This window comes from Arthrobacter sp. FB24, assembly GCF_000196235.1.
Lineage (GTDB): Bacteria > Actinomycetota > Actinomycetes > Actinomycetales > Micrococcaceae > Arthrobacter.
Genome location: NC_008541.1, coordinates 3214685 through 3329506 on the forward strand (window position 1 = coordinate 3214685; position 114822 = coordinate 3329506).

Here is a 114822-nt window from a genome sequence, read left to right on the forward strand (position 1 = left end):
GTAGCCCTGATCCACTCCAGTTCGTAGGGAACGGAAGCCGACAGGTTCAGGTAGGTGGGGGCCGGCGGCAGCTCTATCGCATTCGTCACCCCGATCAGCTTCTGGTCGCCGTGGTCTGACCAGATGACGGGGCCGCCGCTGTCGCCGCGGTTCGCTGACGTGTGCGGCGAATACGTGCAGAACTGCCAGGGTCCGGCGATATCCGGGCACGCCTCAGCAGGGACTGCTGTGAGGGTGGTTTCAACCAGCCGGGGCGCGGGATCGCACTGTACCGCGAGGTTGAACGGGTCGCCTGTACAGCCATAACCGGCCACGGTGACCTCTGCCCCGACGGGAGCCGGCTTGGACGCCAACTCGATGGTGGGCTCGGACACGGCCGACTCGAGGAAGAGCAAGGCTATATCGTCCTTGATCCTGGCGGGGTCGTAGTGCGGCATGGGAACGGCTGTCGCCACCCCGATGGTGTACTCGGAGCGTTTCTGGCCATAGTGGAATGTCACGGCGATGGCGGACGGGCTGCGTCCGTTGTTGCGGATGCAGTGCGCCGCCGTGACCACGGTGTCTTCCGCGATCAAAGATCCGGTGCAGGAAGCAATTCCTTCCGGGTAGGCCAGTTCCAACCTGACGGCCCACGCGTACTCGTCGGAGTCCGCCCTGCTCCCGTTATAGACGGCCAGCGCCGGAGCGGCTGAGGATGCCGCAAGGACTGCCGCGAAGAGCGCCGACAGCAGCGGCGACATTAATCGCCGGCGCCGGCGCCCGAAGCGTGAGGAGATTCCTTCTCCGGTGCGGGCCGTGGTCTGCGGGGGGATTCTTTTGCGCATGAGGGTGCTCCTCATCATTGCCTGAAGATATATCGCGGATGTGGTGGAGGAACCATGACGTACCGGGTTCCCGGGGATCACACATCTGCCCCCAGTCGCAGCACCATAACTCTGCTCCTCCGCGCGTGCGGCCGTCAAGGCATGTTGCATGCAGGCGGGCAGGTCCCGGGCAGCGGCAGGGCGCCGGCGGCCAGCAGCCAGGCGGCGGCGGTCAGGCGGCGCGTACCTCGACCTCACCGGGCAGGGCCGCATCGGCACCGAAGACCAGGTATCGGTTAGCGATCTTCTCACTGAAGAACCTGTCGTGGCTGACCACTACCACGGCGCCAGGGAAGTGCATAAGCGCCCGTTCCATGACCTGCGTGCTGGACAAGTCAAGGTGGTTGGTGGGCTCGTCCAGCAACAGGACCGACGCGCCGGACAGCAGGCACTGTGCCATGGCCACGCGCGCTTTTTGGCCGCCGGAGAGGTTTCCGATTTTCTGTTTGAGGTCCGCTTCGGAGAACTGGAACATCGCCAGGAACCTGTTGACTGACTTCCGGGTGGCGCTAAAGGCCAGGCTGTCCGGCAGCGCGTTGACTGCATGCGAAACAGTGTCGGCGTCGTCGAGCTCCTCAAGCATCCGGTTGTACGACACGAAGCCGGGCCCCTTGGCCCAGGAGACGACGCCGGCGTCTGCTTCCTCTTCCCCGGTCAACACCTTCAAAAGCGTGGACTTGCCGCTGCCGTTGGCTCCCAGGACCACGATCCGGTTGCCGCGCCTGATCTCGAAGCCAAGTCCGGTGAAGAGCGCCTTGTCCCCGTACGACTTGCCCAGTCCCTCGACGCGGCAGAGGACGTCCTTGACGTGCAGGCCGCCGTAGATCTCGGTGACGATCTGGTCCACCGGACGGGGTGTGCGGGACTTCTTGATTTTGGCCAGCTGGTTTCCCAGACCGCGGCTTGCGGCCTTGGCGGCTTCACGGCGGTCGGCGATCCCTTCAGCCTCAAACGCCAGCAGTTCGGATTCGTGCACAAACTGCTGCTCGAGGGACTTGAGGCGGAACTGCTTTTGCACGATGTATTCGCCAAAGTTTCCTGGGTACTCGTGCAGGTGGAAGTTCTCCACTTCAATGATTCTGGTGACGACGGCGTCGAGGAACTTCCGGTCGTGCGAGACGATGATCGCGGCGCCCTTGAAGTCACGGAACCAGCTCTCGAGCCATTCAACGCCGGCAACGTCCAGGAAGTTGGTGGGCTCGTCCAGGAGCAACACGTCCGGGTCTTCCAGGAGGATCTTTGCCAGCGCGGCCCGGTTGCGCCAGCCGCCGGACAGTTCGTCGATGGCGCACACGCGGTGGGCGTCGCTGAAACCCAGCGTTGTCAGGACCTTGTCGATCCGCCGGGGGTAGTCCCAGCCGTCGAGGCGGTCCATGTCCTCGAACAGTTCGGCCTGGCGGGCGATCAACCGGTCAAGTTCTGCACCCGCAGGGTCCCCGGCGATCGCGGTGTCGATGGACGCCAGTTCTGCTTCGACGGCCTTGATCTCCGAGAACAGCCCGTCGAGGACGTCCGTAATGGTTGATGCCCCGTTGAGTTCGGAGAACTGGGAAAAGTAGCCGATCCGTGTTCCCGGCTCCACTGTGACCGTCCCGGACTCCGGGGTAATCCGGTCAAGGATCAGCTGGAGCATGGTGGTCTTGCCGGAACCGTTCTTCCCGATGAGGCCCACCCTGTCGCGCGGTTCAAGACGGAAGAAGGCCTCACGCAGTATCTGGGTGTTGTCGAATCGCACGCTGACATCTTGCAGCCGGACAAGGCTCATTGCTGCTGTCCTCTCGAGGGGTGGTTCACGGGTGCGCAGTGCCGGGCCGGCAATGGGAAAGCTCCCCCACCCGGCGCTGGCGCCGGATGAGGGAGCTTGTTCTTGTGGAGCTAAGGGGATTCGAACCCCTGACCTCTTCGATGCGAACGAAGCGCTCTACCAACTGAGCTATAGCCCCCAGGCTGCTGCCATTCCTTCGGAAGAATTCCTGGAACAGGCAAACCGGTGTCCCTAGGCTACAAACTATCGGCGCGCTTCGCCAGCCAGCTTCCGAATGTCTCACTTCCGTACCGGTGTTCCGGGACCAGGTTCCCGCCTTCCCGCAGGTATTTGCCGACGGCTCCGGGCAAGGGCAACCGGACCAGGCGCGCACGGGATCCGCTAAGGCGCTTCCAGGTTTCGGCCAGTTCCGCCATTCCGTTGACTTCCGGCCCGCCTACAGTCCGGAGTCGGTGCAGCTCCTGCGAGGGCTCTTCGAAGGCTGCTTCGAGCAGTGCCGAGGCAGCCTCGCCCGGCGCGATGGTCTGAAACCGCGCGCCCTTGATCACCGGGACGAGTCCCACCTTCGCACCGGCTGCGAACAGCTGTACCAGAAGGCTGTGAAACTGGGTGGCGCGCACCGTGACGGTCTCCAGGGCCGACGCCGCATAGCGGCCTTCCTTAGCCGCCTTCGACCGGTAAAAGCGCAGGGGCACCTGGTCGCAGTTGATGATGGACAGCAGGACAGCCTTGCGTACACCCGCGGCGTGCGCGGCGCTGAGAAGGCGGGCACCGCCGTCGGCAAAGTCTCTGAGGGCCCTTCCAGATCTGCCCTCCAGGCAGTCAATCACGACGGCGGCACCGGCCAGGGCGGCGACCAGCCCTTCACCCGTGGTGACGTCCGCGCGGTAGTACTCCGCGCCGTCGTCCGCCCCTTCGGCACCGGGGGCGGGCGGGTTGCGGCTGACAACGGAAACTTCGTGGCCCAATTGCAGGGCCTGGCGGACAACCTCACGGCCAACCTGGCCGGTTCCGCCGGCAACACAGATGCGGGTCATGCTCCAGAGGCTACAGGCTCAGGCCCGGCGGCGCTGCAATACGTCGTCCAGGTTGCTCAAGGCACTCTGTGCCTTGGTCAGGGGCTTGGGGGCGGCACCGCCGGCTGCCGGCGCCGCTGCCGGACCTTGCTTGAGGGACGGCTTGCCTACAGCTTTCGGAGCTTCGGGCAGGTCAAGCGGATCAGGAGCGGCACGTTCCGCCTTGGCAGCTTCCACATAGGTCGGTTTGGGCACGTCGACGGGTTCCCAGCTGGAGTCCGCGCCAGCGGCTGAGCCTGGGGCGGTGGCGGTGCGGAGCGCAGTGTCTCCGGAGGCTTTTGCCTCTGCGAGGGCCGCTTCACGCAGCTCCTGGGCCGTCAACGGCTTTACCTGGGGTTTGTTTCCCGCTTCGGCGTCAAAGAGGGGTATATCCGGGGCATCCACGGCCGGTTCCCGGTTGGGACGCGGCACCGCAGCGCGCATCTGCCGGTCCGGTGCCGTCATGGCAGCACGGAATGCAGCGTTCATTTTGGCTCGCCGGTCACGCACTGCCAGCCGTCGCAGCAAAGCGACGGCCGCGACAGCTGCGAGGAATGAACCAACGGGCAACCAGGATGAGCCCATACCGAAAGCGCGGAAGAGGCCGGCCACCACCCCGGTGAGCAGGGCTGCCACTCCAACGAGTGCGATCGCGCACCGTCCGTATCGGATCCTCAGTGCACCCGGTCGCGCCGTCGCCGGCCCGGAGCCGACTGCGGTTGTCACGGACCCCTGGGCGGATCCGGTGGCCTGCTTGGTTACCATTGATTTCTCCTGCTGGGCGGCCATTTTCATGACGTTTCCGGCTTGGGGGTCTGCGGGTTCGGCAAAGTTTATTTCGGCCATCAGTTCGGCTGCGGGTTGAAGCTGATGACGGCGGTTCCTGAGTACATAAGGGGCCACCCACACAATCCAGAGCGCAACAGCGACAACAAGGATCACTGAGCTGCTAAGGGGGAAGTCCACAATCAAAACCGTATGAGCAATTGGCCGACAGCTCTGGCATTAGCTCCGGTGTGTCGCAGGGCAGGTGGCAAATCAATGGATTTATGACGGAAGACACACCATTGGAAACCCGGGGCGTGGCCGCGAAGCCCGGCCGCAGGTCAGGCCGGGCGGCTTCGCAGCCACCTGGCCAGCAGCCCTTCGGGAACTTCCTCGGACGTCAAGGCGAAAGACCGGTGGTCCGCCCATTCGCCGTTGATATGCAGGAACCGCGGCCGGTAGCCTTCGTCCCGGAATCCGAGTTTTTCCACCACCCGCAGGCTGGGCCCGTTTTCCGGCCTGATGTTGATCTCCATCCGGTGCAACCCGAGGGTGCCGAAGCAGTAATCAGTGGCCATGGCCACAGCCGTGGGTGCGATCCCCCTGCCGGCACAGGACTTGTCCACCCAGTATCCAAGCGTCGCCATCATCGCCGAGCCCCAGACGATGGATGACACTGTGAGCTGCCCAACGATGACGGGGTCGCGCCGTGCCGGCATGCGCTCCGTGATCACAAAGGGCAGTGCCGTGGCCTGAGCAGCCTGCGCGTTGAGGGACCTGACCATTTGCCGGTAGTCCGGCAGCGCCCCTCCCGGGGCCGGGTTCGAGGCCTCCCATGGTGCCAGCCATTCGGAATTGCGGGACCGGACGGCCATCCATTCCTTGCGGTCACGGTAACGGATGGGGCGCAGAACAATGTCGCCGCATTCCAGCGTCACCGGCCAGATGCTGCCCCGCATCGGACGTTACTTGGCCAGGGAGGAGGTGAATTCCGGCAGCCACTCCCGCAGCCCGGGGCCGAGGTCGTCGCTGTCGCAGGCCAGCTGGACGCAGGCCTTAAGGTAGCTGAGCTTGTCGCCGGTGTCGTAGCGGCGGCCGCGGAACACAACGCCGTAAACGCCATACCCTTCGCCCTCCCCTGCAGCAAGTTCCTGGAGGGCGTCCGTCAGCTGAATTTCCCCGCCCCTGCCCGGTTCGGTTCGTTCGAGGACATCGAAGACCGCGGGGTGGAGAACATAGCGGCCGATCACGGCCAGGTTGGACGGCGCCTCCGCGGCGTCCGGCTTTTCCACGAGCTTCCTGATCCGCACGAAGCCGTTCATGTCGGTCTCGTCGATGTCCGCGCAGCCATAGGCACTGATCTGGGAAGGCTCCACCTCGATGAGTGCCACCACGGAGCCACCGGTCTTGGCCTGCACTTCGATCATCTTGCTGAGCAGTTCGTCGCGCGCGTCGATGAGGTCATCGCCAAGCAGCACCGCAAAGGGCTCATGGCCGACGTGCTGCTTCGCGCGCAGCACGGCGTGGCCGAGGCCCATGGGGTCGCCCTGGCGAACGTAGTGGATGTCGCCGAGGTTGCTCGCGGCCTGGATCGCTTCGAGCTTGGCGGTGTCCCCCTTGGCTTCAAGGGTGGCCTCCAGCGAAGGGACCCGGTCGAAGTGGTCTTCGAGGGCGCGCTTGTTCCGGCCGGTGATCATCAGGATGTCGGTGAGGCCTACGTTAACGGCTTCTTCGACGACATACTGGATCGCGGGCTTGTCCACAACCGGCAGCATTTCCTTGGGCATGGCCTTGGTCGCCGGAAGGAACCGGGTGCCGAGGCCGGCAGCGGGAATGACAGCCTTGCGGACGGAGGTATTGGTGGTAGTCACTGGACTAATCTAACGTCAGGGACCAAACATTGGGTAATTGCCTGAACCGCCATGGCTGGCCCCGCACGGGGCCTCCGGTCACGGCCTCTTGACTTGGAAGGACGGCATCGATGCCATCGAAGGAAGAGATCCGCTCGGCCCACAGAAGCCAGCGTGCCACCTTCTCTCCCGCTGCCCTGGATGCTGCCGGCGCCGGCATCGCCCGGCACGGACTCCAGTGGGCCGCCATGGTTGCAGCCGGTGAGCGAAGTACCTTTGCGGTGTACTTGGGGGTGGGCTTCGAACCCCCGACCCTGCCCCTCATTACCGCGTTGCACGGCACCGGGCATCGCGTGCTGTTGCCGGTCTGCGGACCTGACCGGGCCCTCTCCTGGGTCTACTGGACTCCGGCAACCGAATTCGTCCGCAGCAGTTATGCACCCATCGAGGAGCCCGTGGGGGAACAGCACGGCAGTGAGGCGATGGACGGAGTTGCCGGGATCTTTGTCCCTGCCACGGCCGTCGACTTGTCGGGGAACAGGATCGGCCAGGGCGGGGGCTACTATGACAAGTTCCTCGCCGGACTGGAGGCTGCGGGCCGGCCCGTCCCTGCCGCCGCGGTGGTCTTCGACGGCGAAATCCTGCCCGCCGGCACCATCCCAGCAGAGTCCTTTGACCGTAAGGTCCCGGTTGCAGTCACCCCGTCACGCCTCATGCAGCTAATGTGAAGCCCGCCCGTTGCGGATGATAGAATTAGCACTCAGGCCCTGCGACTGCTAAAGGACGAAACCTGCCGAGACACCTCGGCGGTGATTTCCCCCAGGCAGCACGGGACCTGCTCGTTTGTCCCAGAGGAGGATTTCCAGTGCCCACGTATGCATATGCCTGCAAGGACTGCAGCCACGCCTTCGAGATCGTGCAGTCGTTCACCGACAGCTCCCTCACTTCCTGCCCTGAGTGCGAGGGGACCTTGCGCAAGAAGTTCAACAGCGTAGGCGTCGTCTTCAAGGGTTCGGGCTTCTACCGGACGGACTCCCGCGATGCCAAGGGCAGCAGTGTTTCACCTGCCCCGGCAGCCGCCCCGGCGCCTGCCACTGCCGCCGCCAACTGAAATAACGCCGGCGTTTCCGGTTCCAGTCAGGTTCCTCCAGCGAAGTAGCGGTAACAGGGCTGTGCCCTGCCATGGCCGGTTTTCCACATAGGACCTGGCTGTGCTTTCCCGCCATGCGGGGCCTCCGTAGCCTGTCGGTATGCCCTCCATCCTTCGCGCCAACGCACCTTCCTCGCCCCGGCAGAGCTTTGGGACCGGACGCCCGGTCCGCCCGGGGCCATCCGGCGTGCGGCGCTTTTCATCGTGGCTTAACCGCAACCGGAGGCTCGTCGTCGCGCTGTTGCTGTGTGCTGCCGCGGGCATCGCCGTGCAGCAACTGACACCGGCGCCGGCCCACACCGTCACTGCCCTGGCCACTGCCCGAGACCTTGCCGCCGGAACTGCGCTGTCGGGCAATGAGGTGGTACCGGTGAAGGTGCCGCCGGGAATGGTGCCCTCCGGAGCCGTCGCGGACGTCTCCTCCATCCAGGGCAAACAGCTGGCAGCCCCGCTGCGCAAGGGCCAGTTGATCTCCGACACGCAGCTACTCGGACCGGGGCTGCTCGCAGGCACGAAACCCGGGTCTGCAGCGGTGCCCCTGAGGATGGCGGATCCGTCGTCCATCCAGCTCGTGGCGCCGGGCCAGCTGGTCAACATCGTGATGACCAACGGAACCGACTTTGGCAAGACTGCGGAATCGCAAGTACTCGCAGCTGCCGTGCCGGTCCTCTGGACCTCGGGTCAGGGCGGCCAAACCGGACAATGGCTGGGAACCGGAGAAACCGAGGGGCTCATAGTGGTCGCAGCGGATCCGGACCAGGCGCGCCGCCTCGCCGGCTCCTCAACCCAGGGAAAGCTCTTCTTTGTGTTGGTGGGGTCACCGGGCTAGGGGCACCTGGCTTGATTGCCCGGCCGCCCCGTCGCCATCCCGCTGCGGGCTGCTCAGCCCCAGTGCGGCGGCTTCTGCTCCTGAAGCCAGGCGTCGTGGTCGTAGTCAGAAGCGTGATCGCCCCAGCGCTTCGGGTCATCCTCGGCGGCCTTGTTCGGCAGCACTCCTGATGGAGCGCCGACACTGGCCGGCTGACGGGACCTGTCCGCGGCTAAATCGTCAGCCCCGCTGTGGGGGGCCTCCTGCCGGTCCGCTGCACTGCTGTTTGTATCCATGACGTTTTCGTTGATGCCTTCCGATGCTTCAGTGCCGCCGCCGCGGGGCTTATCCGGCGATGCGTCGCGCTGCTCCAAGGATACCGAGTGCGTGTCCCCGTCAGCCACACTGCCGGAGTCGCCACTTTCGGATTCGGCTCCTCCGATTGACCCGTTGTTGCCACGGTCGGCGCTGTTCAGCGTCAGGTTGTCGACGTCGTCCTCGAAGAACGCCTGTGAGGTGGACGAGTAGCCGGTGACAACCGGCTTCTCCAGCCCGAGGTATCCGCCGATGCGGTCGGCGCAGGCGGACGGGTCGGTGAAGACCTCGATCGTCCACAGCGGCATGTAGCGCCAGCCAAGCCGTTCCAGCAGTTGTGGCCGGAGCCTGCTCCGTTCCCGGACGCTCATGCGCCGGTACTGCTCAGTTCCGTCGGACTCGATTGCCACGGGCCGGGGGATTTCGGCGTCATCATGGCCAATTGAATTCACCGGATCGGCGGCAGCGGCAACGTCAAGCACGCCGTCATACTGATGCCAGACCCGGGCTCCGCGGGCACGCAGCCTGTCAGCCAGGTCTGCCACGAGGGGGTCGGCCCCAAGCGCCTGCTCGCTCGCCGCGGCGCGGGACGCGGGCGTGCCCAGGTCGGTGTTGCCGGCAATCTCGCGGTCGAGCAGTTCATAGAAGTCGAGGGCGCCGTGGCTGAGGCGGCTGACGTCCAGGTCTTCGGGTGTAAAGCAGCTGAGCACATGCAGCGAACGCCGGGCACGGGTCATGGCCAGCGCAAACTTCGCCCGGCCGCCTTCGGCGGACAGCGGCCCGAAGTTGTGTAGCGCGCGGCCGTGCGGCGTGCGGCCGTAACCCGGGGAGAAGATCACATGGTCGCGGACCAGGCCCTGGGCCCGTTCCAGGTCAACCACCCGGAAGGATTCGGGGCCGGCTGTGAAGAAACTTGCCAGCAGCGGGTAGTTGGGCAGCTGCAACCGAATGGCCTCGCCGATGCGTGCGGCGTGGCGGAGGCTGGCCGTGACCACGGCGAGGGAGGTTCTTGGCCGCAAGCGGGCATGCTCGAACACGAGGTCAACCACCCGGTTGACCTCGGCCACGGCGGACTCCACGCCTTCCTGATCGGCGCTCGGCAGACCGGTGCCGTCCGGCAGGTACTCCACCAGCAGCGCACGGTCCAGCCCGGTGGCAGTCTGCCCCTCGGGGAGCCGGTGCAGTTGGCCGTCATAGAAACTCTTGCTCAGCTGCAGCACGAGGTCCTCGTCGACTGCCCGGTACGCGCAAGTCAGGCGCCGGGTCGGCAACACCGAGGACAGCGCCGTGTAGGCACTCTCCACGCTTTGGTGGGCGGTCTCGCCGGCAGCCAACCGCTCGACGCCGACCGTAAACGTGCGGGGGCTGGCGATCTTGTCGTCGCCGAAGGCGATCACCTGCCTGGCCCGGGCAATGGCCGGAAGGACTGCCTGAAGGGAGGTCGCTTCGGCGTCGAGGATTACTACGGCATCGAACTTCTGCTCAGCCGGCAGCAGGCCGGTCATGAGGTAGGGGCTCACCGACCACACCGGCACCAGCATGGGGACCAGGGCCGGCGCCTGCGCCGTCAGGGCGGCAAGGGTAACCCGGCCGTCCTTCAGGAGGCTCCGGAGCAGGTCCGCCTGCCGCGGGTTCTCGGCAATGCCGGCACGCCACCGTTCGGACAGCGTCCACCGCAGCCGTGCCGCGCCGCTGGCGATGTGGGCGTTGTCAGCCAGGCGGTATTCGGCTTCGAGCTGGCGCAGGGCATCGCCGTCGGACATCGCCAGGTAGTCGTCCCCGCTGATCATCGCTTCAAGGGCTGACTGCCACCAGGCAAGATCCAGCTCTGCCGCGACTGATTCGGCGGGCACTTCCCGCTCCGCCAGGTCCGCGAGCAGTTCCCCGAGTCCGTGCTCACGCATGTTCTCGATGAGAAGCGTCCGCTCCGGTAGCGTCTTGAGCGTCCGGGTGTCGGCAACCAGCCGCTCCAGGCGTTCCATCAGTTCCTCGTAGGGCGTGTGCTGAAGGTCTCCGCCCGCCTCGGTGTGCTTAATGGCCGCACCCAGCTGGGCAAGTTCACGGTCCAGGCTGCGGTACATCACGTTCACTTCGCCCAGGCCGGACGGCACTGCGGGGTGCCGCTGCGTTGTGGCGTAGTCCGCCCACAGAGCCCGCTGCTCCTGGACGAGCACCAGCGAACTGTGGAGGTCGGCGATGTGCACGCCGGGACGGACGTATTCCTTCGCCACGCGGCGCAGCCGGGACCGCTGCATGGATGGCATGTCGATGTTGCGTTCGCGGCGCCACGGGGAGGTGGCTGTCGCGGAGATGAGGTCGTGGACCGGCCGGTCGAAGATGTCCGGGGTGAACTTGTCCAGGCTCTCCCTGACTGCCATCAGCAACTCGAGCTGGGCACCCCATTCGTGGAAGGTGGTACCAAGGCGGATCTGGGCGTGCTCGGCTACTTCGTTCATGCGGTGGCGCAGCACTGGCAGGTTCTTCTCAACCGAGCGCGCAACGTCCTGCGCCTCTTCGGTCTCCTTGCGGGTCAGGAGCCGCGCGCCGTGCCAGGGGCTGGCCGTGGAAGCCCGGCTGAAACTGCCCAGTTCAGCTGCACGGCGAAGGCGTCCGGCCAGTTCCTCGCGGTCGCGGATATTGTCCAGCACACTACGCTTCAGGCGCACAGTGGTGGCGGGCGGCGTCGGCTGGATGGAGGTCAGCTCGGCCAGCGACTGCATGGCCTGATAGGGCGAGCAGCCCCACCGCTGGCGGACGTTGTGGAGCGACGCCACGTGGTCCATGAGGGCATGCCGGTGCTCCGCCAGCGTGGTGTGCAGGTTGTCGAGCTGGGGCTGAAGCGACTTCTCATTCCGGACAATGGCGCGCACCAGCTGGCCCTTGAGCTGCAGGGGCGTCGCCGTACCGGAGAGCGCAAACAAGATGGACTCCAGGCCCAGCGTCTCCAGCTGGCCCCCGATCTCGCTGAGGCTTGCCCGGCGGTCGCCCACCACCAGCACGGTCTTTCCTTCGTCCACCAGGGCCCCGATGGTGTTGATGGCAGTCTGGGTCTGCCCTGTGCCTGGCGGGCTGCTGACGAGGAGGGAGTCGCCGGCGCGCACGGCGTCCACCACATACTGCTGGTCGGCGTCGGCGTCGAGAAGCAAGAGCTCATCAGCGGGGTCCCGCTGGTCAATATCCTGGAAGCGGTCCTCGGCGAGCTGGGCCACTTCCACGGCATCCCCGGCCGCAGCACGGGCCAGGGCCGCCACGATGGGGTTGTTCTGGTTGATCCACGGATCATCGAGGTTGCCGGAAAGGTCCGCGAACGTGGAAACGAGGAGGTTGTGCTCCACCTCGGCGCCGTGGATGGGCTTGATGAGCGTCCCCAGGCGGTCCAGGACGGGCTGGGGATCGAACCGTGCCGTGCTGTAGGCCATCCGGGTCACAGCGTTGACATCGAAAACTATGCCGTGGATGGTCTTCAGGTGCCTGATAAGAGCAGGATTGATCTGGGCCTGCTCCGTCAGCTGGAGTTCGTAGTCGTCTTCGCCAGGACGGACGGTGAGGGAAATGGCGGTCAGCATTACCGGCGCAGACACGCGCTGGGGCTTTCCGCCCACAGCGGACGTCCAAGACACCGTTCCGGCCGAAAAATACCCGGCGTCGATGCCGCGGTCGTTGCTGAGCTCAAAAATCTTGGAGCGGAGGTTGCGCGAAGCCCTCGCCGCAACGACGTACTGATCGTGGTCGCGGATCAGCGTGGACAGGCGCGTGCGCCGCCCCGCCATAAGCTGCGCCAATCCGGACGGATGCGCATGCGTGATGTCGATGGAACCTTCCGGCGTTTTGGTGAAACGCAGCATCGTGTCTGCTCCGGTGACCGGCTTAAGCCCCGACAGCCACTTCCTGAGCTCCTCGGAGCCCTCTGGGAGGCCTTGAACAACTGACACTTCTGCCTTCTTTTCTGCGTTTGCACGTGACGCCCTGGACCATACCGGCATACTTTCGAGCGTAGCCCGTATCGGGGCCCAGTGAGAGACCGCAACACTGGAGCGGGCCAAAATTGCGCCGGATTTGGGGAGAATAAAACAAAGTGGCCGGCCTCATCGCTGAGGCCGGCCACTCAAAGTGCTATTCCCACTCGATGGTTCCCGGCGGCTTGCTGGTCACGTCCAGCACCACCCGGTTGACGCCTTCCACCTCATTGGTGATGCGGTTGGAGATCTTTGCCAGCAACTCGTACGGAAGCCGTGACCAGTCGGCGGTCATGGCGTCCTCGGACGAAACGGGACGCAGGACGATCGGATGGCCGTAGGTCCGGCCATCACCCTGGACACCGACGCTGCGGACATCCGCCAGCAGCACGACCGGCATCTGCCACACCTCGTTGTCAAGGCCGGCCGCAGTGAGCTCGGCACGGGCTATCGCGTCGGCCTTGCGGAGCAGGTCCAGGCGTTCCTTGGTCACTTCGCCGACGATGCGGATGCCGAGGCCTGGCCCCGGGAAGGGCTGGCGGCCCACGATCTCCTGCGGCAGCCCCAGCTGGGCGCCCACCGCACGGACTTCGTCCTTGAACAGCGCACGAAGCGGCTCGACGAGTTCGAACTGCAGGTCCTCCGGCAGGCCGCCCACGTTGTGGTGGCTCTTGATGTTGGCCGCACCTTCGCCGCCGCCGGATTCGACGACGTCCGGGTACAGGGTCCCCTGGACCAGGAACTTGATCTTCTCACCGTGGGCAGCCGCCTCGGCGATGATGGCAAGCTCCGCTTCCTCGAATGCACGGATGAATTCGCGGCCGATGATCTTGCGCTTGGTCTCGGGATCGCTGACCCCGGCCAGTGCCGCCTGGAACCTCTCCTGCTCGTTGGCAACGTACAGCTTGACGCCCGTGGCTGCCACGAAGTCGCGTTCAACCTGCTCCGCCTCGCCTTCGCGGAGCAGTCCGTGGTCCACGAACACACAGGTCAGCTGATCGCCCACGGCGCGCTGGACCAGGGCAGCCGCAACCGCAGAGTCGACTCCGCCGGAAAGGCCGCAAATGACCCTGGCGTCTCCGATCTGCTTGCGGATGCGGTCCACCTGTTCCTCGAGGATGTTCCCCGTGGTCCAGTTGGGTTCGAGCTTGGCGCCCTTGAACAGGAAGTTCTCGAGCACCTGCTGGCCGTACGCGGAGTGTTTTACCTCCGGGTGCCACTGCACGCCGTAAAGGCACTTCTCCTCGTTGGCGAATGCCGCCACGGGAGCACCGGCGGTGGTGGCCAGGACTTCAAAGCCTTCCGGTGCTTCCTGCACGGAATCGCCATGGCTCATCCAGGTGTTCTGGTGGTGCGGCAGGCCGTCCAGGATGGACCGGGCCTCCCCTACTGTGGTGGCTTCCGTGGCGCCGTATTCGCGCAGGCCTGTCTGGGCGACCGTGCCGCCCAGTGCGTTGGCCATCGCCTGGAAGCCGTAGCAGATGCCGAAGACCGGGATCCCGGCTTCAAAGAGGTCGGCACCCACACTCGGTGCACCTTCCGCGTACACGCTGGAAGGGCCACCCGAAAGGATGATGGCGGCGGGGTTCTTGGCCAGCAGTTGTTCGGTGCTGTAGGTATGCGGAACCACTTCCGAATACACATTTGCTTCCCGGACGCGGCGGGCAATCAGCTGCGCGTACTGGGCACCGTAGTCAACAACCAGCACCGGCTTCTGGGAAGTCTGGGATGCAGTGGGAGTAGTCACCGTACTAGCCTACTTGGCACCGCCGTCCGGCCGCACATTGAGAAGCTCCGGGTAAGCGAACTCACAGGATGCGAACCGCCCGCTCAGTAGCGCTTGGACGCCTGCGGATTCGCGGCGAGTTCCGCCTCCACCTCGGCGTGGAACTTCTTCTCCACGATGAAGGACAGGAACGGGATCACACCGCCCAGGGCCAGGAGGATCAGTTTGGCGAACGGCCACCGCATCAGCGACCACAGCCGGAAGTTGGACATCAGGTACACGACATACATCCAGCCGTGCACAATCAGCACCGTGACGGAGACGTTCACTCCCCCGAGGACGCCCTGCGGCTCGGCGTCTGCGAACCCGAAGCCAAACGGCTGGCCTGTCACCGCGTTGGTGCCGCCTGCGAACAGGTACTGGCCGAAGGCGTAGCGCGCAACCAGTTCGGCGCAGAGCAGGAGGAGCATTCCGCCCGTCAGGTATGCCATGACTTTGTAGAACTTCAGGGCGGACCGGATCTGGGCTTCAGTCCCGCCGAACCTGCGCTTCTTGACGGTGCCCGATCCGCCGGTCTGGGACGGCTGGGGCTGGATGGCCGGCTTGGGATCGATCATGGCTGTACCTTTTGTTCGGTCGGGCTGGGGGTTTCTGATGAGCCGGGGTGCGGGCCGGCGTGCGGAGGTTCTGCTGCGCCTTCGCGGTGTGCACCGTGTTCGTCGTGTTCGTCGTCGAGCTCGTCCTCGAGGTCCCGGCGGTAGTCGTCCTTCACCATCCGCCACCAGATGAACAGCGCGAAACCGGCGAAGACTATCCACTCCACCGAGTAGAAGAGATTGAGCCAGTTCACCTGCTGGGCCGGGGGCTGCGGGCCGATGTTCAGGGGCTTCAGGTTACCGTTGACGGCCGCGGCGCTGACGTCGGTACCGGCGGCCATTTCGGAGGTTGCCGCCACGAATCCCGGGTAGCTGCTGACTTCCCAGGCGTTGATCAGTTCCGCCACGGACACTGCCGTGGCGCGACCGGGTTCGGGAGCAATGCCGGGCAGCGGGGCTTCGGACGGCAGGAGCCGTCCGGTGAGTTCAATGGTGCCCGACGGCGGCGCAGCGGCTTTCGCGGCGTCGGCCACCCATCCGCGGGCGACCGGAATCCATGTCCGGGGCGTCGCTCCGACGCCGCTGAGGACAGGAGCGTCCTGAACCGAAAACGCAGATACGACCCAGAACCCGGTGGCACCATCATGAAGGCGGCCCGGGACCAGCACCTGCTTGTCGGGATCGTAGGATCCCTTGGCGGTGACCATCTGGTCCGCCACGGAGCCATGGAAGAATTCACCCGGCTGCAGCACTTTGACCAGCGGCTTGGTGTCTTCCGTGCCGGACGAAACCGGTGCTTCCGGCTGGGTGGAGCGCCCGAACTGCCATTGGCTGAGCAGCACAAAAACCCCGGAAATGACGATCGCAAACACCAGTCCTGCGATCCAGCGGGGTTTGAGGGCAGTTTTCAACACACCTTAACCGTACTTCGTCCTCGCGTAGAACAACGAAACGGGCGCTGTGCCTAGTGGTCGAAGAACACCAGGCTGGAGTTGATGAGCTCAGCGATCACTTCGGGGTCGTAAGCCCTGCGAAGGGACTCCCTGAACGATTCCTTTGACAGCGAACGGGCCAGGGTGGCAAGGACTTCGAGGTGGTCCGAAAATGAACTTGCCGGCGTCGCAATCAGGATAATGACAGTCGCCGGACCGTCAGCTGCCCCGAAGTCCAGGGCCTTGCCGTACTTGGTGATCCCCACCGCAATTGACGTCCGCGAAACGAACTCACTGCGGGCGTGCGGCAGCCCGACTCCCCCGGGCAGGCCGGTGGCCAGCTGGTGCTCCCGGGCGTTGACGTGCTTCAGGAAGCCTTCGAGGTCCGAGACCCGCCCCGCCGCATAGAGCCGTTCAGCCAACTGGGTCGCCGCGTCGGTCTTGTCCTTGGCATCAAGTTCAAGAATCACCATTTCCGGCGTGGTGAGTTCGGCATCGTACCGGTCCAGTGGTTCCGCCAAGAGTTGTCCCTTCAGTGAGGCAGGAGGTGCGCGTCAGGCATCCGCCTTGCCTCAGCGCAACGGAACGATGTCCTCGACGCCCAGGCGTGCGGCGTCGGCAGATTCATCGTCCGGCTGCTCCTGGCTCAGCCGTTCGGCTTCCACCCGGGCAAGGTAGTGCTTGATTTCGCTTTCGCGCTGCGCGTCGCTCCAGCCAAGAATTTCTCCCATCAGCTTAGCGACTACCGGGACAGCGGACACACCACGGTCCCAGGACTCGATGGAAATCCGGGTTCTGCGCGTCAATACGTCGTGTACGTGACGTGCGCCTTCGTGGGTGGCCGCGTAAACCGCCTCGGCTTGAAGGTAGTCGTCGGCGCCCGGCAGCGGTTCGGCCAGGGCCGGGTTCTCCTTGATGAGCGCCAGGACCTCCGTGGCCATCGACCCGTACCGGTTGAGCAGGTGCTCAATCCGGGCTACGTGCACGCCGGACTCTTCAGCGGTCCGGTTACGCCGGTTCCAAGCCGCTTTGAACCCGCTGGCTCCCAGCAGGGGAATGGAATCCGTACAGCTGGGCGCCACCCGCTCGTCCATGCTGCGCGTCGCTTCATCGACGGCGTCCTTGGCCATGACCCGGTAGGTGGTCCATTTTCCGCCGGCCACCACCACGAGGCCCGGCACCGGGTGGGCCACCACGTGTTCACGCGAAAGCTTGGCCGTGGAGTCGTTCTCTCCCGCCAGGAGCGGACGGAGCCCGGCGTAGACGCCCTCGACGTCCTCCCTGGTCAGGGGCCGCTTGAGCACCTTGTTGACGTGTTCAAGGATGTAGTCGATGTCCTTGCTGGACGCTGCCGGATGAGCTTTGTCCAGATGCCAGTCAGTGTCCGTGGTGCCGATGATCCAGTGTCGGCCCCACGGAATGACGAACAGCACTGATTTTTCAGTCCGCAGAATCAGGCCGACGGTTGACTGGAACCGGTCGCGCGGCACCACGAGGTGGATGCCCTTGGAGGCGCGCACCTTCAGCTGCCCGCGGTCCGTCACCATGGCTTGCGTTTCGTCGGTCCAGACTCCGGTTGCGTTGATAACCTGCTTGGCCCGGATGCTGAACGTGGAGCCGTCCTCGCGGTTGACCACCTTGGCGCCGACCACGCGCTCGCCTTCGCGCAGGAAGTCCACCACGGCCGTTTGGTTGACTGCATGGGCCCCGTAGTACGCGGCCGTGCGGATCAGGTTGGCCACATACTTGGCGTCGTCCACCTGGCCGTCGTAGTAGCGGATGGCCCCGACGAAGGCGTCGTCCTTCAGGCTTGGCGCAGCCCGCAGCGTGCCGCGGCGGGACAGGTGCTTGTGGAACGGAACGCCCCGCTGGTGGCCGCTGGAAATGGACATGACGTCGTAGAGGGCAATTCCCGCGCCGACATAGGGCCGTTCGAAGAAAGGCTTGGTCAGTGGGTAGAGGAAGGGAACGGGCCGGGCCAGGTGGGGTGCGATCTCCGAAAGAAGCAGTCCGCGTTCGTGAAGCGCTTCCTTCACCAGCCCGAAATCGAGCATTTCAAGGTAGCGAAGTCCGCCGTGAATGAGCTTGGAGGAGCGTGAGGACGTACCTGCCGCCCAGTCATTGGCCTCCACGATGCCCACGCTCAGGCCGCGGGTCACAGCGTCCAGGGCAGCGCCGGTGCCTACGATGCCACCGCCGACAATGAGGATGTCGAGTTCCTTGCCAGGCTCCATTGTCGCCTTGAGGGCCGCCAGCGACGCTTCCCTCGCGGCGGGGCCGAGTGCCCCCTGTTGAAAGGACGAACCTCCGGAAGAACTGTTCATTTCACGCCTCCATCCGCATCAAACCTCGTAGGTGACCAGACTACTTCCTAGGCATGCGGATGGGCAGGGCTCAATTTCTGCCGGTCCCGGGGGCCGGGACCGGCCTAGTTCCGGGTGCCCGTCAGTTTCCGGAGTAGGGGGAAACGACGACGTCGACCCGCTGGAACTCTTTCAGGTCCGAATAGCCAGTGGTCGCCATGGAGCGGCGGAGGGCGCCGATCAGGTTGGACGTGCCGTTGGTGTGGTGCCCGGGGCCGAAGAGGACCTCCTCCAGCGGACCCACGGTGCCGACGTTGACCCTGTCGCCACGCGGCAGCTCCAGGTGGTGCGCCTCCTGGCCCCAGTGCCAGCCCTTGCCCGGCGCTTCTTCGGCGCGCGCCAGCGCACTGCCGAGCATCACGGCGTCAGCGCCCATGGCGATGGCCTTGACGATATCGCCGGAGGATCCCATGCCGCCGTCGGCTATCACGTGAACGTAACGGCCGCCGGACTCGTCCATGTAGTCGCGGCGTGCGGCGGCGACGTCGGAAATCGCCGAAGCCATGGGCGAGTGGATTCCCAGGGCACGCCGGGTTGTGGTGGTCGCACCGCCACCGAATCCCACCAGAACGCCGGCGGCGCCGGTGCGCATGAGGTGCAGGGCAGGCGTGTAGCCGGCCGCGCCGCCCACGATCACCGGAACATCGAGCTCGTAGATGAACTGCTTGAGGTTCAGCGGTTCATGGTCCTTGGAGACGTGCTCGGCGGACACCGTGGTTCCGCGGATCACGAAGATGTCCACGCCGGCGGCGACGACGGTCTTGTAGTGTTCCTGGGTGCGCTGCGGAGTCAGCGAGCCGGCAACGGTCACACCGGCGGCACGGATTTCGGCCAGGCGGGACGTGATCAGTTCCGGCTGGATGGGAGCCTGGTAGAGCTCCTGCATCCGGCGGGTGACGGCGGGACTGTTGGTCTCGTCATCCAGCGCCCCGATCTGGTCGAGTACCGACTGGGGGTCCTCATAGCGGGTCCACAGTCCCTCGAGGTCGAGCACGCCCAGTCCGCCAAGGCGGCCCAGGGCAATGGCGGTCTCGGGGGACATCGCTGAATCCATGGGCGCCGCGATGACCGGCATGTCGAACTTGTAGGCATCTATCTGCCACGAGACCGAAACGTCCTTGGGATCACGCGTCCGACGGTTGGGGACGATCGCGATGTCATCCAGGGAGTAGGCACGACGCCCACGCTTGCCACGGCCAAGCTCAATCTCATAAGTCACGTCACCACTTTACTTGACCACGCCGGATACGGCGGGGCGACTCCCCGCCGTCGCCAGGAAAACTGATAGTCCACACTTTATTGACACGATTTGTCAACCATTTACAAGTTGTGAAAATACCTTTACGTTTACTCTCGGTTACCACCTGATACACCACGTGACCGTCCATCACTCCACCATCCGGGCCACACCTATGCCCGATCCGAGAAAGAAGCTCCTTTTGGCAAAAGCAGCAAGGGCACCAATCAGGCGCCATCGCATATTGGCGCTGTCGCTCGCGGCAGCAGTCGGCACCCTGGCCTTCGCGAGTTCACCGGTCTTCGCCACCACCGGAACCGGAGACGGTTCCTCCCCAGGAGCCGCCGCGGCCCAAAGCCCCCAGGGGCAGGCTGTGGCCGCAGGCGAGGCCTATACAAAGTTCATCGTGGACTACAAGGAAAGTGCGGCCAACTCCACGCCTAACGGCCGCGCCAACGCCTGGGGCAAGGCAGCCAACGCGCAGGGCGTGACAGTCAAGGAAGTCCGCACCCTGGCCACCGGCGGAACGCTGATCGAGGCGGACAAGGCCCTGGCCGGGCAGGCGGCCAAGGACTTCATGGCCGGGATTGCGGCCTCGGGGTCGGTCGAATCCGTAGAGCCCGACGCGCGGATGACAGTGGCGCTCACACCCAACGACCCGCGCTATGGCGAGCAGTGGGACTTCACCGCCACGAACGGCATGCGGATTCCCGGTGCGTGGGACGTCGCCACCGGCACCGGCGTGACAGTGGCCGTCATCGACACCGGCATCACTGCCCACCCCGACCTGGACGCCAACGTGCTCCCCGGTTACGACTTTGTCTCGGACGCCACCGCTGCACGGGACGGCAACGGCCGCGATGCCAACGCGCAGGACCAGGGCGACTGGTACGCCGCCGGCGAGTGCGGCCAGACAACGGCCGGCAACAGCTCCTGGCACGGCACCCACGTGGCCGGCACCGTGGCAGCCGTGACCGGCAACGCGACCGGAGTGGCCGGCGTGGCACCCAATGCCAAAGTGGTCCCGGTCCGCGTCCTCGCCAAGTGCGGCGGTTCCCTGTCCGACATCGCCGACGCGATCATCTGGTCAGCCGGCGGAACCGTCTCGGGCATCCCGGCCAACGCCAACCCGGCAAAGGTCATCAACATGAGCCTGGGCGGATCCGGCTCCTGCGGCACCACCTACCAAGCGGCCATCGATTCCGCAGTTTCGCGGGGAGCCACCGTGGTGGTTGCCGCCGGCAACAGCAACCAGGATGCTTCCGGTTTCCGCCCGGCGAACTGCAACAACGTTGTGAGTGTGGCCGCGAGCAACCCGGGCGGCAGCCTCTCCTACTACTCCAACTACGGCGCCACGGTTGACCTGACCGCACCGGGCGGAGACGTCAGGGTGACCGGCGGCGGGATCCTCTCCACCATCAATACCGGCACCACCACGCCGTCTTCGGCGGGCTACGCCAACTACCAAGGGACATCCATGGCGGCCCCGCACGTGGCCGGGCTAGCTGCACTTATGAAATCCAAAACCTCCTCCCTCACCCCGGCCCAGGTCGAGTCCACGCTCAAGCAGGGAACCCGCGCGATGCCGGGCGGCTGCACCACCGGCTGCGGCGCCGGCCTCTCTGACGCCACCAAGACCATGGGACTGCTGGGCGGGACCACTCCCCCGCCGTCAGGCAACCTCCTCCTGAACCCCGGCTTCGAAGAGGGCGCCGCCTCATGGACCTCTGACCACGCCGATACCTTCGAAACCGGTACAAATGCCCGGACCGGTTCCCGCTTCGCCGGACTCAACGGCTGGGGCCAGGCGACGTCCTACAAGCTGGACCAGGCTTTCGCAGTCCCCTCCACCGTGTCCGCCGCGTCGCTGTCCTTCTACTTGAAAGTGCAGTCCGACGAAACGACTGCCAGCTCGGCCTATGACACCCTCAAAGTCCAGATGATCAGCGGCGGCACCACCACCACGTTGGCCACGTACTCCAACCTCAACGAGTCCACCGGCTACGTGCAGAAGCAGCTGGATCTTTCCGCCTACAAGGGCAAGAGCGTGACCTTGCGCTTCCTGGGTGTCGAGGATTCATCGCTGTCGACGTACTTCTACCTTGATGACACGTCCGTGACCACGTCCTAGCTCTCCACTCCAATAAAGACCGAACCGCCGGCCGCGCGCTCCTGCGCGGCCGGCGGTCCGGTCCTTGGACAAAGCTCGAACACCGCTGACTACGCCCCGGCGGAAAGGTCAGATCCCCTCGGCCTCGTCCACCGTGAGCTGCGATTCGAACATCCTGAAGTACCGGCCACGGAGAGCCACCAGTTCGCGGTGGGTTCCCTGTTCCACGACCCTGCCGTCTTCCAGCATGTAAACGATGTCCGCCTTCTCGATCGTTGCGAGCCGGTGGCTGATGGCGATGATGGTGCTGCTTCGGTCGGCGAAGAGGCGGGTGAAGATCCGGTGTTCGGCGAGCGCGTCGATCGCCGACGTCGGCTCGTCCATCACCATGAAGGAGGCGTTCCGGTAGAAGTTCCGTGCCATGGCGAGCCGCTGCCACTGGCCGCCGCTCAGTCCGCTGCCCTTGCGCCCGCGCGGGTCTTCCATCCAGTTGCTGACGTGGTTGTCCAGGCCGTTGGGCAGTTTGTTGATGAATTCGAGGGCCTCGGCATCGGAGGCCGCACGCCGGATCCGCTCATCGTCCCGCGGCGAATCGACGTCGCCAAAGAGAATATTCTCCGCTGCCGTGGCGAACTCATATTTGAGGAATTCTTGGCTCAGCACCGCCAGATGGCGGTGCCAGGACTTGACGTCGACGGCGGCGAGGTCGACGCCGTCGAGCATCACCTGCCCCGAATCGGGGCGGTAGAGGCCGGCGAGAATCCGGATCAGGGTGGACTTCCCGGCGCCGTTCTCCCCCACGATGGCGATGTGCTGGCCCTCGCGGATGGTCATGGTGATGCCGCGGATAACCTCGATGTCGCTGCCCGTGTACGTGAACCGGATGTCCCTCAACTCCACGGTCTTCGGAGCCTGCAGGAGCGGCGGAGCGTGCTCGGAGTGCACGGGCAGCGCCATGAATAGCTCGTAGTCCTTAAGGTTCGCCAGGTCCTCGTCGATGGAGCTGAGCGAAGAGACGAGGTTGTTGGCCGTGGACAGCGCCCGGCTGACGATCTGCTGGACGTACAGGAACTGGCCCACCGGCTGGGCACGGGCGATGATCTGGCCCACCACCCAGATCAGCGAAACAACCTCGGCGCCGTACTGCAGGGCGTCCGCTGCCAGCTGCTTGGGAATGTAGCGCTTCTGGAAATCAAGCCGCCGCTTCTCGTCGGCGTCCCGGAGCCGGGAGCGCAACCCCATGAGGTAGCCGACGATTCCGTACAGCCGCATCTCGGCAATGTGCTGCGGCCGCAGCAGGTTGGTTTCGATCATCCGGCGTTGCCGGCGGGAATCCACCTGCGTATTCCAGTGGGCGATCTGTTCCCGGGACAGCTTGAATTGCAGGTACACGCTGGGAACGATGGCCACCAGGACGATCACGGCGATCCACCAGCTCACAAGCAGAAGGGCTCCCACGGCCAGGATCACGGAGACCAGCTGGGTAAAGATCGCGGCGATCCGGTCCAGGACCCGGGCATAGGAATCGGAGAACCGCTTGGCGCGGTCGTACAGGTCCACCGTCTCCTTGTCGTCATAGCGCCAGAAATCGAGGGCCAGGAACCGCTCGTACATGAGGTCCCCCACAATGGCCCCCACCCTGAAGCTCATGAGCTGCTGGATGTAGCGGTCCACACTGCTGAAGGCACCCCAGAACAGACCCAGCGCGGCGGTGATGATGACGTAGACGATCGCCCGCTGGCCCTCGGCGGCGTCGCCGGCGTACGCGGCCGCCAAGGCCGTGGTGGTCAGGGCGGCAAAGTAGGTGGTGACCAGGGGCAGCAGCGCCGAGATCAGCGAGCCGACCACCTTCATCACGACGGCGGCAGGAGAGGCCCGGAAGCTGACCCGCAGAACCTGCGCCACAGCCCGCGCGTACGGCCGCACGGCAAGCCGCCGCTGAGGGTCCCTTTTTGGGTTCAGTTCGGCGGGATGGCGTGGTTGGGACATGCATCCAGCCTAGTGCTGCGGAACCGGCCTGGCGGCAGGGTCAGTACTTCTCACCGTACTGGTATTCAGGGAGATCAAAGCATGCACTGTAGCCCGCAATCCGAAGCGTTTCCGGTGGCTCCTCGAAAGAGACCAACAGGTGGGTGCCGTCCTCGTGCAGGAGATCGAGCGACCGATCCCCGTTGAGGGTCTTGTCTTCTGAAACCTTCCACCCTGCCCGGCCGGACACTGCAGCGGCCACCTCATCCAGGAACCCGTCGCGGTCCACTCCCGGCATCAATTCGGCTTCGGCATCACCGGCCCATTTCTTCCGCTCGCCGTCGCAACGCAGCAGGCTTGAGGTGTCGTTTGCCCACGTTGACACGACCGCGTCTTCGGGCAGCAGCGCCACGATTTCCTTTTCCATCGACATGACCTTGGATTTGGCTGATTCGAGGCTGATGTCCATGTCTTTTCCGTTTCCGGCCTGCCCGCATGAGGCCACCATTGCAGTGAATGCTATTGCCCCGGCTACCCGCCAGGCGGTTGTCCACCCGTGTCCGGCCCTACCGATCACGGAGTTCCGTACGGACGTCGTTGATGGCCTTTTCATTCCAGGGATCCGTGGTGGCGATGAGGCTGTGGTTGTCGATGCTGTAGGCCTGTGTCCATTCGAAGCCCCCCGGCGGCTCATAAACGTGCTTTTCAAAGGCGGGCTCCTTCATCGGGTAATTCTCCCCTACAACTCCGTTTGCTTCGGCGGTCAGCAGGATATCGGGGTAGGTGAAACTGGAATAGTCGGTGCCGGGGTCAGGCTCCCAGCCAGGAGGCATGGCAGCGCCGGACAGGGCTACGAGCTTGTCAAAGTGGGCTCCTTCGATCTCCGCCCCGGTGAGGTTCCGAAGTCCCCAGCTGTGGCCTATGCCCACCGACTGGGCCCCGGACGGCAACTCAAGGTCGACAGCGGCCTGGAAGGCCCGCAGGACTGGAGCCGAATCGGCCACGAACTCATCGCTCTTGGCCTCCACCAGGAATGCCTCAACAAAGCCACCGTCGGGAAACTCCGATCCCTTGTACACAAACGCCGCGGTCCCGCCCGACTTGTCCGCCTCAACCAAGCGGTTGGCCAGCTGTTGCGGGCCGCCGCCATAGAACGACGCTTCGTTGGTGGTGGTGCCGGGAACATACGTGATCATGGACGTCGTGTGCCCGTCATAGCTGCCGATGAGTTCCACGATGGACTGTTCACCGGGATCATAGGCGGCGAGCTGGATTTTCCCGTCGACCGCCCGCTGGAGATACGCCAGTCCGGACTGCCGTTCCCGCCAGGCCTCGTGCTCGGCGGCGAAACGCACCGGATAGGTCGAATCCATGTTCCAGGGGTTGAATTCCGGTTCCGGATCCTTTGTTTGGAGCCAGGCAATCCGTTCCTGGGCGTTCAGTCGGTTGGCCTCGACCCGCACATTGAACGGTATGCCGTTCGTGTTCCCTGCCAGGTCCGGGTGGTCCCGGATGAAGTCCTGATGCTGGGCGTCGGTGAGGCTCAGCCACCAGTCCCGGACCTCGGGGGCGGACTTGCCGGCGATATTCCCCGGGCCGGGCGTTCCGGAGCTGCCGCCGGACGGCCCGGACACAGCCGCACCTCCGGCGGCCGAGCTAGCCGATTCCTGCTCGTTTGCCTGGTGCAGCAGCGTGTCCGCGGCCTGGTCAAGGAAAAGGGCTGCTGCCCTCATCGAGCGGCTATGGGTTCCTCTCCAGTCCTGGCGGAACCTCTCTGCATCAGGGCCGGGCCACGGGGTTCCGGCCACGCCGGCATTGAAGGAAAGCCGCTGCCCGTCCAGCATTCGACCGGCCGACCGCATCGTGGCGGCGAGCTGCCTCAGCTGCGCCACATCGGCCCCATGGAATCCGCCTGCCAAACCATCCCCCAAGGCCGGTGAAGTATTTACTCCATCGAATATACAGACTCGGCAGCCCGAAGGGGATGGGGAAGACTCCCCATCCCCTTCGGACCGGCGGACTTAGCGTGAGCCGTAGTTCGGGGCTTCCACGGTCATCTGGATGTCGTGCGGGTGGGATTCCTTGAGGCCGGCCGGCGTGATGCGGACGAACTTGCCCCGTGCCTTCAGCTCGGCAACCGTGGGAGCACCGGTGTAGAACATGGTCTGGCGGAGGCCGCCCACCAGCTGGTACGCAACGGACGCCAGCGGGCCGCGGTAGGCCACGCGGCCTTCGATGCCTTCCGGAATCAGCTTGTCGTCGCCGGAGACGTCGGCCTGGAAGTAGCGGTCCTTGGAGTAGGACGTGTTCTTTCCGCGGGTCTGCATGGCCCCAAGGGAACCCATGCCGCGGTAGCTCTTGAACTGCTTGCCGTTCACGAAGATGAGCTCGCCCGGTGATTCGTCACAACCGGCCAGCAGGGAACCGAGCATGACGGTGTCGGCGCCGGCAACCAGCGCCTTGCCGATGTCGCCCGAGTACTGCAGGCCGCCGTCGGCAATCAGCGGGACGCCGGCCGGGATGGCCGCCTTGGCGGACTCGTAAATGGCGGTGATCTGCGGAACGCCGACGCCGGCCACAACACGCGTGGTGCAGATGGAGCCCGGCCCAACGCCCACCTTGATGCCGTCGGCGCCGGCGTCGATGAGCGCCTGGGCGCCTTCGCGGGTGGCAGCCTGGCCGCCGATGATGTCCACATGCGCGGCCACGGGATCGGACTTCAGCCGGCGGATCATGTCCAGCACACCCTGGGAGTGTCCGTTGGCGGTGTCAACGAACAAAGCGTCCACACCGGCGTCAACGAGGGTCATGGCACGCTCCCAGCCGTCACCGAAGAATCCGATGGCGGCCCCGACGCGCAGCCGGCCTTCGTCGTCCTTGGTGGCAAGCGGGTATTGCTCGGCCTTCGTGAAGTCCTTGGTGGTGATGAGGCCCTTGAGCCGGCCCTGGTCGTCAACCAGCGGAAGCTTTTCGATCTTGTTGGTGGCGAGCTTGTGCGACGCTTCCTCGCGGCTGATGCCCACATGCCCGGTGACCAGGGGCATCTTGGTCATAACGTCGCTGACAAGGCGGATGGGGAAATCCGCTTCCGGCACGAAGCGGGTGTCGCGGTTGGTGACAATACCGAGGAGCCGCATGCCCTCGTCCACCACCGGCAGGCCGGACACGCGGTAGTGCGAGCAGATCTCGTCCAGTTCAGCCAGGGTAGCTTCCGGCCCGATGGTCAGCGGGTTGGTGATCATCCCGGATTCGCTGCGCTTCACACGGTCCACCTGGTCGGCCTGGTCCTGGATGGACAGGTTGCGGTGGACCACGCCCAGGCCGCCCTGGCGGGCCATGGCGATAGCCATGCGGGACTCGGTGACGGTGTCCATGGCAGCTGACAACAGCGGCGTCTGGACGGTGATGCGCTTGGAGATACGTGAGGACGTGTCTGCTTCTGACGGGATGACGTCGGTGTGCCCGGGCAGGAGCAGGACGTCGTCGTAGGTCAGGCCGATAAAGCCGAACGGGTTGTGTTCGGGCTGGGTCATGAGTGCGCCTCTTACCTTAATTCCGGGGTTCACGGGTAGGGGTTGCAGCTGATGACCAGCCCGTCATTACGGGACTGGCCTGTGCAGATGGTGGTGCCTTGGTGCGGAAGTGTTGAATAAATTCTAGAACCTCTGCGGCGATCCCCATATTCCGCGGCGGTAATGTGAGCAACCGCACGTGCCCGCAGGTCACGCCGGCTCAGGTCCAGCCGGTGGCGGCCAGCAGCCGCTGTTCGAACATGGGAATCATGCTCTGCACATACGTTTTCGTCAGGTGGTTGTCGTCCTTGTAGACATAGATGTTGCCCACCACTGCCGGGCAGATTCCGTCGGCGCAGATGAAGTCGCTCATATCCATCAGGTGGAGGCCGGCCACCTTGCCGCGGTACTGGTCCAGCGGTGACGAGTCGGCGAGCGCTTCACCGAGCGGCGGATTGCACTCCTCCGCGGCGGCCCCCCTCTTTTGCACGCACTCCGGCATGTTGAACCCAAACCGCGGATTGTCGCGGACGCCCACGACGTCCATCCCGGCGTCCGTGAACGGCTTGATGCCCTCCAGGTAACCAGGCACTTCCGTTTCGAACGGCGCTTCGACATGCGTCAGGGATGCCACGGTGAACACGGCGTCCGGCTTGTGTTCAAGCACATATGCAGCGCTGGCCTTATTGAAGGCATTGCACTCAGCATCACGCTCGGCCGACTCCGCGCCGAAGCGGCAGCTGCCCTTGAGGAGCGTGACCACCTCCCAGCCGTGCTCCTTGGCGATCGGACCCAGCGCGGCCATGTACTGCTGCGCGTGCGAGTCGCCCAGCACCACGATCCGCTTGGTGACAACGTCCGGCTTGCTGTTCTGCAGACAGCCCGAGAGCAGCGGGTCACCGGGCACATTGCCGTCGGTGCAGAGGCCGTCGATATCCGCCCACTCGTTCTTCATGGCAGCCGGCGCCGGAATGATCCTGGCTTCCGGCGTCGGCTTTCCCGCGTTTTCGGGAGTCAGTGCGGCGGCACCCGGCGTCAGTTCCCTGGGCTGCGCCGCGGCGGCTGCTTCCTCGGCCGTCAGTTTGGTCTGCCACAGTGACACCGGGCCCGCGAGCAGGGCTCCGCACGCCACGATTACGACGGCGTTCCGCCAGATCCGCCGTTGCGGCCAGTGCCATTCGCGCAGCGGTTTTTCCACGAACCGGGTGGTGAGGACTGCCATCGCCACGGAGGCTGCCACGATGGCAAGGCCCTGGACGAGGTTCGGCGAGACAACACCCGTGCCCGCGAGGGCCAGGACCAGCAGCGGCCAGTGCCACAAGTACAGCGCGTAGGAGTTGTCACCGAGTGACACGAGGGGTTTCCAGCTCAGGAGGCGGTCGGCACCAAAGCGGCTGCCGCTCTGGCCGGCCACAATGATTGCCGCCGCCGACAGCGTGGGCCAGAGCGCCACGAAACCCGGGAAGGACCGGTCCACCGTCAGCAGCAGGCCGCAGGACACCATGGCCACCACGCCCGCCCAGCCCAGGATGATCCGAAGGACCTTTCCCGGCTTCAGGTAAGGAAGTGCGAGAGCCAGCAGGGAGCCCAATGCAAACTCCCACAGCCTGGTCCTGGTATCAAAGTAGGCGTAGGCCTGGTTGGTGGCCGTCTGGTCAATGGAAAAGGCCAGCGACGCCGCAAAAACCACGCCGAAGGCAACGGCCAAAAGCATGCGGTAACTGATCCCGGGCCGGCGCAGGACCCGGTGCAGCAGGGCGATTCCCGCAAACACCAGGGGCCACAGGATAAAGACCTGCCCCTGGATGGACAGTGACCAGAAATGCTGCAGCGGGCTCGCGCCGGAGTGGTCCTGCGCGTAGTAGTCAACGGCCGAGTCCGCAAGCAGCCAGTTCTGCCGGTAGAGCAGTGAGGCCCACGCCTGGTCCAGGACGTCCGGCCAGCGGCTTTGCGGAAGAAGTGCCCAGGTGCCGGCCAGCACACCCAGGATAACGACGACGGCGGCAGGCAGCAGCCGCTTGAACAGGTGCAGCCAGTGGCTGACCAGCTTAAGCGGGCTGCCGCTTTCCACTTTCCGCACGAAGGAGAGGGTGAGCAGGAACGCGGAGATGAGCAGGAAGATGTCCACGCCGCCGGATACCCGGCCCAGCCAGACGTGGTACGTGACCACCATCAGTACTGCCAGTGCCCGGAGGCCTTGGACCTCGGGGCGGTACCCCTTCCTGGCCGCCTTGTTCGTAGATGTCGTCGCGGGAGTCGTCGTCATTCCGTGTTCCAGCCGGTCGCTGCCAGAAACTCCTTCTCGAAGTAGGGGGTGATGCTGTCCATATAGGTGCGGGTGACGTGGTTGTCGTCTTTGTAGACCATGACGTTGCCGATGACCGCCGGACAGGTGTCGCCCTGGCAGAAGAAGCGGCTGAGGTCGAGGAACTTTGTGTCCGGCACCTGGGCGGCAATTTCGGCGTCCGGCGAAGCCGGCTGATAACTGTCAGCCGCCTTGGCGGCGCACGCCGAATAGTTGTCCTTGTTGCGCTCGAGGCAGTCCGGGACGGCCTCGGGCATTCGGGGCGTGTCCCGGAGCGCAACGACAGGGATGCCGGCGCCGTTGATTTCCTTGATCTCCGGAACCCACGCCGGGTCCATGAATTCCGTCTTGTTCGGATTCGGGTCTGTCCGCGTGCTGGTGGTGACCACGAGGTCCGGTTTCATCTCCAGGACCTTCCTGGCCGTGTCCTTGTTGAAGTCGAGGCAACCTTCGGACAGCTCAGGGGCGGCGGTATCAGTCACCGGGCAATAGCCCTTGGTGATGGTCTCCACTTTCCAGCCGTGCTTGTCGGCGAGGTTCAGCAGTGGCGTGGCCCAGACATGGGCGTGCGAGCTACCAATGACCACAATGGATTTCTCCGCATCGTCCTTGCCGTTGGAGCAAAGGTTGATGAGCTCGGCGTCGTTGGTGGTGCAGCCGCCCTGAAACTTCGGCCAGTCCTCCGCCACCGTGGTGAGGCTGGGGAGCAGCGGCGCGGACTTGTCGGCGGCGTCGACGTAGCCGGGATCAAGCACCCGTGCACCCGGGTTATTGGCCCAGGCCTGGCTTGCGGCGGCAGCAGTGGCGCTGCTGATCTGGAACTGCCACCCGGCGAGGGGAACGGAAGCGGTGGCCACTGCGGCGGCGACGGCAATCAGTGCGCGACGGCGGTTGACCTCGGGCCATGTCCATTCACGCCAGGGTTTCTCGATGAATCTGGTGGTGAGGTAGGCGAGGCCCATCGACGCCACGATGATGACCGTGCCGGACAACGGCCCGGCGTGGTCGCGGCCCGTCGCCGCGAGGGCAATGACAAGGATCGGCCAGTGCCACAGATACAGGGCGTAGGAGTTGTCCCCCAACCGGACCAGTGGTCCGGCGCTCAGGATCCGGTCAACGCCGAACCTGCTCCCCGTCTGGCCGGCAGCGATGACGCAGGCGGCTGCAAGTGTGGGCCACAGGGCCGCCACTCCCGGGAACGCCGCCTGGACGTTGAGCAGGATCCCGCAACTCAACATGGCGACAATGCCCAGCCAGCCAAGGGCTATGCGCCCTGTCCGGGGTATCCGGAGGCCGGGAAGGATCAGCGCCACCAGTGTTCCGAGGGCGAATTCCCACAGCCGGGCGCCGGTGTCGAAGTAGGCCTGCGCCTGGTTGGTCAGGGTGAAGATAATCGAGTACGTCAGTGACACCAGGAACACGCCGACGAAGATGTAGCACAGCAGGATCCGGTAGTGCAGCCGGTAACGCTTCGCCAGCAGCGCGGCCGCGGCAAAGATCAGCGGCCACAGAATGAAAACCTGTCCCTGGATGGACAGCGACCAGAAGTGCTGGAACGGGCTGGCCAGGCTGTGGTCGGTGGCATAGTAGTCGACGGCCTGCGTCTGCAGGAGCCGGTTTTCCATGTAGAACAGGGATGCCCAGCCCTGCGCGATCACGTCCAGCCAGCGGGTGCTCGGCAGGAAGATGAAGCTCGCGGCGAGGATGGCAACTATCACTGTGACCGCGGCGGGCAACAGTCGCCGGAAGAGGTGCAGCCAATGCTTGAACAGTGCCATTGGGCGGCCCTGCTCATATTTGCCCACGAACTGCAGCGTCATGAGGAAGGCCGAGATCAGCAGGAATACGTCAACGCCGCCGGACACCCGGCCAAACCAGACGTGGTAGCTGACCACCATCAGCACGGCCAGCGAGCGCAGGCCCTGGATTTCCGGCCTGAACTTCGATTTTCGGCTCGCTTCAGTTCCGGCGCCACTACGGCGCGGCGAGGCCAGGGCTCTCGCTATGGACATAGAAAAACCCCTCAGGCGGACAACCAAAGCATCCATGTTACCGAATCGTAATTTTCATCGCCAATCGCCGGCGCATTCGGGAAGAACCCCCGCCTCCCATTAAGGCACCGCAAGCTGGGAGTTTCCAGAGGCGTGCGGCGGCTACGGGCCGGCCGGGAAACTAGGCTGGTGCCGACGCCGGATCGCGGAACCGGAAAACACGGAGGAGTGGCCATAGTGATCGTTCAGGTACGGATATGCACACCCGCGGAGCTCTCCGACCTGGTGGTGGAAAGCTGCACACAGCAAACCGGCGCGGCGGAAGTGGCCGTGCATAAGGGAGCGTCCATCCAGCCGCCCGGGGATGTGGTGGTGGTCCACGTGGCCAGGGAATCAGTCGAGGAGCTGCTGGAAAAGCTGCATGCCCTGAACCTCCAGGAGGTCGGCTCCATCGCCATTTCAATGCCGGAGCTCATGCTCTCCCGGCGTGCCGACCGGGCTGAAGCAGCGGCGCCCGGCGACGGGGCCGACGCCATGATCTGGGACGAGGTGACGCGCCAGACAGGCGAGGATTCGCGGCTCACCTGGAGCTATCTGGCCTTCCTCGTCCTGGCCACGCAACTGGCCGCAATCGGGATCGTCACGGATTCAACCATCGCCATCGTCGGGGCCATGGCCGTCGGGCCGGAGTTCGGGCCGCTGGCTGCCCTGGCTGTCGCGCTGGCGCAGCGCAAATGGAAGCTGGGACGCAGCGCCGCGCTGGCTCTGGGTGTCGGTTTTCCCGTAGCAATGCTCCTGGCAGCCTTGACGGCCTGGTTGTCAGTTCCATTGGGGCTCTTCCCTGCCGACACCCTCGACACCGGGTCAGCCGTGGAATTCATTTATCATCCAGGGCCCTACTCGCTGATCGTTGCGGTGCTGGCCGGTGCAGCAGGGATGCTCTCCGTGATCAGCCGGCGCTCCGCGGCCCTGATCGGGGTCTTCATTTCGGTGACCACCGTTCCCGCCGCAGGGTTCGTCGCCGTCGCGCTGGTCCTGGGCGAGTACCAGAAAGCGGCGGGGTCTGCGCTTCAGCTGCTGCTGAACCTCCTGGGTATCGTGGTTTCTGCGGTTGCGGTCCTCATTTTCTACCGGATCATCACCAAGCGACTGCCGGAGGGCATGGCCCGGCGGCTGAGGCGACAGGCCTTGCGCGCCCGGAGCTAGCCCCGCGCCACCGCTTTCACCGGCGACACCACGGCCGGGATCTTCCCGGCCACGTATCGGGCGTCCCTGCATACACCGGGAAGGGTGGCCGAAGCCGCTGAGTACATGAATTCCTCTCCCAGGAAGAACAGCCCGGGCTTATCGAGCGCCACGCCGCGGTGCTGCCTTGGCCGTCCGTCGCCGTCGAACACTGGCATTGCGATCCAGTCGAATGACTCCCGGTAGCCGGTGCACCAGATCACGTTGGACACGTCATCGAGGGGTCTTCCCGCCACCACAGGCAGGCCATCCTGCACGCCGGTCACCCGCGGCACACGTTCGACGCCGGCGGCAGCGAGGTCCTTGCTTTTGGTCCTGATCAGCGGGTCCGCGTGCCCTAGTTTTAGCGGTGCGGCTTTACGGCCAATTGGCGAGTCAAGTGTCAGCACGTGGAGCCCCACGAACCGCACCACGGGCAGGACGAAGCGGGCCGCGGCCCTTCCGTGCCGCACTGGCAGCTCGCCGCCCGGCTTGCCTGCTACCACTGTGTGGTGCGTCCGGCTCACTTCAAGGGCAATTTCCGCTCCCGAGTTGCCCAGCCCCACCACCAGGACACGGCCGGCCCGGAGCTGGTCCGGGTTCCGGTATTCGCTGGAGTGGAGCTGCACGGTCGACGGCGCGAGGTCTGTCGCAAAGTCCGGCAGCCTGGGCGCCTGCGTGCAACCGGTCGCCACAACGACGTTGCCTGCTTCCCATCGCTTTCCGTCCGAAACGGCAACGTACCGTCCTTGCTCGCGCCACAACTTCTCCACCCGGGTGCCGGTGCGGACCGGGAGCGCAAAAGTGGCGGCATAGGCTTCCAGGTAGTCCGCCAGCTCGTCCTTGGTCGGGAAGGACAACCCGTCCCCCGGAAAACGCATGCCGGGCAGGCCGTCGTACTTTGCCGGAGTGAACAGCCTCAGCGTGTCCCACCGCTGCCGCCAGGCATCTCCGATCCTCGGATTCGCGTCCAGGATCAGGAATCTCCGGCCTTGGCGCTTGAGGTAGTGGCCGATGGCCAGGCCGGCCTGTCCCCCTCCGATCACCAGCGTGTCAAGCATGTCACCGGACCCGCCTTCTTCTCGTATGTTGTTCATTGCGCTGCCTCCTGTTCAGCCGCTGCGGATTGATCGGATGAACCGTCCCGGCTGGTTCCCGGCCGCCCTGTATCCCGACCGTGCGATTCGCTCCTGTAGCGCAGCCACCACACGAGCATCAGCGCGGACGCCAGAACGTACACCACATGGAGCAGCCAGATCGGACCGGCCGGCAGGTGGAAGACGTACACGGAGTGGACAGCGTTGGCCACATTGCTCAGGACCAGGCTGCTGAGGCTATAGGACGCCAGATCCTTGGTCCGCGCCGCTTTGAGAAGCATCGGCAGCATGCCAAGGGCGAACAGTACGGTGGAGCACGTACCGGCCAGGACGGGAAGGTTCATAGTTCGACACTAGGTCGGCATCCGCACGGTCCGCGTCGGCAGAATTATGCATTTTGCCCGGGCCACGGGTGGGTAGTTGTATGCAGCCTGATACCTACCCGGCGAGCCCGTGCTCGAAGGCGTACCTGGTGGCGGCTACCCTGGACCGGAGTCCAAGTTTGAGGAAGATGTTGCTGATATGCCGGGCAACAGTCTTTTCACTCAGGTAAAGCTCACCGGCGATCACACGGTTGGCCTTTCCCGCCGCAACGAGCCGGAGCACTTCGATCTCGCGCGGCGTGAGGGGTCCGGCGTCCTTCTCCTGCACCGGCGTGTGTTCGAGTGAGGTCCAGGCAGCCGCCGGGGCTGCGCCGAGGGCGAGGAACTCGGCCCGCGCCGCCTCGAAGTCCATCTCCGCCGCATCCTCGTCGCCGGATGCACGGCAGGCACGGCCCACAAGGGTTCGGCAGCGTGCTGCCTCGAACGGAACGCCCAGTTCCCGCCAGAGCATCCACGCGCGTCGCAGGACCGGCTGCGCCCGGGCGGGCTCTCCTTCGGCTAGGAGGACGGCGCCCCCGGCCTGGCAGGAGGCGGCCTGCACCATCGGCATCGCGCAGTCCTGCGCAACGGCGGCCAGCTCGTCCGCGGACCGCCTGGCCGCGGCGGTGTCCCCCGCGGCCAGCTCTATTTCCACAAGCGCCGGCAGCAGGTGGCGGCGGGTGGCGACGTCGGCGGAATCGGCCGCCCTCCGGATGAGGGCGCGCGCGGCAGGGATATCGCCAAGGGCCAGCTTCAGCAGGGCAAGTCCTGGCTGGGGCTCGTAGCCACTGCGTCCGGCGTGACGGTAGCATTCCTCCGCCGCAGCGAAGTCCCCCCTCAGGCGCTCTACTTCGCCCTCCTGGTAGAAGCCGCCGTAGAACGCATGATAGTCCCCTGCCGCAGCCAGGCGCTGCGCGTCCTTGGCCGCGCTGATGGCGTCATCCCAGGCCCCGTGCAGCCGGTACAGTTCGGCGCGGTGGGCCTGGCACTGGCCGCTGAACAGGACCATGTCCGGCCGTCCCGCGCACCAGCGGTCCAGCGCAGTCGTCCACTCCAGGGCGCGGCGCAGGTCGAAGGCCAGGTGGCAGTTGCCGATGACGGCGCAGTAGATGATGCCCGAGGGCACCGGCGAAACCTCCCCCGCGGTCACTGCCACCATCACCTCGTCAAAGAGCCGAACGCCGCTGCTGATGTCACCGAGCATCAGGCTGGCCTGCCCCCTGCCCAGTAAGGAGAGGGAGATGAGGTCCCGGTCCTGGAACCGTTCCCCGACGGCCAGGGCGTCCGCGAAGACCCGGTTGGCACCGTCAGGGTCGCCGCCGTATAGCATGCCCAGAGCCGTCGGAAGCAGCAGCAGGCCCTCCACCACGCAGGGCTCGTTCAGTTCAGCCACCAGCCGTCCGGCGCGTGCAAACCAGCCGGTGCTGCGGGCCATCTGGCCTGTGTTCATCAGATGCATGCCGATCCATCCGGCGCAGCGCGCCGCACCGGGCACGTCGCCGACGACGAGGTACTCCTCGTGCGCGCGGGTGAGGTTGTCGATTCCCGTGTCAGTCTTGCCCGTCAGGATTTCCACTGTGGCCAGGCGTTCGAGATCGGGCGCGGTGAGCCCGCCACGCCGGTCGGCGTCAAGGAACTGTTCGACGGCCTCGGTCCACCGATGCCCTTCGAAGGCGGAACGGCCCCGGTCAAGACCGGCTTCAGACGTTGCCATGATGCCTCCCCGCGGATCCGGCGGCCCTGTGGCCGGGCCCGTCCCTAAGCGCCCGCGGTTGCTCTAAGCGCCACGGTACGCCGGGTGTCGCCGGGGGCACAAGCACCGGCGAAGGGCCAGGGAGCGGGATGCAAAAGGGCACGAAAAAGCCGGCCCGGCGCGGGCGGTTTCTGGAAACCGTCCGGCCGGGCCGGCCTTTAGGGCGTTGGCTGCAAGCTAGTGCTTGTGGCCAGCGTGCTCGTCCTCGTCGGCCGGCTTCTCGACAACGAGGGTCTCTGTGGTGAGAACCAGCGCTGCGATGGAAGCGGCGTTGCGGAGGGCTGCGCGCGTCACCTTCACGGGGTCGATGACGCCTGCAGCGATCAGGTCTTCGTAATCGCCGCTCTTGGCGTTGAAGCCCTGGTTGACAGCCGACTCGGCAACCTTGGCGGCAACGACGTAGCCGTCGAAACCGGCGTTCTGGGCGATCCAGCGCAGCGGCTGGACGAGTGCCCGGCGAACGATGCCCACAGCCGAGGCTGCATCGCCTTCGAGTGCGGTGACTGCAGGGTCCTCGTCCAGCGCCTTCAGGGCGTGGATGAGGGCCGAACCGCCACCGGCAACGATGCCTTCTTCGAGGGCAGCGCGGGTGGAGGAGACTGCGTCCTCGATGCGGTGCTTCTTTTCCTTCAGCTCCACCTCGGTGGCTGCGCCAACCTTGATCACACCGATGCCGCCGGCCAGCTTGGCCAGGCGCTCCTGGAGCTTTTCCTTGTCCCAGTCGGAGTCGGTGCGGGTCAGCTCGGCGCGCAGCTGGGCAACGCGTGCCGCTACGTCCTCGGCCGTGCCGGCGCCGTCAACAATGGTGGTGTTGTCCTTGGTCACCGTGATGCGGCGGGCCGTGCCCAGCACCTCGAGGCCAACGGAATCAAGGCTGAGGCCCAGTTCCGGGGAGACAACCTGCGCACCGGTGAGGGTGGCGATGTCCTGCAGCATGGCCTTGCGGCGGTCACCGAAGCCCGGAGCCTTGACGGCAACGACGTTCAGGGTGCCGCGGATGCGGTTGACGATGAGCGTGGACAGGGCCTCGCCCTCGACGTCCTCGGCAATGATGAACAGCGGCTTGGAGCTCTGCAGCGCTTTCTCCAGGAGGGGCAGGAATTCCTGCACCGAGGAGATCTTGCCCTGGTTGATCAGGATAAGGGCGTCTTCGAGGACTGCCTCCTGGCGTTCCGCGTCGGTGACGAAGTACGGGGAAAGGTAGCCCTTGTCGAACTGCATGCCCTCGGTGAGGACGAGCTCGGTCTGCGTGGTGGAGGACTCCTCGATGGTGATCACACCATCCTTGCCGACCTTGCCGAAAGCCTCGGCCAGGAGCTCGCCGATCTCGTCGCTCTGGGCGGAGATGGCTGCAACGTTCGCAACCTGGGAGCCTTCGACAGGGCGGGCGTTCTCCAGCAGGCGTGCTGCGACGGCTTCGACGGAAACCTCGATGCCGCGCTTGATCTGGCCCGGGGCGGCGCCAGCCGCCACGTTGCGCAGGCCTTCCTTGACCAGTGCCTGTGCCAGCACGGTGGCGGTGGTGGTGCCGTCGCCGGCAACATCGTTGGTCTTGGTGGCGACTTCCTTGGCCAGCTGCGCGCCGAGGTTCTCGAACGGGTCATCCAGTTCGACTTCGCGGGCGATGGTCACGCCGTCGTTCGTAATGGTGGGAGCGCCCCACTTCTTGTCCAGCACGACGTTGCGGCCGCGCGGGCCAAGCGTCACCTTGACAGTGTTGGCGAGCTTATCGATGCCGGCTTCAAGCGACCGGCGGGCAGCGTCGTTAAACGCAAGCTGCTTTGCCATGGTTTTGTCCTTTCAAGACAGAAACCCCGCGCAGCAGATTCATCGCTAACGACGAAACGGCTGCGCGGGGGTCCAAGAGTTACTTTACGACGATCGCCAGAACGTCGCGGGCGGACAGCACGAGGTACTCGGTGCCGCCGGTCTTGACTTCGGTTCCACCGTACTTGGAGTAGATAACGACGTCGCCAACGGCTACGTCGACCGGAACGCGGTTGCCATCTTCAAAGCGGCCGGGGCCGACTGCAACAACTTCACCTTCCTGCGGCTTCTCCTGCGCGGAGTCCGGGATAACCAGGCCGGAAGCCGTGGTCTGCTCTGCTTCGAGCGGGCGGACAACAATACGATCCTCAAGAGGCTTAATAGAGACCGACACTCGGACCTCTCCTTTACGTCAGCAAATTTATGGACTGGAAAACTGTTGCGCCTGAGCATACAAACCGTCGTCGCGGTGCCGGCAGCAGCGTGGCTGGCAGTTCTTCATGTGTTAGCACCCTCCTAGGGAGAGTGCTAATGATGACTCTATGTAAGTGGTTAGCACTCGGTCAAGGCGAGTGCCAGAATTTCGTCCCCGGTGAACGGCTAGCGCCCTGCCAGGTCCTCAAAATCGACGTCGTCACCGTCGTCCGTGTCGTCGTCGTTCGTAACGTTGCGGTTCCGGTAAAGCAGGACGGCGGCGGCGAGCGCCGTAACCACAGAGGCAATGAGGAACACGAGGCCGCCCGTTCGGACTGCCGCATAGGACTCGCGGATTTCCCGAGCCTCGTCGGTGGCGTCCTGGATGTTCTTGCCGCCCACCGAGTACACCGTTGCGTTGAAGGAATCCAGGAAGAAGATGATGACCAGAAGTGCCAGGCAGACCACGGCGATGGCGGAACCGGCGATCAGCGCAGTCCGGGCATATTTGGCAAGTCCGGTGTGCTGCGGGCGGTCATTGCCCTGGTCATCGACGGGTGGCTGCTGCACTGCGCTGTCTTCCATGCCTTCAACCCTAGCCGCACCGCGGGTGCAGGGCTCCTCGATTAGGCTTGATGACATGGCTGACGCATTGCAGGACCTGATCGCCCCGCTCCTGACCAGCGAAGGCTGGGAGCTGCTGGCGTCGCTGGGGCCCTACCGGGAGGACGACGCGTTCCGGCTCAACGAGTCGCTCCGGAAGGCCGGCCACTCCCCCGCACTGGTGTCCGCCGTCCTCACCCAGTCCAGGCTGCGGACCAAGGCCGAGGCCAAATTCGGCGAATTCGCCCGGCAGATGATCTTCACGCCCGCCGGGCTGGAGCAGGCCACCCGCCTCAACGTCGCCGCCCGGCACGCAGAACGGTTCGCGTCCGCCGGGATCGAGCATGTGGCCGATCTCGGCTGCGGGCTGGGTGCCGATTCGATGGCCCTGGCCTCCATGGACATCAGGGTTACCGCCGTGGAAATGGATGAGACCACCGCTGCCTGCGCCACCATGAACCTGATTCCTTTCCCGCACGCCAGCGTGGTCCACTCCGATGCGACCTCCGTCCCGCTCGAGGGCGTGGGCGGCGTCTGGCTGGATCCGGCCCGCCGCACCACCTCGACGTCCGGCACGCGGCGGATCTGGGATCCGGAGGAATTCTCCCCGCCGCTGTCCTTCGTGAAGTCCCTCGCTGAGTCCGGGCGGGCCGTGGGCGTAAAGATGGGTCCCGGCATCCCGCATGATTCCGTCCCCGCCGGCTGCGAAGCGCAGTGGGTGTCCGTGGGCGGCGACGTCACCGAAGTGACGCTGTGGTTCAACGCGGTCAGCCGGCCCGGCATCCGGCGGGCGGCGCTGCTGCTGGGCCCGCAGGGCGCGGCGGAAATCACCAGCGCGGAAGAGTTCGACGGCGGCCCGGTGGCGCCCGTGGGTCCTGTGGAGGGATACCTGTACGAACCGGACGGAGCCGTCATCCGGGCCGGGCTCGTGGCGGATGTCGCTGCCCGGCTGGGCGGCCACCTCCTGGATGAGCACATTGCCTACATCTGTGCCCCCGAGCTCGTGGACACCCCGTTTGCCAGGGCCTATAAGGTCCTTGAGGTCATGCCGTTCAACGTCAAGGCCCTCAAGGCCTGGGTGAAGCAGAACAACATCGGCGTGCTGGACATCAAGAAGCGCGGCACGTCCGTCACCCCGGAAGAACTCCGCAAGCAGCTCTTTGCCGGAGGAAAAAACGGCGGCAAGGGTTCGAAGGGCAAAAAGACAGCCACCCTGGTCCTCACCAGGATCGGCGAGGACCGGGTGGCCATCTCGGTGGAGCCTGTGCAGCCCCGGGTCTAGCTGCGGCCCAAAGCTACTGGGCCCGCATGAACTCTTCCGCCGCCCGGACCTGCTCGTCCGTGGGCCGGACACCGGTGTACAGCACAAACTGCTCCAGGGCCTGGATGGTGGCCACTTCCGCTCCGGTGATCACGGTCTTGCCGGCAGCGCGGGCCGCCTTGATGAGCGGCGTCTCGGCGGGCAGCGCAACGACGTCGAACACCACTTTCGCGGCGTCCACGGCCTCCTGCGGGAAGGACAGCGAGTCAGCATCCGGCCCTCCCGCCATGCCGACGGGCGTGACGTTGATGATCATGTCCGCCGTGCCGCCGGCGTCCGCCGCCGGGAGCTCGGGCCTCCACTTGAATCCGTAGAGGTCCGCCAGCGGCTTACCGGATGCCTCGTTCCGGGCCACGATGGTGACGTCCGTGAAGCCTGCGTCACGGAGGGCGGCGGCGGTGGCTTTGGCCATGCCCCCGGAACCCTTGAGCAGCACTGAATAGTTGGTGGGGACGGCGTTACGCTGCAGCAGCTGCTCGATGGCCGTGTAGTCGGTGTTGTACGCCGTGAGCCGGCCTCCGTCATTCACGATCGTGTTAACGGAATCGATGGCCTTGGCGGAGGGGTCCATGACGTCGACCAGCGCGATGACGTCTTCCTTGTACGGCATGGACACAGCGCAGCCCCGGATGCCCAGGCCCCTGACGCCGGCGATGGCTTGGGCCAGGTCCGTTGGCGCGAACGCCTTGTAGATCCAGTTCAGGCCCAGCTGCTCGTAAAGATGGTTGTGGAAGCGGGTCCCGTTGTTGCTCGGCCGGGCCGAGAGCGAGATGCACAGGGTCATGTCTTTATTCAGAATTGGCACTCGTCCATTAAACGCCCCCGGAGCCCGGGCAGCACTGTTACGCCACACGGCAGGGGCGTCAGCACCCGCTTCCGGGGGCGTGGGGGCCGACGGCGGCAGGCAGCTTTCCGGGTGCCGGCGCCTTGCCCGCCAGAACGGCAACCAGGGCGTTGAAGGCCTCCTGGCTCCGCCCGTAGAGGGCCACCTTGGCGGGTGCCGTCGAGCCGGCCAGCGGCCACGGCGCATCAAGGGCCACCACGACGTCGCCCGTGGCGGGCGGCCCTTCATAGCCGATCAGCGTCACGAGCGGCCCGGCGCCGAGGGTAATGCCGGCAGCCCGGGCAGCCCGGGCAAACCGGGCACGGTCCTGTTCACTGCCGCCGGCAACGCGGACGCTGCCGGGCACCACCGGCCCGTGGCACGGTCCGGCCAGGACGGTCACCGCGGCCGCGGAAATACGTTCGGAGAGGGCAGAGCCGCTTCCCGGGGCTGCACCCTGTGGAGCAGGGGTCCGTGCGCGCCAAATCATCATGGTCACCACCCGCTGTGCCGCGTCGTTGAGGCGCGACGCCGGGAGCGCGCCGGTCTTGACGGCGCTGACCACTGCCGCGTGGGCGGCGGCCACGTCCCCGGGCATGAGCAGCAGATCCGCCCCCGCTGCCAGGGCCAGCGGTGCGGCGGACTCCCCGGGGTATTGCTTCGTGATCGCACCCATGTTGAGTGCATCGGTCACGGCAACGCCCTTGAAACCCATGCCGCGGAGGGTGGCGTAGCTCTGTTTGGACAACGACGCCGGAACCCCCGGTTCCAGGGCCGGCACGGAGATGTGGCCGGTCATGATCATGGGCAGCCCGGCATCGATGGCGGCCTGGAAAGGTTTCCAGTCCTTCGCGCGGAGCTGCGCCACCGTTGCTTTCTGCACCGGCAGGTTCTCGTGCGAGTCGACGGCAACGGAGCCGTGCCCCGGGAAGTGCTTGGCGGAAGGCAGGATCCCGGCCGCCAGCATTCCCTGGGCAAAGCCGACGCCCAGGCTTGCTGCCGCGTCCGGGTCGCCGGACATGGCCCTGGCGCCGATCGTCGGATCCTGCGGCCCCGCTGTGACATCCGTGTCCGGCGCGAAATCCGCAGTGAAGCCCAGCCCGGCCAGCTCCGCCGCGAGCGCCTTGCCGGCGTCGGTTGCCAGCCCGACGTTCCCTGCGGCGCCGAAGCTCATGGGTGCCGGCCATTCCGTCAACGGAGCGCGCAGCCTCGCCACGACCCCGCCCTCCTGGTCCACCCCGACCAGTGCAGGCCAGGTGCGTCCGTCCGCCTTGGCCGCGTTCCGGAGGCGGCTGATGCCTGCCGCCATGGCGGCGGTGTCCACGGTTCCGTCGGCGGAGAGGGGCACGTTGTCACCCATGATGATCGCGCCGCCCAGGTGCAGCCGTTCCATGGTTGCCGCGTGCGAAGCAAAATCCGTTCCGGTAAAGAACGGCATCATCACCTGCCCGGCCTTCTGTTCAAGGCTCATTGCTGCGACAGCGGCGCGGGCCGAGTCTTCATCCTGCTGCTGCGGCCCCCAGCCCAGCTGGCGCTCCCCAGGTGCCGGGGTGGGAGGCCCGGAGGATCGCGGGGCTCCCGAAGCACCGGGTTCGGACCGCACGGCTCCGCCGGACGGTGATGCCGTGCCGGGGGACGTTCCCGACGGCGTTCCCGAGGTGGGCGGAGAAGGCACACCGGTGCAGGCTGCGGTCGCGAGCATGGCCGCAGTCATCGCGAGGGCCGGCGCTGACTTGTGGAAAGTCTTTGTGTGCGGCGTCTTTTTGTGCGGCGTCTTTTTGTGCGGCGTCTTTTTGTGGGGCGTCTTTTTGTGGGAACTGTCACTGCGTCCTCGAAACCAAGCCATCAACTCGATGCTACCCCTGCACTAGACTTGAACCACCCGTTGCCCGCCCGCAGGCGGCTTCGGCAACGGACGGCGGAACAGTGAAGGGACCACATGAAGATTGATTTCGCTTCATCCAGGCAATCAACTCTTGGTGTGGAATGGGAGCTGGCGCTGGTCAATGCGCAAACCGGCGAACTGGCGTCCGTGGCCAATGAAGTGCTGCGCGGCGTCTCGGCCAACCATCCCGAACTCAACGAGGACGACGAACACCCCCACATCAAGCAGGAACTCCTGCTCAACACAGTGGAGCTTGTCACCGGCATCTGCGAAACGGTGGCGCAGGCCAAGGCCGATCTCAGCAGTTCCCTTGCCGCAGTGCGGGAAGTCACAGACCCCATGGGCGTTGAGGTCTTCTGCGCCGGAAGCCATCCTTTCAGTCCTCCCCAGCTGCAGCCGGTCACGGACAAGGCCCGCTACGCCAAGCTCATCGACCGCACCCAGTGGTGGGGCCGCCAGATGGTGATCTACGGAGTCCACGTCCATGTGGGCCTGGACAGCCGCGACAAAGTCCTTCCGGTGCTGGACGGCCTGGTGAACTACTTCCCGCACTTCCAGGCGCTCTCCGCGTCGAGTCCGTTCTGGGGCGGCGAGGACACCGGCTACGCTTCCCAGCGCGCGCTGATGTTCCAGCAATTGCCGACCGCCGGGCTGCCGTTCCAGTTCTCCACCTGGGCGGAGTACGAGTCCTACGTCCAGGACATGTTTACCACCGGAGTGATCGACACAATCTCGGAGATCCGCTGGGATATCCGCCCGGTCCCCAACCTGGGCACCATCGAGATGCGCATTTGCGACGGCCTGGCCACGCTGGAAGAGGTCGGTGCGATCGCGGCCCTGACCCAGTGCCTGGTGGACGAGTTCTCCACCATCCTGGACAACGGCGGTACCATTCCCACCATGCCTCCCTGGCACGTCCAGGAGAACAAATGGCGTGCCGCCCGGTACGGCCTCGAGGCGATCATCATCCTCGATGCCGAGGGCAACGAGCAGCTGGTCACCGACCACCTGCTGGAAACCCTGAACCGGCTCGAGCCCGTGGCCGCGAAGCTCGGCTGCTCCGACGAGCTTGCCGACGTCGAAAAGATCATCAGCCGCGGTGCCGGATACCAGCGGCAGCGCCGCGTGGCCGCGGAACACGGCGGAGACCTCCGGGCCGTGGTGCTGGACCTCGTCAAGCAGATGCGGAACGGCCCCACCGCCTGAACTCCTTGGCTGCAGCGCCGGGCCGGGGGCCGCGGCGCCGTGCGGGCTACGCCGAAACCGTCGTGACCGGCATGGACGAATCCGGGGCGAAGCTGATGCCGCTGGGCTCGATGCCGGCCATGACCAGCTGGGCACCGAGGGCGGCCACCATGGCACCGTTGTCTGTGCACAGCTCAAGCGGCGGAACAGTCAGCCGGATTCCGGCCGCCCTGCACCGCTGTTCGGTGAGCTGGCGCAGCCGCGAGTTCGCGGCTACCCCGCCGCCCAGCAGGAGCTCGGTGATGCCGTTTTCCGTGCAGGCGAGCACCGCCTTGGACGTGATGACGTCCACAACGGCCTCCTGGAAGGCGGCCGCGATGTCCGCGACCGGCACTTCGTCGCCCCGGGCTTCGAACTGCTCCACGCAACGGGCGACGGCGGTCTTCAATCCGCTGAAGGACCAGTCGTAGCGGTGCGGGCCGGGTTCGTCCGCGGTGCCCATGTACTTGGGCTGCGTCAGTCCGCGCGGGAACCGGATGGCCTTGGCGTTGCCTGTCCGGGCTAGTTTGTCGATGGCCGGGCCGCCCGGGTAGCCGAGCCCCAGGAGCCGTGCCACTTTGTCGTAGGCTTCCCCGGCAGCGTCGTCAATCGTGGAGCCCAGCAGCTCGACGTCGTCGGTGATGCTCCTGATCCGGAGGATCTCGGTGTGGCCGCCGGAAACCAGCAGGGCGCCCAGGTGTTCAGGCAGGGTGTTCTCCTCCTGCAGCAGGCCGACACCGACGTGGGCCACCAGGTGGTTGATGGCATATAGCGGTTTGCCCGTGGCCACCGCGAGCGCCTTGGCGGCGCACACGCCCACCATCAAAGCCCCGGCCAGCCCGGGACCGGAAGTGACGGCGATCGCGTCCACGTCGTCAAGCTGGACTCCCGCGTCCGCGAGGGCTTCCTGGAGGGTGGGCACGAAGGCGTCCAGGTGTGCACGGGAGGCGATCTCGGGGATGACTCCGCCGAAGCGGACATGCTCTTCCATGGAGGATGACACAGTGTTGCTGAGCAGCGCAGTTCCGCGCACGATTCCCACACCTGTCTCATCGCAGGAGGACTCGATGCCCAGGACTAGGGGCTGTGTTCGGTTCATGGTGTGTCTGCCTCCGTGGCCGGCGGTTGGTCTGGGGTCGCATCCATGGCCGCGGGCCTGGGTGGCGGGCTGGCATCCTGAAGCTGGAGCCGCATGATCAGGGCGTCAACGCCGTCCCGGTAATACCTTGGCCGGACATGGATCTGCTCGAAGCCGAAGCGGCGGTAGAGGTCCTGGGCCCGGGGGTTGTCAGCCCTGACCTCCAGCAGCACATCCGCCGCGCGGCGCCGCCGGCTTTCGGCGATGAGCTCGGTCAGCAGGGCCGAGCCGATCCCCTTGCCTTCGCACTCGGGTACCACGGCGATGGTCTGCACATCCGCGATGGGTTCGATGCACATCAGTCCGGCGTAACCCACAATTTCGCCGGCAGCTTCGGCCACAACGTAGTGGCGGGTCCCGGTCTGTGCCAGTTCTTCATGGAACATCTGGAGCGGCCACGCGTCCACCGGGAACAGCCTGCATTCGAGGGTGTGCACGGCGGGGATGTCCGTCCCGTTCATGCTGCGCAACGTCACCCCTGCCGGCGCGGCGCCGGCCGCCATCCCGGTCACAGCGCACGCTTCCGGGGCCCGGGAACCTGGGCATCGGACTCGCGGAGGTACAGCGGCGTGGAATCCAGCAGCTGCTCCCCCGCAGCCAGCCTCGCCAGGGCGAACTGGCCAAGATACAGGGCGTCCGGCTGCTCGGTGCTGAAATCCGGGTCGGCTTTCAGGACGTCCTCGTAGATGCCCGCTCCGGCGCCGTAGGCCGGGAGGTCGGGAAGATCGGCCGCGAAGCCCACGTGCGGTCCGTCAACGAGCAGGGGCAGCTGGCCGTCGGTGAGTGAATAGCGCGCCCAATAGACCTCTTTGCGCCGGGCATCCGTTGCCACCAGGAATTCCGGCACGGCAGCAGTCGATTCGGCCACTTCCAGCGCCATGGCGTCCAGGCTCATCAGGCCGTACAGCGGTTTACCCCAGACGTAGGACAGGGTCCGAGCCGTGGCGATCCCGGACCGCAGCCCGGTGAACGGCCCCGGGCCCACACCGGTCACGATCGCGTCGATGTCCGCCCCCGTGACCCCGGCATCGGCGAGCAGGGCGTCGATGCCCGGGGCCAGCACTTCGGCATGGCTGCGGGTGTCCTCGGTGGAGAAACTCGCCAGCACGCCCTCCGGCGCATCGTCCGAAACCAGCGCCGCACTGGCCACGGCTGAGGTGTCGATGGCAAGGATGAGCATCAGGAATTCCCTTTCAGGGCGGCCGGCAGCAGGGGCTGCTCGGCCCAGCGCGGGCCGTAGCCCCGGATCATAATGGTGCGGGGTTCGTCGTCGTCGTCCGTATCGAAGTCCAGCACGCCGTCAGCGGCGCCCGGCGCGGAGGCTCCCGCGGCGCCGGATAAGGAGCCCAGCGGACGGTGCAGTTCGACGTCGAGCACGCTGTCGCTGAGGTGTTCCACCCGTCCGCGCCCCCACTCCACCACCGTGACGGTGCTGTCCATGGTGTTTTCGAGGTCGATGTCATCGATCTCCGCCGCACTCTCCAGCCGATAGGCATCCACGTGCACCAGGTCGGGGCCGCCGGGACGCGGGCCGTCCGGAAGGTTGGGATGGATGCGGACCAGGACGAACGTGGGGGAAATAATGCCCGCCCGCACCCCCAGGCCCTCGCCGAGTCCCTGGGTAAAGGTGGTCTTGCCGGCTCCGAGCTCTCCGGTCAGGATGACGAGGTCGCCCGAGTCAAGAACGGCGCCAAGGGCGGCCCCAAGGGCATGGGTTTCCTCGGCGCTCTGCACCGTCAGGGACAGCTCCCACTGCGGATCACTCATTGCGCCTCACCCGGTCCGTCCGTGTGGCTTTCGTTCATATACCGCCTCGGTACCCGCGGGCTGATCCGCGTCACGATCTCGTAGTTGATGGTGCCCGCCGCGCGGGCCCAGTCGTCCGCCGTCGGGCCGCCGTCCGTTCCGTCGCCGAAGAGGACGGCCTCGGCACCCAGCACGCTGGCCCCGCCGGACGACACCCCGCGGGGTCCGAGGTCGATCACCATCTGGTCCATCGCGATCCTGCCCACCACCGGGTAGTTACGGCCCTCCACCCGGACGGGGCCGCCTGTGGCCACGCGGGGCACCCCGTCGGCATAACCGAGCGGGATCAGTCCCAGGGTGCTGGCGCCGGCGGTGCGGTAGTTGAGCCCGTAGGACACGCCCTGGCCGGCGGGGACGTCCTTGCAGTGGGACACCTTGGTGCGGACGGTCATCGCCGGGCGAAGGCCCAGCTCGGCCGGCGACTGGCCCTCGAACGGCGAGAGCCCATAGATGCCGAGTCCCACGCGGACCAGGTCGAAGTGCGTGTCCGGACGGGACAGCGTGGCGGGGGTGTTGGCCAGATGCCGCACTTCGGGATCCACGCCGGCGTCCTCCGCGATGGCCAGGACTTCGCGGAAGGCCTGCAGCTGCAGGTCCGTTTCCGGACGGTGCGGTTCATCCGCCACGGCAAGGTGGGAGAAAATGCCCACCACGCGGAGCAGGCCTTCGTCCTGGTATTCCATCGCTTCGCCCACCAGGCTGTCCCATGCTTCAAGAGTGGCGCCGTTGCGGCCCAGGCCGGTGTCCACCTTCAGGTGGACGCGCGCGGGGCGTTCCTGTTCCCGGGCCGCCAGGACGATCTTTTCCAGCTCCCAGCCGGAGCAGCCAATGTCGATTCCGGCTGCGACGGCGGCACCGAAGTTGCTGTCCGGCGTGTGCAGCCAAGCGAGCAGCGGCGCCTCGATTCCCGCAGCCCGCAGGGCGAGAGCCTCTGAAATGTGTGCAACGCCAAGCCAGCGCGCCCCGGCTTCCAGCGCAGCGCGTGCCACCGGAACGGCACCGTGCCCGTAGGCATCCGCCTTCACCACGGCCATGACCTGCGCCGGCGAGGCAACAGCGGCCAGATGGCGCACGTTGTGCCGGATGGCGTCGAGGTCGATCACTGCTGAACGTTCGCCAGCGGAACGCCCGCTCGCGGAACGTTCAATGGCGGGGCCAGATGTTGCGTCCGGGACGGGCCGGGAGTCACCGGTTGCTGCTGGGTAAGTCACCCTAGTGATTCTAGTGGCGGCGCGGCGGGTGGCTTAATTCAGCTAGGCGTCGGAGAGGTGGGCGATGGTTGCCGTGGCCCGGCGCAGGGCCTGCGGCGGAACATCGCGGACAATTTCCTCAAGGAAGCTGAAGCGCCGCAGCCACTGGCTGCTTTGCCGTTCCGGCCTGGCGTTGGCCCGTTTCCACCAGTCGGCGATGTCGCCCCAGCCGGGTGCTGCGAGTGAACCGCCCACTTCCTGGACTGCCAGCGACGCGCACAGGTTGGCGAACCGGAGCCGGTCCGCCAGCGGCCAGCGCGCCAGGCTGCCCACAATGAAGGCCGCACCGAAGCAGTCCCCGGCGCCGGTGGGGTCAAAGGCCGAGACTGGCAGCGACGGCACCCATTCCTCCTCGCCCGTTTCGGAATCCACGGCCATCGCACCCTGCGGCCCCAGGGTCACCACGGCCACCGGAACCCGGTCGGCGAGCGCGTACAGCGCCGCCCAGGGTGTGTCCCGGCCGGTGAACGCCATGGCCTCGCGCTGGTTGGGCATAAAAGCGTGGAAGTACTCGAGGTTGTCCAGCCTGGTGGAGGACCATTTGCCGGTGGCGTCCCAGCCGACGTCGCCGAAAAGTTTGACTCCCGCGCCGTGGGCAGCAACCGCCCACGGGGCGAGTTCTTCGTCCAGGTCGGCGACGGCGGCGAGTGCGGCCGGCGGCGTGCCGATCAGTTCCGAGGACGTGACCGGGGCCGGGTGGCCGTGGGTCACCATGGAGCGGTCGTGCTGCACGCTCAGCGAGACGGTCACGGGCGAGTGCCAGCCGGGTACCCGCTTGGAGAGGGACAGGTCCACATGCTCCTGGGCGGCCAGGATCTTCCAGTTGTAATCCCCGTAGCCGTCATCGCCGAAGGCAGCCGCCAGCCCGGTGCGCAGTCCCAGGCGCGCGGCGGCAATGGCCTGGTTGGCCACCCCGCCCGGGCAGCTGCCCATTCCCTCGCTCCAGATTTCAGTGCCTGGCTCCGGTGCGTGGGGCAGCCCGGTGAAGATGATGTCCTGGAAGACAGTCCCCGTCAGGAGCAGGTCAAAGCTCCCGTCCGCGGGAGTGCGGACGGCGGAGAGCGGATCGAACCGGCGCTCTGGTATCGCGTCCATGTTCGGCAGACTACGCCCTCGCGCCACCCCTGCAAAGGTCCCCGTCGCGGGTCGCCGGAAGCGCTTGGACACGTGTCCCCGTGAGGGGCCCGCCGTAGCCGAATAGACTGCGTGGTATGCGGCTCATGATTGCCGGTGGCGGCGGATTCCGTGTCCCGCTCGTGTACCGGGCGCTCACCTCCGGCCCCTTCGCGGGGCTGGTGCGCGAGCTTGTGCTCTACGACGTCGATCCCCTGCGGCTGGCCGCCATCAAGGCCGTCCTGGCGTCGATGGCCCCTTCCAACGGTGCACGCGGCCCTGCAGTCAGCACCACCACCTCGCTGGCCGAGGGGCTCGAAGGCACCGCCATGGTGTTCGCGGCCATCCGGCCCGGAGGAACAGCTGGCCGCACCGCTGACGAACGCGTGGCAATCGGCCTGGGCCTGCTGGGCCAGGAGACCACGGGCGCCGGCGGAATCTCCTACGCGCTGCGATCCATCCCCGGGATGCTGGCCTTGGCCCGAGAAATGAAGCAGCGATGCCCCGGGGCATGGTTGGTTAACTTCACCAACCCGGCCGGGATGGTCACCGAGGCGCTGGTGCCCGTGCTGGGAAACCGGGTGATCGGCATCTGCGACTCGGCCGGCGGCCTGGTCCACCGGGCGGCCCGGGCGGCCGGCGCCGCCTTGCCGGAGGGAAGGCTCGACGGCGTGGGCTACTACGGGCTCAACCACCTGGGCTGGCTGTACCGGCTGGAATCCGGCGGAAAGGACCTGCTGCCCGGACTGCTGGCGGACGCGCAGGCCCTGTCCGGCTTCGAGGAGGGCCGGCTCTTTCCGCAGCCGTTCCTCCAGGCACTCGGCTGCCTGCCCAACGAGTACCTCTATTACTACTACGACACCGCCCGGGCCGTCGGCGCCATCCGCGCCATGCGGCAGACACGCGGCGAGTCGATCCACGAGCAGCAGTCGGGGCTCTACCCGGCGCTGGCCGCGGCCGGATCCCGCGCCTACGAACTGTGGGACGCGGCCCGCCGTTCGCGCGAGGAAGGCTACCTCGCCGAGGCACGCGCCGGCGGCGAACAACGGGACGAGGAGGACCTCGCGGGCGGCGGGTATGAGCGCGTTGCCCTCGCGGTTATGCGCGCCCTGGCCGGCGGTGCGCCGGACGATGCAGCGCCCCTCAGCGGTGGCATTGCTGCCGGGATCACGGAGCTCATCCTGAACACCCCCAACGAAGGTGCGGTTCCCGGGCTGCCGGCGGACGCTGTCGTCGAGGTACCCTGCCAGGTGACGCCCGACGGCGCCATGCCGCTGCCGCAGGACCGGCCCGGAGACGCGCAGCTTGCCCTCATGCAGCGGGTCAAGGAGGTGGAGCGGCTCACGGTGTCGTCCGTGGTGCAGGGACGACGGTCCGACGCTCTGCGGGCTTTCGGGCTCCATCCGCTGATCGACTCCGAGGAACTGGCTGTGAAACTCCTGGCCGGCTACGAGGCGGCGTTTCCGGCGCTCGGGCAGCTGTGGCGCGGCGGGGCCTGAGTCCGGATGTTGATGCCGACGGCCTCTACAGCTTGCGGTACAGCACCTTCAGGCCCACGTATCCCAGCGTCGGGTGGTTGAAGGCCTCCGGGATGGTGGCCAGGACCTCAAAACCCATGGCCTGCCAGGCCGCGACGGCGCGGACGTTGCTCTCCACCACGGCGTTGAACTGCATGGCACGGAATCCTGCCGCCCGGGCCGCGTCCAGCGAGTAGGCGCAGAGGGCCTTGGCGAGTCCCTTGCCGGCGTGGTCCGGGTGGACCATGTAGCCTGCGTTGGCCACGTGGCTCCCTCCCCCGCCCTGGTTGGCGTGCAGTTCTCCCGTCCCCAGCACCGCCCCGTCCTGGACAGCCACGAATGCCTGGCCCGGGGCGTCCTTGAACCAGCGCGCGCGGGCCTCGTCCTCCGTGGTGCCGCGGTCCCAGGTGAAGGTCTCCCCGGCCCGGATGACCGGCTCCAGGATGGCCCACATACCGGCCCAGTCGGCTGCGGTGGCGGGGCGGATTTCGATGCCGGCCGGGTGCTGGTTTGAATCTGCTGCTGCGTCTGCGGTTGCGCTCACAGCCGCCACGTTAGCAGGAGTGCTTCCGGTGTTCGGGAGCGTGTTCGGGACACTGTGAAGGCCGGGGCACTTGAGGAGTAGTGTTTTATCGGATGCAGTTCCGCAAGCCGAAGGGAGAGCCGTGACTCTGATCCGCCGTGTCGCGTTCCTTTCCCTGCACACCTCGCCCATGGAACAACCCGGTTCCGGCGACGCCGGCGGCATGAACGTATACGTGCGGGCACTGGCGTCGGCGCTGGCTGCCAGCGGCGTTGAGGTGGAAATCTTCACCCGGTCCACGTCGTCGGGACAACCCGCCGTCGAACACCCGGATCCCGGCGTGTGCGTCCACAACGTGATCTCCGGACCGCCGCGGAAGCTGCCCAAAGAGGAGCTTCCGGAGCTGCTGCACAGCATGGTGGCGGAAATTGAGCGCATCCGGCAGCGCCAGCCGCACGGCCGGTACGACCTCATCCATTCGCACTACTGGGTGTCCGGCGTGGCCGGGCTGGAGCTTTCCCGGCTGTGGGGCGTGCCGCTGGTGCACACCATGCACACCATGGCCAAGGTCAAGAACCTCCTCCTGCAGTCCGGCGAGAAGCCCGAACCGCGGCGGCGCGAGGACGGCGAACTCCGGATCGTCGACGGCGCCACCCGGCTGATCGCGAACACCCCCGCCGAAGCCGCCGAACTCGTGTCGCATTACAACGCCGACTTCGACCACATCGATGTGGCTCCCCCGGGTGTGGACCTGACTGTTTTTACGCCGGCCTTCCGCCCCAGGTCCCGGGCACAGCTCGGCGTACCTGCCGGCAAGTTCCACCTACTGTTCGCCGGACGCATCCAACGGCTCAAGGGCCCGCAGGTCCTCGTCAAGGCAGCTGCCCTGCTCCGCTCGCGCCGCCCGGACATCGACCTGCAGGTGACCATCCTGGGCGCACTGAGCGGGGCCAAGGACTTCGACCTGAAGTCGCTGATCAGCGCTGCCGGAATGGACGACGTCGTCACCCACCACCCGCCGGTGAACGCACCGGAGCTGGCCGGCTGGTTCCGCTCCGCCGACGTCGTGGTGATGCCGTCCTACAGTGAATCCTTCGGCTTGGTGGCGTTGGAAGCCCAGGCATGCGGGACTCCGGTGGTGGCAACCCGGGTGGGCGGACTGTCCCGGGCCATTTTCGACGGACGGACCGGGCTGCTGGTGGACGGGCACAAAGCCGCTGACTGGGCCGACGTTCTGGAAGCGCTCTATGACGACCCCGCCACCCGCGGGGACATGGGGCGGGCTGCAGCCCTGCACGCCCAGGGTTTCGGCTGGCAGCGCACTGCCGCCATCACGCTGGAGAGCTACCACGCCGCCGTAGACCAGTACATTGATAGTCACAGAATTCCGGTGGGCCACTCGCCTTGAGCCGGGCAGCGCCGGGCGGGACCCCCGAACGGTTTTCCCTGAAGCCACGAACTGAAGGACAACGATGTCTGACAACAACGTCATGAGTGACCTGGAAATCGCCCAGCGCGCCACCATGCGCCCCATCGGTGACATCGCCGCCGCGGCAGGCATCAACGCCGACGCCGTGGAACTCTATGGCCGGTACAAGGCGAAAATCGATCCGGCGAAGCTTATAGATCCGGCAGGGGCACCGAAGCGCCTGCCGGGCAAGGTGGTGCTCGTCTCCGCGATGTCCCCCACTCCGGCGGGCGAGGGGAAGTCCACCACCACGGTGGGTCTGGCGGATTCCCTCGCCCGGGCGGGCCGGAACGTGATGATTGCGCTGCGTGAGCCGTCCCTGGGTCCCGTTCTTGGGATGAAGGGCGGGGCCACCGGCGGAGGCTACTCCCAGGTGCTGCCCATGGAGGAAATCAACCTGCACTTCACGGGCGACTTCCACGCCATCACCTCGGCGAACAACGCGCTCATGGCCCTGGTGGACAACCATATTTTCCAGGGCAACGAACTCAACATCGATCCCCGCAGGATGACCTTCAAACGGGTCCTCGACATGAACGACCGCTCCCTCCGCGAAGTGATCATCGGCCTCGGCGGTCCGGCCCAGGGCGTCCCGCGGCAGGACGGCTTCGACATCACCGTGGCTTCGGAGATCATGGCGGTCTTCTGCCTGGCCACGGACATCGCCGATCTCCGTGCCCGGCTGGGCCGCATCACCTTCGGCTATACCTATGACCGCGAACCCGTCACGGTGGCGGACCTCGGGGTCCAGGGTGCACTGACCATGCTGCTCAGGGATGCGATCAAGCCCAACCTCGTGCAGACCATCGCCGGCACTCCGGCCCTGGTGCACGGCGGCCCGTTTGCCAACATCGCACACGGCTGCAACTCGCTGATCGCCACCCAGACCGCCCGCCGGCTCGCGGACATCGTGGTCACCGAAGCCGGCTTCGGCGCAGACCTGGGCGCGGAAAAGTTCATGGACATCAAGGCGAGGGTGGCAGGCGTGGCGCCGTCCGCCGTCGTGCTCGTGGCAACCGTACGGGCGCTGAAGATGCACGGCGGTGTGGCCAAGGACCGGCTGCAGGAGCCCAACGTGGAGGCGCTGGCCGCCGGATCGGCAAATCTCCGGCGGCACATCCGCAACGTGGAGAAGTTCGGAATCACTCCCGTGGTGGCCGTCAACAAGTTCGCCACTGACACCCCGGAGGAGTTGGACTGGCTGCTGGAGTGGTGCGCCGGCGAAGGGGTGCAGGCCGCGGTGGCAGACGTCTGGGGTCGCGGCGGCGGCGGCGACGGCGGCGACGAGCTCGCGGCCAAGGTGCTCGCGGCGCTCGAGGCGCCGCACAGCTTCCGGCACCTCTACCCGCTGGAGCTGTCTGTGGAGGACAAGATCCGCACCATCGTGCAGGAAATGTACGGGGCCGACGGCGTGGACTTCTCCGTTCCCGCCCTCAAGCGCCTTGCCGAAATCGAGAAGAACGGCTGGGCCGGCATGCCCGTCTGCATGGCCAAGACCCAGTACTCCTTCAGTGACGACGCCACCCGCCTGGGCGCACCGAAAGGCTTCACGGTCCATGTACGGGACCTCATCCCCAAGACCGGGGCGGGTTTCATCGTGGCCCTGACCGGCGCGGTGATGACGATGCCGGGTCTGCCCAAGGTTCCGGCAGCCCTGCGGATGGACGTGGACGACACCGGCAAGCCCCTCGGCCTCTTCTAGACGCTCTCTCACCTCCTGCCGGTTTTTCCCAGACCCTCTCTCACTTCCTGCCGGTTTTTCCCAAACGCTCTCTCACTTCCAGCCTGTTTTTCCCAGACGCTCTCTCACTTCCAGCCTGTTTTTCCCAGACGCTCTCTCACTTCCTGCCGGTTTTTCCCAGACCCTCTCTCACTTCCTGCCGATTTTTCCCAGACCCTCTCTCACTTCCTGCCGACCAAACAGCTGCCTGTGGATAACTTCTGCAGCGCGAGTGGTTTTCGGGTAACAATGCCAGCATGCAAAAGCGCAACGAATTGCCCGGCCATCTGGCGGTGGCTCCATTCACGTTGGATTCAGCGCGGGCGTCCGGAGTTTCCAGGGCCAGGCTGCGGCGGAAAGATGTGGTTCATGTGGGCCGCGGACTCTACCGGCCGTCAGACTGGAACTTCGAACTGGAGGCCGCTGCAAGGGCGTTGTCTACCGCGTCGCCAGGGGCTTGGATATCCCACGTCACGGCAGCCCGGCTTCACTGCCAACTCCTGCCACCCTGGCTAGCTGACTCGACGGAGTTGCACTTGAGCAAGCCCCGGGCCCTGCCCTCTGTGCGCCGCAGCGGCGTTATCGGCCACACGGTGGTGGCCCTCGAGGACGAGATTGAATCGATCGATGGCCTCCGCGTCAGTACCCGTTCGCGGACCTGGCTGGATCTGGCGCGACGGCTGCCGGTGAGCGATCTGGTGTGCATGGGGGATCAGCTGATCCGTGTCCCGCGAGTGGCGTTCGAGGGACGCACCCGGCCTTATGACACTTTGGACGGTCTCCGCACCTTGGTTGGCCGCCACCCAAACCTGCAGGGTGTAGTCCGTGCCCGGGAGGCGCTGCACCTCATGCGGGTCGGTGCGGATTCCGCGCCCGAATCGCTTCTCCGCCTGGCAATGGCCGACGCCGGCCTCCCTGAGCCGGAGCTCCAGTTGGCGTTGCGCCCAACGGATGCCGTGTCGCCCACGGCTGATCTGGGCTACCGTCACCGGCGTCTCGCCATCCAGTACGACGGCGAACATCACCTTCTCGACGCCCAGATCTTCAGCGACAGACGGCGGGACAAAGCATTTGAGTCGGCTGGCTGGACGGTCCTGATCCTCGGCAAGGACGATCTTGCTGATGGTTGCCGGCCGGCCGTCAGCAAGATCAAACGACTGCTGCGCACCGCATGGCTCGATCATCCCCAAGCGTCCGGTTTTGCCGACGCCGGGTGAGAGAGCGTTGCGCCAAAACCCGCCAAAAGTGAGAGAGGATCAGTCTTAAACCTGTAGGGAATGAGAGAGCGTCTGGTCCTTTGCTTTGGCTGCCACCCCGGTACTGCCACCGCGCTTGAGTGAAACGAACATCACCGCCACGCTCAGCACCACCAGCCCGGCAACGTACGCCGCGGAGGCCGGGTCCTCGGCAAGAAGTTGCGGGATGGCCCGTCCCGGCACCGCGACGGCGAAAATGAACGCCACGGAGATACCGATATAGCTACCCACCATGTTTCCCAGGTGCGACGGAACGTTGCCGCGAATTGCACTCACAAGGCCGAGGGTAACGGTCACGATGGTGAAGGCGGACAGCCCGTGCAGCCAGGTGAAATGTCCGGCGGTCACAATCCAGAAACTGCTGAAGCAGACGTAGTACATGGCTGCCACCCACAGGTAGCCCATCGTGCGGTGGATGCGGTCGCGTCGACGGCGAAGTATTTGAAAGGGGCCAATGACGAGGACGAACAACGCTGCGATCACATGACTGACAAGCAGTACATTCCAGTGCTCCATAGCCTTAGGATAGAGCCACTATCCAGGCATGTACATCAGGATAGTCGGCGCCGGATCCACTATCCAATGGACCCAAGCCTCGAACCCAAGAAGGCGCGGATGCAGCTCAAGGAACTCAGTGAGCGGTCGGGGGTCTCGGCCGCCAGCATCAAGTATTACCTGCGTGAGGGCCTGTTGCCCGCCGGGGCGGCCGTCCACCCAACCCGCGCGCAGTATTCAGCGCGGCACGTCGAGCGACTCGAATTGATCCAGGCGCTCCGCCGGATAGTCGGACTGACCATCGAACAGATCCGCGGTCTGCTCAGAATGGCCGACGACGGCGCACCGCGGCTTGACCTGTTGGCGGCAGTCCAGCGCGTGGTGCTGGAGCTGGACAGCTACGCCACAACGGGTGGCGGCGTCGGCACACCGGCGGCTGACGCCGTCGTACGTCTTCGGGGCTGGCCCGATGCCCAGAGCGACGCCCGGAACGCGCTCAATGCGCATGTCGAGTTGATGGAAAGCCTCAACATCCGTGTCTCACCTGAGGTGCTGGACACGTACAGCAAGGCTATGGATGACGTCGCCGGGATCGATATCGCGGCCACGACGGCGCCGGACAGCGTCGACCAGCTTATTCTCACTGCCGCAGTCGGGATGCACATGCACAGCCGGCTGCTGCTCAGGCTCCTGGCGCTTGCACAGGCCAGCCACGCCATCCGCAGATATGAAAATGACGTTTAAGCGCGACGCTCCCCCACCGGAAGTGAGAGAGCGTCGCGCCAAAACCCACCAAAAGTGAGAGAGCGGCGCCAAAACCCACCAAAAGTGAGAGAGCGTCGCGCCAAAACCCACCAAAAGTGAGAGAGCGTCGCGGGGAAAGCGGGAGGGCTTAGCGCTCCAGGTCTCCGCGGATGAAGGCCTCAACCTTTTCACGGGCGAGGTCGTCGTTGAACTGTTCCGGCGGGGACTTCATGAAGTAGCTGGACGCCGAGAGCAGCGGGCCGCCGATACCGCGGTCCAGGCCGATCTTGGCCGCGCGGATGGCGTCGATGATCACGCCGGCGGAGTTGGGTGAGTCCCAGACCTCCAGCTTGTATTCGAGCGACACCGGGGCGTCACCGAAGTTGCGTCCTTCGAGGCGCACGAAGGCCCACTTGCGGTCATCGAGCCACTGGACGTAGTCGGACGGGCCGATGTGCACGTCCTTGGCGGCCAGTTCAGCTTCGACGTTGGACGTGACGGCCTGGGTCTTGGAGATCTTCTTGGACTCGAGGCGGTCGCGCTCCAGCATGTTCTTGAAGTCCATGTTGCCGCCGACGTTCAGCTGGTAGGTGCGGTCCAGCGTGACGCCGCGGTCTTCGAAGAGCTTGGCCATGACGCGGTGCGTGATGGTGGCACCGATCTGGCTCTTGATGTCGTCGCCCACGATCGGGACACCGGCGGCCGTGAACTTGTCCGCCCACTCCTTGGTTCCGGCGATGAAGACGGGCAGGGCGTTGACGAAGGCCACGCCGGCGTCGATTGCGGCCTGTGCGTAGAATTCGGCGGCTTCCTGCGATCCAACGGGCAGGTAGCAGACCATGACGTCAACCTTGGCGTCCTTCAGTGCCTGGACAACATCGACCGGCTCTGACGGGGACTGCTCAATGGTCTCAAGGTAGTACTTGCCGAGGCCGTCCAGGGTGGGGCCGCGCTGGACCGTTACGCCGGTGGGCGGGACGTCGGCGATCTTGATGGTGTTGTTTTCGCTGGCCAGGATGGCGTCGGCCAGGTCAACGCCGACCTTCTTGCCGTCGACATCGAAGGCTGCAACGAATTCAACATCGTTGACGTGGTACTTGCCGAACTCCACGTGCATCAGACCGGGAATCGTGGCCTGGGGGTCGGCATCCCGGTAGTAGTGGACACCCTGGACCAGGGACGCGGCGCAGTTACCCACACCGACGATGGCAACACGAATCGGATTTGAAGACACGGAACTCCTTTGAGAACAAACTTCAGTGCCCGGCGCGGCAGCGCTCTGATGAGCGACGGCGGCTGATGGGCACGGCGCCATTGGGCGCCCTTGCATTGTAGCCAACCCCGCCGGGGCCGGAGTTGTTCCCGGCCCCGGCTTTATGACATGGACGGTTCTGTTACGCGGCCCTGATACGCGTCGGCCCTGTTAGGGCGCGCTACTTCTGCGCCCAGAGGTTGATGTCGGATTCGACGGCGAACTCGTCGATCGCCTTCAGCTCCTCCTGCGAGAACGCCAGGTTGTTGATGGCGGACAGGGTGTCCTCCAACTGTTTGACGCTGGACGCGCCCACCAGCGCGGACGTCACGGGTGAGCCCTTGGGCTGGTCGCGGAGGATCCAGGCGATGGCCATCTGCGCGAGCGACTGGCCGCGGCCTGCGGCGATATTGTTGAGCGCGCGCACCCGGTCCAGCTTGTCCTCGGTGAGCGCCGATTCAGACAGGAACCGTTCCTTGGCTGCACGCGAATCGGCCGGGACGCCGTTCAGGTAGCGGTCCGTCAGCATGCCCTGTGCCAGCGGGGAGAACGCAATGGAACCCGCGCCCACCTGGTCCAGCGCCTCGTAGAGGTTCGGTGCGCCGTCTTCGGTCCAGCGGTTCAGCATGGAGTAGCTGGGCTGGTGGATGAGCAGCGGGGTGCCGAGCTCCTTCAGGATCCGGGCGGCCTCGATGGTCTGTTCCGGGGTGTAGGAGGAGATGCCTGCATAGAGTGCCTTCCCGGAGCGGACGGCGTAGTCCAGCGCACCCATGGTCTCTTCCATGGGCGTTTCAGGGTCCGGGCGGTGGCTGTAGAAGATGTCCACGTAGTCCAGGCCCATGCGCTGCAGCGACTGGTCCAGGCTGGAGATCAGGTATTTGCGGGAGCCCCACTCGCCGTACGGGCCCGGCCACATGTAGTAACCGGCCTTCGTGGAGATGACCAGCTCGTCGCGGTACGGCTTGAAGTCGTCCTGCAGGTGGCGGCCGAAGTTAGTTTCTGCGGAGCCGTCCGGCGGGCCGTAGTTGTTCGCCAGGTCAAAGTGGTTGACGCCCAGGTCGAAGGCGCGGCGGAGGATGGCGCGCTGCTCGTCGAAGCGCTTATCGTCGCCGAAGTTGTGCCAGAGCCCCAGGGAGATCGCCGGAAGCTTCAGGCCGCTGCGTCCGACGCGGCGGTAGGGCATGGATTCATAGCGGTTCTCCGCTGCAGAATAAGTCATACCTGCAATCCTGCCAGCTGTGACGCAGGCTACAGCCAACAAATCCGTTGTTACGCCGCGGGCTGACACAAATAGCCCGCGGCGCAGCAACAGCAATCAAGCGGGTCAGGCCCTCACGATGACGGCACTCCACGGCGCCAGCAAGAGCGAGCCGCCGTCGGGCACTGATGCCTCGTCGGTGGAAAGCAACACTGATCCGGCCGCATCTTCGAGCTTTACCGTCTGTTCGGAGAAGTTCAGCGCCACCAGCACGTCTCCACGCCGGAACCGCAGCCACCCCTCCTCTTCGCTGTAGTCCACCGCGGTGTCCGTGAAGCCCAGCCCCGCAAGTTCCGGGGTGGAACGGCGGAGCGCCGTCAGGGTCCGGTAGAGGTCCAGGAGGCGGGCATGGTCACCCTCGGTGGCCTCGGCCCAGTTCAGTTTCGAACGGTTGAAGGTCTCCGGATCCTGGGGATCAGGTACGACGGCGGGATCCCACCCCATGCGTTCGAACTCCTTGATACGGCCTTCCGCCGTCGCCTTGCCCAGCTCCGGCTCGGGGTGGGAGGTGAAGAACTGCCACGGCGTGGTGGCGCCGTATTCCTCCCCCATAAAGAGCATGGGCGTGAACGGGGACGTCAGCGTGAGGACGGCCGCCACGGCCAACCGGCCGTAGGACAGCGACTGGGAAAGCCTGTCGCCGGTGGCGCGGTTGCCGATCTGGTCGTGGTTCTGGCTGCACACCACCAGGGCTGCGGGGTGCACCAGCCCGGTGTTAATGGGCCGCCCGTGGTGCCGGCCGCGGAAGCTGGAGTAGCTGCCGTCGTGGAAGAACCCGTCGCGCAGCACCTTGGCCAGGGCGCCCAGCGAATCGAAGTCGCTGTAGTACCCCTCCGTCTCGCCGCTGATGTTCACGTGGACGGCGTGGTGGAAGTCGTCGCTCCACTGGCCCTCCAGTCCGTACCCGTTGACGTCGCGGGGGTACAGCAGGCGGGGGTTGTTGAGGTCCGACTCCGCGATCATGGTGATCGGGCGGCCGGTTTCCGCGGCCACAGTGTCGCCCAGGGCACCGAACTCCTCCAGGAGGTGGACCGCCCGCTCGTCCTTGAAGGCGTGCACGGCGTCGATCCGCAGCCCGTCGACGTGGTAGTCCCTGAGCCACATGGCTGCGTTGTCCAGGATGTAGCGGCGGACCTCGTCTGATCCGTTGCCGTCCAGGTTCACCGAGTCGCCCCAGGTGTTCCCTTCGCCGGACTTCAAGTAGGGCCCGAACTTCGGCAGATAGTTTCCGCTGGGACCGAGGTGGTTGTACACGACGTCCTGGATGACGCCCAGGCCTGCGCCGTGGGCGGCGTCCACGAAACGCTGGTAAGCGGCAGGGCCGCCGTAGCCCTCATGGACGGTGTACCAGAGGACCCCGTCGTAGCCCCAGTTGTGGGTGCCGTTGAAGCCGTTGACGGGCAGGAGTTCCACGAAGTCGACGCCGAGGTCCTTGAGGTAGCCCAGCTTTCCGGCTGCGGCTTCCAGGGTGCCCTCCGGCGTGAACGTGCCAATGTGCAGTTCGTAGATGACGGCACCCTGCAGCTCCCGGCCCGCCCAGTTCCCGTCGGCCCACGCGTGGGCGGCGGGGTCGAAGGTGCGGGACAGAGAGTGCACGCCGGCCGGCTGGCGGCGGGACCGGGGATCCGGCAAGGGGGTGGTGTCCGTCCCCGGCAGGTAGCCGTAGTCCACCTCTCCCCCGGCCGGGGCGTCCGAGGCCGTCCACCAGCCGTCGCCGCGCTGGCTCATGGGGTATTCAGAGCCGTCGGCCAACAACGTGATGGCAGTGACCTCCGGGGCCCAGATGTCGAAGCGTCCGCTTCCGCTTGCGGGGTGGGTCATCCGTGGTTCTCCGTTCCGTCGGTGCCAGCCGGGCCAGCTGGAACAAGCAGTGCAACCGGGTAGCTTGCCAGGATGTCCGCGACCGGTACCGGCCCGGGTCCGAAGCTGGTGCCCGTGAGTTCGTCCGTCATTTCCGCCGGCAATGCCACCGACGTGTCCCGCCACCCGCCGGACTGTTCCAGCCGGCGCGGCAGCCTCGTGGCCAGCGTCAGAGCGCCCGCAGCCTCACCGGCTCCGCGGCTGAACGCCACGAGGTGCGCCGCGGCCGGCCCGGACGCGGTGACCGCCGTGTAGGCGGTGAAAAGCTCGGGCCGGTCGCGCCTGAGCCGGAGTGCCCGCGAAGTCACCAGCAGCTTGGCGGCGTCGTCCTGGTACGACGCCGGACGCTCGCCGGAGTCGAGTGCCGCCAGCGACTTACGCCGCTCGGCAAAGTCGACAGTCCGGCGGTTGTCAGGGTCGGTGAGGGAACGGTCCCAGAACTCGGTGCCCTGGTACACGTCCGGTACGCCCGGCATGGTCAGCTGCACGAGTTTCGCGGACAGCGCGTTCGCCGCGCCGTACGGTTCCAGGAGCGCCACGAAGGCCTCCAGTTCCGCACGGACTTCCGGGTTGTCGAACGCGGCGTCGACGGCGGCGGCCAGCTTCTGCTCGAACGCTTCGTTCGGGTCCAGCCAGTCGGTCGAATTGCCGGCCTCCCGGGCGGCCTTGGTGGCGTACTGCTGGAGTCGCTCACGGGACGCCGGCCACGCGCCGGCGATGGCCTGCCACAGGAGGCTGGCCAGCGGCCCGTCGGGCAGCGGCACAAGTTCCTGCAGCTTGGTCAGCACCTTGTCCCATTCCGCCACGAACTCGGAAATCACGGAGATCCGGGCCCGGGTGTCCTCGCTGCGTTTGGTGTCGTGAGTGCTCAGCGTGGTCATGGACAACGGCAGTTCGGCTTCCCGCCGCGCCATCCGCTGGTGGAACTCGGCCGGGTCGAGGGCGAACTCGGTGGGGTCGGCGCCCACCTCCGTCAGTGTGCCCAGCCGGGTGTAGCGGAAGAACGCTGTGTCCTCCACGCCCTTGGCCATCACCATGCCGGAGGTCTGCTGGAACCGCTGTGCCAGCGCCGAGCCGGCGTCCAGCAGCAGCGGCTGCAGCAGTTCGATGGCCGCAGCGAGGTCCGGCCGGTTCCGTGCGGCGAGGCTGCAGGCTTCCCTGAGGACTTCCTCGCCGTACGGCAGGTAGGTCCGATAGACGGGAAAGGAAGCGATGATCTCGGAGATCGCGTCGGCTGCGAGTTCGGTATCCAGCGCCGTCCCGGCTAGTTCTGTCCCGGCCGGAATGAGCCTTCCCAGCCGGAGGATCTCGGAGTGCAGGATGCCGTCGGTGATCCGGCGTTTGGTTCCGCGGATCATTTCCTCATAGTCTGCGGGTTCTCCGCCGCGGAGCCTGCCGTCGAGCTGGTCCAGGGCCGTCTGCGCCGAGGCGTCGACGAAGAGGCGGTCCACGTCAGCCAAGGCGTCGTAGCCGGTGGTGCCTTCGCATTCGAAGGAAGCCGGCAGCTCCTCCCCCGGTTCCAGGATCTTCTCGATCAGCAAGTAGCTGCCGCCGGTGGCTTCGCGGAGCCGCCGGAGGTAGCCCTCGGGGTCAGCGAGCCCGTCCGGGTGGTCGATCCGCAGCCCGTCCGCCAGACCTTCGCGGAACCAGCGGATCACTTCAGCATGGGCTTCGTCGAACACCCGGGGAACTTCCACCCGGACGCCGGCCAGAGTATTCACGGCGAAGAAACGTCGGTAGTTGAGGTCCGTATCCGCGCGGCGCCAGCCCACCAGTTCGTAGTTCTGGCGGGCGTGGACGTCACGGGGGTCATCGCCGTCGCCAAAGCTGCCCTCGGCAAGCGGGAACCGGTGGTCGTAGTAGCGGAGTTCGCCGTCGCGGATCTCCAGCTTGTCCAGGTCGTCATCGCTCCCCAGCACTGGGAGCCGGACCCGTCCGCCGCCGAAGTCCCAGTCGACGTCGAACGCCTCGGCGTAAGGGGACTTCCGGCCCTCCTTGAGCAGGGACCACCACCAGGGGTTCTGGTATGGCGACGCGACCCCGACGTGGTTGGGCACAATGTCCACGAGGACGCCCATGCCGGCGGCGCGGGCCGCCCGGGACACCGCTGCGAGGCCCTCGGGGCCGCCGCGGTCGGCGTCCACCGTGGACGGGTCGGTGACGTCGTAGCCGTGGTCTGATCCTTTTTCCGCCGTCAGGATCGGGGACAGGTAGATCCAGTCCACGCCCAGCGATTTCAGGTAAGGGACCTCGGCGGCAGCGTCCTGGAGCGTGAAGGACGGGCGGATCTGGAGGCGGTATGTGGAGACAGGGGTCCTCATGAATCCTCCTGCCCCTTCGACCTGACCTTCTTGGTGTGCGGCGGCTCAGGGACAATCGGCGTAGTCAGCGCCTCGGTTTCACTGGTAGTCGTCTGGGACAAGGCAGCGAGCGAAGCGGCCACTGAATGATCCGGTTCCACTTCGGGGGTGCTGTGGGCCCGCAGGACCACGAGGGACTTCGCATCGACGGGCAGCGATCCTCCCGCCTCCACTGGTTCAGTGTCGGCGTTATGTCCTGCGGTGTCGATGATGATGTCCCAGGCCGGAGCATATTCGTCGGAGGGCAGCGTGAACTTTACTTCGTCGTCGTGCGCATTGAAGTAGAGCACGAAGTTGACGTCCGTGATGCGGCGGCCGCGTTCGTCGCGGCCACGGATGCCGTCGCCGTTGAGGAACATGCCCACCGAGCGGCCGAAGCCGCTGTCCCAGTCTTCGGGTTTCATGGTGGAGCCGTCCACGTCCAGCCATTCGATGTCCGGAAGCCGTTCACCTTCGCCTCGCAGGACCGGCCTGCCATCGAAAAAGCGGCTGCGGCGGAAGGTGGGGTGCTTGTGCCGGAGGGCGTTGACGGCGGCGGTGAATTCCACCAGCGGCTGGTCCACCGCGTCCCAGTTGATCCAGGTCAGTTCGGAATCCTGGCAGTAGCCGTTGTTGTTGCCCTGCTGGGTGCGGCCCATCTCGTCGCCGTGCAGGATCATCGGCACGCCCTGCGAGAGCAACAGAGAGGCGATGAAGTTGCGCTGCTGCCGGGCGCGGAGGCCCAGGACCTTGGGGTCGTCGGTGGGGCCTTCGGCGCCGCAGTTCCAGGAGCGGTTGTGCGATTCGCCGTCGTTGTTGTCCTCGCCGTTGGCCTCGTTGTGCTTCTCGTTGTAGGACACCAGGTCGTGGAGCGTAAAGCCGTCGTGGGCGGTAACGAAGTTGATCGAGGCGACCGGACGGCGGCCGGAGTGCTCGTACAGGTCGGCAGAGCCGGTGATCCTGGAAGCAAATTCACCCAAGGTGGCCGGTTCCCCACGCCAGAAATCGCGGACGGTGTCGCGGTACTTTCCGTTCCATTCCGTCCACTGCGGCGGGAAGTTCCCCACCTGGTAGCCGCCGGGGCCAACGTCCCACGGCTCCGCAATCAGCTTGACCTGGGACACAACCGGGTCCTGCTGGATGAGTTCGAAGAAGGTGGACAGCTTGTCCACGTCATAGAATTCCCGGGCCAGGGTGGAGGCGAGGTCGAACCTGAAGCCGTCCACGTGCATTTCGGTGACCCAGTAGCGCAGGGAGTCCATCAGGAGCTGCAGGGAGTGGGGGTGCCGGACGTTGAGCGAGTTTCCTGTGCCCGTGTAGTCCATGTAGTGCTTCTCGTCGCCGTCCATGAGCCGGTAGTAGGCGGCGTTGTCGATGCCCTTGAAGGACAGGGTGGGCCCCAGGTGGTTTCCTTCGGCCGTGTGGTTGTAGACGACGTCGAGGATCACTTCGATGCCTGCCTGGTGCAGCGAGCGGACCATGGCCTTGAAGTCCTGGACCTGCTGGCCGGTGTCGCCGGTGGAACTGTAGCTGTTGTGCGGGGCGAAGAAGCCGATGGTGTTGTAGCCCCAGTAGTTGTTCAGGCCCTTGTCTTCGAGGATGCCGTCGTTGACGAACTGGTGTACAGGCATGAGTTCGATCGCGGTGATGCCCAGCTTTTGCAGGTGGGAGATAACCGAGGGGTGTGCAACGCCGGCGTAGGTGCCGCGCTGGTCTTCCGGAACCTCGGGGTGCAGCTGGGTCAGGCCCTTGACGTGGGCCTCGTAGATGACCGACTTGTGGTACGGCACGCGGGGCAGGTGGTCCCCGTCCCAGTCGAAGAACGGGTTGATCACCACGCCCATCATCATGTGCGGGGCCGAATCGGCGTCGTTACGGGAATCGGGGTCGCCCATGTTGTAGGAGAAGAGCGCGGGGTCCCAGTCGATCTGGCCATGCACGGCCTTCGCGTAGGGATCCAGAAGCAGCTTGTTCGGATTGAACCGGTTGCCGGAGTCGGGGTCGTAGGGACCGTGGACGCGGTAACCGTATTTCTGTCCGGGCTGGATGTGCGGCAGGTAGCAGTGCCAGACGTAACCGTCGACTTCCAGGAGTTCGATCCGCGTCTCCCCGCCTTCGTCGTCGAAGAGGCACAGTTCAACCTTTTCGGCCCTTTCGCTAAAAAGCGCAAAGTTCGTGCCAGTGCCGTTAAAGGTGGCTCCCAGCGGGTATGCCGATCCGGGCCAGACTTCCATGTGTTCTCCTCGTGCGTAACGAATAAATCTCTAGACAGACTACTAGTAAGTAGGTTTAGTAATTGTTTGTTGCCGCGGTTTACGCAGAATGATTACAAGGTCCGCATCACCTCGGGCAGGGATTGAGCGATGGCACCGGCGGTCACGGGGCCGCCGGCTGAGGCAAGGGTCCCTGCGCGGCCGTGCAGGCTCGCCGCCATGGCGCCGATGGCCGCCCAGCGCTGGTCCGCGGAGATCCCGCAGGCCGCAAATCTTTCCTCGTCATCCGAATGCTGGGCCAGCAGGGACCCGAGCACCCCGGCCAGCACGTCACCGCTTCCGGCAGTTGCCATCCACGGCGTGGCTTCAGCCTGGCTGAAAACGGGGCCGTACGGCGCAGCCACCAGCGTGGTGGCGCCCTTGAGCAGGACTGTGGCTCCGGTCCTTTCAGCCGCCTGGCGCACGGCGTCGAGGGTGGCACCGTCAACTCCCTGCCGGCCCAGGTCGATCCCGTACCGCTGCAGGACGCGCGCCAGCTCGCCGCCGTGCGGTGTCAGCACCACGTGCGGAGGCAGGGCATCAGGAAGGGCAGGCAGCGCACCGGCGTCGGCGGCCACTGGCAGTCCCGTCTCCACGGCGTCGCGGACCCGCTGCAGCTGTTCGCGGTCGCCTTCGGCGATCCCTGAACCGACCAGCCACGCCTGGACGTGCGCGTCTGCCACGTTGTCCGGTCCGCACACCACCTCCGGGCAGGCCTGGCGCACCAGGCGGGTCGGCTCGGGCGGGCCAAGGTACCGGACCATCCCGGCGCCCGCTGCGAGGGCGCCGCGGCAGGCGAGGACGGCAGCTCCCGGATACTGTTGCGATCCCGCCACGACGCCCAGGACGCCCCGGGTGTATTTGTGGGAGCGGCGCGTCGGCGGGGGCAGCAACCGGGCAAGGTCGGCGGATTCCAGGCGCCTCAGCACCGGCGACGGCAGTTCGGTTTCAATGCCGATGGGGATGACCAGGACGCGCCCGGCATGGTCGGCGCCGGGATCGGCGAGCAGCCCGGCTTTCGCTCCGCCGAACGTCACGGTGAGGTCGGCCGGAAGGACCGGATCATAGGCCTCGCCGGTGTCGGCGTTCACGCCGCTGGGAATGTCGCAGGCCACCACAAACCCGTGGGCGGCGGCGCGCAGCTTCCCGATGAGGGATGCCGTGGCGCCGTGGAGCCCGCCTTGGGCTCCGGTCCCCAGTACCGCGTCGATCACGACGTCGGCGCTGGCGGCTGCCGCTGCCAGCTCACCGGCGTTGTGGTCGGTGAGGGTCCGGGCGCGCCCGCCGGCCCGTTCAAAGGCGGCCAGCCCGTCCGGGTGGGCCTCACCGGCGGTGAGCACCGCCGTCGTACGCAGTCCCCGGGCGGCCAGGAAGGCCGCGGCGAAGAGCCCGTCTCCCCCGTTGTTACCTTTGCCGGTAAGAACCGCCACGCTGGCCCCGTAGGGACGGATCCCCCGGGCAACGAGTTCACGGACAACGGCGTTGGCCAGGCCGTAGGCGGCCCGCTGCATCAGAACAGCGCCTGCCCCGGAAAGAAGAAGGGGCTTTTCGGCCTCACGAATCTGGGTGCCGGTGTAGGCGCTGATCATTGGTTCAGTCCAATCGGTGCTGGGTCCGCTGCGGGCCGTCGGGTGGAGAGTGCGCGCTTACCCCTCCGCGAGGACGGTCGCCGTGGCGATTCCGCCGTCGTGGCTCATCGACAAGTGCCAGCGCTTGACGCCCTTGGACTCGGCGACGGCCAGCACGGTGCCCTTGACCTGGATGGTGGGTCCGTTCTGGTCAAGGCCGATCCAGCAGTCCTGCCAGTTCATGCCGGCGGGAGCGCCCAGGACCTTGGCCACGGCTTCCTTGGCCGCAAAGCGCGCGGCCAAGGAGCGCGTGTTCAGCTCGCGCTCGGCAGGGACGAACAGCCTGTCCCGGAGCCCTGGGGTCCGTTCCAGCTGCCGGCCAAACCGTTCAATGTCTACGACGTCTACGCCAATACCAACAATCATGCGGCTTATTCTACGGTCACGCTCTTGGCCAGGTTGCGTGGCTGGTCCACGTCATATCCCTTGGCCGTGGCAAGTTCGAGGGCGAAGATCTGCAGCGGCACGGTGGCCAGCAGGGGCGCCAGGAGCGTGGGGGTTTCGGGGATGTAGAAGACGTGCTCGGCGTACGCCTTCACGGCCTCGTCACCCTCTTCGGCGATCACGATGGTCTTCGCGCCGCGGGCCCGGACCTCCTGGATGTTGGAGACCACCTTGGCGTGCAGCGAGTTCCGGCCGCGCGGAGAGGGAACCACCACGAACACCGGCTGGCCTTCCTCAATCAGCGCGATCGGGCCGTGCTTCAGCTCGCCGGCCGCGAAGCCTTCGGCGTGGATGTAGGCGAGCTCCTTGAGCTTGAGCGCGCCCTCCATGGCAACGGGGAACCCGACGTGGCGGCCCAGGAACAGCACCGACTTGGCGCCGGCCATGGAGCGGGCAAGTTCCTTGATCTCGCCCTCGTGGTCCAGGATCTCCTGGATCTTGGCCGGGATCTTGCCGAGATCGGCCAGAATGTCCTTGATCTCGCCCTGGAACTTGTTACCGCGCAGCTGTGCCAAATACAGGCCCAGCAGGTACGCGGCCGCGATCTGCGCCAGGAACGCCTTGGTGGAAGCCACCGCGATCTCCGGACCGGCGTGCGTGTAGAGCACGGCGTCTGATTCACGCGGGATGGTGGAGCCGTTGGTGTTGCAGATGGAGAGGGTCTTGGCGCCCTGCTCCTTGGCGTACCGCACGGCCATCAGGGTGTCCATGGTCTCGCCGGACTGGGAGATGGACACCACCAGAGTGTTCTCGTCCACGATGGGGTCGCGGTAGCGGAACTCATGGGAGAGCTCCACCTCCGTGGCGATCCGGCACCAGTGCTCAATGGCGTACTTGGCCACCTGGCCGGCGTACGCGGAGGTGCCGCACGCGAGCACGATGATTTTGGTGATGTTCTTCAGGTGCTCGGGGTCGATGCGCATTTCATCGAGCGTGAGCTTGCCGTCGAGGTCGTAGCGGCCCAGCAGGGTCTTGGCCACGGCGTCCGGCTGGTCATGGATTTCCTTCTCCATGAAGGACGGGAAGCCGCCCTTCTCCGCCGACGCCGGATCCCAGTCCACGTGGTATTCCTTGCCGTGGGCGGGGGCGCCGAAGAAGTCGGTGATCTCCACACTGTCCGCGGTGATCGTCACGATCTGGTCCTGGCCCAGCTCCACGGCGCGGCGCGTGTAGTCGATAAAGCCGGAGACGTCCGAGCCGAGGAAGTTCTCCCCTTCGCCCAGGCCCACCACGAGCGGTGAGTTACGCCGGGCGGCGACGACGACGTCGGGCTGGTCCGCGTGCACGGCCAGCAGCGTGAAGGCGCCTTCGAGGCGCTGGCAGGCAAGCTGCATGGCCTTGGTCATGCCGCCGTTGGCGGCGTCGCCGTTCAGCTGGTTCCGGAAGATGTCGCCCAGCAGCGCGGCGGCCACCTCGGTGTCCGTCTCCGACGTGAACACGGTGCCCTTTTCGAGCAGTTCGAGCTTGAGCTCGGCGAAGTTTTCGATGATGCCGTTGTGGATCAGTGCCAGCTTGCCGCCGTCGGACAGGTGCGGGTGCGCATTCTGGTCCGTGGGCCCGCCGTGCGTGGCCCAGCGGGTGTGTCCGATTCCGGTGACGGAATCAGGGAGCGGTGACTCTTCCAGTTCTGCGAGCAGGTTGCTCAGCTTTCCGGACTTCTTGCGGGACGAAATCGTTCCGTCCGCCACCACAGCGACACCTGCGGAGTCATACCCCCGGTATTCCAGGCGGCGGAGTCCCTCCAGGACAACGTCCAACGCGCTGTGGCCAACATTTACCCGGCCTGACGAATGGCCTACGTATCCTACGATTCCACACATAGAGCCAAGCTTATATGGAGGAGCGGTCCGCTGACGTTCGTTGCGGCCGCGGCGGGGCAGCGCCCGGGCCCCTGACAGCGGATGCGTCGGGCTCCATTTCGCTCTCAGCGTCGCGGAGGGCAGAATCTCTAACGTGACTTTGCAACGCAATGAAGCGAATGGAGAGGGTGTCTCCCCGTTCGTGGAGCTGGACAGGCAGACCTGGTCCCGGCTCGCAGCCCAGATGGAACAGCCTCTGAACGAAGAGGACGTGGTCCGTCTCAGAGGGCTCGGCGATCCGCTGGACATGAAGGAAGTCCGCGAAGTCTATTTGCCGCTCTCCCGGCTGCTTCACCTCTATGTGGAGGCTGCGGGCCAGCTGCACGCAGCCACCACCACGTTCCTCGGCGAACAGACGCAGCGCACGCCCTTTGTGATCGGCGTGGCCGGTTCCGTAGCTGTGGGCAAGTCCACCATCGCCCGCGTGCTCCGCGAGATGCTCCGCCGCTGGCCCGGCACGCCCAACGTGGAGCTCATTACCACTGACGGTTTCCTGTATCCCCTGGCCGAGCTCAAGCGCCGGCACCTCCTGGAGCGGAAGGGCTTTCCGGAGTCGTATGACCGCCGCGCACTCCTCCGCTTTGTGAGTGAGATCAAGGGCGGCGCGGAAGAGGTCCGGGCTCCGTGGTACTCCCACGTCACGTACGACATCGTGCCGGGCAAGGAAGTGGTGGTCCGCCGGCCCGACGTGCTGATCGTGGAGGGGCTGAACGTCCTGGCCCCGGCCCGTCCCCGCCACGACGGCAAGCAGGGGCTGGCGCTGAGCGATTTCTTCGATTTCTCCATTTACGTGGACGCCAAGACCTCCTACATCGAGGAATGGTACGTGGACCGGTTCCGCAAACTGCGCACCACCGCGTTTGCCCAGCCGGAGTCCTACTTCCACCGCTATGCCACTCTGTCCGATGAGGAAGCCGAAAGCACCGCCCGCGATATCTGGAAGCGCATCAACGAGCCCAACCTCGAGGAAAACGTGCTCCCCACGCGGGGCCGGGCACAACTGGTGCTCACCAAGGAAGCAGATCATTCGATCCGCCGCATGCTGCTGCGGAAGGTCTAGCACACGTGTGCCACAACTGTTACCCCGCTGTCGCCACCGCGGCGCCGAGCAGGCGGTCCGTCGCCAGGTTCCTGGCCGCCGGCGCAGGACTGACCGCCCTGGCAGCCTGCACGCCCGACGCCGGGACCCGGCCGCCGTCGTCGTCCTCCGCGTCTGCAACGTCCGCCTCCGCCTCGCAGGCGGCAGCGCCGTCGACTGCAGGGCCGGCGACTTCCCCCACGGTCACGGAACCGGGCACGACGCCGCCGGCGGTTCCCACCTCCGCACCGACGCCCACTTCGCCTGCGGCCGGCCTGGCTCAACAGCATTCCCTGACGGACCCCGCCAGTCCGTGGCTGGTAGTCAACAAGCACCGCCCGCTCTCCCCCGCCGACTATGTCCCGGCGGACCTCGTCCAGCCGAACATCGCTCTGGCAGTTTCCGGCGAGGCAGCCCAACTGAACAGCACGACGGCGGCCGCCGCGGAGCAGATGTTCGCCGCGGCGGCCGGCGACGGCGTCACCATGACCCTGGCGAGCGGCTACCGCTCCTACGGCACACAGGTGGCGACGTACAACAGCTATGTGGCGTCCCGCGGGCAGGCAGAAGCGGACACGGCCTCGGCCAGGCCGGGCTTCTCGGAACACCAGACCGGGTGGGCCTTTGACATCGGCGACGGCGGCGGGGCGTGCAGCTTCCAGCCGTGTTTCGCCGAACAGCCGGCGGCGGTGTGGGCCAAGGCCAACGCGCACCGCTTTGGTTTTGTGGTGCGGTATCCGTGGATGTTCCACGAGGTCACGGGTTACTACTACGAGTCCTGGCATCTGCGGTTCATCGGCGTGGAGGCGGCAGCGGACATGTCAGCCAAGGGCATTGCGACGCTGGAGGAGTACTTCGGACTGGAAGCGGCCCCGGGGTATCTGTAGGGCTGCTTCGCCGTCGGGTTGACCGGCGACACGGCTCTGCGAAATTACCCTGCCGTCACATCGTGTTCACAGAGCCGCGCTAGTCTGGGTCGCATGTTGACCGGATTCAAGAATTTCATCATGAAGGGCAACGTCGTAGACCTTGCCGTGGCCGTGGTCATGGGTGCGGCTTTCAGCGCCGTCGTGACCTCAATCGTTGAAGGTCTGCTGACCCCGCTGATCGGCCGCTTGTTCAATGCCAAGGGCATTGAGGACATGCAGTGGGAGGGGTTCATGTATGGCTCCGTCATCTCCTCCGTCATTTCGTTCCTGCTCGTCGGCGCTTCCATCTATTTCGTGGTCGTCCTGCCGATGAACCACATGATCGAACGCCGCAACCGCAGGCTCGGAATTGGTACCGAGGTCAAGGAAGAGGCCGCCGAGGACCCACAAATCGCACTCCTCACTGAAATCCGCGACTCACTCCGGAGCGGCAGCACACGGGCCTAGGTTCCTGAGGACACAAAAGTGGTCCGCCTCCGGATGGGGGCGGACCACTTTGCTGTTTGCGGGCGTGGTTAGACCGCCGGCGCGACGGCCAGGCGTTCCTCCACCACGGCGGCAAGGTGCTTGCAGATGCGTTCGGCGGTGGGCATGTCGGCCGCCTCCACCATCACCCGGACCAAAGCCTCGGTTCCGGACGGCCGCAGCAGCACACGGCCGGTTTCGCCAAGTTCCGCGGAAGCCTCAGCCACAGCGGCCAGGACACCCTCGTCGGTGCCGGCGCGGGCCTTGTCCACCTTCTTGACGTTGATCATCAGCTGCGGAAGCTTGGTCATCACCGTGGCGAGTTCTTTCAATGACTTGCCCGTGAGCGCCACCTGGGCGGCCAGTTGCAGGCCGGTCAGGAGTCCGTCGCCGGTGGTGGCGTGGTCTGCGAAGATCACGTGGCCGGACTGTTCGCCGCCGAGGTTGTAGCCGCCGTCGCGCATTTCCTCAAGAACGTAGCGGTCCCCCACTGCGGTCTCCCGGATGCTGATCCCGGCGTTGCGGAGGGCGATCTTCAGCCCGAGGTTGCTCATGACGGTGGCCACCAGGACGTTGTCCTTGAGCTTCCCGGATTCCTTCAGCGCCAGGGCGAGGATGGCCATGATCTGGTCACCGTCCACCTCGTTGCCTTCATGGTCGATGGCAAGGCACCGGTCGGCGTCGCCGTCGTGGGCGATGCCGAGGTCGGCACCGTGTTCCACCACTGCCCGCTGGAGGGCGCCGAGGTGGGTTGAGCCCACGCCGTCGTTGATGTTCAGGCCGTCGGGCTCAGCGCCGATAACCACGATCTCGGCACCGGCGTCGTTGAAGAGCTGCGGTGAACAGCCGCTGGCCGCACCGTGGGCGCAGTCGAGGACAACCTTCAGCCCGTCCAGGCGGTGCGGCAGGGTCCCGAGCAGGTGGACGATGTAGCGGTCCTCGGCGTCTGAGAACGTCTGAATACGGCCTACGTCGCTGCCTGTGGGCCTGACGGGATCCTTGGCCATCTGGGCTTCGATGGCATCCTCCACCTCGTCGGGGAGCTTCTGGCCGCCCTTGGCGAAGAATTTGATGCCGTTGTCCGGCGCAGGGTTATGGGAGGCGGAGATCATGACGCCGAAGTCGGCGTGGAGGTCGGCCACCAGGTAGGCGGCGGCAGGAGTGGGGAGGACGCCGGCATCGTAGACGTCGATACCGGAACTGGACAGCCCCGCCGAGACGGCTGCGGAGATGAACTCGCCACTGGCACGCGGATCGCGGGCCACCACGGCGCGCGGCCGGGCGCCATTGGTGCTGCGTTCGTGGCCGAGGACGACGGCGGCCGCTTGCGCCAACTGCATCGCCAGCTCTGCTGTGAGCAGGCCGTTAGCCAGGCCCCGGACACCATCTGTTCCAAATAATCTAGACATCGGGTCAAGTTTAGACGATGGACCGGCGGGGGCCGTCTTTGGCTCGCGTCCGGGCGATGGCCGCCTCCGCTGCGCGGGCGGCTTCGCGGCCCCGGCCGCACCGTGTTTTACGGCGGAAGCCCTTAACGGCCGAAGCCCGCCCCGCCGAGCGGCGGGGCGGGCTTCGGTAAGCGCCATAGGCGCCTGCAAGCGGATTTAGCGCTTGGAGTACTGCTGAGCCTTGCGGGCCTTCTTGAGACCGGCCTTCTTGCGCTCGATGACGCGTGCGTCACGAGTCAGGTAGCCGGCCTTCTTCAGGATGGCGCGGTTGTTCTCGATGTCGATCTCGTTCAGTGAACGGGCGATGCCGAGACGCAGCGCACCGGCCTGGCCGGAAGGGCCACCGCCGTGGATGCGGGCAATGACGTCGTAGGCGCCGTCAAGATCGAGGATCTTGAAGGGCTCGTTGACGTCCTGCTGGTGCAGCTTGTTCGGGAAGTAGTTCGCCAGCTCGCGGCCGTTGATGATCCACTTGCCGGAACCCGGCACAACGCGAACGCGTGCAACGGCTTCCTTGCGGCGGCCAACAGCTGCGCCGGCAACGGTCAGTGCCGGGCGCTCCTTCTTCGGCGCAGCAGCTTCAGCAGCTCCGCTTTCCGAGGTGTAGCTGGTCAGGGTTTCCTCGGCCTCAACGGCTTCGGTGGTCTCTTCGTTCTGAGCCACGGTTCTCCTTGTATAGATAAGTTGTTTGGTGGCCAGGACTACTGGGCGACCTGGGAAATTTCGAAAGTCTTGGGCTGCTGGGCGGCGTGCGGGTGCTCTGCACCGCGGTAAACCTTCAGCTTGCCCAGCTGCTGTGCAGCGAGGGAGTTCTTCGGGAGCATGCCCTTGATGGCCTTCTCCACGGCGCGGACCGGGTTGGATTCCAGCAGTTCCGCGTAGTTGACGGAGGTCAGGCCGCCCGGGTAGCCGGAGTGGCGGTAAGCGCGCTTCTGCTCGAGCTTGGCGCCGGTCAGGGCAACCTTCTCAGCGTTGATGATGATGACGAAGTCGCCCATGTCCATGTGGGGAGCAAAGGTGGCCTTATGCTTGCCGCGCAGCAGGATTGCGGTCTGGCTGGCGAGACGACCAAGGACAACGTCGGTGGCGTCAATGACGTGCCACTGGCGGTTGATATCGCCGGGCTTCGGGGTGTACGTACGCACGGTGTTTGCCTCGTTCTTGTTCTGGCGTTCTTGTTTAGGTGTCACTTAAGGGTGTGCACCTACTATCTATGCGCTACCGGAACAGAGGTGAGGGCTCTATGAATCCAGTGGTCCAGAAGTCTCGAATATGCCCGAGGAGTAGTTATCCTGCAACCGGATTCTCAGCGGGCACGCATCATCGAGAAAGGACACGCACAACGACTATCAAGAATAGCGGGTACAGAGGCCGCTGGTCAAAATAGGCTCTAGGTAGCCAGCCTGCGCCGGTCCTTGCCGGGGCTGCGGCGAGGACCACGAACAACTCCGAGCTTAGGTGCCCCGTTGACTGAACTGCCGATTGCTTTGTTGGTTACCGCCTGCGCCCTTTTGGGCCTGGCCGCAGCACCCGCCGCCCTTGCAGTCACGCGGCGGTTGCTGCCCGGCACCGAGCTGGGGCGCGTGCGCTGGCATGCTGTTGCCGGCTCTGTCGCCACAGCAGCGCTGTTTGGGGCGATGGCTTGGCGCTTCGGCTCGACCTGGGTGCTGCCGGCCTTCCTATTTCTCTGTGCAGCTGGTCTTGTGCTCTCGCGGATTGACCTCCAACACAAACTATTGCCCAACAGGATTATTGTTCCCATGCTCGGAATCGGCCTCCTGCTGCTGCTTTTGGACGCCAGCATGAACCAGCGATGGGGAAATCTGCTCGTGGCAGCAATCGGATGTGCCGTAACGTTCGTGATCTACCTACTTTTGGCGCTAATTTCTCCCCGCGGAATGGGGATGGGCGACGTAAAGCTCTCAGCACCACTTGGTTTGTACTTGGGCTACCTCTCCGTGGGGCACTTGATACTGGGTGTTGCTCTTGGCTTTGTTGTGGGCGCTGTGACCAGTGTGCTCCTTGTTACAGGCGGATTCGCGGGGCGGAAGACCTCAGTGCCGTTCGGGCCGTCGATGTTCGCGGGCTGCGTCCTGACAGTGCTGTGGGGCACCGAGATAGGGCGGGTTCTCTTACCGACGGTCTTCCCCCGCTAGCCGTTTCCGAGTACACCAAGTAGTCGCGTACTCGGGGAGCCCCCATTAAGTTGTGTTACAGCAAGTAGACGACTGATTCTCGTGTCAAAAAGACGAGTACATCCACTCATTGTGGGGCCATTTGTTACTCCTGTATTCCTTAGTGCATCGAACTTCTAGCAACGCCAAGTTGGGGGGAGCTGGAAATTCGAAACCAATTCAGCACTCACAAAAGGAACACGAAAATGAACTCAGCACTGGTCTCCATGATCGCTTTTGTCGCCGGCGTCAAGAACCGCCTCACGGGTGAAGAAAAGGGCGCAACGGCCGTTGAATACGGCCTGATGGTTGCACTCATCGTTATCGCCGCGATCCTCGGTATCACGGCTGTAGGTACCAGCCTTCAGACGCTGTTCAACGATATCTCCCTCAAGCTCTAGGGTTCGGTTCAATCAAGCGCCCATTGATGGCGGCTTCCAGGCCATCTGGGAGCCGCCATTGGCTTTTCGAGACATGAGGATCGAAAAATGCGTAGGAATAACGAAAATGGTGCTGCCGCAGTTGAATTTGCTTTGATATTGCCGGTCTTGCTTCTCATATTGATCGGCATTATCGAATTCTCCCTTGCTTTCAACGCGCAGCTATCCCTCAACCAAGCCGCTCGAGAAGGGGCGCGCAGCATGGCGATCCACAACAGCACGAGCACTGCTGCGACCGCGGCAGCCAATGCCGCAGGGCGCCTGGCTCCCAGCACGGTTACCACGACTTTCGCTGTCACAGGCGGCGGTACAACCTGTGCAGCGGGAAAGCAAGTGACCGCAACCACAAGTTACACACTGACCACTGTCACAGGATTCCTGGACGCCTTCACCGGCACCATCGTTCTCACAGGAAAAGGAACAATGCAATGCGGCGGCTGATCAAAAAATCGGAGAATGAACGCGGCGCTACCGCCGTAGTCGTGGCTGTGATGATGGTGATGCTGCTTAGCTTTGGTGCAATCGCTGTTGACGTCGGTGCAATGTACGCCGAGAAATCGGTGACGCAGAACGGTGCTGACGCCGCTGCCCTGGCTGTGGCCCAGAAATGCGCAAAGAACACCGCTGATCCCACTTGCATCACGGGATCCACCCTGTCGGGCACACTGGCCAACGCCAATGCCAAGGACAACCTCACGAATGTGGCCTCGACCATCGTGGACAAGACCGCTGGCAAGGTGACGGTCACTACAAATGCCCAAGATTCCACCGGTGTGCATTTTTCCACCTTCTTTGCCCGTATCTTCGGGACTGATACTACGACTATTGGAGCAGTCGCCGAAGCAAAATGGGGCGGCGCGCAGTCCGGAAACGTATTCCCCATTGCCTTCTCAGAATGCGAAGTGGACCTCAGCGTTGCGGGGGACGGCTCGACTCAATTCCTGCTGTCCCACGGCACGGGGGCCGGCAAGAAAGACACCTGCCACAGCACTGCCTCGGGCCTTGAAATTCCTGGAGGCTTCGGCTGGCTAGTCACTGGCGGCTCTTGCACGACGAAAGTTGACCTTGCCTCCCCATGGGTGGCCAGCAACACAGGAAACAACCCCGAAACCGGTTGCGGCGGAATCCTCCAAGGCTGGAAGGACAGGCTTATTGCCGGACAAAAAGTCGTGGCGCTGCTTCCCGTATTCGACAGTACCCGAGGCACCGGTTCCGGTGCTGAATTTCATCTCAAAGCATTCGCTGCCATAGATCTCATGGGCTGGGACTTGGCCAACCAAGATCCTTTCCATTACATGCCTTCAACCGCCCAGGCCTTCAAGGACGCCGGTGGATGGAAGAGCAGCGATTTGGGCATCGTCGGAAAGTTCGTCCGCTATGTAGCCCTGGACGAAGCATTTGATGTCGGCGGACCCACCACCTACGGCGGAACCGTCGTAGAGCTCACCAAATAAGAACCAAAGGAGAATCCCGTGAAATCCAGGCTGCTGGGGGGCCTAGCAGCATTGCTCTTGGCAATTGTCGGATCTGTACTGATGTTCAATTACGCACAGGCAGCCGACAGCCGAGCTCAGCAAGGCTTAGAGCCCGTTGAAGTTCTTGTTGTTCAGAAAGCCGTTACGGCGGGCACCCCGGTGTCCAAGCTTTCCGAATCCGTTAAGTTAACGTCCATTCCAGGGACTGCTGTTCCTGCCGATGCAGTGAAGTCCCTAAGCGATTTCTCCGACAAAGTCACCGCAGTTGACCTCCAGCCTGGGGAACAACTCCTGAAAGCCCGTCTCGTTGATCCGAACGCCTTGGCGGCGCCTGGCACTGTTCCTGTTCCGGCCGGCATGGAGGAGATCTCGGTGCTGCTGGAACCGCAGCGCGTGATTGGTGGCCGCTTGGCTGCAGGGGACACCGTAGGTGTTTACATCTCATACAAGATGGACGACAAAGCTGGCGCGGACGCACCGGTCAGTAATGACATCAAGGGTTTCAAGGAGTTTACCGGGAAGGCTTTCCACAAGGTGCTCGTCACCAGCGTTCAGCAGGCTCCCCCGGAGACCACCAAGGATGCAAGCTCCGCTGACGGCCCGGCGTTGCCTTCAGGTTCTGTTTACGTGACGCTTGCCCGTGAAGACGTTGACGCCGCCGAAATCGTTTTTGGTGCCGAGTTTGGAAAGATCTGGCTCTCCAAGGAGACCAACGAGTCGAAGGATTCCAAGCCTGGCTTGGTGACCTTGGGGAAGGTCGCACAATGAGCCGCTTCGTGGTCATCACCGCCGCGCAGGATTTTCAGCGCAAGGTACAGTCGGCGGTGCGCGGTGCACTCCACGGCACTGTGCAGATTCTTCCACCGTCAGTGATGCTCGGCGGCCCTCAGGAGCTCTTCGGCCGACTCTCCGGCGAACCTCCGGAAGTTCTTGTCTTGGGCCCGGGACTTCCGGGCGACGAGGCCCTCAAGCTGGCCACGGTGTTCGACCTCCAGTATCCGGAAATCAGCTTGGTGCTCGTGGAGGACATGGCCTCAGAGCAAGTCATCAATGCAATGCGGGCCGGCATACGGGACATCGTCAGTCCCAGCGCGGAGGTGTCTGAACTGCGCATCTTGCTGGAGCGGGCGTGCCTGGCCTCGGCAGGGCGCCGACGGGGATTAGTTGCAGCCGCCGGCCCTGAACGGCCGGCGGGTCGGGTCATCGCCGTAATGTCGCCAAAGGGTGGTGTTGGCAAGACTACGGTGGCCACAAACCTGGCGATTGGGCTGGGCAAGATTGCTCCCATGGGCGTCGTGATCGTTGATCTCGATGTTCAATTCGGCGATGTCGCAACCGGGCTCCAACTGGAGCCCGAGCACACTCTCCGTGACGCTGTTGGGGGCGCTGCTTTCCAGGATTCAATGGTTCTCAAGGCTTTCCTCACCGTTCATCCCAGCGGGATCTATGCCCTATGTGCACCAAATACGCCCGGCGAGGCCGACCATATTAGCGGCGAAGCCGTCAGCCATCTTCTGAACCAGATGGCTGCCGAATTCCAGTATGTGGTGGTGGATACCACCCCGGGTCTGGGCGAGCACGTGCTCGCAACCCTCGAGCAGGCAACGGACGCAGTGTGGGTCTGCGGTATGGACATTCCCAGCATCCGTGGATTGCACACGAGCTTCGAAGTACTACGGGAGCTCCAGCTGCTACCGCAGGGCCGGCACGTTGTACTCAACTTCGCTGACAGGCGGAGTGGTCTTACTGTCCAGGATGTTGAGGCGACCATTGGGGTCCCCGTTGACACTGTGGTTCCGCGCTCACGGGCAGTCCCGTTTTCTACCAACAAGGGTGTGCCCTTGCTGCAGGACTCGTCACATGACGGTGCTGCTCGCGCCTTCGCCAAATTGGTGGAGCGCTTCGACCCCAAGAGGGCCACACAACCACAGAAGAAAGTACACCGTCGGATGGTGATCTCATGAGCCTCGCAGATCGACTGGAAGCCGCCCGAGGCGGTATTGCTACTACCAGCACTTCAAGCCCACCTCCATACGAAGCCCAATCACCACCGTCCGCTAATGCTGGGAACGGTGGATCAGCCCCGGTCGATGCCCTTGCCGGTCTAAAACAACGCGCTGGGAAAGCCCTTTTTGAGAGGCTTGGCGCGCGGCTAACCGACTCATCGCTGACTGACGAAGAGTTGCGCAAAATTGCCCGCGATGAGCTCAGCCTGGTCATCGACGAGGAGCAGGTGCCACTCAGTCCGGAAGAACGGCGTCGCCTCATCCGCGATGTGGGAGACGACGTGCTGGGCTATGGCCCGCTGCAACGGTATCTCGAGGACCCGTCTGTCACAGAAATAATGGTGAATCGTCCGGATCAGGTCTATGTGGAACGCGACGGGCGCCTGATCCTAACGGATGGCCGATTCAGTTCTGAGGAGCACCTACGCAAGGTCATCGAGCGGATCGTCGCAAAGGTGGGACGCCGGATCGACGAATCTTCACCTTTGGTGGACGCCCGCCTAGAGGACGGATCCCGTGTCAACGCGATCATTCCCCCGCTGGCCGTCAATGGGTCCTCGCTTACGATTCGAAAATTCAGCAAGATCCCACTGACTGTCCAGAACCTGATCGACTTCGGAACGCTGACGCCGGAAATGGCCGAGCTCCTGGACGCCTGTGTCCGAGCCAAACTCAACATCATCGTGTCCGGCGGAACAGGCACGGGAAAGACGACGCTCCTCAACGTGCTGTCGTCCTTCATCCCTTCCGATGACCGCATCGTCACAATTGAGGACGCTGTTGAGCTCCAGCTGCAGCAGAGCCATGTGGTGCGGTTGGAAAGCCGCCCGGCCAATATCGAAGGCAAGGGCGCCGTCACTATTCGGGATTTGGTTCGGAACTCCCTACGCATGCGGCCGGACCGGATTGTTGTAGGTGAGGTTCGAGGTGGTGAGAGTCTGGACATGCTCCAGGCGATGAACACAGGTCACGACGGCTCGATCTCAACTGTGCACGCCAACTCACCACGCGACGCCGTTGCCCGCTTGGAGACGCTGGTACTGATGGCTGGCATGGATCTTCCACTGCGCGCCATCCGAGAGCAAGTATCTTCGGCCGTAAACCTCATCGTTCATCTCTCCAGGTTGCGTGACGGTACTCGGCGTGTAACGCACATCACTGAGGTGCAAGGCATGGAAGGCGAAATTGTCACGCTTCAGGACGCCTTCGTCTTCGACTATGCTGCCGGAGTCGATGCCAATGGCAGGTTTCTCGGCAAGCCTATTTCAACAGGGATTCGGCCCCGCTTTGTTGACCACTTTGCAGATCTGGGAATTGCTATCTCCCCAGCTGTCTTTGGTGGCCGGCCCATGCCGGTTGGAAGGCGATGATTGCAATGACACCTGCCATATTCGCTGTCGGCATGGTGCTCCTGGTCGGAGCAGTATTCGTTATTGTATTCGTGGTGTTCCGCCCATCACACGGCTATGTTGCGCTCAGCCGCAGACGGCCGTTCGGTGGTGCGGAACGCTCCCCCTTGACAAAATTCACTGACTCAACAGTGGGTGCAGTGGAACGGGTCCTCGCCGGGGGCAACAAGTCCCCGGGTGAGCGGGCCACACTGGATCAGGCTGGCCTCAAGATAGCCCGCACAGACTTCATCGTGTTGGTGGGTGCCACTGCTGTGGTGGCCGGCTTCGTGGGCCTCATCCTCCAAGGACCCGTGTTCGCAGTGCTCTTCGCCGGCCTTACTCCGATCTTGGCTGCGATGTATTTGTCATTCCTGACGCAGCGCCGACGCGCCCGCTTTGAGGCGCAACTCGGTGACACCTTGACCATGGTGTCCGGTGGTCTTCGAGCTGGTCATAGCGTTCTTCGTGCAATCGATGCAGTGGCGCAGGAAGCCAGCGAACCCACGGCCACGGAGTTCTCCCGGGTCGTCAATGAAACCAGGCTGGGCCGCGACCTACAGGACTCATTGAACGACGTATCACTGCGAATGAAGAGCGAGGACTTCAACTGGATGGCCCAGGCCATCGAAATCAACCGGGAGGTCGGCGGAGACCTCGCTGAAGTGTTTGACCAGGTCGGCGAAACAATCCGTGAGCGCTCCCAGATCAAGGGAATGGTAAAGGCACTGAGTGCAGAAGGAAAGCTTTCCGCAATCATCCTCATGGCGCTACCAGTACTTCTGTTCATCCTCATCGGGTTGGCCAATCCCAAATACAGCGGCCAGCTAACCGGGCATCCGATCGGCTGGATGATGCTAGGCATTGCCGTGGTGATGATGACCATCGGCGGTCTGTGGATCCGCAAGATCAGCGATCTGAAATTCTAAGGGGATTACAAAATGCAACCTATAGCTTGGGGGATCATCGCCCTCACCGTTATACCTGCCTCGTACCTCGCCTGGTCACTGATTGTGGCGGACCGCAAATCCCGACTCGTCATTCAGGGCAACCTCAGCAAAGGCCTCGAAGCCAGCGGGGCAGCAACCGCACCCCAAAACATGGATTTGGAGCGGATGGCTCGAAGGCTCACGCCGAGCGGATACGAAGCCAAGCTCGACAGGCTGCTCGCCCTTGCAGGCCGCCCCTCGTCCATGCCTCTCCCGCGCCTGCTGGTGGCCAAGCCCGCCCTGGCCCTCGTTGTGGCGGTCCTCATGATGCTAATGCTCAGCCGCAATGGCAGTGCACAAATGATTCTCCTGGCGGTCTTCGCAACTGGACTAGCATATTTCGTTCCCGACCTTCTCATCTACAGCCGCGGGCAGGAACGCCAGAAGAAGATCCAGCTAGAACTGCCCAACACTCTGGACCAGATGCTGATCGCAGTTGAGGCCGGCCTCGGCTTCGAGTCCGCAATGGCCCGGGCGGGCCAGAACGGCAAGGGCCCGCTCGCCGAAGAACTCATCCGGACGCTGCAGGACATGCAAGTTGGCCGCTCGCGCAGGGATTCCTATCTCGCCTTGGCCGAGCGCAGCAATGTGCAGGACCTGAGAACCTTCGTCCGGGCAGTGGTTCAGGCGGACACATACGGCATTGCCATCGCCAAGGTCCTCAAGGCCCAGGCGAAGGAAATGCGGGTAAAACGTCGTCAACGAGCCGAACAGAAGGCCATGAAGCTGCCAGTGCTCGTTCTGTTCCCGCTACTGCTCTTCATATTTCCGGTCATCTTCATCGTAATTCTGGGACCAGCGGTCATTAACATCATCGAGGCCTTCTCGTAGGTGGGTGCGGCTTCGGCCAGAGTTTCAAAAGCTGGGGTGTTGGCGCCCCAAGCCACCCGACCGAGTCGCGGGATCTCAGGTCGGGAGAAGGCCCTGACCGCGTGTGAGTGTGCGTTCAGGGCCTTCATGGGGAGAGAGCCATCGTTTCCCAAAATGATAATTCACTCACTTGCCAGCTCTAACCCAAATACCGGACCCCCTCGGCACCCAGAACCGAGGGGGTCCTCTTGCGTGTCGGCAGCACGACTAACCGCAGCAAATCCGCATGAAAGACGCAGACGCAGGGCAGCGGACGCGCAGGACGGGCAGGCTTGGCGCAGGATGCTCAAAGATCCGTTCGTGAGCTGGAAAGTGGTTGCTATTTTTTTGGCAGAGCTGGTGCAGGACCAGCCACCCAAAAACTCGCTCAGGAGTCCCCATGCTTTCTCTCTACACCAACCTCATGATCCGCCTTCGCAGCGACGAAAAGGGAGCGACTGCCGTCGAATACGGCATCATGGTCGCCCTCATCGCCGTCGTTATCATCGTGGCCGTCGGCCTCCTCGGCGGGACGCTGACCACCATGTTCGAACAAGTTAAGTGCCAGGTTGGTGGCGGCGCATGGGCGGCAGTCGCTCAGACGGATACAACGTCCGCCGGCGGAACCTGCACCATGCCGTAACCCCTCCCCTACCTCTGACGTGCCCCGGCACGTCAAACAGCAAAGTGGCGGCGGCAACTAGCCGCCGCCACTTTGGCTGTCACCACCCCTATTTGCCTGAACGGAAAGGCACCACCATGTCCAGGGCATCCGAGCGCGGGGCCGTTGCGGTCGAGTTTGCGATCCTGGCACCCGTCCTTGTCATGCTGCTCCTGGGCATCATGGAATTCAGCCGGGCCTACAACGCCCAGGCCTCACTCTCCGCCGCCGCCCGCGAAGGCGTACGCGTCATGGCCATCTCCAACAAAATTTCCGATGCCAACAAGGCGGCGAGAGATACTGCGGTATCGCTTCAGCCCGGGCTGAAGGACACGAACATCGTCTTCAAAAATCTCGATACCGGCACCACCAGCTGCGCACCGGGTAACCGCATGACCATCACCATCAGCTACAACCTCTCCACCATGACCGGCATCGCCGGCCCGTTCCCGATGACCGGTAAGGGAGCCATGCTATGCGGCGGCTGACACCCCGGCACCCCCGGAACGGACAACAGAACAACAAGCACGACGGCGAACGCGGCGCCGTGAGCGTGATCGTGGCCATCATGCTTGTGGTGCTCCTCGGCTTCGGCGCCGTAGCCGTGGACGTCGGGATGCTCTACGCCGAACGAACCCAGCTCAGAAACGGAGCAGACGCAGCAGCCCTGGCCGTTGCCCAAAAGTGCGCCAAGAGTGCCCCCAGCTCGAGCGATGCAGACTGCTCCAACACTTCCACGCTGGCCGCAAGCCTTGCCAACTCAAATGCCAACGACGGCCGTAGCAACATCAAGTCCATTATTCTTGATACGACCAATCGCAAGGTCACCGTAACGGCCGGCGCCCAGGAGAAGGGCAAATCCCCCAACGAAGTTTCGCTCTTCTTCGCCCGTGTGCTGGGCATGAACTCAGCCGAAGTCAATGCCCCTTCAACAGTTGTGTGGGGCAGCCCCGAAAAGGGGACCTCTCCCTTTCCGATCACCGTGTCAGTCTGCCAGGTTCGCAACAGCACGAACATCATGCAGTTGCTCCAGTTGCACGGAAAAAACGCCAACCTCGACTGCAATTACGGGCCGTCGGGTGCATTCGTAGAGGGCGGCTTCGGAGGCCTTAAGCAGGATACCGGCCAGTGCGGCGCCTTCATCGATATCGCAAAGAGCACCGCCGGCGGAGATACCGGCAACAATGCGCCGCCAAATTGCGAGGCCACGCTCAACGGCTGGGCGGCGGACATGAACGCCGGCAAGGACGTCATCGTGCTGCTGCCGATCTTCAATTCAGTGACCGGAACCGGAACCAACGCTATCTACGGACTGACAACATTCGCCGCGTTCAAGGTGGCCGGGTGGAAAGTTGGTAGCTCGGGGCTTCCCTACACTTTCCGGAACCGGACTCCGGACGTCCCGGCCAGCCTTGAGTGCAAGGAACCATGCCGCGGAATCATCGGAACCTTCGTCAAGTACGTTTCCTTGGCCAGCGGCTACACGCTAGGCCCAATTAACCCCGACGGCGCGACCGTCGTTGCGCTCAGCAACTAGCTCATGAACCCCCACAATTCCCGCAAGCACAGGAGCAGTCAGTGAAGTCACGTTTGTTGGCAGGAGTGGTGGCAGTCCTGCTGGCCATCGTCGGGGCGGTCCTCGTCGTCACGTACGCCCAGGGCGCCGACCAGCGGGCAGTCAAGGACCTGGACCCGGTGGGCGTACTCGTCGTCACGAAGGCAATACCGGCCGGCGCAACAGTGGACACCGTGAAAGCTTCGGTGGCCCTGGAACAGGTGCCGGGCACCGCCGTCGCTAAATCCGCGCTGGACACCCTCGACGAATCCGCCGGCAAAGTAGCCGCCGCCAACCTCGTCCCGGGCGAACAGCTGCTGGCGGAGAAGCTCGTCGCGCCGGAAGATCTCCAGACCTCCGGTTCAATGAAAGTGCCGGCCGGCCTCCAGGAAGTATCCTTCCAGCTGGAGCCGCAGCGTGTGGTGGGCGGGCGCCTCCAGCCCGGCGACCACGTGGGCATCTTCATCACCATGCGGTCCGGCGGCATCGAGCCGAAGCCCGAGAAGGAAACCACCCAGCTCTCCATCCACAAGGTCCTGGTCACCGCAGTCCAGCGCGCACCCGAAGGAGCCGCCGCCAAGCCGGCACCTTCTGCGAGCGCGGGGACAGAACCCAACCCCCGCGACGTGAACCTTCCCACTGGATCCCTGATGATCACCGTGGCTGTCAACGACATCAACGCGGCAAAGATCGTTTTCGCCTCGGAGATGACCGACTTCTCGTCTATCTGGCTCAGCCGGGAGCCCCTCGACGCCGAGGACAACGGACCGCGCATCATGATTCGGCCGGACGTCTACAAATGAGCCGCTTCGTCCTGATCACGCCCGACGTCAGCTTCGACGGTCGCCTCCGCCAGGCCGTCGCTGGCGGCCTCCAAGGTGGCGTACAGACCTTCTTCACCAGCCTGCTCCCCGCTGACCCCAACGACCTGTTCGCCCACCTTGACCAGGAACGTCCCGAAGTACTCATCCTGGGACCGGACGTTCCCGTGGAGGAAGCGCTGCGGCTCGCCACCGTCATGAATGTCCGGTTCCCGGAGCTGAGCGTCATCCTCGCCAGCGAACCGGACCCGGACTTCATCCTGCAGGCCATGCGTGCGGGCATCCGGGACATCCTCTCCCCCGACTCCGACGCGGCGCAGATCCGGGTCCTCCTGGAACGGGCCAGCCAACAATTCGCCGGCAGGTACCGGGTTCAGGCAGCCGCGCCAATGACGGACACCAACAAAGGCCTGGTGATCGGAGTCTTCTCCCCCAAAGGAGGAGTGGGCAAAACCACCATCGCCACCAACATCGCCGTCGGACTGGGCAAGATCGCGCCGATGAGCGTGGTGATCGTGGACTTGGACCTGCAGTTCGGCGACGTCGCTTCCGCCCTCTACCTGGACCCCCAGCACACCGTCACGGACGCGGTGTCCCCCGCGGCTAGCCAGGATTCGCTGGTCCTGAAGGCCTTCCTCACGGTCCATCCGGCCAGCATCTACGCCGTGTGCGCTCCGCCAACGCCCGTTGACGCGGACGAGATCACCCCGGAACAGGTCAGCCGGTTGCTGGAACAGCTGTCCGAACAGTTCCAGTACGTGGTGGTGGACACCGCTCCGGGCCTTCCGGAAATAGGGCTGGCGGCCATGGAGCAGTGCACGGATGTGGTTTGGGTCAGCGGCATGGACATCCCCAGCGTCCGTGGCCTGCGCTCCGGCCTGGACGTGCTGCGCCAGCTGGACATCCTCCCGGAGACCCGCCACGTGGTGCTGAACATGGCCGATTCCAAGCTGGGGCTCACCGTCCAGGACCTGGAATCGACCATTGGGGCACCCGTGGACGTCAGCATTCCGCGGTCCCGGGCCGTGGCCCTGTCCACCAACCGCGGCATCCCCGTCCTCCAGGAGTCCGCCAAGGACCCGGCAACCAAGGGCCTGAACCAGCTCGTCAACCGGTTCAACCCCGCCTGGCGGGCCACATCGCAACGCAAACTGCACCGAAGGGTAGTGGTCTAGATGAAACTTTCAGAGCGCATCAGCGCAGCCCAGGCCAAGTCGCCCTCACGCACCCAAACCATTGCCCCGTCGTCGCCGGCTTCCCGCACAGCCACCGCAACCCTCGAGATGGACCGCCCGGAACTGCCCACCCGGCAGCCGGAACCGTGGACACCGCCAGCACCGTCAAAGCGGACGACGACGGCGGCACCGGCTGCCGCCGTCGTCGTTCCTCCAGCGGTCACAGACCACGCGGATGAGGTGAAACCGAAAGTCCAGCAGCCCGTGGACGCGTTCGCCGCGTTGAAGGGAAGGGCGGCCACGGCGCTGTTCGAACGCATGGGTTCGCGTTTCAACGACTCTGCCATCACCGAACTGGAGCTCCGGACGTCCGCCCGGGAAGAGCTCACCCGCATCATCGATGCCGAGCAGGTGCCGCTCTCCTCGGAGGAACGCACGCGCCTGGTGCAGGACGTTGCCGACGACGTGCTGGGCTACGGCCCCCTGCAGCGGCTGCTGGACGACCCCGCCGTCACCGAAATCATGGTCAACCGGATGGACCAGATCTACGTGGAGCGCAAGGGCCACCTCACCCTGGCCGACTCCCGCTTCAGCTCGGAAGAACACCTGCGGAAGGTCATCGAGCGCATCGTGTCCAAGGTGGGCCGCCGTATTGACGAGTCCTCTCCCCTGGTGGATGCCCGGCTGGAGGACGGCTCCCGCGTCAACGCAGTGATCCCGCCACTGGCCGTGGGCGGATCGTCACTGACCATCCGGAAGTTCAGCAAGGTTCCCCTCACCGTCCGGAACCTGATCGACTTCGGAACGCTGACTCCGGAAATGGCGGAGCTCCTGAACGCGTGCGTCAAAGCCAAGCTCAACATCATCGTCTCGGGCGGAACGGGAACCGGTAAAACCACCCTGCTCAACGTGCTTTCGTCCTTCCTGCCCTCGGACGAACGGATCGTCACCATCGAGGACGCCGTGGAACTGCAGATCCAGCAGGCGCACGTGGTCCGGCTGGAGAGCCGTCCGCCCAACACCGAGGGCAAGGGCGAGGTGACCATCCGTGAACTGCTGCGCAACTCGCTGCGTATGCGCCCCGACCGCATCGTGGTGGGCGAGGTCCGCGGCGGCGAGTCACTGGACATGCTCCAGGCGATGAACACCGGCCACGACGGTTCTCTCTCCACGGTGCACTCCAATTCCCCGCGTGACGCCGTGGCGCGCCTTGAAACCCTGGTGCTCATGGCCGGGATGGACCTGCCGCTGCGGGCCATCCGGGAACAGATAGCCTCGGCGGTGAACCTGATCGTCCAGATTTCACGGCTGCGGGACGGCAGCCGCCGCATCACCCACGTGACCGAGGTGCAGGGCATGGAAGGCGACATCGTCACCCTGCAGGACGCCTTCGTTTTCGACTACTCGGCAGGCGTCGACGCCCACGGCCGCTTCCTCGGACGGCCGGTTGCCACCGGGATCCGCCCGCGTTTCATCGACCGCTTCGAGGACCTCGGAATCCACGTTTCCCCTGCCGTTTTCGCCACGCCCGGCAGCCCGGCCGGTCCTGCGGGCCACTCCGGCCAGGCGGGCCACTCCGGCCAGGGAATCGCGTAGGGACGCCGCCGTGCTCATCACCGTAGGAGCCGCGCTCCTCTTCCTCGCACCACTGCTCCTGGGCGTGGCGCTGCTGATCCCCGGTGCTCCGGAGATCGCCCTCAGCCGCCGCCGTCCCTATGACTCTGACCCGCCGTCACGGCTGACGCGCCTGGCAAACATCACGGTCGGAACCCTGGACCGCTTCCTGGCAGCCAGGAACCTGCGCCTCTACAACCGGGAGACCTTGGAAACTGCCGGCGTCCGGCTCAGCCAGGCCGAGTTCATCGTCCTGGTGATGGCCGGTGCCATCGTGGGCGCCCTGGTGGGCCTGGTTATCGGCGTGCCCGTGGTCTCCATCCTGCTTGTCATCCTCGCGCCGTTCGTGGGGCACCTGGTTTTGGGCTTCCTCGCCGGGAAGAGGCGGGCCAGGTTCGACCAGCAGCTCGGCGACACCCTCCAGCTCCTCGCCGGAGGGCTGCGGGCAGGCCACAGCATCCTGCGCGCCATCGACGCCGCCGCCGCCGAGTCACAAAGCCCCACCTCGGAAGAGATGCGCCGGGTCATCACCGAAACAAGCCTGGGCCGCGACCTGCTGGCCTCCCTGACGGACACCTCGGAACGCATGAAGAACGAGGACTTCGTCTGGATCGCGCAGGCTATCCAGATCAACCGCGAGGTGGGCGGCAACCTGGCTGAGGTCCTGGACCAGGTCAATGAGACGATCCGCGAGCGGTCCGAAATCAAGGGACACATCAAGGCACTTGCGGCCGAGGGGAAGTTCTCCGCCTACATCCTGATCGCCATGCCCATCGGCATTGTGCTGATGCTCATGGCAGTGAACCCCGGCTACATGGATGCGATGTTCACCCATCCGCTGGGTTGGGCCATGATCGCAGCGTCCGTGGTCTTTATGACCATCGGCAGCCTGTGGATGCGCAAAATCATCGATCTGAAGTTCTGAGGCGACCATGAATCCCGTGGTGCTGTCCTCACTCCTCCTGGTCGGCCTCCCGATCGGCTACCTGGCCTGGTCCGTCCTGTCCGTGGACCGCAAGGCCCGAAGCGCAACGGTGGCTATCCTGACGCGTGGCAGGAGGGCAGTAGAGGTCCCCGACAAAGCACGGAGCGGCCTCCTCGACAGGATCGGTTACGGCCTGGCCCCCGCGGCCTACGTCCGGAAACTCGACCGGTTACTCTCCCTGGCCGGCCGGCCTGCTGCGTGGCCCCTGGGGCGCATCCTCGCGGCAAAGCCCGCCCTCGGCCTGGTGGGAGCGTCCCTTTTCATCCTTATCAGCATGAGCAGCCCCAAACCCATCATCAAGCTTGCCGGCCTGTTCCTGCTCTTCCTGGGCTACTTCATCCCTGACCTGCTCCTCTACAGCAAGGGCATGGAGCGCCAAAAGGCCATGCAGCTGGAACTCGCCAATACCCTGGACCAGATGCTCATCTCAGTGGAAGCGGGCTTGGGCTTCGAGGGTGCCATGGCCCGTGCAGGGGAAAACGGCAAAGGGCCGCTGGCCGAAGAAATCATCCGCACCCTGCAGGACATGCAGGTGGGACGCAGCCGCCGGGAGTCGTACCTCGCGCTTGCCGAACGAACGAACATCCCGGAGCTGCGCAGCTTCGTCCAGGCCATCGTCCAGGCTGACACCTACGGTATTGCCATCAGCCGGGTCCTCCGGATCCAGGCCAAAGTGATGCGGGTGAAGCGACGGCAACGTGCGGAGGAAAAAGCCATGAAGCTGCCGGTGATGATCCTGTTCCCGCTCCTGTTCTTCATTTTTCCGGTCCTGTTCATCGCAATTCTCGGTCCCGCCGTCATCAACACCGTTGTCACATTCAGCGGGCAGTAAGGTGCCCAAGTGACAGCCGTCACCCCCTGATAACCCAAGAGACTCAAGGTTTCCACAAGATCTGCCGAAGTCGAGTGAATTGACAGATTCAGGAAGTAGCGTTGTCATATGTCCATTTCAGGCAGTTCCACCGAAGGCGAGGGCACACATCAAATCCCCGCCCTGTGCCCGGCCGCAGCTGCCGCGGGCACTGAAGCAGGCGTGGCTTTTGAGGAAATTCCCCTGGTGGACCTCCTGGTGCTGCAGGACCTCGAGACCCAGCTGGCCCAGCCGGCCGTCGCGAAGAAGTTCGCCCTGGACTACATCGAGATCTGGGAACAGCGCTATCTCAACCTGACGAACGCGATCTCCGGCCAGGACCTCACCACTGCATTGGACGCCGCCATCAGCCTGAAGATCGGCTCGGCGATGGTAGGGGGCCTCCGCCTTGCCCGCCTGGCGGAAGACATCGAGAGCGTGATCCGTTCGGGGAGCTGGGACAAAGGCCAGTTAATGCTCGCCTGCGTCTCCGACCTCGGCCACGAAACGGTTGCCCGGCTCCGCCAAAGCTACCTGCCGGCCGGCTAGGCCAGGGGCAAGCCGGCCGGCAGGCCGGGTAGGCTGCCGCCAGCCGCTAGAGTTTGCCCGCTCCGAGCCGGTATCCGACTCCGCGGACCGTCTGCAGCAGTTGCGGCGAATGGGTGTCTTCGTGCAGTTTCTTTCGAAGGTTCCCGATGTGGACTTCCACGGCCCGCTCGTCAGCCTCGCTAATATAGGTGTTGTCCTGGTAGTAATCCCCCCGAACCACCTTCACCAGGTCCGCCCGGGTGCATACTGCCCCGCCAGCCCGCAGGAGTTCCTCCAGCAGGACAAACTCGCTGCGGGTGAGCTCCAGTTCCTTGCCCGCCAGTTCAGCGGACCTGGTCCGGGGGCTGAGCCGCAGGTCCCTGTGCTCCAGTACGTCCTTTGATCCTGCTCCCGTTGCTGCAAGCGGTATCGGCGCATCCGGCGTCGGTCTCTGGGCGTGGCCGTTCCGCGGCCGCCGCATCATGGCCGCCACCCTTGCCCGGAGCTCCAGCGGACGGAACGGCTTAGTGATGTAATCGTCCGCGCCCGAGTGCAGCGCGGTCAGCATGTCCGGCTCCTCAGTCCGTCCGGTCAGCATCACCACGTAGGCGTCACTGAACTGCCTGATGCGCCGCAGCACCTCGTATCCGTCGATATCCGGCAGGCCAACATCCAAAGTGACAACATTCGCGTGCTGATGTCGGACCAATTCCACGCCTTCGCGGCCGTCCGAGGCGGTATGCACCTCAAAACCCGCTTGAAGGAAGACCGATTCCAACAAGTTACGTATGTCCTTGTCATCCTCGACAACCACAGCTACTCCCAGATCGCTCATGGCCAAACCCCATACATCCCCAGAGACCCCATGCAGGCACCTGCCCATCGCAAATGCCTGTTACACCCCCCGAGGGACTAGGCTACAAGAAATCTCGCCTTTAGTCGGCTGTTTTTGCGCAGCAAATTCTAAAATGTCAATTAGCGTGACTTTCACGTTAACTTTGTCCCCAGGAAAGGCCGGGCGCTTTATGCGCTGCCGCATCGGTATCTATTTCCGCAGCGCCCTGGTCAGTTCGGCACGGGCCAGCAGCTCGCTGTCCGAGGGATAGGCTACTTCCTCAAGCACCAGGGGATGCGGCGCGGACAGCACGGATTTGGCGTCGCGCTTCTGCTCCAGCAACCGCTCGTAGAGCCACCCCGGTTTCTCGGCCCCGGACCCGACGTACAGGGCCGAACCCACCAGCGCCCGCACCATGTTGTGGCAGAACGCGTCAGCCTGCACTGTGGCCACGATGACACCGTCGGTCCCCCGCGCGAATTCAAACCGCTGAAGCTCCCGGATGGTGGTGGAGCCTTCCCGGGGCTTGCAGTAGGAGCGGAAGTTCTGCAACCCCAGGAGCTTGGATGCCCCCTCATTCAATAGCGACACATCGAGTTGCTCCTTGTGCCACAACGTGGAATACCTGCCCAACGGATCCCACAGCGCCGGACCGTCCGCGATGCGGTAGCTGTACCGGCGCCACAGGGCCGAGAACCGCGCGTCGAAACCTTCAGGCGCCACAGTAACGCTGTGCACTTCAATCGCGCCGGTCAGGTCGCCCAGTCCCCGGCTCAGTGCCCCGCGCAGGCGCCGCAGCAGGGCGACGGCGGGATCCAGTTCGACGCCGCGGTTCAGTCCCTGCCACTCCTCCTCGGTGAGGTCCAGGTGAACCACCTGCCCCCGCGCATGCACGCCGGCGTCGGTGCGGCCGGCGACGGTGACCCGAACCTTGCGCCTGATCAGGAGCGCCAGCGCGCTCTCCAGGACGCCCTGGACTGTCCGCAGGCCGGGCTGCACAGCCCACCCGCTAAAGGGGCCGCCGTCGTACGCCAAATCCAAACGGATACGCAAAAACCCGCCGCCCCCCAAAACGGGGGCAGCGGGTTTCTGGTGGTTCATAGACTTAAGTCTAAGCCAAGGATTCAGCGAATTACTTCGCGTCCTTTTCCTCAGCAGCCGGCTTCTCAGCAGCTTCCTCAGCGGCCGGGGCCTCTTCGGTTTCAGCAGCCTCAGCCTTGGGGGCTTCCGCAGCTTCGGCTTCCGGAGCAGCTTCGGTCTCAGCGACCTCAGTCTCGGCGGCCGGAGCAGCAGCAGCTTCCTTCTTGTCGGCATCGCGCTTCGCAGCGGACGTAGCCTCAGCTACGACGGCCTGCTTGGCGGAAACCGGCTCAAGGACGAGCTCGATGACAGCCATGGGAGCGTTGTCGCCCTTGCGGTTGCCGATCTTGGTGATGCGGGTGTAGCCGCCATCGCGGTTCTCCACTGCCTGTGCAATGTCGGTGAACAGCTCGTGGACAACGCCCTTGTTGCTGATCAGGCCGAGTACACGACGGCGGGAAGCGAGGTCGCCGCGCTTGGCGAAGGTCACCAGACGCTCTGCGTACGGCTTCAGGCGCTTGGCCTTGGTCACCGTGGTGGTGATCCGCTTGTGCTCGAACAGTGCTGCTGCCAGGTTCGCGAGCATAAGACGCTCGTGAGCCGGGCCGCCTCCGAGGCGCGGACCCTTAGTGGGGGTAGGCATAATTGTTTCTCCTCATATGGAAGCCGGTGGGCTGCGCACACCATGGTGCATCCAGCCAGCCGGCCAAGATCTGCTTGTTAGAGCTCGTCGTCGCTGAACGCGGCGTCGTCCTCTTCGATGGCTGCGGCGCGTGCTGCCAGGTCGAAACCGGGAGGCGAGTCCTTGAGGGACAGGCCCAGTTCAACCAGCTTGGCCTTGACCTCGTCGATGGACTTCGCACCGAAGTTACGGATGTCCATCAGGTCGGCCTCGGAGCGGGCAACGAGTTCACCCACGGTGTGGATGCCCTCACGCTTGAGGCAGTTGTAGGAACGGACGGTGAGGTCCAGATCCTCGATCGGCAGGGCCATGTCAGCTGCCAGGGCAGCGTCAGTCGGCGACGGGCCAATCTCGATACCTTCAGCTGCGGTGTTCAGCTCGCGGGCCAGACCGAACAGCTCCACCAGGGTGGTGCCTGCCGAAGCGACGGCATCGCGCGGGGCGATTGCCTGCTTGGTCTCGACGTCGACAATCAGCTTGTCGAAGTCAGTGCGCTGCTCAACACGGGTGGCTTCCACGCGGAAAGTAACCTTCAGCACCGGCGAGTAGATCGAGTCGACCGGAATGCGGCCGATCTCGGAGTCGCCGGACTTGTTCTGAGCTGCCGAAACGTAGCCGCGGCCGCGCTCGATGGTCAGTTCGAGTTCGAACTTGCCCTTCGAGTTCAGCGTGGCAATGTGCAGATCCGGGTTGTGGAATTCGACGCCGGCCGGCGGAGCGATGTCCGCGGCGGTGACGACTCCCGGGCCCTGCTTGCGCAGGTAAGCAACAACCGGCTCGTCGTGCTCGGAGGAAACCGACAGGTTCTTGATGTTCAGGATGATCTCAGTGACATCTTCCTTGACACCCGGAACCGTGGTGAACTCGTGCAGCACGCCATCGATCCGGATGCTGGTAACAGCAGCGCCCGGGATGGAGGAGAGCAGGGTACGGCGGAGGGAGTTTCCGAGAGTGTATCCAAAGCCCGGCTCCAGCGGTTCAATGATGAAACGGGAGCGGTTTTCGGAGACGACCTCTTCAGAGAGGGTGGGGCGCTGTGCAATGAGCACTTAGGTTTCCTTTCGGCGAGCATCCGCTATATGACGCAACACAGGTGGTGGAAATTCGGTCTGAAGACTTAACGCGGCTGGGCCTGCCCGGACCCGTGAAGGTCCGGGCAAGCTCCAGCTGCTGGAAACGTCTTAGACGCGGCGGCGCTTCGGCGGGCGGCAGCCGTTGTGCGCGGCGGGGGTGACGTCCTGGATGGAGCCAACCTCCAGGCCGGCGGCCTGCAGCGAGCGGATTGCGGTTTCGCGGCCCGAACCCGGTCCCTTGACGAACACGTCGACCTTCTTCAGGCCGTGCTCCTGGGCGCGCTTTGCAGCAGCTTCGGCAGCCATCTGGGCAGCGAACGGGGTGGACTTACGTGAGCCCTTGAAGCCAACCTCACCGGCAGAAGCCCAGGAGATGACAGCACCGTTCGGATCCGTGATGGAAACGATGGTGTTGTTAAAGGTGCTCTTGATGTGCGCCTGGCCAAGCGCGATATTCTTCTTGTCCTTCTTACGCGGCTTGCGAACCGCGCCACGAGTCTTCGGGGGCATTATTTCTCCTACAGAAAGTTATCGGGGGAAAGTCAGCGGCTATTTCTAGCGGCCGGCTTTCTTCTTGCCGGCGACGGTGCGCTTCGGACCCTTGCGGGTACGAGCGTTGGTCTTCGTACGCTGACCGCGTACGGGCAGGCCCTTGCGGTGACGCAGGCCTTCGTAGCTGCCGATTTCAACCTTGCGGCGGATATCAGCGGCCACTTCGCGGCGAAGGTCACCCTCAACCTTGTAGTTGCCTTCAATGTAGTCACGCAGCTCAACCAGCTGTGCGTCGGTCAGGTCCTTGACCCGAACGTCAGCGCTGATGCCGGTAGCAGCCAGGGTTTCGTGTGCACGGGTCTTGCCCACGCCGTAGATGTAAGTAAGCGCAATTTCCAACCGCTTTTCGCGGGGAATGTCTACGCCAGCGAGACGAGCCATAGTGGCGGTACTCCTTGTATAAACCGGAGGTCGTAGGCAGTACACCCGCACTTTCAGTGCGGCCCCAGCCTCCGACCGGGGGTTAGCTGTCCGGGCTCTGTCGAGCGAATGTCCCAGTTCAGCTTGTGCTGCCTTTATTTACTTGCGTGGGTTAGCAACCCAGGGTTTCCCGTGAAGGAAATTAGCCCTGGCGCTGCTTGTGGCGCGGGTTCTCGCAGATCACCATGACCCGGCCATTACGGCGGATCACTTTGCACTTTTCGCAGATCTGCTTGACGCTCGGCTTGACCTTCATGGCGTTCCTTTGCGTGTTGCAGTTGGTCAGCTGGACCGGCCTTCGGCTAAAGCTCTGGCCGCCCAGTGTTTACTTGTAGCGGTAGACGATACGACCACGTGTAAGGTCGTACGGGCTCAGCTCCACCACTACCCGGTCCTCAGGGAGAATCCTGATGTAGTGCTGGCGCATTTTTCCAGAGATGTGCGCCAGAACGATGTGCTTGTTGGTGAGCTCAACGCGAAACATCGCATTAGGCAGCGCCTCAGTCACAACGCCCTCGATCTCAATGACCCCGTCCTTCTTGGCCATACCCTCCGCTAACTGTTGTTGTCGCAGCCTTCCGATTGGCACCGGACATGACTGCGAACGTTTTTGATTGATTGGCTTCTGCCTTATGACCGCAAAAGGGCACAAACAGGGCAGACAACCAACAGACAACACTACGCCATCTCGGCGGGAATGTTAAATCGGACCATGGTAGCGCACCACCGGGCCATACGCAGCAAATACCCCCGCCGGCGTTGAGATGCCCTCGGCCCGGGAGACGCCATCCAGGATGGCTTCCGTCACGACGTCCGCTGCCGCGCTCTGCAGCGTGATGAGGTTGAACTGCCGGGCAGCGTCAGAGCTGCGGTCAAGTTCGACGGCGCCCGTCGCCAGGGCGAACACGGTGTCGCCGTCCGCCAGGGTGTGGGACGGATTCAGCGCCCGGGCCAGCCCGGCATGGCACGCAGAGGCGGTGCGCTTGCACTCCACCTTGTTCAGGGCAGCGTTGGTAGCGACGACGACGAGGGTTGTGTTGAGGGGCGGCGGCTGGGCCTTCCGGCCGGGCCCGGCTTCCACCCGCTCCGGCGATGTGCCAAAGGGCAGTCCCACTGCATTCACGACCGCAAGGGCTCCAATCACGACTCCGTTGTCTAAAGTAATCGAGGCCGTGCCGACTCCGCCCTTATACGTCCCTCTTCCGAGGACGGCTCCGGTGCCGGCGCCCACGTTGCCGCGTTCGACGTCGTGCCCTTCCGTTTGGGCGGCAGCGGCGGCAGTTGCCGCGTAACCCATCTCCTCGTCGGGACGGGCGGAGAAGTCACCGCCGCGGCCCAGGTCGAAGATGGCGGCGGCCGGGACGATCGGCACCAGTCCCCCGGGCACGGCGAATCCCCGGCCGTTTTCCTCGCACCAGCGCTTGGCACCGTGCGCGGCAACGAGCCCGAAAGCGCTCCCGCCGGTAAGCACCACGGCATCCACGCGCTGGGAAAGCGTGGCGGGATCCAGGGAATCCGTTTCGTGAGTGGCCGGGCCTCCGCCGCGGACGTCAACTGAGCCGACGGTGCCGGGCGGCGGGAGCACCACGGTCACCCCGGTGAGCCAGCCGCTGTCGGACTCCGCGCCGTCGGACTCCCGTCCAAACCCGGCTCTTTGCACATGGCCCACCCGGATTCCGGTGACGTCGGTGATCGCTCCCATGGCTCCATTGTGCGCCCTGCGCAAAACTGAGGGTACGCTCCCGGGCATTCCGCGACCCGCGGGGCCAACTCCGTCAGGCAAAACAAACGTTATGTAATACTGCAAGCAACACGGCGTTAACGGGCAAGGAAGCCTTGACTAACAATCCTCGGACGAGGGCTTGTGCGGGGTTCTGCCCACCAACCATGTGGTGAAGTGAAGCTAAATCCCCACGCCCACTGGCCTGCAGTACGCAGGCCCGGATCCGTTAGAGACCGAATGACAAGACAACTGACCGACAGGCCACCCGCCGTCGCGGAAGCCGGTCCGGCCCTCCGGCGCCGGCCCAAATGGTCCGGCCGGACCCGCCGGGACTTCTTCGTGTTCCTGGCCCTCGCACTGCCCAACCTGGTGCTGATCGGGGTTTTCACGTACCTCCCGCTCATCAACAACATTTACTACTCCACCCTGGACTGGACGCTGGGATCGGCGTCCGCCACCGTGGTGGGGCTGGACAACTACGTCACGTTCTTCACCAGCTCCGATGCCGCCAAGGTGCTCGGCACCACAGCTGTCTTCACCGTCGTCACCGTCGGCGGTTCCATGGTGCTGGGCCTGTTGATCGCACTTGCGCTGAATTCCAAGGTCCGCGGCACCACATTTGCCCGTTCCGCGGTTTTCGCCCCCTACGTGCTCAGCGGCGTGGGCGTGGGCCTGGTCTGGCTGTTCATCTTTGATCCCGGCTACGGCGTCCTGGCCTGGGTCCTCCGCGGGCTGGGCCAGCAGAGTCCGCAATGGATCAATGATCCGCAGCTCTCGCTGGTCATGGTGATCATCGTGTACATCTGGAAGAACCTGGGCTACTGCGCGGTGGTGTACCTCGCGGGGCTCCAGTCGCTCCCGCAGGACGTCATGGAGGCAGCATCCCTGGACGGCGCCAACGGCTTCCGGCGCTTCCTGAGCATGTCCGTCCCGCTGCTCTCCCCCACCACCTTCTTCCTGCTGATCACCACCATGCTCAGCTCGTTGCAGGCGTTCGACCTGATCAGGATCATGACACCCCTGGGCAACGGCACCAGCACACTGATCTACGAGGCCTACCTCCAGGCATTCGGTGCCTTCAACAGGGCCGGATATTCGGCATCCATCTCGGTGGTGCTCTTCGCCATCCTGCTCATCATCACCGTGCTGCAGCTGCGGTTCGTCGAACGGAAGGTGCACTACTCATGAGCACGCACCGGCCACTGTCCCGCGCCAACATTGTCCAGACCATTGCCGGCGGCTACGTCCCGCTGATCCTGGCTACCCTGGTGGTCTTCCTGCCGCTGCTCTGGATGATCCTGAGCTCGTTCAAGCAGCCCGGCGAGATCATCACCATGGACCTGAAAATCCTCCCGGAGAGCGTGAACCTGGAGAACTACAACATCGCCATGACCACGGTGCCCTTCGCGCAGTTCTTCCTTAACAGCACCATCGTCACGCTGGTGGGCGCCACCGTCAAAGTGCTGCTGGCCATCCTCACCGCCTACGCCCTGGTATTTGTGCGTTTCCCGTTCAAGAACGCCATCTTCGTGCTGATCCTTGTCGCCCTGATGGTGCCGCCGCAGGTGTCCATCCTGCCCAACTACATCCTCATCGCCGGGATGGGCGGCAAGAACACCCTCTGGGGCATCATCCTGCCCGGACTGGGCACCGCCTTCGGCACCTTCCTGCTGCGGCAGCACTTCATGACGCTGCCGGCCTCCATCCTGGAATCCGCGGAGATCGACGGCGCAGGCCACTGGCGCAGGCTCTGGCGGATCGTGGTCCCGGTGTCCGTCCCTTCGATAGCCACCGTTGCCCTGGTCACCGTGGTCAGCGAGTGGAACGACTACATCTGGCCGCTCATCATCACGGACCGCCCCGAAACCATGACCCTTCCCGTGGGCCTGACGCTGCTGCAGAACTCCGAAGGGAACGGGTCCGGCTGGGGCATCCTCATGGCCGGTGCCGTGCTGGTGATCGTCCCCATCCTGGTGGTGTTCGCAGCACTCCAGCGCTACATCGTGGCCGGCCTCACCCAAGGCAGCGTCACCGGCTAGGACCGTGTTCCCTGTCCGGTGCACCACAGTTGCCCCGGCGCCACCCGTCACCCAACCCGTACAACGAGTCAGCACAAGCAATCACCTTTGAGAGGATCCACAATGGGTATGAATCTTGACCGCAGGCATTTCCTAGGGCTTGCCGGCGCAGGAGCCGGTGCCGCTGCGCTGGCAGCGTGCGGCGGCCCGTCCACCGGCGGAACAACGCCTGCAAGCGAAGCCGCCGAGATCGACTTCAGCGGCGTCAAGCCTGCCGCCTCCATCGACTTCTGGACGAGCCACCCGGGCAAGTCCCAGGACGTCGAAAAATCCATCATCGCCAAGTTCCACGCCAAGTTCCCGGACATCAAGGTGAACCTGGTCACCGCCGGTGCCAACTATGAGGAGATTGCACAGAAGTTCCAGACCTCGCAGGCCGCCAAGGAGGCACTGCCGGGCCTTGTGGTGCTCTCCGATGTGTGGTGGTTCCGCTACTTCACGAACGGCAACATCATTCCGCTGGACGGACTGGTGAAACAGCTGGATATCAAGGTGGACGACTTCCAGAAGTCCCTCGTGGCCGACTACCAGTACGACGACAAGCAGTGGGCCCTCCCCTACGGCCGTTCGACGCCGCTCTTCTACTACAACAAGGACCACTTCAAGGCGGCCGGCCTCCCGGACCGGGCACCGAAAACCTGGCAGGAATTCGCCGAGTGGGCGCCCAAGCTGAAGGCAAGCTCCGGCGCGCAGTACGCCTACATCTACCCGGCGCTGGCCGGCTATGCGGGCTGGACCCTGCAGAACAACCTCTGGGGATGGGGCGGCAGCTGGTCCAACGAGTGGACCATCAACTGCGACTCGGCGGAATCGGTGGAGGCCCTGCAGTGGGCCCAGGATTCCATCTACAAGGACGGCTGGGCGGGTGTTTCCTCGAAGGAGGCCGCTGACGACTTCGCCGCGGGCATCACATCCTCCACCATCTCGTCCACAGGGTCCCTGCTCGGTGTGCTGAAGTCCGCCAAGTTCAACGTGGGCGTGGGCTTCCTGCCGGGCGGCCCCAAGGTGGAAAGCGGCGTGTGCCCCACCGGTGGTGCCGGCCTGGGCATTCCCAGCGGTGTGAGCAAGGAAGTGCAGCTGGCTGCGGGCACCTTCCTGAAGTTCATGACCGAGCCGGAAAGCACCGCGGAATTCTCTGCGGCAACGGGCTACATGCCTACGCGTGTTTCGGCCGACATGACGTCGGTACTGGCCAAGACGCCGCAGATCAAGACGGCCATGGACCAGCTCGCGGTCACCCGGGTCCAGGACAACGCCCGCGTGTTCCTGCCCGGCGCAGACCAGGAAATGGCCAAGGCCGCAGCGAAGATCCTCACCCAGCAGGGCGACGTGAAGGCCACCATGACCGCGTTGAAGTCCACGCTGGAGGGCATCTACACGAAGGACGTCAAGCCCAAGCTCAAGAGCTGACGCATCCTTTCCTGACCCGCGGACTCGACGCGCAAAAAGTCCCGCGATACGCAAAATCCTTGGCGCACCCGTTATTTCGGGTGCGCCAAGGATTTTGCGCGTCGGCAGGGATTTTGCGCGTCGGCAGGGATTTTGCGCGTCGCCGCGGTCGCGTCGCCGTTTGCCAGGGACCTACGGGATCGGGACGGGGACCACGCCCAGCGGCGCAAGGCGCTCCGCACCGCCGTCGGGCGCGGAAAGAACCCAGATGCCCTTTTCATGGACGGCCACTGAGTGCTCCCACTGGCACGAGCGCTTGCCGTCGGTGGTCACGACGGTCCAGTCGTCCTCGAGCACGGCCGTGTCAATGCTGCCTCGGACCAGCATGGGCTCAATGGCCAGGCACAGTCCGGGGCGGATCTTGGGCCCGCGGTGGCTGGTCCGGTAGTTCAGCACATCCGGTGCCATGTGCATTTCGGAGCCGATGCCGTGGCCCACGTAGTCTTCGAGGATGCCCAGCGGCTTGCCCGGGACGGAGGAGACGTAATCGTCCACGGCGCAGCCGATATCCCCGACGAATTTTCCGGTGGCCAGCGCCGCGATGCCGCGCCACATGGCTTCCTCGGTGACTTCGGACAACCGGACGTCTTCGGGGTCCGGGGTGCCCACAATCACGGTGCGGGCGGAGTCGGAGTGCCAGCCGTTAACAATCGCGCCGCCGTCGATCGAGATGATGTCGCCGTCGTTCAGTACGCGGGCGCCAGGGATCCCGTGGACCACTTCCTCGTTGACCGAGGTGCAGATGGTGGCCGGGAACCCGTGGTAGCCGAGGAAGTTGGACTTGGCGCCCGCCTCGTCCAGGACTGCGCGGAAGACGGCGTCCAGCTGCGCCGTGGTGGCGCCGGGTACAGCTGCCGCCACCGCAGCGTCCAAGGCGCGGCTCAGGACCAGGCCGGCCTCGTGCATGATGCGCATTTGGGCGTTGGTTTTGTATTCGATCCGGGGCTGTCCGAATGCCATTTATACCTCAGTGCTTCGTCTCGCTGGCGGGATGCTTTCATCCCAGGTCTCTGATCCATTCTCCCGCACCTGCGAAGCTGCTCGGGACAGGGACAACACCCAGCTCCTCCCGCAGGCGGCTCGTGGAGTAGGTGCGCTCGAAGCCGAGCTGGCTCACGGCGTACCGTGTGAGCCGCGGCGGCTTGCGCGTCACGCCTGCCACCGCCTCGAGGGATGCCGCCAGCGTCATCGCCGCGCGCATCGGGATGAAGGCGAGTTCGACGCCGGAACGGCCGGTGTTGTCCAGTACCTCCCGCAGGACCTGGCCGAGTGCCACGGGCCGGTGGTCGGCGACGTTGACGGGGCCGGCCGCCTCCGAGGTACAGGCGGCGAGCGCCGCCCGGGCCAGGTTCCCGATGGACGTCAGCTGGTGCCGGACGTCCGGTCCGCCGACGCTCAGCAGCCGGTTATGGTTCACGTTGCTGATGAGGCGGGGCAGAAGCGTCCGGTCCCCCGGACCGTACACCCCGTGGGGCCGGAGGATCAGCGCATTGCCGTGGCGCGCTGCCGCGGCCTCCGCCATGGCTTTCGAACCGGAGTAGGCGTTCAGGTACCGTCCGGCGACCGGATCTTCCGCCCGGTCCACGCAAGGCTGCCACCACGGGTAGATGCTGGAGCTTGAAATGTGGACCAGCCGCGCCCCCGGGAAGGTCGCGGCCACGGCCTCGGTCCCGAGGACGTTGACGCGGTGGAAGAGCTGGGGCGGACCCCAGTCAGCCACGTGCGCGCCGGCATGCACGACGGCGTCGACTTCCGGCGGGTTGGACAGTGGCCCGCCGCTAAGGTCCCAGACGCTGAGTCCGGGGAGAAGGCGGCGGCCGTACCGGATCACTTCCCAGCCGCGGTCCTCCGCAGCTTGGGCAACAGCTCCGCCGACGAAGCCGCTGGCCCCGGTCACGGCGATCCTCATGATGTGCCCTCCGGCGGCCTGCCTCGTGACCGCAGGTCGTCGAAAAGAGCCCGCAGGGCAATCCGGTCCGGTTTGCGGTGCCGGCCGGCAACCGGCAGCCGGGGCATGACTTCTATTCGGTCAGGGAGCGCTGATTCGTCGATGAGTTTCGGCAGCTGCCGGCGCAGCGTCTGCTGGATCGCGTCCGGGCTCCGTCCGTGTTGCGGTTCGACGGCGAGCCACACCGTTTCGTCGCCGATGCCGTCCGGGACGCCGACCATCACGGCCTGGCCGACACCGTCGATGGCGGCAATAACGGGCTCATACAGGCCGGGGTAGATGTTGGTCTTGCCGCGGATGATCATGTCCTTTTTGCGCCCCAGCATTACCAGCCGGCCGCGGTCCACCCTCACGAGGTCGCCGGTGGCGTGCTCATCCATGGCGTCCTCGCCAAGGTAGCCCAGGCACATGTTCGGCCCGGAGACCATAAGTTCGTGGTCGGCCGCCACCCGGATTCGCACACCAGGCAGCGGTTCGCCGAGGTAGTCGCCCGCGCCGGAGCCGTCCGGGGTCCGGAACTCCGCGGTGCGTCCGGAAGCGAAGTCCAGTTTCTCGCGCCCGTCAGCAACTGCGATGGGCAGCACTTCCGTCATCCCATAGATGCAGTGGAAGCGCACGCCGGGCAGTAACCCCGCAGCCCGCTCCAGGAACGGTGCCAGCACCGGGGCGGCGCCCAGCATCACCGTTTTCAGTGCGTCCGGCCACACCAGCTGTCCTGATTGCACGGCGTCGAGGATCGGCGCCAGCTGCGAGGGCACCAGGAACACATGCGTTGCCGCCTGCTGGCCGGGTGAGGATCCCAGTTCGGCCGCGAACCGCAGCGGATCGATCGCAGCGGACAACCCGTACGCCGGCATTGTCCAGTGGGCGCCGGCGATCAGGGCCGGCAGCCCCATCATCAGCTGTTCCGAGTGGATGCGGTCGCCGGCCGCGAACGTGCAGCGTGTGCTCAATTGGCCGAATCCTGCCGCCAGGGTTCCGCGGCTGTGCACCACCCCCTTGGGATTTCCGGTGGTGCCCGACGTGAAGATGATGACCGCTTCCTGCCCCGGCGCGGACGGTACCTCCTGCACCGCCGGCGTCCCGTCCGGCCAGTCGCCGTCTGCGTACTGAGTGCCGGCGTCGTGAGTGCCGCCGTCGTCCTTACCGCCGCGGTGAGCAGCACTGCGGGCGAGGGTACGGATGTTGGTGGACTTCAGCGGGACACCCGGAAGCCACGGACCGGAGTGGAAGTGCCGGACCTCCAAGGCCCCGTAGTCCGGAAGCAGCAGTCCGCGCCGCCTGGCCAGGGGCCGCAGCGGGCCGCGCGCGCTGAGCGCATAGAGCAGCGACTCGGAAGCCGCCCACCGCGGGGACGCCAGAGCCGTCCTGTTCCGGAACAGTTCGGGGCCGACCCCGGGATCGATGAACACAATGGCCCCGCCGGCCCGGACGGCAGCCAGCGCGAGCGTGAATGCGGCCGGACCCGGCCGCACCGAAAACAACAGCCGTTCGCCCGGACCGAAGCCCTCACGCCGCAGGCCTGCGGCGGTGGATTCGATCCCGGCGGCAAGGTCCCGGTAGCTGATGGTCTTTCCCGGCCTGCCGCTGCGCCTGCCGGGTGCCGTGATGGCCGGATGGTCCGGGTACTTCGAGGCGGCCTCATACACGGCGGCAATGAGGTCGTCCGGCAGGTCAGTTTGCACGGGCCAGCTCCAACGTTTTGTAGTGCGGGATGAGCACGTTCCGGCTGACGCTTCGGGAGCGGACGCGCCACGGATCGCGGCGGTACTCGTCCAGGAGGACGGCCATGGCGGAGTTGATTTCGGCCATGGCTAGCGGCATACCGATGCAGAAGTGGGCTCCCGCCCCGAACCACAGCTGGCGGGCCGCGGGCGGGATGGGCCTCCGCGGGTCAAAACCGCCCAGGCTTTTGACGGCGTGCACGGTGGATAGCAGGATCCGGTCCCCTGGCCTGATCCGGACGCCGCCCAGCTGCCCGTCCGTCGTCGCCTCACGGAGCATCATCGGCGACGGCGCGGTGTACCGAAGGCCCTCATTGACGGCGTCCGGGAGGCCGCTGCGGTCAGCTGCCAGCCCGGGCAGCCTGCCGTCGTCGAACAGCATCGCTGCGAGCCGCGGGACGTAGGAGACCAAGGTTTCAGTCCCGGCGATCACAAAGGCGCTGACGATCCCCACCGCTTCGTCCTCGCTGAGCCCCAGGACCCGGAGCCGGCCCGGAAAGCTGGACGGGTCGTCGCTGCGGTAGGCGCTGCGCACGGGTCCGGCCAGTATTTCGACGGCGGCCTTCGCCCTGGTGACCTGCGGCGGCGTCAGCCGGGGCCGGCCCAGCCGCACCAGCGAGGTGATGGAGGTGCCCAGGTTGAAGAGTTCGGTGTCCGGGAGGCGGCCGGGCGCGTCGTCCCGGACACCCAGCAGCCGGCTGATCACTCCGCCGGACAATTCTTTCACCAGTCCTACGAACTCCACCGAGCCGCCGTTCTCCAGCCCAGTAGCCAGTCGGCTGCGGAGCCGTTCCCCCGCCGGGGCCACGATGGCTTGAACGGCGCGGGGGGTGAACAGGCCATTGAGGCGGCGCCGCAGCTCCAAGTGCTCCTCGCCATGCATGTTCAGCAGGACGCGGGGTCCCACCACGGGGGTCCACAGCGCGCCGGAAGCCCTGGCTCCGGACTTCGAATAGCTGGCATCCATCAGGACCTCCCTGACCAGCGAGGCTTCACTGACCAGTACCCCCAGGCCCGGCAGCCGAACAACGTGCCGGAGCTTCCCCAGCCCGCGGATCAGCGGGTAGGCCACCGGATGGGCCGCAGTGTGCAGCCGCCGCTCCCACATAGCCGCACCGCCCGTGGCGGTGTCCCGCGCCGCCGCGGCGCTCACCGGATGTCCACGTGGTCCGGGCGGAACCGGTGATCCGCGTACCAGGCCAGCGTGTTGGGCAGGCCCCAGGCCCGGACCCGCCGGGAGGATCCAAACACCACCACGTTGCGCCGGAGCGCATAGGCACGCGTGAGCTTGCGGACGCGGTTGGAGAGTGCCCGGTCCTCGTGCAAGTCCTCGATGCTGGTGCGGGGAAAACCGCCTGCCCGAAGGTACAGCTCCGCGGTGATGGCCATGTTGCAGCCGGGCAGCATCTGGTACGGGCCCAGATACCCCTCCCCCTTGTTGCCCGGCCGGATGCGGCCAAAAAACGAAGCGACCTCCACGGCCAGCAACATGAGCCAGCGGCTGCCCCGGCCCAGCCCTTCGTCCAGCCGCGGGTTGAGCTGCCCGGCAATCATTTCCAGGCCGTCATCAAACGCTTCCATGATGCGCCGGGTCCAGTCAGCGGCAGGGAGGCAGTCCGCGTCGGTGCGGGCCAACCACCGGGCACCGTTCAGGGCGCCGAAACGCATGCCGGTATCGGCAGCTGCGCCCGTTCCCTTTTGCGCCTCGTGAACCAGCCGGATGTCCATTGCCGGGTGCAGCCGGGCAAAACCCGCCACGATTGCCAAGGTAGCGTCCGTGGACCCGTTGTCCACCACCACGAGCGTGAAATCCTTGTGCACCTGAACGGCCAGCGCCTGCAATGACTGCAGGATCAGCTTCTCCTCATTCAGGGCCGGCATCGCGACGCACAGCGCCCGCACCGGCGGCTCGCTGCCGGGCACCGGCGGCTCGCTGCCGGGGACAGGCGGCGTCACAGTCGCACCACGGCGATGCCCAGGCTGACGCCGCCGGCGAGCCCCACCAGCGCCACCAGGTCCCCGGGGCCGCACCGGCCCAGGTCCTGTGCCACCTTCAGCTGCAGGGGCAGGCTTACCGAGGCCATGTTGCCGTATTCCTCGACCGTCCTGACGAGCTTGTCCGGAGGCACACCGGCCCCGCGGGCAAAGATGTCCCGGTAGGGCGCACTGACCTGGTGGACGCAGACGACGGCGAAGTCCGCCCACGACAGGCCCAGCCGTTCCAGGGTCTCGTCCAGAATTCCCCGCCCCAGGTCCAGGAACGCGTCCTTGAGTTTTTCGCCGTCCATGTTGAAGTACGTCGCTTCGGGGTCCCGGGGAGCAACGGAACCGCCGGTGGGAAGTGTTCCCACTGCCCAGTGGCTGCTCTTCGCGGTGAAACCCGTCCCCAGGACCCGGGGCCCGGCGTCGTCGTCGGGATCCGCCGGTTCCAGCAGGACGGCACAGCCGGCGTCGCTCATGGTGTAGCCCGGAAAGGCAGCGGCGAAAGTCTCCTGGTCCGGAACGGACCAGCGCACGGCCCGGGACGGCGATTCTCCGCTGACCAGGAGCACGCGCCGGTAGCGGCCGGCGCCGATCAGCGCATCGGCCACTTCCAGGCCGTTAAGAATGCTGTTGCAGGCGTTCTTGATATCCATCACCGGGCAGCCCACGCCCAGTTTTGCGGCCACCATGTGGCCGGTGGCCGGCTCCACCATGTCCTGGCTCGCCGAAGCAAAGAGTAGGAGGTCGACGTCGGCGGGCTGGAGTCCGCGGTGGGCCAGCAGCTTCGCGGCTGCCACAGCCGCAAGGTCGGACGCCTGCTCGGTCCCGGCCATCACGGACCGTGTCCGGATCCCTGTCAGTCTGCCGATCAGGCCCTTTGGGACACGGAAGCCGGGGCTGGCGGCAGCGAGCTGCTCCTCCAACTGCCCGGTACCCATCCGGCCCGGCGGCACATAGACTTCGAGGCCGGCGATCCTCGCCGCCCCCGGAAGGGTCTGGTTCATGCAGTATCTCCCCACAGACAATGCGTCCGGTCATCTTCCGGCTCCGGTACTGATCGTTTGCCGGCATCCGCCGGCGGCGCCACCGAACGAGACACCTGGGCAACGGCACCCCGCACAAAAAAGGGCGCGTCCCGTACACGATGGTACGGGACGCGCCCTTGCTGGCACTGGAGGCAAGCCGGGTTCGGCGGCCTCGGTGCACGGCTAATCCTGGATCAGGCCGCCTGTGCTGCCTTGATGGCCTGCATCACGCGGTCGGTGACCTCGTCGATGCCGCCTATGCCGTCAACCTGGGTCAGGATGCCGCGCTCGGCGTACTTGGCCACAACAGCCTCGGTCTGCTCGTGGTAGAGATCCAGCCGGTGGCGGATGACGGCTTCATTGTCGTCGCTGCGGCCGGTTTCCTTGGCACGGCCCAGGAGGCGGTGCACTAGTTCCTCGTCATCGGCGGTCAGCTGCAGGACCACGTCCAGCTTCTGCTCACCGTTGGCAAGGATCTCATCGAGATAGTCCACCTGCGCCGTGGTGCGCGGGTAACCGTCGAGGAGGAAGCCGTTCTCGACGTCGTCCTCGCTCAGGCGGTCGCGCACCATCTTGTTGGTGACGCTGTCCGGCACGAAATCGCCGGCATCCATGTACTTCTTGGCCTCGACGCCCAGCGGCGTCTCACCCTTGACGTTGGCGCGGAAGATATCGCCGGTGGAGATCGCAACGACGCCGAGGCGCTCGGAGATCCGATCCGCCTGCGTTCCCTTGCCGGACCCGGGAGGTCCGATAATCAACATTCTCGTCATCGCAAAAGCCCTTCGTAGTGACGTTGTTGTAGCTGCGCGTCAATCTGCTTGACCGTTTCCAGGCCCACGCCCACCATGATCAGGATCGAGGTGCCGCCGAACGGGAAGTTCTGGTTGGCATTGATCAGGACCAGGGCGACCAGCGGGATCAATGCCACGAAGCCCAGGTAGAGGGCGCCGGGCAGGGTGATCCTGGAAAGGACGTACTGCAGATAGTCCGCCGTCGGCTTGCCGGCCCGGATGCCCGGGATGAAGCCGCCGTACTTCTTCATGTTGTCGGAAACCTCTTCAGGATTGAAAGTGATTGCGACATAGAAGTAGGTAAAGAAGACGATCATGGCGAAATAAAGCGCCATGTAGATAGGGTGGTCACCCTTCGTGAGGTTGTTGTTGATCCACTCAACCCAGGGCTGCATCTGTTCGCCCTGCTTGGGCTGGTTGAACTGCGAGATCAGGCCCGGCAGGTACAGCATCGAGGACGCGAAGATGACGGGCACGACGCCGGCCATGTTCACCTTGATGGGAATGTACGTGCTGGTGCCTCCCACGGTCCGCCGCCCGATCATGCGCTTGGCGTACTGCACGGGAATCCTGCGCTGGGATTGCTCCACGAAGACCACGAGCGCGACGGTGAGCAGTCCGATGACCAGCACCATGAAGAAGGTGCCAGGCCCCTGGGCCTTCCAGATGGCACCCAGGGAGGTCGGGAAGCCGGCTGCGATGGAGGTGAAGATGAGCAGCGACATGCCGTTGCCCACGCCCTTCTCCGTCACGAGCTCGCCCATCCACATGATCAGGCCGGTACCGGCCGTCAGGGTGATGATGATGAGGATCGTGGTGATGACGCTTGCGTCGGGGATGATGTCCAGCTGGCAGTTGGGCAGCAACTGGCCGGAACGCGCCAGCGACACCAGCGTCGTGGCGTTTAGCAGGCCCAGGGCAATTGTCAGGTAACGCGTGTACTGGGTCAGCTTGGACTGCCCCGATGCGCCTTCTTCATAGAGCTGCTGGAACCGGGGAATGACCACCCGGAGCAGCTGCACAATAATGCTGGCCGTGATGTACGGCATGATGCCCAACGCGAAGATGGACACCTGCAGCAATGCACCGCCACTGAACAGGTTGACGAGCTGGTAGATCCCGCCCGAGGTCTGACCGTTCTGCAAGCATTGCTGGACATTCTGGTAGCTCACACCAGGCGAGGGGATGAAGGCACCCAAGCGGAAGATTGTGATGATTCCCAGCGTGAACAACAACTTGCGTCGCAGATCAGGCGTGCGAAAGGCCCGGCCAAATGCGCTAAGCAAGCGTCCTCCTGTTGTGTTAATAAAGTCGTGTGAGATAGGTCAATAAAACCCAACAACCGAGTCTAACGGGTTGATGCGCCCCGCGAACAATCGGTGAGGTCCCAAATGAGAAAAACTCCCGGTACGCAGGGCCTGGGCCCCGCGTACCGGGAGTTCACAACGGGCGTCTGCCCCGCCGTCCTCTATTAGAGGGCGGTGGTGCTGCCGCCTGCTGCTGCAATCTTTTCTGCGGCGCTGGCCGAGAATGCGTGGACCGTGACGTCAACCTTGACGGTGATGTCTCCGGTGCCCAGCACCTTGACGGGCTGGTTCTTGCGAACGGCACCCTTTTCGACCAGGTTCTCCACGGTGACTGCGCCACCTTCCGGGAACAGCTCGTTGAGCTTGTCCAGGTTTACAACCTGGTACTCAACCCGGAACGGGTTCTTGAAGCCGCGCAGCTTCGGCAGGCGCATGTGCAGCGGCAGCTGGCCGCCGGCAAAGCCAGCCTTGATCTGGTAGCGGGCCTTCGTACCCTTGGTACCGCGACCGGCGGTCTTACCCTTGGAACCTTCACCACGACCAACACGGGTCTTGGCGGTCTTGGCACCCGGGGCGGGACGCAGGTGGTGAACCTTCAGTGCGTTCTGCTTCTCAGCAGCGGCGCCCTGTGCCTTTTCGGCGGTGTTCTTCTCTGCCATTTACTTCGCCTCCTCTACCTTTACCAGGTGCGGAACCGTGTTGAGCATACCCACGGTCACGGCGTCAGCGGTGCGGACAACGGTGTGTCCGATCCGCTTGAGGCCGAGGGACCGCAGAGTGTCGCGCTGGTTCTGCTTGCCGCCAATGGCGGACTTGATCTGAGTGATCTCCAACTGAACGTCAGAGGGAATCAGGTTCTTAGCCATGACTCAGACACCTGCCTTCTGGTTCATGAGCGCCTTCACCATTGCGGCCGGAGCGATCTCGTCGAGCGGGAGGCCGCGGCGTGCTGCCACTGCTGCCGGCTCTTCGAGGCGCTTCAGTGCATCAACGGTCGCGTGAACGATGTTGATGGCGTTGGAGGAACCGAGCGACTTGGAGAGGATGTCATGGATGCCCACGCACTCCAGTACTGCACGGACCGGACCGCCGGCGATAACACCGGTACCGGCGGAAGCCGGACGCAGCATTACGACGCCTGCAGCGGCCTCACCCTGAACACGGTGCGGGATGGTGCTGCCGATGCGGGGAACGCGGAAGAAGGACTTCTTGGCCTCTTCGACGCCCTTTGCGATTGCGGCAGGAACTTCCTTAGCCTTGCCGTAGCCAACGCCGACCATACCGTTGCCGTCACCGACGACGACGAGGGCGGTGAAGCTGAAGCGACGACCACCCTTGACGACCTTGGAAACGCGGTTGATGGTTACAACGCGCTCTACGAACTGGCTCTTTTCGGCTTCGCGGCCGCCATCGCGGCCACCACGGCCACCACGGTCGCCACGGCCCTGGCCGCGGTCGCCACGCTCGCCACGACGAGCGCCACCACGGCGGTCGTCAGTGGTAGCAGGCGCAGCGGTCTCAGTTGCCGGAGCAGCTACAGCTTCAGTCACCTGAATGTCCTTTTCGTTATTTTCGGTCACAGTGACAGCCCACCTTCACGTGCGCCGTCAGCGACGGCGGCGATCCGGCCGTGGTACTTGTTACCACCGCGGTCGAAGACAACAGCTTCGATACCGGCAGCCTTGGCACGCTCGGCGACCAGTTCGCCAACGCGCTTGGCCTTGGCGGTCTTGTCACCGTCGAATGCACGAAGGTCGGCTTCCAGTGTGGACGCGCTCGCTACGGTCAGGCCCTTGGTGTCATCGACAACCTGGACGAATACGTGGCGTGCGGAGCGGTTGACGACCAGACGAGGGCGTACAGCCGTTCCGGAGATGCGCTTGCGGATACGAAGCTGGCGACGGCTGCGTGAAGCAGACTTGCTCTTGTTCGTACGCTTCTTGTTAATTGCAATGGCCATGGTTACTTACCAGCCTTTCCGACCTTGCGGCGGATGACTTCGCCGGCGTAGCGGATGCCCTTGCCCTTATAGGGGTCCGGCTTCCGCAGCTTGCGAATGTTGGCAGCAACCTCGCCGACCTGCTGCTTGGAGATACCTGAAACAGAGAGCTTGGTCGGGGTCTCTACTGCAAAGGTGATACCGTTCGGTGCCGAGACGTTGACCGGGTGGCTGTAGCCCAGAGCGAACTCCAGGTCAGAACCCTTGGCCTGGACGCGGTAACCGGTACCGACAATCTCAAGCTTCTTCTCGTAGCCTGCGGTGACGCCCTGGATCATGTTGGCGATCAGGGTGCGGGTCAGGCCGTGCAGCGAACGTGAGGCGCGCTCGTCGTTCGGGCGGGCGACAGTCAGGGTGCCATCTTCCAGGGAGACCTCGATCGGGCTGGCCACAGTGTGGCTCAGCTCGCCTTTGGAACCCTTGACGCTGACGACAGAGCCGTCAACCTTGACCTCAACGCCGGCAGGAACGGTGATGGGGAGACGTCCAATACGTGACATTATTCTCTTCCTTTCCCGTTACCAGACGTAAGCGAGGACTTCGCCGCCCACGCCCTTCTTGCCGGCCTGCTTGTCAGTCAAGAGGCCGGAAGAGGTGGACAGGATTGCGACACCCAGGCCACCGAGCACGTGCGGCAGGTTGGTGGACTTCGCGTAAACGCGGAGTCCCGGCTTGGAAATACGACGAACGCCAGCGATTGAACGCTCGCGGTTCGGACCGAACTTGAGCTCGAGGGTCAGCTTCTTGCCAACCTCAGCGTCTTCTTCTTTCCAGGAGGCGATGTAACCTTCAGCCTTCAGGATGTCGGCAACGCGTGCCTTGAGCTTGCTGTACGGCATAGTCACGGTGTCGTGGTATGCCGAGTTTGCGTTGCGCAGACGCGTAAGCATGTCTGCGACGGGATCTGTCATGGTCATGTTGGGCTCTTGCCCTTCCTCATAACGGTTTCCGCCCTGCCATCCCCGGGGGGAAGCGGCAAGGCCGGACCTTCTATGTAGCTAGATTAAGCTTCGGTCTTGAACGGGAAACCAAGCGCCTTGAGCAGCGCGCGGCCTTCGTCGTCGGTCTTGGCAGTGGTCACGACGGTGATGTCCATACCGCGAACGCGGTCGATGGAATCCTGGTCGATCTCGTGGAACATAACCTGCTCGGTCAGACCGAAGGTGTAGTTGCCGTTGCCGTCAAACTGCTTGCCACTGAGGCCCCGGAAGTCACGGATACGCGGCAGAGCCAGCGTGACCAGACGGTCCAGGAATTCCCACATGCGGTCTCCACGCAGAGTTGCGTGTGCACCGATGGGCATGCCTTCGCGCAGCTTGAACTGTGCGATCGACTTGCGGGCCTTGGTTACCTGCGGCTTCTGACCGGTGATCAGGGTCAGATCGCGGACAGCGCCGTCGATCAGCTTGGAGTCCTTAGCGGCATCTCCAACACCCATGTTCACAACGACCTTGACCAGACGGGGAACCTGGTTGACGTTTTCGTACTTGAATTCCTCGATGAGCGTGCTCTTGATGGAATCCGCGTACTTGGTCTTCAGACGAGGAACGATCTTGCTTGCCGGAGTCTCGAGAGTCTCAGTCATTAGATGTCCTTCCCGGAGCTCTTGGCCACGCGTACGCGCACTTCACGCTTCTTGCCGTTACGCTCAACGGTCTCGGTACGGAAACCGACGCGAGTGGGCTTCTTGGTGGAGGGGTCAACCAGGGCCACGTTGGAGATGTGGATGGAAGCCTCGACGACCTCGATGCCACCGGTCTTGGTGCCGCGCTGCGACTGACCGACCTTGGTGTGCTTGGTTACGCGGTTAATGCCTTCAACCAACACGCGGTTGGTATCCGGGAATACGCGCAGAACCTTGCCCTGCTTGCCACGGTCGCCGCCGCGCTCAGCCTTGGCGCCAGTGATGACCTGAACGAGGTCACCCTTTTTGATCTTAGCCATGGACTAGAGCACCTCCGGAGCCAGAGAAACGATCTTCATGAACTTCTTGTCACGGAGTTCACGACCAACCGGTCCGAAGATACGGGTACCGCGGGGGTCACCGTCGTTCTTCAGGATCACAGCTGCGTTCTCGTCAAACTTGATGTAGGAACCATCCGCACGGCGGCGTTCCTTCTTGGTACGGACGATGACAGCCTTGACGACATCGCCCTTCTTTACGTTGCCGCCCGGAATTGCGTCCTTGACGGTAGCGACGATGACGTCGCCAATGCCTGCGTAGCGACGGCCAGATCCACCGAGAACGCGAATGGTAAGGATTTCCTTAGCACCCGTGTTGTCGGCGACCTTGAGTCGCGACTCCTGCTGAATCACTATTTACTCCTTGCGTCGCGCTGGTTCTCAGACCGAAAATCTTCCTACGGAATGAGCCTTGCGGAACGGTTGATCGGGGTGTCTCTTGACCTGCCTGGATTTTGCCAGACCAGGCCTAAACTCCCGTGCCAAAAACATTTGCTTCCCAGGCGATTCCGACGGATCGGGGCGCAAGGGGGCACTATGCCGTGGCACGATTGTTTACGAGGTTGATGACGGCGCACGAACGGCGCCATACAAACTCAAAATCTTAGCACGTTTTGGGCCAATTCCCATATCACAGCTTTGGTGCCGGGGCAGGGCACGGCAGTGGCCCGGAAGCGCTCCCCCGGTGTGCGCCGCGGACACGGAAAAGCCCCCGCTCCCGCAAGGGGAACGAGGGCTTCTCGGCATTTCTGCAGGTGTTACTTAGCCTTCTCGAGGATCTCCACCAGACGCCACCGCTTGGTAGCGGAGAGCGGGCGGGTCTCGGCGAGGAGAACGAGGTCGCCGATGCCGGCGGTGTTCTCTTCGTCGTGAGCCTTGATCTTCGTGTTGCGGCGGATGACCTTGCCGTAGAGGGCGTGCTTCACGCGGTCTTCAACCTGGACAACGATGGTCTTTTCCATCTTGTCCGAGACGACGTAGCCGCGCTTCGTCTTACGGTAACCGCGCTCGTCAGCCTTGGCTGCGCCGGAAACAGTTTCCGTCACGTTCTCGTCCTTTTCACTCACTTGGCATCCTCCTCGGTCTCAACCGTTTC

The 114822-nt window shown here is 64.8% G+C and carries 111 protein-coding genes and 1 tRNA gene (3 of these 112 cut by a window edge); 37 read left to right on the forward strand and 75 right to left on the reverse strand.

Going from position 1 to position 114822, the window contains the following annotated elements; genetic code table 11:
- A protein-coding gene (locus ARTH_RS14510) for a hypothetical protein (protein WP_043429931.1) crosses the window boundary here: on the forward strand, positions 1-4 show its final stretch. Its footprint begins 347 nt before the window's first position; only the last 4 of its 351 coding nucleotides appear in the window; its start codon lies off the left edge, out of view; it ends in the stop codon at positions 2-4.
- On the opposite strand, the gene ARTH_RS14515 is transcribed toward ARTH_RS14510, so the two are convergent.
- The 7 genes from ARTH_RS14515 to galU form a co-directional block, all read right to left on the reverse strand.
- Positions 1-740, reverse strand: the 5' portion of a protein-coding gene (locus ARTH_RS14515) for a S1 family peptidase (RefSeq protein ID WP_043429933.1). Its footprint begins 16 nt before the window's first position; the window shows 740 of its 756 coding nt (coding positions 1-740); its start codon is at positions 738-740; its stop codon lies off the left edge, out of view. The genes ARTH_RS14510 and ARTH_RS14515 overlap by 20 nt on opposite strands.
- 295 nt (positions 741-1035) lie before the next feature.
- A complete protein-coding gene (locus ARTH_RS14520; protein WP_011692699.1) occupies positions 1036-2628 on the reverse strand; it encodes an ABC-F family ATP-binding cassette domain-containing protein in 1593 nt (530 codons plus the stop codon).
- A gap of 105 nt (positions 2629-2733) precedes the next feature.
- Positions 2734-2806 (reverse strand) — tRNA-Ala (locus tag ARTH_RS14525).
- A 58-nt stretch (positions 2807-2864) separates the two neighbouring features.
- Complete coding sequence (locus tag ARTH_RS14530) at positions 2865-3665, reverse strand: SDR family oxidoreductase (protein WP_011692700.1); 801 nt, start codon at positions 3663-3665, stop codon at positions 2865-2867.
- 18 nt (positions 3666-3683) lie between these two features.
- Entirely contained in the window at positions 3684-4448 is a 765-nt protein-coding gene (locus ARTH_RS14535; protein WP_011692701.1) for a hypothetical protein, read from the reverse strand.
- Positions 4449-4789: 341 nt separating this feature from the next.
- Positions 4790-5407, reverse strand: coding sequence for a GNAT family N-acetyltransferase (locus ARTH_RS14540; protein WP_011692702.1), 618 nt, complete (start codon positions 5405-5407; stop codon positions 4790-4792).
- Between the two features lie 6 nt (positions 5408-5413).
- Positions 5414-6319: a UTP--glucose-1-phosphate uridylyltransferase GalU gene (galU, locus tag ARTH_RS14545; RefSeq protein WP_011692703.1), complete on the reverse strand. Its 906-nt coding sequence runs from the start codon at positions 6317-6319 to the stop codon at positions 5414-5416.
- 110 nt (positions 6320-6429) lie between these two features.
- Here galU and ARTH_RS14550 point away from each other — a divergent pair, with 110 nt between their 5' ends.
- From ARTH_RS14550 to cpaB (ARTH_RS14560), 3 genes are all read left to right on the forward strand, one after another.
- The gene (locus ARTH_RS14550) at positions 6430-7026 is read left to right on the forward strand and encodes a 5-formyltetrahydrofolate cyclo-ligase (protein WP_011692704.1); all 597 of its coding nucleotides are present in this window, start codon (positions 6430-6432) and stop codon (positions 7024-7026) included.
- Between the two features lie 137 nt (positions 7027-7163).
- Positions 7164-7409, forward strand: a complete 246-nt coding sequence (locus tag ARTH_RS14555; protein ID WP_011692705.1) for an FmdB family zinc ribbon protein — start codon at positions 7164-7166, stop codon at positions 7407-7409.
- Positions 7410-7548: 139 nt separating this feature from the next.
- Positions 7549-8277 carry a Flp pilus assembly protein CpaB gene (cpaB, locus tag ARTH_RS14560; protein ID WP_083812704.1) on the forward strand — a complete coding sequence of 243 codons (729 nt, stop codon included), beginning with the start codon at positions 7549-7551 and terminating at the stop codon, positions 8275-8277.
- A 53-nt stretch (positions 8278-8330) separates the two neighbouring features.
- On the opposite strand, the gene ARTH_RS14565 is transcribed toward cpaB (ARTH_RS14560), so the two are convergent.
- The 7 genes from ARTH_RS14565 to ARTH_RS14595 form a co-directional block, all read right to left on the reverse strand.
- On the reverse strand, positions 8331-12554 hold the full coding sequence (locus ARTH_RS14565) for an ATPase AAA (RefSeq protein WP_011692707.1): 4224 nt from the start codon (positions 12552-12554) through the stop codon (positions 8331-8333).
- A gap of 130 nt (positions 12555-12684) precedes the next feature.
- A complete protein-coding gene (guaA, locus tag ARTH_RS14570; protein ID WP_011692708.1) occupies positions 12685-14274 on the reverse strand; it encodes a glutamine-hydrolyzing GMP synthase in 1590 nt (529 codons plus the stop codon).
- An 83-nt stretch (positions 14275-14357) separates the two neighbouring features.
- Positions 14358-14870, reverse strand: coding sequence for a DUF3817 domain-containing protein (locus ARTH_RS14575; RefSeq protein ID WP_011692709.1), 513 nt, complete (start codon positions 14868-14870; stop codon positions 14358-14360).
- Positions 14867-15763: an SURF1 family protein gene (locus ARTH_RS14580; protein WP_011692710.1), complete on the reverse strand. Its 897-nt coding sequence runs from the start codon at positions 15761-15763 to the stop codon at positions 14867-14869. Before ARTH_RS14580 ends, ARTH_RS14575 begins: the two co-directional genes overlap by 4 nt.
- A gap of 50 nt (positions 15764-15813) precedes the next feature.
- The gene (locus ARTH_RS14585; RefSeq protein ID WP_011692711.1) at positions 15814-16302 is read right to left on the reverse strand and encodes a PTS sugar transporter subunit IIA; all 489 of its coding nucleotides are present in this window, start codon (positions 16300-16302) and stop codon (positions 15814-15816) included.
- A gap of 51 nt (positions 16303-16353) precedes the next feature.
- The gene (locus ARTH_RS14590) at positions 16354-18105 is read right to left on the reverse strand and encodes a glycerol-3-phosphate dehydrogenase/oxidase (protein WP_011692712.1); all 1752 of its coding nucleotides are present in this window, start codon (positions 18103-18105) and stop codon (positions 16354-16356) included.
- 121 nt (positions 18106-18226) lie between these two features.
- Complete coding sequence (locus ARTH_RS14595) at positions 18227-19363, reverse strand: GuaB3 family IMP dehydrogenase-related protein (RefSeq protein WP_011692713.1); 1137 nt, start codon at positions 19361-19363, stop codon at positions 18227-18229.
- 220 nt (positions 19364-19583) lie between these two features.
- Between ARTH_RS14595 and ARTH_RS14600 the strand changes: the two genes are divergently transcribed.
- Positions 19584-21512, forward strand: coding sequence for a S8 family serine peptidase (locus tag ARTH_RS14600; protein WP_232223522.1), 1929 nt, complete (start codon positions 19584-19586; stop codon positions 21510-21512).
- A 108-nt stretch (positions 21513-21620) separates the two neighbouring features.
- On the opposite strand, the gene ARTH_RS14605 is transcribed toward ARTH_RS14600, so the two are convergent.
- From ARTH_RS14605 to ARTH_RS14630, 6 genes are all read right to left on the reverse strand, one after another.
- On the reverse strand, positions 21621-23480 hold the full coding sequence (locus ARTH_RS14605; protein WP_011692715.1) for an ABC transporter ATP-binding protein: 1860 nt from the start codon (positions 23478-23480) through the stop codon (positions 21621-21623).
- Between the two features lie 40 nt (positions 23481-23520).
- The gene (locus ARTH_RS14610) at positions 23521-23928 is read right to left on the reverse strand and encodes a hypothetical protein (RefSeq protein WP_232223523.1); all 408 of its coding nucleotides are present in this window, start codon (positions 23926-23928) and stop codon (positions 23521-23523) included.
- 97 nt (positions 23929-24025) lie between these two features.
- Complete coding sequence (locus ARTH_RS23165) at positions 24026-25351, reverse strand: hypothetical protein (protein ID WP_011692717.1); 1326 nt, start codon at positions 25349-25351, stop codon at positions 24026-24028.
- 129 nt (positions 25352-25480) lie between these two features.
- The gene (gene guaB / locus ARTH_RS14620) at positions 25481-26992 is read right to left on the reverse strand and encodes an IMP dehydrogenase (protein WP_011692718.1); all 1512 of its coding nucleotides are present in this window, start codon (positions 26990-26992) and stop codon (positions 25481-25483) included.
- A 199-nt stretch (positions 26993-27191) separates the two neighbouring features.
- On the reverse strand, positions 27192-29237 hold the full coding sequence (locus ARTH_RS14625; RefSeq protein ID WP_011692719.1) for an acyltransferase family protein: 2046 nt from the start codon (positions 29235-29237) through the stop codon (positions 27192-27194).
- Entirely contained in the window at positions 29234-31288 is a 2055-nt protein-coding gene (locus tag ARTH_RS14630) for an acyltransferase family protein (protein WP_011692720.1), read from the reverse strand. Before ARTH_RS14630 ends, ARTH_RS14625 begins: the two co-directional genes overlap by 4 nt.
- A 216-nt stretch (positions 31289-31504) precedes the next feature.
- Here ARTH_RS14630 and ARTH_RS14635 point away from each other — a divergent pair, with 216 nt between their 5' ends.
- Positions 31505-32473: a DUF389 domain-containing protein gene (locus tag ARTH_RS14635; RefSeq protein WP_011692721.1), complete on the forward strand. Its 969-nt coding sequence runs from the start codon at positions 31505-31507 to the stop codon at positions 32471-32473.
- Here ARTH_RS14635 and ARTH_RS14640 read toward each other — a convergent pair.
- The 6 genes from ARTH_RS14640 to ARTH_RS14665 all read right to left on the reverse strand — a co-directional run bounded on the left by ARTH_RS14640 (position 32470) and on the right by ARTH_RS14665 (position 38469).
- A complete protein-coding gene (locus tag ARTH_RS14640) occupies positions 32470-33588 on the reverse strand; it encodes a flavin-containing monooxygenase (RefSeq protein WP_011692722.1) in 1119 nt (372 codons plus the stop codon). The genes ARTH_RS14635 and ARTH_RS14640 overlap by 4 nt on opposite strands.
- Positions 33585-33932 (reverse strand): hypothetical protein, encoded by a 348-nt coding sequence (locus tag ARTH_RS14645; RefSeq protein WP_011692723.1) that lies wholly within the window; start codon positions 33930-33932, stop codon positions 33585-33587. The genes ARTH_RS14640 and ARTH_RS14645 overlap by 4 nt, the downstream gene beginning before the upstream one ends.
- A gap of 94 nt (positions 33933-34026) precedes the next feature.
- Positions 34027-35664, reverse strand: coding sequence for a helix-turn-helix transcriptional regulator (locus tag ARTH_RS14650; RefSeq protein WP_011692724.1), 1638 nt, complete (start codon positions 35662-35664; stop codon positions 34027-34029).
- 216 nt (positions 35665-35880) lie between these two features.
- A complete protein-coding gene (gene groL, locus ARTH_RS14655; protein ID WP_011692725.1) occupies positions 35881-37491 on the reverse strand; it encodes a chaperonin GroEL in 1611 nt (536 codons plus the stop codon).
- Positions 37492-37570: 79 nt separating this feature from the next.
- Entirely contained in the window at positions 37571-37864 is a 294-nt protein-coding gene (gene groES, locus ARTH_RS14660; RefSeq protein WP_003805290.1) for a co-chaperone GroES, read from the reverse strand.
- A 206-nt stretch (positions 37865-38070) separates the two neighbouring features.
- A complete protein-coding gene (locus ARTH_RS14665) occupies positions 38071-38469 on the reverse strand; it encodes a hypothetical protein (RefSeq protein ID WP_052309702.1) in 399 nt (132 codons plus the stop codon).
- Positions 38470-38524: 55 nt separating this feature from the next.
- On the opposite strand from ARTH_RS14665, the gene ARTH_RS14670 reads away from it, so the two are divergent.
- Positions 38525-39769: a class I SAM-dependent methyltransferase gene (locus tag ARTH_RS14670; RefSeq protein ID WP_011692726.1), complete on the forward strand. Its 1245-nt coding sequence runs from the start codon at positions 38525-38527 to the stop codon at positions 39767-39769.
- Positions 39770-39782: 13 nt separating this feature from the next.
- Here ARTH_RS14670 and ARTH_RS14675 read toward each other — a convergent pair whose 3' ends face one another.
- Positions 39783-40613, reverse strand: coding sequence for a shikimate 5-dehydrogenase (locus ARTH_RS14675; RefSeq protein ID WP_011692727.1), 831 nt, complete (start codon positions 40611-40613; stop codon positions 39783-39785).
- Positions 40614-40671: 58 nt separating this feature from the next.
- Positions 40672-42333 (reverse strand): glycoside hydrolase family 3 N-terminal domain-containing protein, encoded by a 1662-nt coding sequence (locus ARTH_RS14680; RefSeq protein WP_011692728.1) that lies wholly within the window; start codon positions 42331-42333, stop codon positions 40672-40674.
- Between the two features lie 237 nt (positions 42334-42570).
- On the opposite strand from ARTH_RS14680, the gene ARTH_RS14690 reads away from it, so the two are divergent.
- Complete coding sequence (locus tag ARTH_RS14690) at positions 42571-43722, forward strand: glutamate--cysteine ligase (RefSeq protein WP_011692729.1); 1152 nt, start codon at positions 42571-42573, stop codon at positions 43720-43722.
- Between the two features lie 46 nt (positions 43723-43768).
- Here the strand turns inward: ARTH_RS14690 and tsaD are convergent, their stop codons facing one another.
- Genes tsaD through ARTH_RS14720 form a run of 6 tightly spaced genes read right to left on the reverse strand, consistent with a single transcriptional unit; the run spans position 43769 to position 49029 of the window.
- The gene (gene tsaD, locus ARTH_RS14695; RefSeq protein WP_011692730.1) at positions 43769-44839 is read right to left on the reverse strand and encodes a tRNA (adenosine(37)-N6)-threonylcarbamoyltransferase complex transferase subunit TsaD; all 1071 of its coding nucleotides are present in this window, start codon (positions 44837-44839) and stop codon (positions 43769-43771) included.
- Positions 44836-45381 (reverse strand): ribosomal protein S18-alanine N-acetyltransferase, encoded by a 546-nt coding sequence (gene rimI / locus ARTH_RS14700; RefSeq protein WP_043430865.1) that lies wholly within the window; start codon positions 45379-45381, stop codon positions 44836-44838. The genes tsaD and rimI overlap by 4 nt, the downstream gene beginning before the upstream one ends.
- Before the next feature lie 5 nt (positions 45382-45386).
- Entirely contained in the window at positions 45387-46058 is a 672-nt protein-coding gene (gene tsaB, locus ARTH_RS14705) for a tRNA (adenosine(37)-N6)-threonylcarbamoyltransferase complex dimerization subunit type 1 TsaB (RefSeq protein WP_011692732.1), read from the reverse strand.
- On the reverse strand, positions 46058-46645 hold the full coding sequence (tsaE, locus tag ARTH_RS14710; protein ID WP_011692733.1) for a tRNA (adenosine(37)-N6)-threonylcarbamoyltransferase complex ATPase subunit type 1 TsaE: 588 nt from the start codon (positions 46643-46645) through the stop codon (positions 46058-46060). Before tsaE ends, tsaB begins: the two co-directional genes overlap by 1 nt.
- Complete coding sequence (alr, locus tag ARTH_RS14715; protein ID WP_011692734.1) at positions 46642-47895, reverse strand: alanine racemase; 1254 nt, start codon at positions 47893-47895, stop codon at positions 46642-46644. Before alr ends, tsaE begins: the two co-directional genes overlap by 4 nt.
- Before the next feature lie 42 nt (positions 47896-47937).
- Positions 47938-49029: a PfkB family carbohydrate kinase gene (locus ARTH_RS14720; RefSeq protein WP_043429944.1), complete on the reverse strand. Its 1092-nt coding sequence runs from the start codon at positions 49027-49029 to the stop codon at positions 47938-47940.
- Between the two features lie 116 nt (positions 49030-49145).
- On the opposite strand from ARTH_RS14720, the gene ARTH_RS14725 reads away from it, so the two are divergent.
- Positions 49146-50546, forward strand: a complete 1401-nt coding sequence (locus tag ARTH_RS14725) for a family 4 glycosyl hydrolase (RefSeq protein WP_011692736.1) — start codon at positions 49146-49148, stop codon at positions 50544-50546.
- Positions 50547-50571: 25 nt separating this feature from the next.
- Here the strand turns inward: ARTH_RS14725 and ARTH_RS14730 are convergent, their stop codons facing one another.
- Complete coding sequence (locus ARTH_RS14730; protein ID WP_011692737.1) at positions 50572-51108, reverse strand: GNAT family N-acetyltransferase; 537 nt, start codon at positions 51106-51108, stop codon at positions 50572-50574.
- 121 nt (positions 51109-51229) lie between these two features.
- Here ARTH_RS14730 and mshA point away from each other — a divergent pair, with 121 nt between their 5' ends.
- The 3 genes from mshA to ARTH_RS14745 all read left to right on the forward strand — a co-directional run bounded on the left by mshA (position 51230) and on the right by ARTH_RS14745 (position 55492).
- A complete protein-coding gene (mshA, locus tag ARTH_RS14735) occupies positions 51230-52495 on the forward strand; it encodes a D-inositol-3-phosphate glycosyltransferase (protein WP_011692738.1) in 1266 nt (421 codons plus the stop codon).
- 64 nt (positions 52496-52559) lie between these two features.
- Positions 52560-54257: a formate--tetrahydrofolate ligase gene (locus tag ARTH_RS14740; protein ID WP_011692739.1), complete on the forward strand. Its 1698-nt coding sequence runs from the start codon at positions 52560-52562 to the stop codon at positions 54255-54257.
- Between the two features lie 275 nt (positions 54258-54532).
- On the forward strand, positions 54533-55492 hold the full coding sequence (locus ARTH_RS14745; protein WP_011692740.1) for a hypothetical protein: 960 nt from the start codon (positions 54533-54535) through the stop codon (positions 55490-55492).
- Positions 55493-55537: 45 nt separating this feature from the next.
- On the opposite strand, the gene ARTH_RS14750 is transcribed toward ARTH_RS14745, so the two are convergent.
- Complete coding sequence (locus ARTH_RS14750; protein WP_011692741.1) at positions 55538-56047, reverse strand: DUF2306 domain-containing protein; 510 nt, start codon at positions 56045-56047, stop codon at positions 55538-55540.
- A gap of 66 nt (positions 56048-56113) precedes the next feature.
- On the opposite strand from ARTH_RS14750, the gene ARTH_RS14755 reads away from it, so the two are divergent.
- Positions 56114-56770 carry a MerR family transcriptional regulator gene (locus tag ARTH_RS14755; RefSeq protein ID WP_232223524.1) on the forward strand — a complete coding sequence of 219 codons (657 nt, stop codon included), beginning with the start codon at positions 56114-56116 and terminating at the stop codon, positions 56768-56770.
- A 148-nt stretch (positions 56771-56918) separates the two neighbouring features.
- Here the strand turns inward: ARTH_RS14755 and ARTH_RS14760 are convergent, their stop codons facing one another.
- The 8 genes from ARTH_RS14760 to glmS all read right to left on the reverse strand — a co-directional run bounded on the left by ARTH_RS14760 (position 56919) and on the right by glmS (position 69623).
- Complete coding sequence (locus tag ARTH_RS14760; protein WP_043429946.1) at positions 56919-58004, reverse strand: inositol-3-phosphate synthase; 1086 nt, start codon at positions 58002-58004, stop codon at positions 56919-56921.
- Between the two features lie 199 nt (positions 58005-58203).
- Positions 58204-59241 carry an L-glyceraldehyde 3-phosphate reductase gene (mgrA, locus tag ARTH_RS14765; protein WP_011692744.1) on the reverse strand — a complete coding sequence of 346 codons (1038 nt, stop codon included), beginning with the start codon at positions 59239-59241 and terminating at the stop codon, positions 58204-58206.
- Between the two features lie 105 nt (positions 59242-59346).
- Complete coding sequence (gene treZ / locus ARTH_RS14770; protein ID WP_011692745.1) at positions 59347-61101, reverse strand: malto-oligosyltrehalose trehalohydrolase; 1755 nt, start codon at positions 61099-61101, stop codon at positions 59347-59349.
- The gene (gene treY / locus ARTH_RS14775) at positions 61098-63461 is read right to left on the reverse strand and encodes a malto-oligosyltrehalose synthase (RefSeq protein WP_011692746.1); all 2364 of its coding nucleotides are present in this window, start codon (positions 63459-63461) and stop codon (positions 61098-61100) included. The genes treZ and treY overlap by 4 nt, the downstream gene beginning before the upstream one ends.
- Positions 63458-65713 (reverse strand): glycogen debranching protein GlgX, encoded by a 2256-nt coding sequence (glgX, locus tag ARTH_RS14780; protein WP_011692747.1) that lies wholly within the window; start codon positions 65711-65713, stop codon positions 63458-63460. The genes treY and glgX overlap by 4 nt, the downstream gene beginning before the upstream one ends.
- A 92-nt stretch (positions 65714-65805) precedes the next feature.
- Positions 65806-67320, reverse strand: a complete 1515-nt coding sequence (locus tag ARTH_RS14785) for a bifunctional ADP-dependent NAD(P)H-hydrate dehydratase/NAD(P)H-hydrate epimerase (RefSeq protein WP_011692748.1) — start codon at positions 67318-67320, stop codon at positions 65806-65808.
- Between the two features lie 57 nt (positions 67321-67377).
- The gene (locus ARTH_RS14790) at positions 67378-67725 is read right to left on the reverse strand and encodes a holo-ACP synthase (RefSeq protein ID WP_011692749.1); all 348 of its coding nucleotides are present in this window, start codon (positions 67723-67725) and stop codon (positions 67378-67380) included.
- Positions 67726-67730: 5 nt separating this feature from the next.
- The gene (gene glmS / locus ARTH_RS14795) at positions 67731-69623 is read right to left on the reverse strand and encodes a glutamine--fructose-6-phosphate transaminase (isomerizing) (RefSeq protein ID WP_011692750.1); all 1893 of its coding nucleotides are present in this window, start codon (positions 69621-69623) and stop codon (positions 67731-67733) included.
- Positions 69624-69747: 124 nt separating this feature from the next.
- Between glmS and coaA the strand changes: the two genes are divergently transcribed.
- From coaA to mscL, 3 genes are all read left to right on the forward strand, one after another.
- Entirely contained in the window at positions 69748-70722 is a 975-nt protein-coding gene (gene coaA / locus ARTH_RS14800; protein WP_197024893.1) for a type I pantothenate kinase, read from the forward strand.
- 5 nt (positions 70723-70727) lie between these two features.
- The gene (locus ARTH_RS14805) at positions 70728-71627 is read left to right on the forward strand and encodes a M15 family metallopeptidase (protein WP_011692752.1); all 900 of its coding nucleotides are present in this window, start codon (positions 70728-70730) and stop codon (positions 71625-71627) included.
- Positions 71628-71720: 93 nt separating this feature from the next.
- Positions 71721-72116, forward strand: a complete 396-nt coding sequence (mscL, locus tag ARTH_RS14810; RefSeq protein WP_043429950.1) for a large conductance mechanosensitive channel protein MscL — start codon at positions 71721-71723, stop codon at positions 72114-72116.
- Positions 72117-72184: 68 nt separating this feature from the next.
- Here mscL and glmM read toward each other — a convergent pair whose 3' ends face one another.
- From glmM to rplM, 3 genes are all read right to left on the reverse strand, one after another.
- A complete protein-coding gene (gene glmM / locus ARTH_RS14815) occupies positions 72185-73543 on the reverse strand; it encodes a phosphoglucosamine mutase (RefSeq protein ID WP_011692754.1) in 1359 nt (452 codons plus the stop codon).
- Positions 73544-73738: 195 nt separating this feature from the next.
- A complete protein-coding gene (gene rpsI / locus ARTH_RS14820; RefSeq protein WP_011692755.1) occupies positions 73739-74245 on the reverse strand; it encodes a 30S ribosomal protein S9 in 507 nt (168 codons plus the stop codon).
- A 38-nt stretch (positions 74246-74283) separates the two neighbouring features.
- A complete protein-coding gene (gene rplM / locus ARTH_RS14825) occupies positions 74284-74727 on the reverse strand; it encodes a 50S ribosomal protein L13 (protein WP_011692756.1) in 444 nt (147 codons plus the stop codon).
- Positions 74728-75048: 321 nt separating this feature from the next.
- On the opposite strand from rplM, the gene ARTH_RS14830 reads away from it, so the two are divergent.
- The 18 genes from ARTH_RS14830 (at position 75049) to ARTH_RS14915 (ending at position 91113) form a co-directional block, all read left to right on the forward strand.
- A complete protein-coding gene (locus ARTH_RS14830; protein WP_011692757.1) occupies positions 75049-75738 on the forward strand; it encodes a prepilin peptidase in 690 nt (229 codons plus the stop codon).
- A gap of 224 nt (positions 75739-75962) precedes the next feature.
- On the forward strand, positions 75963-76157 hold the full coding sequence (locus tag ARTH_RS14835; RefSeq protein WP_011692758.1) for a Flp family type IVb pilin: 195 nt from the start codon (positions 75963-75965) through the stop codon (positions 76155-76157).
- A gap of 87 nt (positions 76158-76244) precedes the next feature.
- Positions 76245-76637 carry a TadE family protein gene (locus ARTH_RS14840; protein WP_011692759.1) on the forward strand — a complete coding sequence of 131 codons (393 nt, stop codon included), beginning with the start codon at positions 76245-76247 and terminating at the stop codon, positions 76635-76637.
- Entirely contained in the window at positions 76625-77650 is a 1026-nt protein-coding gene (locus ARTH_RS14845) for a pilus assembly protein TadG-related protein (RefSeq protein WP_011692760.1), read from the forward strand. Before ARTH_RS14840 ends, ARTH_RS14845 begins: the two co-directional genes overlap by 13 nt.
- 18 nt (positions 77651-77668) lie before the next feature.
- Entirely contained in the window at positions 77669-78439 is a 771-nt protein-coding gene (gene cpaB, locus ARTH_RS14850; protein WP_011692761.1) for a Flp pilus assembly protein CpaB, read from the forward strand.
- Positions 78436-79635: an AAA family ATPase gene (locus tag ARTH_RS14855; protein ID WP_011692762.1), complete on the forward strand. Its 1200-nt coding sequence runs from the start codon at positions 78436-78438 to the stop codon at positions 79633-79635. The genes cpaB (ARTH_RS14850) and ARTH_RS14855 overlap by 4 nt, the downstream gene beginning before the upstream one ends.
- Positions 79632-81047, forward strand: coding sequence for a CpaF family protein (locus tag ARTH_RS14860; protein ID WP_011692763.1), 1416 nt, complete (start codon positions 79632-79634; stop codon positions 81045-81047). The genes ARTH_RS14855 and ARTH_RS14860 overlap by 4 nt, the downstream gene beginning before the upstream one ends.
- Before the next feature lie 32 nt (positions 81048-81079).
- Entirely contained in the window at positions 81080-81994 is a 915-nt protein-coding gene (locus tag ARTH_RS14865) for a type II secretion system F family protein (RefSeq protein ID WP_232223525.1), read from the forward strand.
- A 12-nt stretch (positions 81995-82006) separates the two neighbouring features.
- Complete coding sequence (locus tag ARTH_RS14870; protein WP_011692765.1) at positions 82007-82885, forward strand: type II secretion system F family protein; 879 nt, start codon at positions 82007-82009, stop codon at positions 82883-82885.
- A 418-nt stretch (positions 82886-83303) separates the two neighbouring features.
- Entirely contained in the window at positions 83304-83546 is a 243-nt protein-coding gene (locus ARTH_RS14875) for a Flp family type IVb pilin (RefSeq protein WP_043429952.1), read from the forward strand.
- A gap of 116 nt (positions 83547-83662) precedes the next feature.
- Positions 83663-84052, forward strand: a complete 390-nt coding sequence (locus ARTH_RS14880; RefSeq protein WP_011692767.1) for a TadE/TadG family type IV pilus assembly protein — start codon at positions 83663-83665, stop codon at positions 84050-84052.
- Positions 84040-85101, forward strand: coding sequence for a pilus assembly protein TadG-related protein (locus tag ARTH_RS14885; RefSeq protein ID WP_011692768.1), 1062 nt, complete (start codon positions 84040-84042; stop codon positions 85099-85101). The genes ARTH_RS14880 and ARTH_RS14885 overlap by 13 nt, the downstream gene beginning before the upstream one ends.
- A gap of 41 nt (positions 85102-85142) precedes the next feature.
- Positions 85143-85922, forward strand: coding sequence for a Flp pilus assembly protein CpaB (cpaB, locus tag ARTH_RS14890; RefSeq protein WP_011692769.1), 780 nt, complete (start codon positions 85143-85145; stop codon positions 85920-85922).
- Complete coding sequence (locus ARTH_RS14895; RefSeq protein ID WP_011692770.1) at positions 85919-87115, forward strand: AAA family ATPase; 1197 nt, start codon at positions 85919-85921, stop codon at positions 87113-87115. Before cpaB (ARTH_RS14890) ends, ARTH_RS14895 begins: the two co-directional genes overlap by 4 nt.
- Entirely contained in the window at positions 87116-88711 is a 1596-nt protein-coding gene (locus tag ARTH_RS14900) for a CpaF family protein (RefSeq protein ID WP_052309704.1), read from the forward strand. It abuts the gene before it with no gap.
- Positions 88712-88721: 10 nt separating this feature from the next.
- Positions 88722-89654: a type II secretion system F family protein gene (locus tag ARTH_RS14905; RefSeq protein WP_011692772.1), complete on the forward strand. Its 933-nt coding sequence runs from the start codon at positions 88722-88724 to the stop codon at positions 89652-89654.
- 7 nt (positions 89655-89661) lie between these two features.
- Positions 89662-90546, forward strand: coding sequence for a type II secretion system F family protein (locus tag ARTH_RS14910; protein ID WP_011692773.1), 885 nt, complete (start codon positions 89662-89664; stop codon positions 90544-90546).
- Between the two features lie 108 nt (positions 90547-90654).
- Positions 90655-91113: an Hpt domain-containing protein gene (locus ARTH_RS14915; protein WP_011692774.1), complete on the forward strand. Its 459-nt coding sequence runs from the start codon at positions 90655-90657 to the stop codon at positions 91111-91113.
- Between the two features lie 46 nt (positions 91114-91159).
- Here ARTH_RS14915 and ARTH_RS14920 read toward each other — a convergent pair whose 3' ends face one another.
- From ARTH_RS14920 to ARTH_RS14960, 9 genes are all read right to left on the reverse strand, one after another.
- Positions 91160-91927 (reverse strand): response regulator transcription factor, encoded by a 768-nt coding sequence (locus ARTH_RS14920; RefSeq protein WP_011692775.1) that lies wholly within the window; start codon positions 91925-91927, stop codon positions 91160-91162.
- A 210-nt stretch (positions 91928-92137) separates the two neighbouring features.
- Positions 92138-93028, reverse strand: a complete 891-nt coding sequence (truA, locus tag ARTH_RS14925) for a tRNA pseudouridine(38-40) synthase TruA (protein ID WP_198011514.1) — start codon at positions 93026-93028, stop codon at positions 92138-92140.
- A gap of 31 nt (positions 93029-93059) precedes the next feature.
- Positions 93060-93650, reverse strand: coding sequence for a 50S ribosomal protein L17 (rplQ, locus tag ARTH_RS14930; RefSeq protein ID WP_011692777.1), 591 nt, complete (start codon positions 93648-93650; stop codon positions 93060-93062).
- A 77-nt stretch (positions 93651-93727) separates the two neighbouring features.
- Positions 93728-94738, reverse strand: a complete 1011-nt coding sequence (locus ARTH_RS14935) for a DNA-directed RNA polymerase subunit alpha (RefSeq protein ID WP_011692778.1) — start codon at positions 94736-94738, stop codon at positions 93728-93730.
- Between the two features lie 132 nt (positions 94739-94870).
- Positions 94871-95272 (reverse strand): 30S ribosomal protein S11, encoded by a 402-nt coding sequence (gene rpsK / locus ARTH_RS14940; RefSeq protein ID WP_011692779.1) that lies wholly within the window; start codon positions 95270-95272, stop codon positions 94871-94873.
- Positions 95273-95317: 45 nt separating this feature from the next.
- Positions 95318-95695 (reverse strand): 30S ribosomal protein S13, encoded by a 378-nt coding sequence (gene rpsM, locus ARTH_RS14945; RefSeq protein ID WP_011692780.1) that lies wholly within the window; start codon positions 95693-95695, stop codon positions 95318-95320.
- Between the two features lie 181 nt (positions 95696-95876).
- Positions 95877-95990, reverse strand: a complete 114-nt coding sequence (gene rpmJ / locus ARTH_RS14950; RefSeq protein ID WP_009358722.1) for a 50S ribosomal protein L36 — start codon at positions 95988-95990, stop codon at positions 95877-95879.
- A 69-nt stretch (positions 95991-96059) separates the two neighbouring features.
- The gene (infA, locus tag ARTH_RS14955) at positions 96060-96281 is read right to left on the reverse strand and encodes a translation initiation factor IF-1 (RefSeq protein WP_009358723.1); all 222 of its coding nucleotides are present in this window, start codon (positions 96279-96281) and stop codon (positions 96060-96062) included.
- 153 nt (positions 96282-96434) lie between these two features.
- A complete protein-coding gene (locus ARTH_RS14960; protein WP_043429956.1) occupies positions 96435-97436 on the reverse strand; it encodes a P1 family peptidase in 1002 nt (333 codons plus the stop codon).
- A gap of 258 nt (positions 97437-97694) precedes the next feature.
- Here ARTH_RS14960 and ARTH_RS14965 point away from each other — a divergent pair, with 258 nt between their 5' ends.
- The 3 genes from ARTH_RS14965 to ARTH_RS14975 all read left to right on the forward strand — a co-directional run bounded on the left by ARTH_RS14965 (position 97695) and on the right by ARTH_RS14975 (position 100945).
- The gene (locus tag ARTH_RS14965) at positions 97695-98645 is read left to right on the forward strand and encodes a carbohydrate ABC transporter permease (RefSeq protein WP_011692782.1); all 951 of its coding nucleotides are present in this window, start codon (positions 97695-97697) and stop codon (positions 98643-98645) included.
- On the forward strand, positions 98642-99496 hold the full coding sequence (locus tag ARTH_RS14970) for a carbohydrate ABC transporter permease (RefSeq protein ID WP_011692783.1): 855 nt from the start codon (positions 98642-98644) through the stop codon (positions 99494-99496). Before ARTH_RS14965 ends, ARTH_RS14970 begins: the two co-directional genes overlap by 4 nt.
- A 102-nt stretch (positions 99497-99598) precedes the next feature.
- Complete coding sequence (locus ARTH_RS14975; protein ID WP_011692784.1) at positions 99599-100945, forward strand: ABC transporter substrate-binding protein; 1347 nt, start codon at positions 99599-99601, stop codon at positions 100943-100945.
- A gap of 171 nt (positions 100946-101116) precedes the next feature.
- Here ARTH_RS14975 and map read toward each other — a convergent pair whose 3' ends face one another.
- From map to rpmC, 19 genes are all read right to left on the reverse strand, one after another.
- Positions 101117-101944: a type I methionyl aminopeptidase gene (gene map, locus ARTH_RS14980; protein ID WP_011692785.1), complete on the reverse strand. Its 828-nt coding sequence runs from the start codon at positions 101942-101944 to the stop codon at positions 101117-101119.
- Positions 101945-101981: 37 nt separating this feature from the next.
- On the reverse strand, positions 101982-102893 hold the full coding sequence (locus ARTH_RS14985) for an NAD-dependent epimerase/dehydratase family protein (RefSeq protein ID WP_011692786.1): 912 nt from the start codon (positions 102891-102893) through the stop codon (positions 101982-101984).
- A complete protein-coding gene (locus ARTH_RS14990) occupies positions 102890-104617 on the reverse strand; it encodes a class I adenylate-forming enzyme family protein (RefSeq protein WP_011692787.1) in 1728 nt (575 codons plus the stop codon). The genes ARTH_RS14985 and ARTH_RS14990 overlap by 4 nt, the downstream gene beginning before the upstream one ends.
- Positions 104607-105809, reverse strand: a complete 1203-nt coding sequence (locus ARTH_RS14995; RefSeq protein WP_232223526.1) for a cytochrome P450 — start codon at positions 105807-105809, stop codon at positions 104607-104609. Before ARTH_RS14995 ends, ARTH_RS14990 begins: the two co-directional genes overlap by 11 nt.
- Positions 105806-106612 carry a glycosyltransferase gene (locus ARTH_RS15000; protein ID WP_011692789.1) on the reverse strand — a complete coding sequence of 269 codons (807 nt, stop codon included), beginning with the start codon at positions 106610-106612 and terminating at the stop codon, positions 105806-105808. The genes ARTH_RS14995 and ARTH_RS15000 overlap by 4 nt, the downstream gene beginning before the upstream one ends.
- Positions 106609-107643 carry a 3-oxoacyl-ACP synthase III family protein gene (locus tag ARTH_RS15005; RefSeq protein ID WP_011692790.1) on the reverse strand — a complete coding sequence of 345 codons (1035 nt, stop codon included), beginning with the start codon at positions 107641-107643 and terminating at the stop codon, positions 106609-106611. The genes ARTH_RS15000 and ARTH_RS15005 overlap by 4 nt, the downstream gene beginning before the upstream one ends.
- Positions 107644-107858: 215 nt before the next feature.
- Complete coding sequence (locus ARTH_RS15010; protein WP_198011601.1) at positions 107859-108428, reverse strand: adenylate kinase; 570 nt, start codon at positions 108426-108428, stop codon at positions 107859-107861.
- A gap of 5 nt (positions 108429-108433) precedes the next feature.
- Complete coding sequence (gene secY, locus ARTH_RS15015; RefSeq protein ID WP_011692792.1) at positions 108434-109744, reverse strand: preprotein translocase subunit SecY; 1311 nt, start codon at positions 109742-109744, stop codon at positions 108434-108436.
- 185 nt (positions 109745-109929) lie between these two features.
- Positions 109930-110424: a 50S ribosomal protein L15 gene (gene rplO / locus ARTH_RS15020; protein WP_011692793.1), complete on the reverse strand. Its 495-nt coding sequence runs from the start codon at positions 110422-110424 to the stop codon at positions 109930-109932.
- Positions 110425-110631, reverse strand: a complete 207-nt coding sequence (rpmD, locus tag ARTH_RS15025) for a 50S ribosomal protein L30 (RefSeq protein ID WP_011692794.1) — start codon at positions 110629-110631, stop codon at positions 110425-110427.
- Positions 110632-110634: 3 nt separating this feature from the next.
- Entirely contained in the window at positions 110635-111315 is a 681-nt protein-coding gene (gene rpsE / locus ARTH_RS15030) for a 30S ribosomal protein S5 (RefSeq protein ID WP_197024890.1), read from the reverse strand.
- Between the two features lie 26 nt (positions 111316-111341).
- Positions 111342-111725: a 50S ribosomal protein L18 gene (gene rplR, locus ARTH_RS15035; protein WP_011692796.1), complete on the reverse strand. Its 384-nt coding sequence runs from the start codon at positions 111723-111725 to the stop codon at positions 111342-111344.
- Between the two features lie 2 nt (positions 111726-111727).
- Entirely contained in the window at positions 111728-112264 is a 537-nt protein-coding gene (rplF, locus tag ARTH_RS15040) for a 50S ribosomal protein L6 (protein WP_011692797.1), read from the reverse strand.
- Between the two features lie 18 nt (positions 112265-112282).
- Complete coding sequence (gene rpsH / locus ARTH_RS15045) at positions 112283-112681, reverse strand: 30S ribosomal protein S8 (RefSeq protein ID WP_011692798.1); 399 nt, start codon at positions 112679-112681, stop codon at positions 112283-112285.
- 86 nt (positions 112682-112767) lie between these two features.
- Positions 112768-113349 carry a 50S ribosomal protein L5 gene (rplE, locus tag ARTH_RS15050; RefSeq protein ID WP_011692799.1) on the reverse strand — a complete coding sequence of 194 codons (582 nt, stop codon included), beginning with the start codon at positions 113347-113349 and terminating at the stop codon, positions 112768-112770.
- Positions 113349-113708: a 50S ribosomal protein L24 gene (rplX, locus tag ARTH_RS15055; RefSeq protein ID WP_011692800.1), complete on the reverse strand. Its 360-nt coding sequence runs from the start codon at positions 113706-113708 to the stop codon at positions 113349-113351. The genes rplE and rplX overlap by 1 nt, the downstream gene beginning before the upstream one ends.
- Before the next feature lie 3 nt (positions 113709-113711).
- Entirely contained in the window at positions 113712-114080 is a 369-nt protein-coding gene (gene rplN, locus ARTH_RS15060) for a 50S ribosomal protein L14 (RefSeq protein ID WP_003803789.1), read from the reverse strand.
- 404 nt (positions 114081-114484) lie between these two features.
- Positions 114485-114793 (reverse strand): 30S ribosomal protein S17, encoded by a 309-nt coding sequence (gene rpsQ / locus ARTH_RS15065; RefSeq protein WP_011692801.1) that lies wholly within the window; start codon positions 114791-114793, stop codon positions 114485-114487.
- On the reverse strand, positions 114790-114822 hold the final stretch of the coding sequence (rpmC, locus tag ARTH_RS24420) for a 50S ribosomal protein L29 (RefSeq protein WP_011692802.1). Its footprint extends 297 nt past the window's final position; the window shows 33 of its 330 coding nt (coding positions 298-330); the start codon falls outside the window, past its right edge; its stop codon occupies positions 114790-114792. The genes rpsQ and rpmC overlap by 4 nt, the downstream gene beginning before the upstream one ends.

Excerpts from the sequence above, each read along its gene's own strand:
- ARTH_RS14520 (WP_011692699.1), bottom strand. The coding sequence starts at position 2,628 with ATGAGCCTTGTCCGGCTGCAAGATGTCAGCGTGCGATTCGACAACACC.
- ARTH_RS14530 (WP_011692700.1), bottom strand. The coding sequence starts at position 3,665 with ATGACCCGCATCTGTGTTGCCGGCGGAACCGGCCAGGTTGGCCGTGAG.
- ARTH_RS14535 (WP_011692701.1), bottom strand. The coding sequence starts at position 4,448 with ATGGTAACCAAGCAGGCCACCGGATCCGCCCAGGGGTCCGTGACAACC.
- ARTH_RS14540 (WP_011692702.1), bottom strand. The coding sequence starts at position 5,407 with ATGCGGGGCAGCATCTGGCCGGTGACGCTGGAATGCGGCGACATTGTT.
- ARTH_RS14550 (WP_011692704.1), top strand. The coding sequence starts at position 6,430 with ATGCCATCGAAGGAAGAGATCCGCTCGGCCCACAGAAGCCAGCGTGCC.
- cpaB (WP_083812704.1), top strand. The coding sequence starts at position 7,549 with ATGCCCTCCATCCTTCGCGCCAACGCACCTTCCTCGCCCCGGCAGAGC.
- ARTH_RS14565 (WP_011692707.1), bottom strand. The coding sequence starts at position 12,554 with ATGCCGGTATGGTCCAGGGCGTCACGTGCAAACGCAGAAAAGAAGGCA.
- ARTH_RS14575 (WP_011692709.1), bottom strand. The coding sequence starts at position 14,870 with ATGATCGATCCCAAGCCGGCCATCCAGCCCCAGCCGTCCCAGACCGGC.
- ARTH_RS14590 (WP_011692712.1), bottom strand. The coding sequence starts at position 18,105 with ATGAACAGTTCTTCCGGAGGTTCGTCCTTTCAACAGGGGGCACTCGGC.
- ARTH_RS14605 (WP_011692715.1), bottom strand. The coding sequence starts at position 23,480 with ATGTCCCAACCACGCCATCCCGCCGAACTGAACCCAAAAAGGGACCCT.
- ARTH_RS14610 (WP_232223523.1), bottom strand. The coding sequence starts at position 23,928 with ATGGACATCAGCCTCGAATCAGCCAAATCCAAGGTCATGTCGATGGAA.
- guaB (WP_011692718.1), bottom strand. The coding sequence starts at position 26,992 with ATGACCCAGCCCGAACACAACCCGTTCGGCTTTATCGGCCTGACCTAC.
- ARTH_RS14625 (WP_011692719.1), bottom strand. The coding sequence starts at position 29,237 with ATGACGACGACTCCCGCGACGACATCTACGAACAAGGCGGCCAGGAAG.
- ARTH_RS14630 (WP_011692720.1), bottom strand. The coding sequence starts at position 31,288 with ATGTCCATAGCGAGAGCCCTGGCCTCGCCGCGCCGTAGTGGCGCCGGA.
- ARTH_RS14640 (WP_011692722.1), bottom strand. The coding sequence starts at position 33,588 with ATGAACAACATACGAGAAGAAGGCGGGTCCGGTGACATGCTTGACACG.
- ARTH_RS14645 (WP_011692723.1), bottom strand. The coding sequence starts at position 33,932 with ATGAACCTTCCCGTCCTGGCCGGTACGTGCTCCACCGTACTGTTCGCC.
- ARTH_RS14650 (WP_011692724.1), bottom strand. The coding sequence starts at position 35,664 with ATGGCAACGTCTGAAGCCGGTCTTGACCGGGGCCGTTCCGCCTTCGAA.
- groL (WP_011692725.1), bottom strand. The coding sequence starts at position 37,491 with ATGGCAAAGCAGCTTGCGTTTAACGACGCTGCCCGCCGGTCGCTTGAA.
- ARTH_RS14665 (WP_052309702.1), bottom strand. The coding sequence starts at position 38,469 with ATGGAAGACAGCGCAGTGCAGCAGCCACCCGTCGATGACCAGGGCAAT.
- ARTH_RS14670 (WP_011692726.1), top strand. The coding sequence starts at position 38,525 with ATGGCTGACGCATTGCAGGACCTGATCGCCCCGCTCCTGACCAGCGAA.
- ARTH_RS14680 (WP_011692728.1), bottom strand. The coding sequence starts at position 42,333 with ATGCTCGCGACCGCAGCCTGCACCGGTGTGCCTTCTCCGCCCACCTCG.
- ARTH_RS14690 (WP_011692729.1), top strand. The coding sequence starts at position 42,571 with ATGAAGATTGATTTCGCTTCATCCAGGCAATCAACTCTTGGTGTGGAA.
- tsaD (WP_011692730.1), bottom strand. The coding sequence starts at position 44,839 with ATGAACCGAACACAGCCCCTAGTCCTGGGCATCGAGTCCTCCTGCGAT.
- rimI (WP_043430865.1), bottom strand. The coding sequence starts at position 45,381 with ATGGCGGCCGGCGCCGCGCCGGCAGGGGTGACGTTGCGCAGCATGAAC.
- tsaB (WP_011692732.1), bottom strand. The coding sequence starts at position 46,058 with ATGCTCATCCTTGCCATCGACACCTCAGCCGTGGCCAGTGCGGCGCTG.
- tsaE (WP_011692733.1), bottom strand. The coding sequence starts at position 46,645 with ATGAGTGATCCGCAGTGGGAGCTGTCCCTGACGGTGCAGAGCGCCGAG.
- ARTH_RS14720 (WP_043429944.1), bottom strand. The coding sequence starts at position 49,029 with ATGGACGCGATACCAGAGCGCCGGTTCGATCCGCTCTCCGCCGTCCGC.
- ARTH_RS14725 (WP_011692736.1), top strand. The coding sequence starts at position 49,146 with ATGCGGCTCATGATTGCCGGTGGCGGCGGATTCCGTGTCCCGCTCGTG.
- ARTH_RS14740 (WP_011692739.1), top strand. The coding sequence starts at position 52,560 with ATGTCTGACAACAACGTCATGAGTGACCTGGAAATCGCCCAGCGCGCC.
- ARTH_RS14745 (WP_011692740.1), top strand. The coding sequence starts at position 54,533 with ATGCAAAAGCGCAACGAATTGCCCGGCCATCTGGCGGTGGCTCCATTC.
- ARTH_RS14750 (WP_011692741.1), bottom strand. The coding sequence starts at position 56,047 with ATGGAGCACTGGAATGTACTGCTTGTCAGTCATGTGATCGCAGCGTTG.
- ARTH_RS14755 (WP_232223524.1), top strand. The coding sequence starts at position 56,114 with ATGGACCCAAGCCTCGAACCCAAGAAGGCGCGGATGCAGCTCAAGGAA.
- mgrA (WP_011692744.1), bottom strand. The coding sequence starts at position 59,241 with ATGACTTATTCTGCAGCGGAGAACCGCTATGAATCCATGCCCTACCGC.
- treZ (WP_011692745.1), bottom strand. The coding sequence starts at position 61,101 with ATGACCCACCCCGCAAGCGGAAGCGGACGCTTCGACATCTGGGCCCCG.
- treY (WP_011692746.1), bottom strand. The coding sequence starts at position 63,461 with ATGAGGACCCCTGTCTCCACATACCGCCTCCAGATCCGCCCGTCCTTC.
- glgX (WP_011692747.1), bottom strand. The coding sequence starts at position 65,713 with ATGGAAGTCTGGCCCGGATCGGCATACCCGCTGGGAGCCACCTTTAAC.
- ARTH_RS14785 (WP_011692748.1), bottom strand. The coding sequence starts at position 67,320 with ATGATCAGCGCCTACACCGGCACCCAGATTCGTGAGGCCGAAAAGCCC.
- ARTH_RS14790 (WP_011692749.1), bottom strand. The coding sequence starts at position 67,725 with ATGATTGTTGGTATTGGCGTAGACGTCGTAGACATTGAACGGTTTGGC.
- glmS (WP_011692750.1), bottom strand. The coding sequence starts at position 69,623 with ATGTGTGGAATCGTAGGATACGTAGGCCATTCGTCAGGCCGGGTAAAT.
- mscL (WP_043429950.1), top strand. The coding sequence starts at position 71,721 with ATGTTGACCGGATTCAAGAATTTCATCATGAAGGGCAACGTCGTAGAC.
- glmM (WP_011692754.1), bottom strand. The coding sequence starts at position 73,543 with ATGTCTAGATTATTTGGAACAGATGGTGTCCGGGGCCTGGCTAACGGC.
- ARTH_RS14835 (WP_011692758.1), top strand. The coding sequence starts at position 75,963 with ATGAACTCAGCACTGGTCTCCATGATCGCTTTTGTCGCCGGCGTCAAG.
- ARTH_RS14840 (WP_011692759.1), top strand. The coding sequence starts at position 76,245 with ATGCGTAGGAATAACGAAAATGGTGCTGCCGCAGTTGAATTTGCTTTG.
- ARTH_RS14845 (WP_011692760.1), top strand. The coding sequence starts at position 76,625 with ATGCGGCGGCTGATCAAAAAATCGGAGAATGAACGCGGCGCTACCGCC.
- ARTH_RS14855 (WP_011692762.1), top strand. The coding sequence starts at position 78,436 with ATGAGCCGCTTCGTGGTCATCACCGCCGCGCAGGATTTTCAGCGCAAG.
- ARTH_RS14860 (WP_011692763.1), top strand. The coding sequence starts at position 79,632 with ATGAGCCTCGCAGATCGACTGGAAGCCGCCCGAGGCGGTATTGCTACT.
- ARTH_RS14865 (WP_232223525.1), top strand. The coding sequence starts at position 81,080 with ATGGTGCTCCTGGTCGGAGCAGTATTCGTTATTGTATTCGTGGTGTTC.
- ARTH_RS14870 (WP_011692765.1), top strand. The coding sequence starts at position 82,007 with ATGCAACCTATAGCTTGGGGGATCATCGCCCTCACCGTTATACCTGCC.
- ARTH_RS14875 (WP_043429952.1), top strand. The coding sequence starts at position 83,304 with ATGCTTTCTCTCTACACCAACCTCATGATCCGCCTTCGCAGCGACGAA.
- ARTH_RS14880 (WP_011692767.1), top strand. The coding sequence starts at position 83,663 with ATGTCCAGGGCATCCGAGCGCGGGGCCGTTGCGGTCGAGTTTGCGATC.
- ARTH_RS14885 (WP_011692768.1), top strand. The coding sequence starts at position 84,040 with ATGCGGCGGCTGACACCCCGGCACCCCCGGAACGGACAACAGAACAAC.
- ARTH_RS14895 (WP_011692770.1), top strand. The coding sequence starts at position 85,919 with ATGAGCCGCTTCGTCCTGATCACGCCCGACGTCAGCTTCGACGGTCGC.
- ARTH_RS14900 (WP_052309704.1), top strand. The coding sequence starts at position 87,116 with ATGAAACTTTCAGAGCGCATCAGCGCAGCCCAGGCCAAGTCGCCCTCA.
- ARTH_RS14910 (WP_011692773.1), top strand. The coding sequence starts at position 89,662 with ATGAATCCCGTGGTGCTGTCCTCACTCCTCCTGGTCGGCCTCCCGATC.
- ARTH_RS14915 (WP_011692774.1), top strand. The coding sequence starts at position 90,655 with ATGTCCATTTCAGGCAGTTCCACCGAAGGCGAGGGCACACATCAAATC.
- ARTH_RS14920 (WP_011692775.1), bottom strand. The coding sequence starts at position 91,927 with ATGAGCGATCTGGGAGTAGCTGTGGTTGTCGAGGATGACAAGGACATA.
- truA (WP_198011514.1), bottom strand. The coding sequence starts at position 93,028 with ATGAACCACCAGAAACCCGCTGCCCCCGTTTTGGGGGGCGGCGGGTTT.
- rplQ (WP_011692777.1), bottom strand. The coding sequence starts at position 93,650 with ATGCCTACCCCCACTAAGGGTCCGCGCCTCGGAGGCGGCCCGGCTCAC.
- rpsK (WP_011692779.1), bottom strand. The coding sequence starts at position 95,272 with ATGCCCCCGAAGACTCGTGGCGCGGTTCGCAAGCCGCGTAAGAAGGAC.
- rpsM (WP_011692780.1), bottom strand. The coding sequence starts at position 95,695 with ATGGCTCGTCTCGCTGGCGTAGACATTCCCCGCGAAAAGCGGTTGGAA.
- rpmJ (WP_009358722.1), bottom strand. The coding sequence starts at position 95,990 with ATGAAGGTCAAGCCGAGCGTCAAGCAGATCTGCGAAAAGTGCAAAGTG.
- infA (WP_009358723.1), bottom strand. The coding sequence starts at position 96,281 with ATGGCCAAGAAGGACGGGGTCATTGAGATCGAGGGCGTTGTGACTGAG.
- ARTH_RS14960 (WP_043429956.1), bottom strand. The coding sequence starts at position 97,436 with ATGGGAGCGATCACCGACGTCACCGGAATCCGGGTGGGCCATGTGCAA.
- ARTH_RS14965 (WP_011692782.1), top strand. The coding sequence starts at position 97,695 with ATGACAAGACAACTGACCGACAGGCCACCCGCCGTCGCGGAAGCCGGT.
- ARTH_RS14970 (WP_011692783.1), top strand. The coding sequence starts at position 98,642 with ATGAGCACGCACCGGCCACTGTCCCGCGCCAACATTGTCCAGACCATT.
- ARTH_RS14975 (WP_011692784.1), top strand. The coding sequence starts at position 99,599 with ATGGGTATGAATCTTGACCGCAGGCATTTCCTAGGGCTTGCCGGCGCA.
- map (WP_011692785.1), bottom strand. The coding sequence starts at position 101,944 with ATGGCATTCGGACAGCCCCGGATCGAATACAAAACCAACGCCCAAATG.
- ARTH_RS14985 (WP_011692786.1), bottom strand. The coding sequence starts at position 102,893 with ATGAGGATCGCCGTGACCGGGGCCAGCGGCTTCGTCGGCGGAGCTGTT.
- ARTH_RS15005 (WP_011692790.1), bottom strand. The coding sequence starts at position 107,643 with ATGAACCAGACCCTTCCGGGGGCGGCGAGGATCGCCGGCCTCGAAGTC.
- ARTH_RS15010 (WP_198011601.1), bottom strand. The coding sequence starts at position 108,428 with ATGTTGATTATCGGACCTCCCGGGTCCGGCAAGGGAACGCAGGCGGAT.
- rplO (WP_011692793.1), bottom strand. The coding sequence starts at position 110,424 with ATGGCAGAGAAGAACACCGCCGAAAAGGCACAGGGCGCCGCTGCTGAG.
- rpmD (WP_011692794.1), bottom strand. The coding sequence starts at position 110,631 with ATGGCTAAGAACCTGATTCCCTCTGACGTTCAGTTGGAGATCACTCAG.
- rplR (WP_011692796.1), bottom strand. The coding sequence starts at position 111,725 with ATGGCCATTGCAATTAACAAGAAGCGTACGAACAAGAGCAAGTCTGCT.
- rplF (WP_011692797.1), bottom strand. The coding sequence starts at position 112,264 with ATGTCACGTATTGGACGTCTCCCCATCACCGTTCCTGCCGGCGTTGAG.
- rpsH (WP_011692798.1), bottom strand. The coding sequence starts at position 112,681 with ATGACCATGACAGATCCCGTCGCAGACATGCTTACGCGTCTGCGCAAC.
- rplE (WP_011692799.1), bottom strand. The coding sequence starts at position 113,349 with ATGACTGAGACTCTCGAGACTCCGGCAAGCAAGATCGTTCCTCGTCTG.
- rplX (WP_011692800.1), bottom strand. The coding sequence starts at position 113,708 with ATGGCTAAGATCAAAAAGGGTGACCTCGTTCAGGTCATCACTGGCGCC.